Source organism: Anaeromyxobacter terrae (genome assembly GCF_022690685.1).
Classification (GTDB): domain Bacteria; phylum Myxococcota; class Myxococcia; order Myxococcales; family Anaeromyxobacteraceae; genus Anaeromyxobacter; species Anaeromyxobacter terrae.
In genome coordinates this window covers 56,292-167,529 of sequence record NZ_JALCYY010000002.1, presented here as the reverse complement: position 1 = coordinate 167,529, position 111,238 = coordinate 56,292, and the positions used below count along the sequence as shown (strand labels likewise).

Below are 111,238 nucleotides of genomic sequence, written 5' to 3'. Positions count from 1 at the left end.
CCTCCACCTCTCGCAGCCCGCGGTGACCGCGCAGATCCGCGCGCTCGAGGAGGAGTGCGGGCGCGCCCTGCTGCTCCGGTCTTCGAAGGGCGTGACGCCCACCGACTGGGGCCTGCGGCTCCTCGAGGCGGCGAAGCAGGTGCACGAGGTCCTCGGGGCCGTGGAGACCGAGTTCCAGGGGGAGACCGCCGTCGGCGAGGAGGTGGTGATCGGAGCGAGCATGACGACCGCGGCGTACGTCGTGCCCCCGCTCGTGGCCGGGTTCCGCGCCATCCACGGCCGGGTGCCGTTCCGGGTGCAGGTGAGCAACACGGCGCGCGTGCTCGAGTGGGTCGCCGAGGGGAGGGTGCCGCTCGGGATCGTGGAGGGGCGCCAGCGCTCGCCGCGCGTCCACCTCGAGCGCTACCTGGAGGACGAGCTCGTGGCGGTTGCGGCCAGCGCCGCGCGCGACCTCTGCGGCATCTCGCGCGCCGCGGACCTCGCGAAGGTCCCGCTCCTCCTGCGCGAGCCGGGATCCAACACCCGCGCCGTCGTCGAGGAGGCCCTGACGGGCGTGCTGGGCTCGCGGCTGGTGCGCCGCTCGGAGCTCCTGTTCGGCTCGAACCAATCCATGAAGATGGCGGCCGTCGCCGGGCTCGGCGTCGCGTTCGTCTCGCGCTGGAGCGTGCAGCTCGAGGTCGCCGCCGGGACGCTCCGCGTCCTGCCGCTGCGCGACCTGCGCATCGTCCGGGCGTTCTCGTGGGCGACGGCGTCGCGGAACCTGAGCGGCGCTGCCGGCCGCTTCGAGGCGTGGGCGCGCCGCAACCCGCCGGCGCGCCCCTAGCCGAGGCCCTTCCGTAGTCGCCTGCGCGGGGCTCACCGAGCCGGACGGCGGTGAGTAACGATCCAGCGTCGTCGCCGCGCCTGGCCTGGAGGCCGCGATGAACGCGAACGAGCCCGTCCTTCTGACGGCAGCGCAAGCCCTCGAGCTCTCGCTCCCCGGGGGGCCCTCGCCGGGCTCGGCGCCGGCGTGGGCGACCCGCGGCGACGCCGTGAAGGCTGCGGCGATCGTGGCCGGCGTCGTGGGTGTACCCGCCCTCGTCGCCTCCATGGCGGTGCTGACGCTGTTCGCGATGACCGCGGTGGTGCTCCTCGCGCCGGTCGTCGCGGCGGTGCTCACCTGGATCGCCTGGAAGGCGAACCGGGCTCCGCGAGCCCCGCCGCGCTGACCCGCCGGTCACGCCGCGCGCACGCCCCCCGCCTTCGCCGGCGCGGTCGGGCGCGGCCGCGACACCACCCGGCTCGCCTCGTAGACCAGGAACGCGGTCAGGCCGAAGAGGAGCACGCCCACGACGGCGTTGGCGACCTGCGGGAGCACCGGCACGCCGGGCTTCGGCGCGAGCACCGCGCGCGTGAACTGGAGCGTCTGCCCGAGGAGGGACCACAGCGTGATCACCATGAGGAAGAGCATCGGCGCGAGCGTGAACCAGTACCGCTTGCCCGACCGCTCGAGCCAGACCGTGACCGCGAGCAGCGTGAGCGCGGCGAGGAGCTGGTTGGACGTGCCGAACAGCGTCCAGAACGTCCGGTAGCCGCCGGGCCCGGCCGCGACGAGGATCACCGCCGGGACCGCCGCCGTCACCGCGGTGCCGACGAGCGCCGCCGTGCGGCCGTGCCTGCCGGCGAGCTCCTGCAGGATGAGCCGGCCGAGGCGCGTCGCGACGTCGAGGGTGTCGAAGACGAACGTCGAGAAGGCCATCGCCCCGAAGGTGGCCGCGAACAGGAACGCGCCCTTGCCGATGATCACCGTGAGGAAGCGCGCGATGCCGTCTCCGTACACGCGGCCGGGCGCGGCACCCTTCGAGACCTCCGGCGCCACGATCATGATCGTCGCGAGCGCGATCACCGCGACGAGGCCCTCGAGCAGCATCCCGCCGTAGCCGACGGGCTTGCAGTCGCTCTCCTTCGCGATCTGCTTCGAGGTGGTGCCCGAGCAGACGAGGCCGTGGAACCCGGAGCACGCGCCGCACGCGATGGTGACGAAGAGGAACGGGAACATCGACCCGGAGAGGCCCGCCAGCGGCGCGGCCGTCACGATGGGCTGCCTGACGTCGAACCCGCCGAAGAGGATGCCGACGAGGCCGATCGCGAGGGCGAGGTACAGGACGAACCCGCCGAGATAGCCGCGCGGCTGGAGGAGCGTCCAGACCGGGAGGACCGAGGCGAGGAAGCAGTAGGCCATGATGACGACGGCCCACGTCGTCTGCGAGAACAGGAGGACCGTGGAGACCCGCGTCCCGAGCCAGACCACCCCGAGCGTCGCCGGCACGAAGACGATCGTCATGAGCCAGAGCGGCGGGTCCCACTTGCGCTGCACGAGCCCCATCACGACCGCGAGCAGGAGGTACATCGTGGACGCGGCCGCGACGGCGCCGCCCGGGTTGAACGCGAAGCTGCCCTCGAGCTCCTGCGTCTTCCCCACGAACGTCGCCGCGGTGATGTCGGCGAAGGCGATGATGAGGTAGACGAGCGCGATCCAGATGAACACGAGCATCGCGAGCCAGGCGCGCCCGCCGAGGTTCTCCTTCACGATCTCGGCGACGGAGCGCGCGCGGTGGCGGACGCTCGCGACGAGCGCGGAGAAGTCGTGGACCGCGCCGATGAACACCACCCCGAGCGCGATCCAGAGGAGCGACGGCCCCCAGCCGAAGAGCTGGCAGGCGATGATCGGGCCGGCGATCGGTCCGGCCGCCGCGATCGCGCTGAAGTGCTGCCCGAGCAGGAAGAAGCGGCGGGTGGGGACGAAGTCGACCCCGTCGTTCACCTGCACCGCGGGCGTCTTGGCGCCGTCGTCGAGCGCGTACTGCCTCGCGATGAGCTTGCCGTAGAGCGTGTAGCCGAGGGTCAGGACGACGACCACGAGGATTGCGAGCAGGGTCAGGCTCATGTTCCCCTCCGTCGCCAGCGGTGCGTCCGCTCGTTCCGGAGACGCACGCCGCGTGAACGCGATGGGCGTCATTGACGCATTGTCGAATGGGTACGCGAGCAAGCCTCGTGGGGCGGCCGTTGCGGGTGAGGCGCGCTGCCGCGCGACCTTCGCTCTGGCTACGCGCGCCCGGCCCGCGGGGCGGTCGCGAGCAGCTGCTCGAGCGTCTCGAGCGAGACGGGCTTCGCGAGGTGACGGCTGAAGCCCGCCTCCGCCGCGAGCCGCCGATCCTCGGGCAGGGCGTAGCCGGTCACCGCGACCAGGAAGGTCGAGGAGAGCGCCGGGTCCGCGCGGAGAGCGCGCGCGACCTCGTACCCATTCATCACCGGCAGGCCGATGTCGCAGAGCACGACCTCGGGGCGCAGGGCGCGGGCCCGCTCCACGCCGGCGGCTCCGTCGTGGGCCACCGTCACGTCGTGCCCCCACATGAGCAGCAGCTCGCGGAGCGTCTCCGCCGCGTCGACGTTGTCCTCGATGACGAGCACGCGCAGGGGGCCCCCCGGGGTCACCGGAACGGGCGTCTCGGCGCGCAGGAGAGGGCTCTCCGGCGCGAGCGGCAGGTGGACGACGAGCTCCGCTCCCCGGCCGGCGCCGCCGCTGCGCGCCTCGACGGACCCGCCGTGCAGCGTGACGAGCCCCTTCACGAGGGAGAGCCCCAGGCCGAGCCCACCCCGCGACCGGTGCAGGCTGTCGTCGGCCTGCGTGAACGGCTCGAACACGCGGCCGAGCATCTCGGCGGGGATGCCCGCGCCGTCGTCCCGGACCCGTACGACCCCCTCGCCGGCTTGCCGCTCCAGCGTGACCTCGACGTGGCCGCCGCGATCCGTGAACTTCGCCGCGTTCTGGAGCAGGTTCCCGATCACCTGCGCGAGGCGGGTCGCGTCTGCGTCGAGCCAGGCCGGGACCTCGCCGAGACGGACCTCGACGGCGATGTCGCGCGAGGCGAACAGCGTCCGGTGGTCCTCCACGGTGCGGCGGAGCAGGTCGGCGAGCTCGACGCGCGAGCGCTTCAGGCGGATCTTCCCGCGCGAGATGCGGGTCACGTCGAGCAGGTCGTCGACGATGCGCGTCAGGTGCACGACCTGGCGGTCGATGATCGCCTTCGCGCGGGCGGCGTCGTCACCGCCCGGCTCCACGCGATCGAGCAGCGATAGCGCGTTGCGGATCGGCGCGAGCGGGTTGCGCAGCTCGTGAGAGAGGACCCCGAGGAACTCGTCCTTGCGGCGGTCCGTCTCCCGCAGGAGCGCGTTGCTGCGTCGGAGCTCCTGCTCGGCGCGGCTCACCCGGGCCTTCTCGGACCGCAGCCGCCGCTGCGACCGCTGGAGCAGCCCGATGGCGGCGACGATCGCGAGCGACGCTACGGCGAACGCGGCGAGCCGCGCCACCTCCTGGTGCGAGCGAAAGGGCTCCTGGAAGTACCTCCAGAACCCGAGTCCCACGATCGCGCTGAACGCGATCCCCGGGCCGGCCCCGAGGGTGTACACGACCAGCGCGACGCCCGCGACGGGGAGGGAGAAGACGAAGCCGTGGAGGAGATCTTCGAGGGCTCCGCTCGCGGCGAGCAAGCTCGCGGCGCAGCCCACCGCGAGCGCGTAGCGGATCGCGCGCGAGCTCCAGGTCGACTTCTCGTCCGCGGGGATCTCCGGCGGCTCTCCCGCGCCCGGCGCCGGCGCGTCGGACCGCAGGGATCGCTCCGCCGGGTCGATCAGCGCCGAAGGCGCTGCAGAGTGCGCATGCCTCGCCATGGCCGTTCAACGGACGGTAGCACCTGGGCGCATCGGCGAGTGAGGGGGGTCCTGTGAGACGAGCCCCTACGGGGACGGGGGCCGCAGGGCAGGCCGATCACAGGCCGGCGAGCCAGGCGGGCGCGGCGCGGAGGTTGGTCGCGTGGAGACAGGGTCTCGCCAGCAGTGCCCGCGGGCCTCCGCGCGGCTAGGAGAGTTCGCGAGGAGGAGCGAGCGATGTTCGCGACGACGATACGCTTCACCCTGCCAGCGGACACGGACTGGGAGCGGCTCCGGCAGATCGCGATCCGGCGCGCGTTCGATCTCTACCGGACGATGCCGGGGCTCCGCGCGAAGGCGTTCATCTTCGCGCCCGAGCGGAGCGAGTACGGCGGCAACTACGTGTGGGAGACGCAGGATGATGCCGAGGCGTTCCTGCGCTCCGATGCCTGGCGGACGGCCATCTCCATGTACGGAGAGCCGCGCCTCGAGCGCGCCGAGATCTGCGCCTACATCGAGAGCGGCGACCTGGTGTTCCCGCCCGACTACGACCTCATGCCCTCCGCGTCCGGGGCCGAGCGCGAGTCACCGTCGCCGAGCCCGGCGGGCTGAGCCGCCGACCCGAGGGAGATCGCCATGAGCGCGAGCGTCCTGGTCCTCGGCGGGGGTGTCGGTGGAAACGTGGCTGCGACGGAGCTGCGGCGCCTGCTCCCGCCCGAGCATTCCATCACCCTCGTCGAGCGCTCGGAGGACTTCGTCCTGGGCGCGTCCCTCCTGTGGATCGCCGTCGGCGAGAGGCGGCCCGCGGAGGTGACCCGGCGGATCGCCACGCTGTCGGCGCGCGGGGTCGAGGTCGTCCGTGGCGAGATCGAGCGGATCGATTCCTCGCGACGCCAGGTCACGGTCGCCGGCCGCGAGCTCGCCGCGGATCACCTCGTCGTCGCGCTCGGGGCGGAGCTCGACGCGTCCGGCGTGCCGGGGCTCGCGGCGTCGGGTCATTCGCTCTACGAGCTCGAGGGGGCGGTCTCGCTCCGCGACGCGCTCGAGCGGTTCACCCGGGGCCGCTTCGTGGTCCTCACCGCTGCGCCCGCGTACAAGTGCCCGGCGGCGCCGTACGAGGCGGCGATGCTCGTCGAGTGGCACCTGCGCCGGCGCGGCGTGCGCGACGCGACCACCCTCGAGCTCTTCGCGGCGGAGCCCGCGCCGATGGGGGTCGCCGGCCCGGCGGTGTCGGCGGCCGTGCGCGACCTGCTCGGAGCGAAGGGCATCGCCTACCACCCGGCGCACCAGGTCGTCCGCGCCGACCCCGCCGCCCGCCAGCTCGAGTTCCAGGACGGGACGACGGCGGGCTACGACCTGCTCGCCTATGTCGCGCCGCACCGCGCGCCGCGCGTCGTCCGGGAGGCCGGCCTCACCGGCGAGAGCGGGTGGATCCCGGTCGACCGCGCGACGCTGCGGACCCGCTTCGAGCGGGTCTGGGCGGTGGGGGACGTCACCGGCATACCGCTCTCGCTGGGCAAGCCGCTGCCGAAGGCCGGCACGTTCGCGAGCGGCGAGGCGGAGGTCGTCGCGCGGATCATCGCGCGCGAGATCACCGGCCAGGGCGACGCCGGGCCGTACGCGGCGATCGGCGAGTGCTGGGTGGAGACCGGCGACGGGCTCGCCGCGTTCGGGAAGGGCGACTTCTTCGCCGAGCCCGCTCCGGCCGTCACGCTGCAGCCGCCCGGCGCAGTCGCCCACCGCGCCAAGGAGGCGTGGGAGCGCGACTGGCTCGCGCGCTGGTCGTGAACCACGTTCGACCCGCGTGAGTCGCTCCCCGCGCCGCCTCGCGCGCTCCCCGCCGACGGCCGGGCGTCACCAGAGCTCGGCGAGCAGCTCGCGCCACGCGGCCCGCTCGCGGGCGGGCTCGACGAGCGGGCGCGCGCGCTCGACGCCGGCCCGGAGCGCGGTCAGGAGCGCGGCGTCCTCCTCCGCGCGGAGGAGCGTCTCCGCGAGGGCGCCGGCGTCGCCGACCGGGAAGAAGCCCGGGTAGTCGGGACCGAGCACGCCCATCGACCCGGCGATGCGCGTCGACAGCACCGGCACGCGCGACGCGAGGGCCTCGGAGACGGCGTTCGAGCCGCCCTCCAGCCGCGAGGTCACGACGAGCAGCGCGCTGCCCGCGAGCGTGGCGAGCGCTTCGGAGCGGCGGCGCTCGCCGAGCCAGCGGTAGCGGCCGTTCTCGGCCGTCTCGCGGCGAGCGCGCGCCTCCGCGCCGGGGTCGAGCGCGGCGCCGAGGTGGACGAGCTCGACGCGCGAGCGGGCCGGGAGGCGCCGCACGGCGTCCGCGGCCAGGAACGCGTCCTTCACCGCGCGGATGTGCGCGAGCAGGCAGACCCGGAACACCCCGGGCGGCGGGGGTTCCGGTCGCGCGGGGTGGGCCGACTGGAAGATCGTCCGCGCCTTGAGCCGGACCTCGGGCGGGAGCGCCTCGATCCCGAGCGGCTGGAGGACGGTGAGGCGCGTCGCGAGCTCGAGCGAGCGGCGGGCCAGAGGCGAGGCGGGCAGGTCCTGGTAGAGGTCGGTCCCCGCGAGCCCGACGACGAGCGGCGCGTCGGGGCGCGCCTCGCGGTAGCGCACGACGGACGGGTGGCTCTTCGTGGCGTGGAGCGCGACGAGGAGATCGCAGCGCTGGCCCGCCCAGGCCTCCTCGAGCCGGACGTGGTGGCCGAGCGCGCGGAGCTGCCCGGCCCAGCGGAGCGCGGTCACGCGGTTGCCCTTGTGCGATCCGCGCGGGGCGGGGGTGACGAGGAGGATGCTCAGGCGGCGCACGTTCGGAATCCGGCCCAGAGGTCGCGTCGGTCGGGCGTGTAGAAGTTGCGGAAGGTGGTCGAGATCAGGCGCGCCGGGGTCGCGAAGCTGCCACCGCGCAGCACCTTGTGCGTGCCGAACCAGGGCTGCGAGTACTCGCGGTACGGGTCCGGCGCGAAGCCAGGGTAGGGAAGGAAGTCGCTCGCGGTCCACTCCCAGACGTTCCCGACGAGCTGCCGGCAGCCGAAGGCGCTGTCGCCCGCGGGGAGCGCCCCGACGTCCAGGGCGTGGAGCCGGCGCGCGCCGAGGTGCGCGCGACCGGGATCGGGCGGAGCCTCGCCCCAGGGAAAGCGCCGCTTCCCCGGCGAGAGCCGCCCGCCGGGTCCCGGCTCGCCCGCGGCCGCCGCCTCCCACTCCGCCTCGCTCGGGAGCCGCCGCCCCGCCCAGCGGCACCACGCCTCGGCCTCGAACCAGGCTACGTTCACCATCGGTCGATGCGGCTCCAGCGGAACCCAGCGATCGAAGTCCCGACGGAAGAACTGCCCGTCGCGGCGGTCCCAGTAGGCCGGCCCCGCGACCCCGTTCGCGGCGCGCCAGCGCCAGCCCGCCTCGCTCCAGAGGTCACGCCGGCCGTAGCCGCCGTCCAGGACGAAGTCCGCGAAGCGGGCCTGCGTGACGGGTGCCCGGGAGATCCGGAACGGCGCGAGCTCGACCGGGTGGGCCCACTTCTCGTTGTCGAACACGAAGCGCTCCCCACGCTCGGCGCCGAGCCGGAACGCGCCGCCCGCCACGGCGGCGTCGCCGGGCAGGTCGCCGGCGTCCGGCGGTTCCGCGGGCACCTCGTCGGAGAGCGGCGGCTGCGCGTACCCGAGCGTCTGCCGCGTGAAGGCCATCGCCTCGAAGTGCATGTCCTCGTGGAAGACGCTCAGCGCGACGAAGTACGGATCCGCCTCGCCGCGCGCGGAGAGCGCGGCGACGCGCGTCTCCACGTCCCGCAGGTAGGCCGTGGTCTCGGCGAAGCCGGGGAGCGGGAGGTCCCAGCGCGTGTCGTGCGGGACGGCAGACGAGTCATAGAGGGCGTCGCCGTCGGTGCGGAGCGGCGCCAGCCCGGCCGCGTGGCGCAGGACCCAGCGCTCCTGGAACCAGGCCACGTGCCCGAGCTCCCACAGGGGCGGGTTCACGATCGCGAGCTGCGGGCCGAGGAGTTGTCCCTCCGACAGCGCCGACGCGAGCTCGAGCGTTCGACGCCTGGCGTCGGCGACCGGTCCGGTGAGCTGCTGAGGCATCCCGGAGATGTAGCGGGGCGACGGCGGGCAGGCTCGGAGAGCCTCGGACGGGTCTTGCGAGCAGGAGGCGGCGCCAGCGCGCGCCGGCGTCGGCCGCCCGCCGGAGTCCGCGATCCAGCCGATCGGTGCGGGAGGTCTGGGCCGGCGCGCCGCTCCCGGACTGAACCCGGGGGCGACGGTCACGCCCGCCGCTCGAGCGCGTCCGCGAGCGCGGCGAGGAGCGTCGCGCCGTCGCCGTGCCAGGCGGCTCCGTGCATGCACGCGAGCGTGCGCGGCCCGGTCGCCGCGAGCTTCTCGAGCGTGGCGCGCGTCGCGGGGGCGTGGGCGTAATAGTCGAGCAAGCCGCGCATGGCCTCGGAGGGCCCGAGGATGTCGGACTCCGTGAGCGGCGAATGGCTCGCGCCGGGCTGGGTGAAGAGGTCGCCGCACAGGAGCGTCCGCGTGGTCGCCTCCGACAGGAACCCGCAGTCCCAGCCGTGCGGCACGTGCGGTGCGTCGTGCCAGACCACCTCGTGACGACCGAGCGAGAGGCGCTCGCCGTCCGCGAGCGGCCGCGGCGGGCGGATCGCGAGGTCGCCCACCGAGGTCATCGCGCCGATCCGGCTGCAGGCGGCCTCCGCTCTCGGCGCCGCGGCGAGGAACTCGTTCAGGGCGCCGCACTCGTCCTGCTCCAGGTGCGAGAACGCGACCCAGCGCAGCTTCTCGACCGGCATCACCCGGGCGATCGCGTCGCGAACGGAGGGGAAGATCCGGCGCAGGCCGGTGTGGAACAGGAGCGGCTCGTCGTCCACGACGAGGTACTGGTTGAAGGTGAAGCCGCCCGGGACGGCCGCCAGGGGGGTGCTGATCCGGTAGATGCCGTCCGCGACCTCGTCGATGCGGGTGCCTGCCTCGTCCATGCCGTGCTCCTTGTCGCCGCGCTCCGCGGCGGGGACCGCCGCCCTGACGGCGATGAGCTGGACGCATAACGACGGGACGTCTGGTTACACGAACCTGGCGAGCATGTTCGGCGTGCCCCCTTGGGCTCCGGGGGCCTGCCCGCTCGCGTGCTCCTACCGCAGCGGATCGGGTGGCGCTCGACGCGAGGGACGCGCCCGACCTCGCGGCCGGCGCCGCGGATCGGCCGCGGCGCGACACCGAGCGGCTCGATCGCTGCCTCGAGGGGCTCCCGCCGCGGCGCGCGGTGCCAGAGCTCGAGAGATCGGGGTGAGAACCGCAGGCCGGCCCACGTCGCCGCGAGCCGGCCTGCGCGCCCTCGTTCGCGCTACGGCACGATGTTCACGTCGTCGTTGCCTGCGATCGCCTGGCCCGTGTAGGTGCGCCCCTGGAGCACCGCGGACGTGGACGCCGTCGTCAGCTGGAGCGCCTCGGTGGCGACCTGCACGACGAGGTCCTTGAGCCCGTCACCGTTCACGTCCTCCGCCGACGCCGAGGGCGTCCCGTTCCCGCGGAGCACGATCGGCGAGCTCGCGAGCGTCACCGTGAGAGGGTCCACCGTGGTCGCGTCGAAGGTCGGGCTGCTCAGGATCGCGACCGGCACGACGCCGTTCGAGCCGAGGTTGATGCTGTTCGGGGAGCTGCCCGGCTTGATGTCCACGCCGACGATGATCGTCGTCGCGGCGGGGAGGATGGAGATGGCCCCGAGCGTGATGATGTTGTTGGCGTTGTTCGACTCCGGGACCCGGTTGTCCCAGTCGATGAGGCCGATCACGGGCCACGAGAGCGGATCGAAGTTCGACGGGATGGCCACGGGGATGGTGAGCGTGACCTGCGCGCCGGCGGCGAGGCCCGGCACGGAGAGGTTGCCGAGCCACCAGTCGTCGTCCGACTCGTCGCACGACGTGCGGCGAGTGCAGACGCTCCCGTCGCGCGTCAGCACGATGCTCACGCCGGACGCCTTCGAGTCGCCGCCCCCCTGGTTCACGAGGGTGACGGTCATGGGGACCGTCTCGCCCTGCGCGGCCGAGGCAGGGAACGACGTGGCCACCCACGCCAGGTCCGGCAGGTAGACGGTGAGCGGCTGGGAGTCGGTCACGTTGTTGGACTCGTCGCTCTCGGGAACGCCCTGGTACACGTCTGCGGTGGCCCGCACGACGGCCGACCCGGCCGCGAGGTTGGAGCCGAGGGTGTAGGTGGCGGTCACCGTCTGCTGGCCGCCGGCCGGGAGCGCGCCGACCGCGACGTTGCCGAGCGAGGCCACGAGGGCGCCGGTGGTGCTCGAGACGAGGGAGAACGTGAGGACGGACCCGTTCGCGTTCCCGAGCCCCCGGTTCACGACCGTGGCGCTGACCGTCAAGGGCTGGAGCGTGCCGATCGAGGACGGCGCCGCGACCGACGCCACGGCGAGATCGGGGCCGTTCACCTGGATGGCGGCGGCGCCCACGTTGTTCGCCAGATCCGGATCGCCCACGCTTGGCGAGGTGGCCCGGACCACGAGGTACGCCGGGCCGGAGACGGTGGCCGCGTTGGCGGGCACCGTGCAGGTCGCCGTCGCCGGCTGCTCGGAGCCGGGCGCGAGCGTCGCGATCGCGGTGTAGCAGACCTGGACGTCGTTCGCCGAGTAGTACGGGTCCGTCGAGAGGTAGCCGTAGACCCAGACGTACCCCTGCGAACCGGGGCCGAGGTTCCGCACGGTCGCCGTGAAGGAGAGCTGCTGGAGGGTGCTCGCGGCCGGAGGGGCAGCGATCGCGGTCACCGCGAGGTCCGAGGTCATCGCCTGGAAGCTCTGCAGCCGGTCGTTGCCGGAGTCGGCGACGACGACGCGGGCTCCGCCCTGGTCAAACGCAATGCCGGCGGGCGACGCGAGCTGGCCGGCGTCGATCCCCGGCGTGCCGAACGCGGCGACGAAGGCGCCGGAGGGGGTGAAGACCTGCACGCGGGCGTTGCCGCTGTCCACCACGTAGACGTTGCCGCCGGCGTCCACCTCCACGCCCGTGGGCCTGCTGAGCTGGCCCTCGGCGACGCCCGTCGCACCGAAGTCGAAGACGCCGTTCCTGGAGGCGACGATCCGGTCGTTCCCGGTGTCCGCGACATAGACCGAGCCGTCGGCGCCGAGCGCGACGTCGGTCGGGGAGTCGTACTGGCCCGGCCCGGAGCCGTGGCCGCCGTTCGGGACGGCCGGCCAGTCCTGGCCGTAGTCCTGGAGCATGATGACCGCGACGCGGTGATTGCCGGTGTCCGCGACGTACAGGAACATGTCGTCGCAGGCGAGGCCGTGGGGAGCATTCATGCCCCCGTACACGGCGACGAGGTTCCCGGCCGTGTCGAACAGCTGGACACGGTTGTTGTTCGTATCGGCGACGTAGACGTTCGGCTCGCAGACGGCGATGCCGGTCGGGCCGTCGAGCTGCCCGTTCCCGCTGCCGAGGCTGCCCCAGGAGCGCAGGAACGCGCCGGCGCGCGAGAAGACCTGGACGCGCGCGTTGGCGGTGTCGGTGACGTAGACGTTGCCGGACCCGTCGACCGCCGTGCCCCAAGGCGCGTCGAGCTGACCCGCGCCCGAGCCCGGGGTGCCGATCTGGGCGATGAAGTCGCCCGGGGACGCGGAGGCGGTGCCGGCGAGCGCCAGCGCCGCGAGGAAGACCACCCATCGAGTGTTCATTGTCGAGATCCCTCTCACGCACCGCACCCTGCGGTGCCCGCCGACGTTCACGGTCGGTGTCCGGCCTATACCGTACGTGACCCGACCGGCGCCTACCCCGAACGCGTTTGCTCACCGTCAACTTCCGCTCGGCGTGCGGCGGAACGCCGCGCGTGCGGCAGAGGCGCGGCCCGATGCCGGAACGGCGCCGAGGCGCCTGCGCTCGGGCTCGAACGGCGCGGGTATAGGCTCGACGAGCGCAGGCGACGGTGGAGCATCCGCGGCGACCGGGCAGGCGCCCGGCTCGACGGCCGCCTCCCTTGCGCCACGCGCGTCGAGTCGCCACGGTTCGGCGAAGGGGGCGACGAATCGTGATCCAGGAAGCTCAGCCGGGGGCCGGCAGCGCCGGCACCGGGACCGCCGAGGTGCAGGAGCGCGAGCCGCGCCTCGACCCCCGCGCGAGCGTGCTCGTCGTGGAGGACGAGCACGAGCTGCGCGAGCTCATCGCGCGCTGGCTCGAGGGCAAGGGCTACCACGTGGTCGAGGCGGCCGACGGGCGGGACGCGGTCGACCTGCTCGAGGCGGGCCTCGAGCCGGACGTGATCCTGCTCGACCTGACGATGCCCCGGATGGACGGCCGGGCCTTCCTGGACTGGCTCCGCTCGAAGCCGAAGCACCAGGGCCGCCGCGTCATCGTCGCGAGCGCCTACCTCGAGGACGAGCCGGTGCTCGACGCGGACCGGACGTTCGCGAAGCCGTTCCGCCCCGACCTGCTCGAGCGCGAGCTCGCGCGGCTCGTCTCCGGGGACTGAGGCGCCCCGCTCTCCCCGCTCAGCCGAGGTACGCCGCGAGCAGCCGCTCGTCCCGGCGAAGCTCGGCGGGAGTGCCCTCGATGGCGATGCGCCCGCGCTCCATCACGTAGGCGTAGTCGGCCACCTCGAGCGCGGTCTTCGCGAACTGCTCGACGAGCAGCATGGTCATGCCCTCCGCCTTGAGCTGGCGGATCGTGCGGAAGACCTCCTGCACGATGACCGGCGCGAGGCCCATCGAGGGCTCGTCGAGCAGCATCAGCTTGGGCCGCGCCATCAGAGCCCGGCCGATGGCGAGCATCTGCTGCTCGCCGCCGGAGAGGGTTCCGGCGAGCTGCCTGCGCCGCTCGCGCAGGCGCGGGAAGAGCGCGTACACGCGCTCGAGATCCGACGCCGCGCGGCCGCGGAACCCGAAGAAGCGCGGCAGCCGCCCGTACGCGCCGAGGAGCAGGTTGTCCTCCACGCAGAGCGTGCCGAACACCTTGCGCCCCTCCGGCGCGTGCGCGAGCCCGAGCCGCGCGATCCGCGACGCCGCGAGGCCCTGGACGGGGTTCCCGTCGAGGAGCACGCGACCCCGCGCCGGCCGGAGGAGCCCCGAGATGGCGCGCATCGTCGTGGTCTTCCCCGCGCCGTTCGCGCCGATGAGGGCCACCACCGTCCCCGGCTTCACGGCGAGCGAGGTCCCGAGCAGCACCTCGCTCAGTCCGTACCCCGCGTAGACGTCCTCCACGAGCAGCATCGCGCTCTCCCTCATGAGATCCGCGCGCCCGCCGCCGGCGGCGCGGGCTCGGTGGCGACGTCCCCGACGTTGCCCAGGTAGGCCTCGATGACCTTGGGGTGGCGCTTCACCTCGTCGGGCGTGCCCTCCGCGATGAGCTTGCCGCCGTCGAGCGCGGTCACGACGTCGCAGAGCTGCGTCACCACGTCCATGTGGTGCTCGATGAGCACGATCGTCACGCCGCGCTGCCGAATCCGCCGGATGATCTCCACCTGCTTCACCACGTCGGGGTGGGCGAGGCCGGCGGCCGGCTCGTCGAGAATGAGGACCTCGGGCTTCCGCGCGAGGGCCCGCGCGATCTCGAGGAACCGCTGCGCGCCGTAGGTGAGGTCCTTCGCCGGCGTGCGCGCCTCGTCCCCCAGCCCGACGAGCTCGAGCAGCGCGAGGGCGTCGGCGCGGGCGCGCCGGTCCTCCGCGCGGCCGAGGCCGAGCAGCACGAACGGCAGCGGCGCCCGGTACACGCCGGTGAGCGCGACCATCACGTTCTCGAGCGCGGTGAGCCCGGTGAAGAGCTGGAGGTTCTGGAAGGTGCGCGCGACGCCGGCCCGCGCGACGCGGACGAGGCTGCCCTGGGGGAGCGCGCTGCCCCTGAGCAGCGCCACGCCCGAGGTCGGCGTGTAGAGGCCGGAGACGACGTTCACGAGCGTGCTCTTGCCCGAGCCGTTCGGGCCGATGAGGCCGTGGACGTGGCCGGCCCGAACGGAGAGGGAGACGCCATCCACCGCCTTCACGCCGCCGAAGTGGCGCCTGAGGTCGCGCAGCTCGAGGAGCACGGCCCCGTCCGCTGGCCGGGCGGGGAGGACCGCGTCGAGGGGTGACGCGGGCGGCAGCGTCGGCGGGGCGATGCGGAGGAGCTGCGCGAGGAAGCGGGTGGCGAAGCCCATGAGCCCCTCGGGCAGCCCCACCACCACCGAGAACAGCATCAGCGCGAAGATCGCCTTGCGCCAGTCCTCGGTGTTCTCGACGACGAGCCCGCCCAGCACGAGGGTGAGGGTCGCGACCACCGGCGCGATCGCCTGGAACGGCCGCATCGTGCGCCGGACGAGCCCGCGCGCGCCGGCGGCGAGCGCGACGGCGAGCCCGAGGGCGGAGAAGGCCTGGAACAGCGTCCGGTTCGAGAGCAGGTTCGGCAGGAGCGCCACGAGCGTCGCGCCCACGAACGCGCCCCACAGGCTCTTCCGCCCGCCGAGCACCACCCCGAGCAGCAGGATCACCGTGAGCTCGTAGACGAAGCTCTGCGGCTGAAGGTACTGGAAGTTGAACGCGTACAGCGCGCCGGCGAGGCCGCCCAGCCCGGAGCCGAACGCGAACGCCGCGACCTTGTGGCGGTAGGTGCCGACCCCCATCGCGTCGGTGGCGATGGGGCTGTCGCGAAGCGCCTCGAACGCGCGGCCCCACTGCGACGAGAGCAGGTTCCGCATCGCGATCCAGACCATCGCCAGGAGCGCCATGCACAGCCAGTAGAAGTCGCGGGCCCCGAGCGCGTGCCCGAGGAGCGGCGGGCGGGAGAGGCTGAAGCCCTGGGCGCCCTGCGTCAGCCACTCGAGCTCGTTCAGCGCGGTGGTCGCGAGCGCGGTGAAGCTCAGCGTCGCGAGCGCGAACTGCGGTCCCTCGAGCCGGAGCGCCGGCAGCGCCAGGAGCGCGCCGAGGACGAAGCACACGGACGGCGCGATGACGAGCGCGCCCACGAGCCCCAGGCCGGAGTGGGTGACGACGATCGCCGCCGTGTAGGCGCCGAGGCCGAGGAACGCCGCCTGGGCGAGGTTCACCTGGCCGAGGTAGCCGACCGTGACGTCGAGGCCGATGAGGAGGATGCCGTAGATCGCGAGGAGCGTGAGGAGCCCGAGCGCGTACGGGCTCCTCACGGCGAGGGGGAGCGCCGCGAGGGACACGAACAGGAGGAGCTCGGCACCGCGCACCAGGAGCAGCCGTTTCAGCATGACGCGAGGGCTCCCTCAGACCTTGCGGATGGCGGCCTTGCCGAACACGCCGGTGGGGCGCACGGCCAGGGCCAGGATGAGGAGGACGAGGCCGGGCGCCTCGCGCCAGCCGCTCCCGACGTAGAAGCTCGCGAGCGTCTCGAGCGCGCCGAGGAACATGCCGACGAGCACCACGCCGAACCCGGAGTCGAGGCCCGCCACCACCGCGACCGAGAACGCCTTCAGCACGAGCGCCGAGGCCATGGTCGGCCCGACCGTGGTGATGGGGGAGACGAGGATGCCGGCGAGGGCGGCCACCGTGCCGGAGAGCGCGTAGGAGAGCATCACCGTCCGCTTCGCCGAGATGCCCATGAGCTCCCCGGCGTCGCGGTCCACCGAGACCGCCTCGAACGCCTTCCCGAGCAGGGTCTTCCGCTTGAGGAGCTCGATGAGGCCCATCACCGCGAGGACGCCGACCGCCACCGACAGCTCGAGCGGCGTCACGTCCACGCCGAAGACGTGGAACGACTCGGAGGGGATGGGCGTCGGGAACGGCCGGTCGTCGCGGCCCCAGATGTTCTCCGCGGCCGAGAAGAAGAACAGGCCGAGGATGATGGTGAGCAGGATCCAGCCCTCGCTCTTCTGCTCGAGCGCGAGCCGCACCGCGGCGCGCTCCACCACGAGGCCGAGCGCCGCGCCGAAGAGGAGGCCGGCGGGGAGCACGAGCCAGTAGGAGAGGCCCAGGTCGAGGAGCGTGAGGCTGAAGAACGCCGAGACCATCACGAGCTCGCCCTGCCCGAAGTTGATGCTCTTGCTCGTGGCGTAGGTGAGCTGGAAGCCGTAGGCGATGAGGGCGTAGACGAGGCCCATCAGCGCCCCGCTGATGGCCATCTGGGCGACGATCGAGGCGGGCACGGGCGCGCGGGGTCCGGGGCTTCGAGAGGGAGGGACGAGCAGAGGACACGGGACGCGGAGGGGAGGAGGGCGGGCCTCCTCCCCCTTCGCCCGAGGCTACATGTTGCCGCTCTTCTGCAGGCGGGCGCGATCGCGCTCGTTCGCGAACACGACGCGGCCGTCCTGGATCATCCCCATCACGACCTGCTCGCGGCGGAACGCCTCGTGGGTCTCGACGTTCGAGGGGTCCCACTTCCCGTAGGGCTTCTTCCAGGTGGCGATGACGCCGCTCACCGGCTCCTTCAGGTCCTCGAGCGCCTCGCGGATCTTCTGGCTGTCGGTGCTCTTCGCCTGCTTCACCGCGGCGGCGAAGAGGTAGACCGCGTCGTAGCCCTGCGCGGCGGACACGGGCGAGGCGATGCGCGTCACGCCGTAGGCCTTGTGGTAGGCCTCGATGAACGCCTTGGCCTTCGGGGTAATGGGCTCCTCGATGAACGTCTGCGGCATGAGCGTGCCGTTGCCGTTCTTGCCGGCGTTGTCGATGAAGTTCGACATGGAGAGCGTCCAGCCGCCGATGAGCGGCACCTTCATGCCGAGCTTCGCCATGCCGTTCGCGACGGCCGCCATCTCGGGCCCGATGCCCCAGATCAGGATCGCCTGGGCGCCGCCGGCCTTCGCGCGGAGGAGCTGGGCGGTCATGTCCTTGTCGCCGATGTTGAACTTCTCGGTGGCGACGACCTGGAGCTTGTCGCCCTGCAGCTTCATCTGGCGGACGAGGTCGTCACGGCCGGAGACGCCGTAGTTCGTCGAGTCGTGCAGCAGCGCGACCTTCGCGTACTTCCGGTTGATCGCCTCCTCGACCACCATCGCCGCCTGGATGCCGTCGTGCGCCGCGAAGCGGAACATCGAGAGCGTCTTCGGCCCCTCGGCGCCCTTCGCCCACTGGGTCATCGAGGCGGAGCCCGCGGCGGGGGTGATGATCTTCACGATGCCGCGGTCCTGGAGGTGCTTGTCGCCCGCGAGCACGACGCCCGTGTTCACGGAGCCGATGACGCCGGAGAGGTCCGCCATGGCGGCGAGCTCCTGGGCGATGAGCGCGCCGCGCTCGTTCTTCGCCTCGTCGTCGCGCTCGACGGTCTCGATCTTGAGCTTCTTGTCGCCGACCTGGATGCCGCCGGCGGCGTTGATCTCGGCGATGGCGAGCTTGGCGCCGTCGCGCATGGACGCGCCCATCGGGGCGGAGCCGCCGGTGAACGGGCCGGTGACGGCGATCTTCACGGCGTCGGCGGCGGAGACCGGGAGGGAGAGGGCGCAGAGCAGCAGCGTTCCGAAGAGCTTCGTCATGTGATCCCCTGGAGCGGGTGGGCGCGAGGAGCGCAAAAAGCGGATTCGGGAGACGCAAATCCAGCAGCGGCGGGGTACGGTAACACGAAAGTTTCAATGTGCGCGGGAGCGCGCAGGCGCCACGACAAACGTTCGGAGCCTGTCCAGAGCGCGAGGGATTCGAGCGTGAGCGACGAAATTTTCTGCAGATCCGGTCGCTCGAGGCCCCTCGGGCAGACGCCGTGGAGGTGCCCGGGTCGCGGTCGCCCCGGGCAGGGCAGGGCGCGCGAATGCTGCGCGCAGCCGAAGGTGCGACGCGCATGAGCTTCGGCGAGGTCGTCTTGCTCTCGTCCGCGGCGTTCGCGGCCGGGGCGCTCAACGCGGTGGCCGGCGGCGGCAGCTTCCTCACGCTGCCGGCGCTCGTCGTCACCGGCGCGGCGCCGCTCGCCGCGAACGCGACCGGCACGTTCGCGCTCCTGCCGGGCTATCTCTCCGGCACGTGGGGCTTCCGCGAGGAGCTGCGGCCGCCGCCCGGGCTGTCGTTCCCGGCGCTCCTCGCGCTCGGCGCCGCGGGGGGCGCGCTCGGCGCCGCGCTCCTGCTGCTCACGCCCGCGCCTGCGTTCCGGCGCATCGTCCCGTGGCTGCTCCTCGCGGCGACCGCGATCTTCGCCTTCGCGCCGCGGCTCCTGCGCGCGGCGCGCGCGGGCGGGGCCGGCGCTCGCGGCGCGGCGATGGGCGTGCTCGCGGTCTCGGTCTACGGCGGCTACTTCAACGGCGGGCTCGGGGTGCTGCTCCTCGCGCTCTTCGCGCTGCTCGGGCAGACGAACCTGAACGCGATGAACGGGCTCAAGAACCTGCTCTCGGCGGTCCTCTCCGCGATCGCGGTGGGGCTCTACGCCTGGGGCGGGATCATCCTGTGGCGCGAGGGGGCGCTCATGATGGTCGGCTCGATCGCGGGCGGCTACCTGGGCGCGCGGGTCGCTCGCCACGTCCGGGGCGCGTGGCTTCGCGGGGGGATCGTCGCGACCGGGCTCGCGATGGCGTCGCTCTTCTGGCTGCGGGGTTGATCCCTCAGCGGCGCGTGACGCCGAGCTCGTGGAGCGCGAACGCGAACACGTCGGCCGTCTGCGCGATCTGCTGCGCCAGCGCCGCGCCGATCCCATGGCCGCCCTCGTGCTCGATCCGGAGCAGCACCGGCTTCCCCGAGGTCGAGTCCGCCTGCAGCGCCGCCGCGAGCTTCCGCGAGTGCCACACGTCGACGCGCGGATCGGCGAGGCCGGCGAGGAGCAGGACGGCGGGGTAGGGCGTGCCGGGTCGGACGCGATGGTACGGCGAGTAGCCGTGCAGCACCTGGAACTGCGCCGGGTCCGCCACCGAGCCGTACTCCGGCACGTTGAACTGGCCGTTCTTCGTGGTCTCGTTCCGGAGCATGTCGTAGATGCCGACGTGCGAGATCACGGCGGCGGGGAGCTCCGGGTGCTGCGTGATCATGGCGCCCATGAGGATCCCGCCGTTCGACCCGCCCTCGATCGCGAGGCGGGACGGGCGCGTGTAGCCGCGGTCCACGAGGAGCCTCAGCGCGGCCGCGAAGTCGTCGAAGGTGTTCTGCTTCGCGAGGCCGCTCCCGCCCGTGTGCCACGCCTCGCCGAGCTCGCCGCCGCCGCGCGCGTGGACGACCGCGTAGACGCCGCCGTGGTCGAGCCACACCCGCAAGGTCGGGTCGAACGCCGGCACGAGCGAGAAGGCGTAGCCGCCGTAGCCGGTGGCGAGGCACGGGGCGCTGCCGTCGAGCTTGGTGCCCTTGCGCAGGACGAGCGTCACCGGGACGCGGGTGCCGTCCTTCGAGGTTGCCCACTCGCGCCGCGTCTCGGCGTCGGAGAGATCGACCGGAGAGCGGGTCGCGAGCGGGGTCGCGACGGGCGCCGGCGCCGACGGGTCGACGCGCCACCAGGCGGGCGGGTCGACGAACGACATCCGCCGGAACAGGACCTGGCTCCCGGCGTAGCGGGTGGCGCCGGTCACGGACGAGCCCTCCGGGATCCCGAGCGGCGGGAGCGGCTTCCCGTCGAGGGCGAACGCGCGCAGCTCGGTCGGGCCGCCGAGCTGGTAGGTGACGTAGATGCGGTCCGCCGTGACGACGGGATCCGGACCGAACGAGAACGTCCAGTCGATGGCCGCCTCGCCCTCCGGGACGATCACGCTGGCGCGGTCGAGCCGCGCCTCCGGCAGGGCGAGCCGGAGGAGCTTGCCGCGCGGCGCGTCCTTCCGCGAGAGGACGAAGAGCGCGTCGCCCTCGCCGAACGCCGCGAACCCGATGGCGTCGGGGTAGTCGGTGATCCGGCGCCAGCGACCGTCCACGTCGCGCAGCCAGTGCCGGAAGCGGCCGCTGTCGCCCTCCTGGACGATGGCGAGGACGCGGTCGGTCGTCTCCTGCGGGACGAGCTTCACCTCGGCGGTCCGCGGGAACTCGTCACCGAGCTCGTGGCGGTCCTTCGCCTCCGGCGTGCCCAGGCGGTGGAAGAAGACCTGGAGGTAGAACTCGGCGTCCTCGGGCGGCCGCTCGCCGGGGCGTGGGTAGCGCGTGTAGTAGACGCCCGTGCCGTCCGCAGTCCAGGAGAGGTCGCCGCCCGCGGTCCCGCCGTTCACCCGGTGCAGGACCTCGAACGTCTCCTTGCCCGTGTCCGTCTCGTAGAAGTGCACGTCGCCCGACTCGGTGCCGCCTCGCGAGAGCGACACCGCGACCACGCGGCCATCGGGGGAGGGCCGGTAGAAGTCGATGGTGGTGCCGCCCGTCGGATCGAGCGCGACCGGGTCCACGACCCCCTTCGCCGCCTCCGGCGCGTCAACGGACGGGAGCACGACGAGCGCCGGCTGCTGCTGGCCCGGCTCGCGACGGAGCGCGAAGAGCCTGCCCGGCCGGGCGCGCAGGCTGGACCAGCGGACCGTCTTCACCGTGAGGAGCGCCTCGACCTTTCGCGCGATCGCGTCGCGCTCCGGGAGCGACGAGAGGAACCGACGCGCCCGCGCGTCCTGGGCGTCCGTCCATGCCCCGACCTCCGGTGAGGCGCCGTCCTCGAGCCAGCGGTAAGGGTCCGTCACGGTCACGCCGTGGTAGGTCTCGGCGATCGGTCTCACCGGAGTGGGCGGCGGCGGGTCGGGGACGATCGCGGCTGCGGCGCTCCCGGCGGCGGGAGCTGCGGGCGCGCGCGCGGCGGGCGCGGCGCAGGCGGCGGCGAGGACGGCGAGGACGCCCACGACGAGCGCGGTGACACGATGGGCCATGGCTCTCTCCGGAGGTGGAGCGACGGTCTCCAGCTTTAGCGCGTTCCAAGCATCACTTCCGGGCCCCTCGGGGCCGTGCGTACGCGAACCTCCTACCCGCACCCACGGTCGATGCGGCTCCTCGCGACCCAGCGCGAACCCTGCCAGAATGCGCGGTCACGGCCGGGCCGTCTCGCCGGCGGAGGGACTTCCATGAACGCTCGCCGCGCGCTCGCGCTCCTCGCCCTGACCCTCGCCGCGTGCAGCGGCGGGAGCGGAGGTTCCCCCGGCCCCGGCCCCGGTCCGGGACCTGGCCCGGGACCCGGCCCGGTGCCCGGCGGCACGGGCGCGGTGTCGGCGACGCGGAGCAGCCTCGCGGTCGATCGCACCGGAGGCGTGATCGCCGATGGGCTCGACGCAGTCGCGGTGGTGGTGACGCTCCGCGACGGCGATGGCGCGCCGGTCGCGAACGGGGTCGTGAGGCTCTCGGTCTCGGGTGACGGCGCCGCGCTCGAGGGCGGATACCCGGCGAACACCGCGAGCGGCACGAGCGCGGTGGACGGCACCTTTCGCACGAAGCTCCGCTCCACTCGCATCGGCGCGAAGACGCTCTCGGCCACGGCGACGGTCTACCCGTCGGGCGCGGTGACGCCCCTCGCCGACACGCCGGTGGTGACGTTCGTGGCCGGTCCGCCCACCCCCGAGACCATCACGCTGTCCGTCACCAAGCAGGACCCGCTCTTCGCGGACGGCGTGGGCGCCGCAACCATCACCGTCCGGGTGACCGACCGCGGGGGGAACCCGCTTCCCGGGCGAGCGGTGGCGCTCACCGTCACGGGCGGGAGCATGAACACACTCGTTCAGCCCGCGACGCCCACCGATGCGAACGGCACGGCGACCGGCAGCCTCACCACCCTGATCCACGGCGAGAAGGTGATCTCGGCGACCGTCGATCCGGCCACCATCCCCGTCGTCTCGGCCGCGCGCGCGAAGGTCACCTTCCTGCCCGATCCGCCGGATGTGATCCTCGCCGCCCCCGACGCCATCGTCGCGGGGTGCGCCAAGGTCGGGTACCACGTGCAGCAGTACGAGAGCCTCCCCGCCAACGTCGAGATCGCGTACGACCCGGGCGACGGCGTCTTCCGCCGCGCGACGCAGGCCGGGAGTGACGCGATCGGAGACGAGGGCCTCCTCGCGCGCTCGACCACGTACGTCGCCGCGCCGTTGCACGGGTTCCTCTGGGACTCGACGCGGGACCTCCCGCGCGCGGTGGGGCCGGCGAGGGTGCGCGTGCGCGCAGAGATCGGCGGCCACTTCGGGGCGGAGCTCGTGCGCGACGTGACCGTGGCGAACGGGCTCGCCTTCTCGGCCACCGCGGGCACGGCCGGGGCTGGGCCGATCCTCGCCTCCGGAGACTTCGATCGCGACGGCAAGCTCGACCTCGTCGCGCAGGTGGGAGGATCGGTGCTCCTCCTGCGCGGAACGGGCAGCACCGGCGCCGCGGCGTTCGGCGCCGGGACGGTCGTCGCCCCCGTGACCACGAGCGGCGCGGCGGCCGGCGACTTCAACGGCGACGGCAAGCTCGACGTGGCGTTCGTCTCCGGGACCTGGCTCGGCGTGGCGCTCGGGAATGGCGCGGGCGGCTTCACGCTGTCCAACCAGACCCTGACGAAGGGTGGGTCGTTCCTCGCCAGCGCCGACGTCGATCGCGACGGCAAGCTCGATCTCGTCTCGGTCGCCCCACTCCCCGGCGTGGCGGTGCTGAAGGGCGACGGAGCGGGCCACTTCACCGCGGTGGACGGGCCGATCGCGAGCGGACACGCGCTCGCCGTGGCGGACCTCGACCGCGACGGCCGGCTCGACCTGGCGGTGATGTACGAGGGGAGTCCCAAGGTGACGGTCGCGCTCCAGACCGCGAGCGGCTGGTCGTCGGTCGACTACGCGACGGGGGCCGGGGTGCAGGCGATCGCCGTCGGCGATCTCGACGGCGACGGCCGCCCCGACGTCGCCACCGCGGCGGACGACGGGAAGGTCCGCGTCCTCCATGCCACCGCCCAGGGCGGCTACGTGGTCGGCGCGGCGCAGGACGCGGTCACGAACCCGCGCGCGCTCGCGATCGCCGACCTGGATCGCGACGGGGTGCTCGACCTGGTGGTCTCGGGGGGCGGCGGGACGGTCGTCTTCCGCGGCGGCGTGGGCGCGGCGGTCGCGGCGGGCTCCGGCTCGGTCGCCGTCGTCCACGACCTGGATCGCGACGGGCTGCCGGACGTGGTGTCGAGCGGCGCGAGCCTGTCCATCGCGCGCAACCTCGCCGCCCATCGCTGCGCGCCCGCCTTCGCGACGCCCGCATGGTACCCGGGCGTCAAGGACCTCGTGCACCTCGCCACCGGCGACGTCGATCGCGACGGCAAGCTCGACGTGGTGCACGTGTCCTCGGTCGACGCCCTCTCCGTGGAGCTGGGGCGCGGGGACGGCACGTTCACGGCGGGCCCCTCCTACGGCGGCTTCTCCGGCGCGAGCTTCGTCGCGCTCGGCGATCTCACCGGCGACGGGGTGCTCGACGTGGCGGTGACGCGGGAGGGGCAGAACAGCGTCGAGGTGATGCCCGGAAACCTGGACGGCACGTTCGGCGCCGGGGTGAGCCTCACCGTCGATGGCGGCCCGAGCTCGGTGGTCATCGCCGACCTCACCGGCGACGGCGTGGGCGACCTCGCCGTCACCTGTCGCACGAGCGGCGAGGTCAGGATCCTCCGCGGCCGCGGGGATCTCACGTTCGACGCGGGCGTCGCGGTCACGACCTACGGCGCGTACGGCGGGATCTCTGCGGCGGATCTGGACGGCGACGGCGCGCTCGACCTCGTGCTGCGCAAGTACTTCAACGACTACCTGCCGCAGGTGCTCCTGAACGACGGGGCCGGCGGGTTCACGGCCCACGATCTGTGGACGGGCGGCGGCTGGTACGAGGCCGCGGCCGTCGCCGCCGGGGACGTGGACGGCGACGGGGTGCTGGAAGTCGTCTCGACGGGCTCGGCCACCGGAGGGAGCGGGACCGTGGTGTGGGGGCCGACCGGGTGGGGGTCCTACGACCGGGAGCAGTCGCTCCCGGGAACCGGAGACGCGGTGGCCGTCGGCTCGCTCGACGGCGATCGCTACGCGGACGTGGTCGCGGGCGGGGCCGGAGGCGTGCGCGCCCGGCGCGGCGGTCCGGCGGGCCTCGGCGACGGTGTGGACACGGTCCTCCCCGCCATCGCCGGCCAGAGCCTCGCGCTCGCCGACCTCGACCAGGACGGGCAGGACGACCTCGTCGCGCTCGGCGCGAGCACCAGCGCCGCGCCTCCCGGGATCGGCCTCCTCGCGGCGCGCGGCCGCGGCGACGGCGGGTTCGAGGCGCCCGCGCCGGTGAAGGTGCCCATCGACAGCTACTTCGGCGCGACGATCGTATCGGCCGACCTCGATCGCGACGGCCGCGTGGAGCTCGTGGCGGCGACGGGGTACGAGGATCAGTTCGACCCCGGCGCCCTCTGGGTCCTGCGCCGCGGCCCGGGCGGCGCCTGGGAGCGCGACGCGGGCGTCGCGATCACCGACGACGTCGTCGCGCTCGCGCTGGGCGACCTCGACCGCGACGGCGTCCTGGACGTCATCGCGGCGACGACCCAGTACCGGCTGGCGACGCTGCGCGGAAACGGCGACGGAACCTTCGCGACCCCGGCCTACGTGACGCTCCCGGCCCGGCTCCGCGCGCTCGCGCTCGCCGACCTCGATCGCGACGGCGACCTCGACGCGGTCGCGCTCACCCGGGACACGAACGAGATCACCGTGTTCCTGGGCGACGGCGCGGGCGGGCTCGTCGCGCAGCCCGCCGTGAAGCTGCCGACCGCGGGCGGCGTGCTCCCGCGCGTGCCGACCGCGCTCGCGCTCGCCGATCTGAACCGCGACGGGAAGCCGGACCTCCTCGTGGCGTGGGGCGCGCAGCTCGCGACCCCGAGCAGCGGGCTCGCCTTCCTGGCGGGGAAGGGCGACGGCACGTTCACGATGCCGGCGACGTTCGGCGCCGCCTCGGCGGCCTACGGGGAGGTGCGGCTCGCCGATCTCGACGGCGACGGCAGGCTCGACCTCGTCGGCGGCGCGGTGGGCAGCGCCGCCGTCCACGCCGGCAACGGCGACGGCACGTTCGCCGCTCCGGTCGCCGTCCCCGTGGCCGCGAAGGCGATCGGGCTCGAGCTCGCCGACTGGGACGGGGACGGGCGCCTCGATCTCTTCTCGCTGCCGGGCGATGCGGGCGGGGTGGAGCCGGCCGACCGCGTCGAGGTCTTCCGCGGCGTCGCCGCGGGCGGGTTCGCCGCCGCGCCGGACGCCTTCTACGCCGGCCTCGAGCCGGTGCGCGTGGTGGCGTCGGATCTCGACGGCGACGGGATCGTGGACCTGGCGCTCGGGCTCGCTCCGTTCGGTGGCGAGGCAGCGGTCGCGGTCGTACCGGGGCGATAGCGTCCCCGCGCGCGAGGCCCCTCAGTGCCTCAGGCCCGCGTTGCGCGGGTCGTCCTCCGGGTTCGCGTAGGTGATCGCGAACGGCCCGATCGCGTGGACCTGGAACACGGTGTCGTCATCCGCCGCCCAGGCGTAGTGGAACTGCTCCCTGGGAAGGAACACGTAGCTGCCGGGCTCGAGCGTCCTCACGCGCGTGCGGTCGAGCGTGGGACCGGTCCCGAGCAGGAGGGAACCGGAGAGGATCGTCACGTGCTCGTCGTGAGGATGGCTGTGCGGGGCGAAGCAGTAGCCGTGGGACGCCTTCAGGCGGACCGTGAACATCGCGCCCTGCGCGCCCGGGTCGCCGTGTAGGACGCAGAATTGTGCCCCCGCGGGGAAGACCTCCGGCGCCGGTCCCCAGCTCAGCTCGTCGCGCGCCATGAACGCTGGAGCCTCCGCGCCCGCGGTCGTCCTTGCCTGCTCTTGCGTCGCCATCTGCGCTCTCCTTCGTGCGTCGGCGGGTGTCCCGCCGGGTCCACATCGCGAGCCGAGATAGGCGGGGGGCCACGCCGCTTCATGACCATCGACGCCGCGATGAAGGGGCGCCGTGCGCTGCGCGGCGTCCGGGCGCCCGCGGTCCGTTCGTTCCGCGGGCGATCTCTCGGCCGGCACCCAGCGTCCGCTTACGACCCAAGGAGCCACGCTGCGCGAGCGGGTCGCCGCGAGCGGCGCCGGTATGCGTGGAGCCATTCCGCGCGGCGCGCGTCGCAGGAGTTCCCTTCGCGGTCCGCCGCGCGGGCATTGGGAGGACCGAAATGACGAACGTGATGCCGAAGCCCGAACACGCCGAGGTGCCTGCGCTGACTCCGGAGAAGCTCGCTCCACTCCGCGAGAAGCTGCGCGGAGCGTTGTGCTTCCCCGGGGAGCCCGGGTACGAGCAGGCACGCACCCTCTGGAACGCGATGATCGACAAGCACCCCGGCGCGGTGGTGCGCGCCGCGGGGGCGGCGGACGTGATGCGGGCAGTGGACTTCGCGCGCGACCATGACGTCCTCCTGTCGGTGCGCGGCGGCGGGCACAACGTCGCCGGGAACGCCGTCTGCGAGGGGGGGCTCATGATCGATCTCACGCCGATGAAGTCGGTGCGGATCGATCCCGTCCGCCGGACGGCCCGCGTCGAGCCGGGCGTCACGCTCGGTGAGTTCGACCGCGAGGCGCAGGCCTTCGGGCTCGCGACGCCGCTCGGCATCAACTCGACCACCGGGGTGGCGGGGCTCACGCTGGGCGGCGGGTTCGGCTGGACCAGCCGGAAGCTCGGGCTCACCATCGACAACCTGCTCTCCGCCGACGTGGTCACCGCCGACGGGAAGCTCCTCCACGCGAGCGAGGAGGAGAACGCCGACCTGTTCTGGGCGCTCCGCGGCGGCGGCGGGAACTTCGGCGTGGTGACCTCGTTCGAGTTCCGCCTCCACCCGCTCGGGCCGATGGTGCTCGCCGGGCTCGTGGTCCACCCGTTCTCCCGGGCGAAGGAGCTCCTCGCCGGCTTCCGGAGCTTCACCGCCACCGCGCCGGACGAGCTGACCGCCTGGGTGGTGATGCGAAAGGCGCCGCCGCTGCCGTTCCTCCCGCCCGAGGTCCACGGCAAGGAGATCCTCGTGTTCGCCGCGTGCTACGTGGGCGACGCGGAGGAGGGGCTGAAGGCGCTCGCTCCGCTCCGCGCCCTCGGGCAGCCCATCGCCGACGTGATCGGCCCGGCGCCGTTCGTCGCGTGGCAGACCGCGCTCGACCCGCTGCTCACCCCCGGTGCCCGGAACTACTGGAAGTCGCACGACCTGCGCGAGCTCGGCGATGCGGCGATCGACGTCCTGTTGGATAGCGTCCGCCGGCTGCCGTCTCCCGAGTGCGAGGTGTTCATCGGCACTCTCGGGGGCGCGATCGGCCGGGTGCCCGCGGACGCAACCGCCTACTCGCGGCGGGACGTGCGCCTGTTCGTGAACGTCCACACGCGCTGGACCGATCGCACCCAGGACGCGGAGTGCATCCGCTGGGCGCGCTCGCTCTTCGCCGCGCTCACCCCCTACGCGACCGGCGGCGTGTACGTGAACTTCATGCCGGAGGACGAGGCCCAGCGCGTGCAAGGCGCCTACGGCTCGAACTGGGAGCGGCTCGCCAAGGTCAAGGCGAAGTACGATCCCGGGAACCTCTTCCGGCTCAATCAGAACATCCGGCCGGCGTCGTAGCGCGCCGGGGCCGTGCACCGCCCGGAGATCGTGCCACCCACGCTTGATGCCGCGCTCACCGAAATCCCGGTGCGGGGCGAGCCTCGCCCCGGCAGGATCACGCGGAACCTGCGGGATCCTGCGTATGGCAGGAGCTTCGCAAGGATGCGCGACGAGCGCGGTACGTCGCCGCGCGCACCGTCCCCAGGCGGACGAGGAGGCGAGCACATGCTGACCCGCATCGGAGGGACCGCGGCGCCGGGAGACGCGGTGGATCTCCTGCTCGAGTGCCACGAGCGCATCCGCTCCTTCCTCGCGCTCGCGCGCCGGATCTCCGAGGCGGGCGCGGCCGACGCTTCCGCGGTGCCGGAGGCCGCCGCGCGCGTGCGCCGCTACTTCACGCAGGCGCTGCCGCTCCACGCGCAGGACGAGGAGCGCTCGATCCTGCCGCGCCTGCGCGGGCGCGATCCGTCCGTGGACGCGGAGCTCGAGACCATGACCCGGGAGCACGCCGAGCACGAGGCGCCGCTCGCGATCCTCGTCGGTGCCTGCGAGGAGCTCACGCGCGAGCCCGGCCGCCTCGCGGCGCTGGCGCCCGTCGTCGGCGCCGCCACGGCGGAGCTCGAGCGGCACTTCGTCGCGCACCTCGAGCGCGAGGAGAAGATCATCTTCCCCGCCATGCGCCGGCTCCTCGATCGCTCCGTGGACGCCGAGGTCGTGCGCGAGATCCGCGCGCGCCGCGGCGTCGTCGAGCCGCCCGGCCCGGCGGTGACGGCCGCGCCGGCGACACGTTAGGCGGCCCGCGGCCGGGACGACGCCTCTCCTGCGGGATGCGCCGCGCGAGGCCGAGGCGCATCTTCGCGCCGGCAGGCGAGGCGCGGGGGTGGTCATGGCGGGCGAAGGGGCCGTGCGGTCGTCGGCCGGGGGGCGGGGCGCTCCGCGGTGGAGGTACGTCGCGCGCGCGCTCCTGTGGCTCGCGCTCCTCGCCTTCACCGCGCCTGGCTCGGACGGGACTGCCCTCGCCGCGCCGGGACGGGGCAGCGCCGCGCCCGCGCCGAAGCTGGACGTCCCCTACGAGCCGAGCGCCCCCGAGGTGGTCGAGCGGATGCTCACGCTCGCCGACGTCCGCCCGGGGGACGTGGTCTACGACCTCGGCTGCGGCGATGGGCGGATCGTGATCGCCGCGGCGAAGCGCGGCGCCCGCGCGGTCGGCGTGGACCTCGACCCCCAGCGCATCCGCGAGGCGCGGGCCAACGCGCGCGCCGCGGGCGTCGAGGAGAAGGTCGAGCTCCGCGAGGGCGATCTCTTCGAGACCGACCTCGGGCCGGCCACGGTCGTGATGCTGTACCTGTGGCCCGAGGTGAACCTGCGGCTCCGGCCGAAGCTCCTCCGGGAGCTCCGGCCGGGCACGCGGGTCGTCTCCCACGCGCACGACATGGGCGACTGGGAGCCCCAGCGCACCGCCGTCGTCGGCCGCGCGCGGGTGTTCCTCTGGATCATCCCCGAGCGCGCGCCGCGTTAGCGCGGAGCCCGCGCGGCGCTCACCGCTGCTGCAGCCTCCCGACGAGCTCCTCGAGGCGGTCGTAGCTGACACCCGCGCCCGCGGCCATCCCGGACCCGAGGACCATGTCGCGCACCTCCGGCGACGGGTAGCGCACGGTCGCGGTGAGCCGCGTCTTGCCGTCCTCCTCGGTGAGCTCCGTCGTCACCACCGAGACGACGTCCGGGAAGTCCTCGAAGATCTCGGTGAACACGAGCCGGCTCGGGGGCGTGATCTCCCGGTACTCGCCGTGGAAGGCGGCCTCTCCCTCCGGGTGCCGGTTCACGAAGCGCCACGCACCCCCCACGCGCAGGTCGATCTCGCACACCGGCACCGAGTAGCCCTCGCCGAGGCGGCCCCACCACTGCGTGACGTGCTCGGGTCTCGTCATCGCCTCGAAGACGAGGCGCCTCGGCGCGTCGAACAGGCGCGTCATCCGGATCTCGTCGTGCGACGGCGTCGTGACGACGAAGGTGTCGCTATTTGCTGCGTGGCTTCCGACCATGGCTCCTCTCCTCCTTCGTGTTGAGCTCGGCGAGGTAGGAGTCCAGCCGATCCAGCCGCGCTTCCCAGATGTGCCGGTAGCGCTCGGCCCAGTCGGCCACGTCCTTCAACGGGCCTGCCTCGATGCGGCAGTGCCGCCACTGCGCCTCGCGCCGCCGCGCGATGAGGCCGGCCTGCTCGAGCACGCGCAGGTGCTTGGACACGGCGGGCATGCTCATGTCGAAGGGCTCGGCGAGCTCGCCGACGGTGCATTCGCCCGTCCGGAGTCGGGCCAGGATCGCCCTGCGAGTCGGGTCGGCGAGGGCCGCGAAGGTTGCGCTCAGGCGATCGGTCGGCGTCATGACCAAACCAGTCGGTTAATTAACCTCGTGGTTATATGCGCACGCTGCGGACGGGCGTCAAGCGGCGCGCAGCGGAGACCGACGGAGTCGGCGCGTGCGCGCCGTGCGTCGGAGGCGGCGGAGCAGGCGAACGCCGGGGCGTCGACGGGCTCCGCCCCTGGAGTCGGAATGGGCTCGCGGCCGTGCGAGCGAACACGTGCGGCTCTCACGCCCGCGCGTGGATGGAGCTCGGTGGAGAGCGGGCGGTATTCACGGTGCGTGACAGCCGGCGCCGGCGATGGCTCGCCCGACGTCCGCTTCGCTCGCGCCGCGGTACCTCAGGCCAGGTTGTGGAAGACGCGCTGGACGTCCTCGTCCTGCTCCAGTGCGTCCACGAGCTCGAGGACCTCCTTCGCCTGGTCCTCGGGGAGCTCGACGGGGGTCTGCGCGACGTACTCCGACTCGGCGGAGAGGAGCGGGAGCTTCCGCTCCTCGATGGCCGCCTGGAGCTGGCCGAAGTTCTCGAACGCGCTGCGGATGACGACCTGCTTCTCGCCCTTCTCGCCGGTCCCCTCGCCCATCTCCTCGAGGCCGTGGTCGATGAGGTCGAGCTCGAGCGCGTCGAGGTCGAGCCCCTCGGGCGCGAGGCGGAACACGCCCATCCTGCGGAACTGGAACGCCACGCTGCCGGTCGTGCCGAGGTTGCCGCCGTTGTTCTTGAAGTGCATGCGGACGTTCGCCACCGTCCGCACCACGTTGTCGGTGGCGGTCTCCACCATCACGGCGACGCCGTGGGGCGCGTAGCCCTCGTAGAGGACGACCTCGTACGCCTGCTGGTCCTGGCCGCTCGCCCGCTTGATGGCGGCCTCGACCTTGTCCTTCGGCATGTTGGCGCCGCGCGCGTTCTGCAGCGCGCGCCGGAGCGCCGCGTTGTGGTCCGGGTTCGGCCCGCTCGCCTTCACCGCGATTGCGATGTCCTTGCTGATCCGGGTGAAGACCTTCGCCATCCGGTTCCAGCGGGCGAACATCGTGGCCTTGCGAGTCTCGAAGATGCGTCCCATGCGTCCCTATCTCCTCGGCGCGGGGCGAGGCCGTCCCTCGCGCCCCCGGACGGGCGGATATCTCACCCGGCCACCCGTGCGCAAGCTCCGCGCGCCCCCTCGGCGCCGCTGGCGCCCCGGGCTGCCGCGCTATCCCGGGATGAGCCCGTGCAGGAGGTCCGAGCGGTCCACCATGCCGACGAGGCGCCCGCTCGCGTCGGTGACGGCGAGGACCTTCTGGTTTCCGGCCAGCATGAGCCCGATCGCCTCGGCGACGGGCGCGTCCTCGCGGGCGATCGCGACGTCACTCGACATGAGGTCCGCCGCGGTGCGCGCGCGCGCGTGGCGCTCCACCGCCTCCTCCTCCGGCCCCCGGTGCGCGAACGGGAGCCGGCTCATGAGCGAGCGCAGCGCGCCCGGCCGGAGCGCGGGGGTGATCCGCTCGAGCAGCTCCGCGTCGGTGACGAGCCCCACCACGCGGTGCTCGGCGTCCACCACCAGCGCCCGGTTGAGCCGCGTCGCGACGACGGCCTGGAAGACCTCCGCGAGCGGCGTCTCCGGCCGCACGAGCGGGAAGTCGCGCCGCATCACGCGCCCGAGCGGCGTGTCCCGCGCGAGGCCGAGCGCGCGCTCATGCGGCGCGGCGGCCGCGAAGCCGCGGGCCGCGGCCCGGAGCAGATCGACGCGGGCCACGATGCCGACGAGCTTGCCGTGGTCGCTCACGACCGGCAGTCGCTTCAGGCGCAGGCGCGCCATCCGGGCGGCCACGTCCGGCAGCGGGGTCCCGGCCTCGACGGTCACCGGCGGCCGCGTCATGACGTCGGAGGCGACGAGGTTCGAGCGGGAGAGCCGCTCCAGGAACGCCTGGAGCTCCGGCCGCTCGAGGATCGCGACCAGGTCGAGCCGCACGCCGAGGCCACCTTTGCGGACGAGATCGGAGCCCGTGACGATCCCGACCGGAACTCCGTCGTCCACCACCGGGACGGCGCGGTACGGCTTCCCGAGCAACGCCTCCACGACCTCCCGGATCGGCGTGTCGCTCGTCGCCGAGACCACGTCGCGCGACATCACGTCGGCGGCGGTCATCGTCGCCGGAAGGTCGCGGACCGGGTGCGGCGCGTGCAGCACGATCTCGGTGTCGTCCACGGTGATGAGGCCGTGCGGCACGAGCTCCTTCACCCGCGGCAGGAGCCGCTCGACCACCTCGGGCCGGTCGATCCACTCGACGATGACGGGGAGGTGAGGCGCCACGTCGACGAGGCCGGCGGAGTGGAGCTCGCCCCCGGCGCCGAACCCGCTGGACGCGCGGAGGAGCGTCGCCCCCTGCGCGCTCTCCCGGCGCAGGTACTCGAGGACGGCGTGCGCCGCGGGGCTCCGACCGACGCGGTCGTCCTCGTTCGTGTAGACGCGAACGCGCTTCGCCTTGCCGACGAGGTCGTTACCCATCCTCGTACCCCCGACCGGCGCGGCCCCGCCCGCCACGCGGCCGCCCGCCGTCTGGATCCTAGACCACGCCGCGCGCCCGGGCAGGCGCGTTCCGGGGGTCCGCGGCGTCCCGGCTCCGCCGGGTCGCGACGCCGTCAGCGCGGGTCCGGCGCGCGGCGGCCGGTCGAGCGCGCCTGGACGGCTCCGCGCGGGATCACGTCGATGACGACGCGCGGATCGTCCTTCGCCACGAGCTCCTGCTCGGCACGGACGAGCGCTCGCGGGGCACTTCGCGTGAACCAGAGGTGCGCGTCGGGCGCGTGCACGAAGGGGCGGACGGGGAGGGGGAGCTTCGGGTGGAGCGTGAAGCGGTCGCACGCGATCCGCCGCCCCGCCGCCCGAACGTCCTCCTCGGCTTCGTGGCGCACCGCGAGGGTCACCACGCGGGGCCGCGGCGTGAACGCGACGAACGAGAGCTCGGCCTCGTCGCCCGGCTCGAGCGGGAGCTGGCTCACGGCGAGCGCGGCGCCGTAGCCGGCGAACGAGCGGCCGGGCGGGAGGTCGAGCTTCTCCTCCTCCCGCTCCACCCGGCCGCCCCGCCGGACGCTCGAGCGCGCCGCTCCGCCGCCGAAGTCCACCTCGAAGCGGCGCTGCTCCTCGCCCCGCAGCGTCTCGACCCAGGCGAAGCGCTCCTGCACGAGCTCCGTCCCGGTGCGGAACGTGTCGGTCTCCTCGGCCCGGCGCCCGTCGCGGAACACCCATCGGGCGCGCACCACGAGCCGATCGCCCCGGCGCTCCTGGGAGAGCTCGCCGTCGGCGATGACGGTGCCGCGCGCATCCGACATCGAGGGGAAGCCGTGCAGCGCACCGGGCGCCGACCGCACCTCGACGGCCGCCCCCGGATGGGCGAGGAGCAGGAGCAGCAGGGAGGCGACGCGGACGCGGGCACGGGGCACTCGTGCAAGGTGCTCACCGCTCGGGTCAGTCGCCCCGCACGGGCCCCGGGATCCGTACGGACCGGTACGAACACGTGTACCGCGGCGTACGGGCGCATCCGTGGAGGGCTCGTGATCCCGCGAGGATCCGCGCGGCACATCGGTTGCTCTCCCCACGGCCGGCCGCTCGGTGCGGCCAAAGGAGAGACAAGCATGAAGCGCACGTTCGTCATCACCGCTGCCCTCGCGGGGTTCCTCTTCGCTCGGACCGCCATCGCCGACGACGTCGATACGAAGGACGCCGCGGACGGCGCCCTCGCCGACAAGGCGGAGACGCCGGCGAAGCCGCCCACGCTTCCGAGCCAGGCCTCGGACCGGGCCACCTACGTCCACGAGAACATCGCCTTCGGCAAGCAGGGCGACGCGCAGCGCGCCGCCCACGCCCAGGCGCAGGACTCCGCCCGCGACGCGCGCGCCCAGGCGGCGAACGGCGCCGCGCACGCCGCCGCGGCGAGCGCCGCGGGCGCCGCGAACTCGGACGCGCACGCCGCCGCGGGCCAGACCCGCGCCGAGACCGCACGCACGATGCGGAGCCAGCCCACGCCGTCCGTCACCACCGGGCGCCGGTAGCCCCGATGCTCGCCCCCGCCGTCGCGGTCGCCCTCCTCGGGCTCTCGCTCGCGAGCGGGGGGCCGGGGGGCGGCCCGCCCCCGCGCCCCCCCCGCCCCCCCCGGCGCCGCGGGCCCTCCCCCCCGCGCGGGGGCCCGGGCGCCCCCCCCCCCGCCCGCGCCGCCCCCCGGCTCTTTCGCGAGTCCCGGTACGAGGAGGCCCTCGTCGAGTTCCGAACCGCGGAGCGGCTGGGCTCGGAGGCTGCGCGAGGATACGCGGGCGCCGCGCTCGTGAAGCTCGGCCGCCCGGGCGAGGCGCTGGAGGCGTTCGAGTCGCGGGGCGAGGGCCCCGGCGGCGACGCGCTCCTCGACTACTACCACGCGCTCGCGTGTTACGGCGCCCGCCTCTATGCGCGCGCGGACCGGCTGCTCGCCAGCGTGGAGGCGCGCGCGGGTCCGCCCCTCCGGGAGCAGGCGACGCGCCTGCGCGGCGAGCTCGCGGCCGTGCTCGCGGGTGAGCCCCCGCGCGACGCGATCGCCTGGTACCTCGCGCGCTGCGAGGAGCAGGCCCGCCGCGGCCGGGCGTCCTCGGCGCGCGCGTACTGCGAGGAGGCGCGCGCGCTCGGCGAGCGGCGCGCGGACCGCTACGGCGTGGCGACGGCGGCGCCGGAGGGGCCGTTCGAGCGTGGCCTCAGGCTCATGCGCGCGGGGGATCGGCGCGCCGCGGTCGCTGCGTTCGCGGAGGCGCGCGGCGACGGGGACGAGGCCGCGGCGCTGCTCGAGGGGATCTGCCTGTACGAGCTCGGGGAGGACGCGCGCGCCGACGAGGCGCTCGCCCTCGCGGAGCGCACCGCCGAGCACCGGGAGGCGGCAGAGTTCTACCGCGGCCTCGTGGCGCGGCGCGCCGGCCGCGCCGACGACGCGGCGCGGCTGCTCGAGCGGGCGAGCACCGACCCGGAGCTCGGCGCGACCGCGCTCGGGCTCGCGCGCCTCGCGCGGCGGGGCGGGCGCCTCGGCCTGTCGATCTTCGCCGAGTCGGGCTGGGACTCGAACGTCGATCTCGCGCCCGACGCGAGCCGCGCCGGGAGCGGCACGAGCGACGGCGACACCGGGATCACCGCCGTGGGGCGCTGGTCGCCGCTCGGCGAGAGCGGCCCGTTCCTGCGCGCGACCGCGCAGCTCCGCGACCAGGTCCGCTACGACGCGCTCGACCTGCGCGGCGGCGGCGCGGCCGCGGGGTGGCAGGCGGGGAGGGGCGCCCGCTACCTCCTCGCGGAGGTGGGCTACGATCGCCAGGATCTGGGCGGCGCGCCGTACCTCTCCGCCCCCCGCGCGCTCGGCGCGGCGCGCGTCCCGCTCTCCGCGGAGGCCACGCTGGGCGCGACCTACCTCGCCCGCTGGGAGTCGTTCCACACCGAGGTCTCCGCGCCGTACGGCGGCTTGCGCCAGCTCGGCGAGGTCGATCTCACGGTCCTCCTCGGCGGCCGCGGGACCGCGACCCTCGCCTGGCGAGGCGTGCGGGACGGCGCGATCGATCCCGCGCTCGCCTCCTTCGAGCAGGGGCCGCGCGCGGGGCTGCGGCTCGAGCTCGGGCCGCGCGCGCGGGCGGGCCTCGACGCGAGCTGCTCGTGGCGTACGTACGACGCGCTCGATCCCGGGCTGCGCGCCGTGCGCGCGGACACGGCGCTCGCGCTCGGGGCGACGCTCGAGCTCGATCTCGCCGACCGCTGGTCCCTCCGGCTCGGCGTCGCCGGGCGGAAGGAGATCTCCAACGTCCCCGAGCTCACCTGGACGAAGATCGCGCCGTCGCTCGGGATCGCCTACACCGTCGGGCTTCGCTGACGGGGCGCCCGTCCGGCCGGGCGCGCGGCGCCCTCGTCTCCCGGCGCACCACGCCGCGCCCGCGTATATGATGCGCGCGCCGCGCCCTCGCGGCCCCACCCGATCGACCGGCACACGATGAGACTCACGCTCGGCATCTCGCCCTGTCCCAACGACACCTTCATCTTCGACGCGCTCGTGAACGGCGGGATCGACGCGGGGGAGCTCCGCCTCGAGGTCGTCCACGAGGACGTGCAGACGCTGAACGAGTGGGCGATGGCGGGCCGGCTCGACGTGAGCAAGGTGAGCTACGGGGTCGTGCCGGCGATCGCGAAGGACTACGCGCTCCTTCGCTCGGGCGGCGCGCTCGGACGCGGCGTGGGGCCGCTGCTCGTCGCGCGGCCAGGCGTCGGCGCGTTCCGGCCGGAGACGATGCGCGTCGCGGTGCCCGGCCGAGACACCACCGCCCATCTCCTGTTCTCGCTCGCCTTCCCCGGCGCCGCGCACAAGCAGTTCCGGGTGTTCTCCGAGATCGAGGACGCCGTCCTCGGCGGCGAGGTGGACGCGGGCGTCATCATCCACGAGGGGCGCTTCACCTACGCGGCCAAGGGGCTCGTGAAGCTGCTCGATCTCGGCGAGCACTGGGAGCGCGAGACGGGGGCGCCCATCCCGCTCGGCGGCATCGTCGCGCGGAGGACGCTCGCGCCCGAGGTGCTCCGCGAGCTCGAGCGCCTCGTCCGCGCGAGCGCCCTGCACGCGCTCGCGCGGCGCCCGCTCGTGACCGAGTACGTGAAGCGGCACGCGCAGGAGATGGACGAGGCGGTGATGCGCCAGCACATCGACCTGTACGTGAACGACTTCTCCGTGGACGTCGGCGACGCGGGGAGGAGAGCGGTCGAGACGCTGCTCGAGGTGCACGCGCGGATGAACCCCGGGTCGGTCGGGGCGCGGCGCGACGTGTTCCTCTGAGTCGCTGTCCCTCCCATGGAGGTCGCGCGCCTGCGCGCGCCCGCCCGCGGCGCGCCTGTCGGGTACGTCCGCCATCCGGACGTGCGCCGGCCGCTCGCGGCGCGCAGATCCGGGCACCACACGGGAGGTGGGCATGACCCGAACGACGGTGATGATCGCGGCCGCGGCGCTCACGATGGCCGGCGCGGCGCGCGCCGAGGTGAAGACGCAGGAGGTCGAGTACAAGCAGGGCGACACGGTGCTGAAGGGCTTCCTCGCGTACGACGACGCGGCGAAGGGGAAGCGGCCGGGGATCCTCGTGGTGCACGAGTGGTGGGGACAGAACCAGCACGCGCGGAACGCGGCGACGAAGCTCGCGAAGGCGGGCTACGTCGGGTTCGCGCTCGACATGTTCGGCGAGGGCAAGTCGACGACGCACCCGGAGGACGCGAAGGCGTTCGTGGCGGAGGCCACGAAGGACCCCGCGGTGAAGAAGGCCCGCTTCGACGCCGCGCTCGCGGAGCTGAAGGCGCAGCCGCAGGTGGACCCGGAGCGGATCGGGGTCATCGGCTACTGCTTCGGCGGCGGGGTGGCGCTCGACATGGCGCGGGCGGGCGAGGACCTGAAGGCGCTCGCCACCTTCCACGGCAGCCTGGCGCGGTCGGGGGAGCCAGCGAAGAAGGGCACCTTCGTGCCGCGCGAGATCCTGGTGCAGACCGGCGCTGCCGATCCGATGGTGCCGCGGGAGCAGGTCATGGCGCTCGAGAAGGAGATGAAGGCGGCCGGCGTGAAGGCGCGCGTCATCACCTACCCGGGCGCGAAGCACGGCTTCACGAACCCCGACGCCGACAAGGCGGGCATGCCCGCGCTCGCCTACGACGCGAAGGCGGACCGCAAGTCCTGGGACGTCATGCTGAAGTACATGCAGGGAGTCTTCGGGAAGTGAGCGCCGCGCCCCGCACCGCGACCGCCGGCGAAGGCGCGCGGGTCCTCTCGGTGAGCGGGCTCGAGAAGCGCTACGGCGAGACCGTCGCGGTGGACGGGGTGTCGTTCGAGGTCGGCCGCAACGAGATCGTGGGGCTGCTCGGGCCGAACGGGGCTGGGAAGACGACCACCATCAACATGCTGCTCGGCGTCCTCGAGCCGAGCGCCGGGACGATCCGGATCGAGGGCGTGGATCTCGCCGCCGAGCGGTCGCGCGCCGTCGAGCGGACCAACTTCGCCGCGGTCTACGCCCCGCTCCCCGGCAACCTCACCGTCGCCCAGAACCTCCGCGTGTTCGGGCTGCTCTACGGCGTGAAGCGGCTCTCCGGCCGGATCGATGCGCTCCTCGAGCAGCTCGACCTGCGGCGCTTCCGGGACAGGAGGTGCGGCGTGCTCTCGTCCGGGGAGCAGACGCGGGTCGCGCTGGCGAAGGCCATGCTCAACGACCCGCAGCTCCTCCTGCTCGACGAGCCGACCGCCTCGCTCGACCCGGCCACCGCGCGCGACGTGCGCGGCAAGATCCGGGCGTGCGCGGCGGCGGGCACCGGGGGCGTGCTCTGGACGTCGCACAACATGTACGAGGTCGAGGAGGTCTGCGACCGGGTCCTCTTCCTCTCGCGCGGGCGGATCCTGCTCGAGGGCGACCCGCGGACGTTGCCGGGGGAGCACGGGAAGGGGACGCTCGAGGAGCTCTTCATCACCGTGGCGCGCGAGCCGCTCGCGCTCGAGGGGGCCTAGAGCGTGCGGCCCGGGCGCGTCTTCGCCATCGTCCTCAGGCAGTGGTACCTGGTCCGCGGGAGCTTCTCGCGGATCGTGCCGCTCTTCGCGTGGGTGGCGGTGGACGTCGTCCTGTGGGGCTTCATCACGCGCTGGCTCGACAGCGTCGCGGCGCCGGGGGGGAGCTTCGTCCCGACGTTGCTCGGGGCGGTCCTCCTGTGGGACTTCCTCGCGCGCGTCATGCAGGGCGTGACGATGGCGTTCTTCGAGGACGTCTGGTCGCGCAACTTCCTCAACGTCTTCGCGACGCCGATCTCGATCGCGGAGTACGTCTCCGGGCTCGTGCTCGCGAGCGTCGCGACGAGCGCGCTCGGTCTCGCCGTCATGCTCGTCATCGCGACGGGCGTGTTCGGGCTGTCTCTCCTCGGCTACGGCGTCCTGCTCGTCCCGTTCCTGCTCGTGCTGTTCCTGTTCGGGATCGCGCTCGGCATCACGGGCGCGGCGCTCGTCCTCCGGCTCGGCCCGGCCGCGGAGTGGTTCGTCTGGCCCATCCCCGCCGTGCTCTCGCCGTTCGCGGGGGTGTTCTACCCGCTCGCGACGCTCCCGCCCTGGATGCGCGCGGTCGGGCGCGCGCTGCCGCCGTCGTACGTGTTCGAGGCGATGCGGGCGATCGTCGGGGGCCGCGCCTTCTCGGGCGCGTCGCTCGCCTGGGGCGGAGGCCTCGCGGTCCTCTACATCCTGCTCGCGAGCTGGATCTTCGTCCGCGTCCACCGCCACGCGGTCCGGACCGGGCTCATCGCGCGCTACAGCGCGGAGAGCGTGAGCTAGCTTCCTCCACGGGCGGCCGATCGCGTACCGGCCCCAAGTCGCCGCGGCGGCTCGACCGGCTGCTCGCTCGCCCGCATGACGGGCGGCCGGGCGAGCCATCGATCTCCGCCACGCGTGGCGAGCGGCCGGGATCCAGGCGTCAACCGCCGGCAGCTGAAATTTCTCATCGGGCTCGCGCGCGCGTCCGCGGCGCGGCCGTCCAGGCAGGAGGGCGGCGAACGGGGGAGGCTTCGCGCGCCCTGCCCGTGCGATGCCGATGGGACGGGCGAGCGAGGGGTAGCGGGTCGGGTGAACGGCGACTCGCCCGCTGGAGAGGTCCCATGACGAGTCACCGGAGTCACCCGCGCGCCCTGGCGTCGAGCGCGCTGCTCGCCCTCGCCCTGCTCCCGGCTGCGTCCCTGGCCGCGCCGGGCTCGAAGATCTGGGTCGCCGATGCGACGGAGAAGATCCGCCCGGGAGAGCCCGCGCGCGCGACGTCGGTCGCGCGGATCGCCGCCGCCCGGAACGAGTTCGAGGCCTTCCAGGTGGTCGTCACCGGCTCGGCCAGGAACGTGCGCGCGAGCGCGTCCGCGCTGTCGGGACCTGGCGGTGCCGTCATCCCGGACGTGCGGCTCTACCGCGAGGCCCTCATCAACCTGACGCGGCCCTCCGCGCCCGACGGCGCCACGGGACGCTTCCCCGACGCGCTCGTCCCCGACGTGGACGAGATCGCCGGCGAGAAGCGGAACGCCTTCCCCTTCGACGTCCGCGGCGGTGAGAGCCGCGCGATCTGGGTGGAGGTGTTCGTGCCGCCCGGCGCCGCGCCCGGTTCTTATCGTGGCGAGATCCGCGTCGACTCCGCCGGGCGCTCCACGGTCGTGCCGGTCGAGCTCACGGTGTGGGACTTCGAGCTGCCCTCGACCGCGACGCTCCGGAGCGCGTTCGGCCTGATGTGGGGCACGCTGCCCTCCGGCCACGCCATCAGCGCCTCGGACGTCGTCGCCTTCGCGACGCTGCGCGCGCTACGGCCAGCTCGCGCTCGACCACCGCGTCACGCTCTCGCGCCACGACGACGGGCTGTGGAACGATCTCGATCACTTCGACCGCTACTACCGGCCGCTCATGGACGGGACCGCGCCGACGCGGCTCGCCGGCGCGCGGCTCACCGCCGTCGAGTACCTCGGCGACCCCCAGGACGTGGCCAACATGGCGCGCTGGGCGGCGCGCTACCGGACGCGGCCGGGCTGGTTCGAGCGGCTGTTCCAGTACACGTGCGACGAGCCGCCGTATCAGGGCTGCAGCTTCGCCGACGTCCTCACCCGCGCGCGGGCGGCGAAGGCGGCGGATCCGGAGCTCCGGACGCTCGTCACGACGACGATCCAGCAGGCGGACGCGAATGGGATCTCCGGCGTGCTGGACCTCGTCGTGCCGGTGGTGAACTTCATGGACGACAAGTCCGGCACGTACGCGGGGAACCAGCGCGCGAGGTACGACGCGTTCCTCGACGCCGATCCGCTGAACGAGGTGTGGCTCTACCAGAGCTGCATGAGCCACGGCTGCGGCGGCAGCTCCGCCTACGACACCGGCTGGCCGAGCTACATGATCGACGCGTCCGCCGTGCGGAACCGCGCCATGCAGTGGCTCGACTTCAAGTACCAGGCGACGGGCGAGCTGTACTGGGACACGACCTACGCGTACCTCTCCGGCGATGCCTGGACGAGCCAGTGGGAGTTCGACGGCAACGGCGACGGGACGCTCTTCTACCCGGGGACGCCCGCGAAGATCGGCGGCTCGACGCACGTGCCGGTCGCGTCGATCCGTCTCAAGATGATCCGCGAGGGGATGGAGGACTACGAGTACCTGAGCCTGCTGTCGCGGCTCGGGGACCCGGGGCTCGCGGCCGCGATCGTGGGCGACCTCTTCCCGACGGCGTCCGCGACCGACCCGGGCGTCGCCCGGCTCATGGCCGCGCGCGAGCGGATCGCGCGCCGGATCCTGGAGCTTCGAGGGGTTCCCTTGCCTTGAGCCGCATCGGGTCGCCGCCCGCGCGGACCGAGCGTCCGGTCCCTTGACTCGACGCGGCACGGGGGACTAGCCTCGCGACGTTCCTCGGACGAGCGCAGCGGGTCTGCGCCGCGCCCGCGGAAAATCCCGATCACAACGACCCGAGCGTCGCCCGAGCTTCTTTGCGACTCCGCGCCCCACGAAGGCGCGTGGTCGAGGGCGTCGCGGAGCGCGAGAGCGCCCCGCGGCGTTCCCGCGCGATCGTCGTTGCAGGAGTGGTCCCGCCATGCAGTCCGCGCTGTTGCCCGCGCTCGTCCTCGCCGCCGTCGCCATCGCCGTGGGCCAGAAGATCCGCGCGCGCCGCCGGTTCGCCAGGCTGAAGGTCTCCGGGGGCCGGATGGCCCTCGTCCTCAACATCGTGAACCGTCGCTGAGCCGGCGCAGGATCCCGGCCGATCTCGGGCGGGCTCGGCGCTGCGCTGCTCGCCGTACGGAAGCAGTACGGCTGCGCTGCTCCCTCCTCGCGCGCTCGACCTCGGCTCGGGCTTCTGCGCCGGGTCCGCGCCGGACCTGGCGAGATCGTCGCGTCCTGCCGGCGCGGCGGTAGCATGCGCGCCGTGGCGAGACGGCGCGCAAGGCGGAGGACTGCCCGGAGCCGGCGGCGCGAGGCGCCGCCGCTCGCGGTCGTCCTGCTCCTCGCCGTCGCCTCGCTCGCGGCGGTGAACTTCGCGTACCAGGTCATCCGCAAGCCGACCGAGCTCCTCGGCCTCGTCGCGCCCGCGTCGCCGAAGCTCCCCGAGGCGACCTGGGAAGAGTACGGCGATCTGTTCGAGGAGCACTCGACGGATCTCGTCCGTCCGGAGCTCCTCGCCGCGCTCGTCCAGGTCGAGAGCGCGGGCGACCCGCTCGCGCGCACCTACTGGCGCTGGCGGTGGAGCTGGAACCCGCTCGAGCTCTACGCTCCGGCGTCGAGCGCCGTCGGGACCCTCCAGATCACCGACGGCACCTTCGTCGAGGCGAGCCGCCTCTGCGTGCACGACCACGCCGTCGCGCGCGAGGGCGCCTGGTACGACCCGCGCGCCTGCTGGTTCAACGCGCTCTACTTCCGCACCGTCCCCAGCCACGCCATCGAGATGACGGCGGCGTTGCTGCACGAGGCGGTCGCGGAGGCGCTCGCAGGGCGCAGCGCGACGGAAGCGCAGGGTGCGCGGCTCGCCGCCCTCGTCCACCTGTGCGGACACGGGCGCGCCCCCGCCTTCGCGGCGCGCGGGTTCCGGGCGCTGCCCGGCGAGCGCTGCGGCGACCACGACCTCGACGCCTACCTGGAGCGGGTGGAGTCGCTCGCGCGGACCTTCGCGCGGATGGCGGCCGCCGACCGCTGAACGGCAGTTCGCGATGCGCGATCACCTGCGGTGTCGCGAAGGCTGCCGACCGTGCACGCGGTTGCCATTCGACGAGCGGCTCAGCGCGCGGGGCGGGTGGGCATCGACGGGGTGAGCACGCGCGGCCCGGGAACGCGCCCTTCGGAGGGCGGCAAGACACGACAAGCGTGACCGTGGGGGCCTGGATCACGGGTTCGGAAGCTTGGCGGAGGCGCGGCGTCGCAACGCTCGCCCGACGGCGGCTGGAGCGCCGTCGCTTCGGTGCCGCCGCGACCGCGAGGCGCCGTCGGCGCGCGAGGTGCCGGCGCAGTCGTGCCGTCCCTCAAATCTCACGACGCCCACATCCCCAACTGCAAGGCAGGACGCGGGGGCGCGACGCCAGCGCGTTCCTGCGGCGTCGGTCCGTCGCCCGCGTGGCGGCGGAAGCGCTCCATGTGCTCGCGTCCGAAGGTCCTCTCGGCGTGAAGAAGGTTATGAGCTCGGCAGGCGAGCCGAAGATTGTCGATCGTCGACGGCCCCCCGAGCGCCACGGGGCGGATGTGGTCGAGCTCGAGCTTCCAGCGGCTGCTGCAGCGGCAGCCGTCCGGACCGACCCAGGCGCAGCGCCCGCCGTCGCGCGTCCACACCGCACGGCGCACTATCGCTGGGATCGTGGACGTCGGCTCCGGGGACGCCGCGGTCGGCTCCGGGCGCTTCGTCTTTCGCTCCGGCGCGACCGCGCCCTTGCGCTTGCCGTGCTTGTCGATGGCGCAGCGGATCGCCTCGTGGAGCACCGCCGCCAGGTCACCGTCCGGGATCTTGTGCGAGAGAAGACATCGGAGCGTCTCGAGGTCCTCCTTGCAGGCGCGGTCGAGGGTGACGCGGAGCGACCAGTGGCTCTCGGTGACCGCCACGGTCTCCGGCCGGCGCCTCGGCCTCTCGCTCCGGACTTCGCGGGTTGCCGGGGACGCGCCGTCTGTCGGGCTCGCGGGCATGGGCGCTGCGGGTGCTCCCTCCGACGGCTCGGCGCGCTCCCCGCCAGTGTCCGGCGCCGTGAGCGGGATCGCCGCGCTCGCCTGGGCGGGCTCGCGCTCCGGGAGCTTGCGGATCCCCGCGCGCGGCGCGGTGCGCGCATGGATGGAGGCGACGAGGTGCTCGACCTCGGCGCGGGTCCGGTACGCGGCGCGGCCGAGGAGGTCGTCCACGTTCTCCTCGGTGAAAACCTGGCCGAGGAGCGTCACGGTAGACAGGCAGACGCGCCCATCGCGCAGCGGCGCCTCGAGGCTCGGGAACCGGCGCAGCACGCGCATGGCCTGGATGCGGCGGCCGGCGGCCCCCTCCCGGAGGTGGAGGACCTTCAGGCAATAGGCCCAGAGCGAGGCATGCCCCTCCTCGACGAAGGCGCGCCGGCTGTCGAACTCGTCGAGGTGGAGGAGGAAGTCCACCTGGACGTTTCGTTCCTCTCCGGCGAGCTCGCGCAGGCGAACGGCGAGGACGTTCGAGTCGAGGGAAGCGGGGGCGAGCGAAGACATGGAGTGCACCTCCAGATGCACCCTTCGTAACACGCGTTTTCGGGAGCTCCGGAGGCGCTCCAGGCTCGCGCGAGCGCGGTTTTTCTCGGTGTGCCCTCGGCGACCCCCTGCCACGGTCGAACGCGCGCGCCAGGCCCAGGTGCGCGCGCGTGAGTGGCTCTGTCGCGCCGCCTCGAACCCAGGACCGGAACTTCGGCGGGGAGCAGTCAAGGGCATTCTTTCACGCACCGCAACTGGGACGGATTGTTCACATCGCCATGCAGCGCGCAAGACGCCCGTCACTACCTCTGGCGATAGCTGTCACGGTAAGTGAATCCAGCGCAAGCTCATGCGCTGCTTCCGGGCTCGCCTCAGAGCGCACACGGCAGGACGCTCTCGGTGGAGACGCTCGCCTGCACCCGCCACTCCGGCTGGGCCGCTGCTCGGAACCGTGCCCGGACAGCGCGATCCCACCTCGTCGATGCCCGAGTCCGATGTGCGCATCCATACGCCGGTCCATCGGCGTACGGCCCTCCGGGCGGTCCGCCCTCGTTGACCGCGTCCGAATCATGCTCGGTCGTTCAGGATCGCGAGCTCACCCGCACGCGGTCGGCCGGCACGGGCCGGAGGCGCCGGCCTCGCAGCAGTGCAGCGCCGAGCCGCTCGTGTCGAAGAACTCGATCCGGTAGCCGCGCCCGTCCGTCTCGAGCACCGCGTAGCCCCACGCCGTCGTCGCGAAGCGGACCTGGGCGCGCGCGGGCGTGCGGGTCGTGAAGTGTGCGAAGCTGCCCATCGCGGTGCTGCCCGAGATGAACACCTCGAGGCCGTCGAGCGACAGGTGCTCCAGCGAGTGCACGTGGCCCGCGAAGAACGCCCGGGCACGGCCCCCGGCCGCGGCGACGAGCCGGGCCATGCGCGCCGCGTAGGGGAGCGGGCGGAGCGTGCCGTACCAGTGCACCGCGGCCGGCGGGTGGTGGCCGACGAGGAAGCAGAGGCGCTCGGCGCCGCACGGTGCGGTGGCCTCGCGGACGAAGGCGAGCTCGTCCTCGAGCGTGAAGCCGCCGTAGTCCCGGACGACCACGTTCGTGTCGAGCACGACGAAGCGGACGCTCCCGCGGTCGAGCACGTAGTGGCGCGCCTGCTGGAGCCAGGCCGGGGAGCGGCGCGCGACCGCGAGGCACGCGCGGCGCCGCATCGCCTCCACCTCCCCCAGTGCCGGCCGCGCGCAGCGCCCGCCGCCGAGGCCGACGTCATGGTTCCCGAGCGCGAGGTAGATCGGCAACGGCCCGCCGTCGCGCCCGCGCAGGCCCGCGAGCGGCGCCTCGTTCACGCGGAAGAGCGGATCGTCCGGTGGAGAGGCGCCCGGCGCGACGGTCACGCCGTCGTCCGCGAAGCGGCAGGTCTCCGCGCCCGGCCGGGTGGGCTCCGGGCCGCAGTGGTAGATGTTGTCGCCGACCTCGAGCGCGAGGTCGAACGGCCGGGCCCGCGTGGCGCGGCGCATCGCGCGCGCGGCGAGCTGCTGCGGGATCGACTCGAACCCGAAGTCGCCGAACACGAGGACGCGCTCAGGAAAGGATTGCGTGGCGGGGCGCGGGGCGATGGGCTCGGAGCGGTAGACGTCGTGGACGCACGCGGTGCACGCGGCGGCCACGAGCGCGATCGAGGCTCCCCACCGGCGCGACGCGATCATCGTCGGACCCCCGGGACGGACGGCTGGCGCCCCGGGAGAGGCGCTCCCGCCCCCTCGCTCCGGACGCACCCCGCCTGCCGTAACGCGAGACTCGCCCGAGCGCGAAGGCCGCTCGGCGCTCGCGCTGGGGGGCTCCCCGGTCGAGGGCCTTCCCGGGCGAGGCGGCGCACGCCCCGGCGCTCGCGTTGAGCCTACGCGCGTCGGGGGCGTACCGTGGTCGCCGTGGCGACCGCAGCGATGCCCGCCCGCCTACCCCCCGACGCCACGCCGGCCGTGACGCAGCGGCGCGCCGACGTGGAGTGGCTCAAGGTCGTGGGCGCGCTCCTCGTCTTCCTCGTCCACGCGGCGGAGCCCTTCAACCCCTGGGACAGCTGGCACATCGCCAGCCCGGAGCGCACGAAGTGGCTGGGCGAGGTGGTCCTGTTCCTCGCGCCCTGGATCATGCCGCTCTTCATGATGCTCGCCGGCGAGAGCACGTGGTACGCGCTCGCGCGCCGCTCGAGCCGCGCCTACGTCAGGGACAGGCTCATGCGGCTCGCGCTCCCCCTCGTCGCGGGCCTCCTCGTGCTCGTCCCGCCGCAGGTCTATCTGGAGCGCCGCCTGAAGGGGCAGTTCGACGGCTCCTTCCTCGAGTTCTATCCGCACTTCTTCGACGGCCTCTACCCTCGAGGAAACTTCGGCTGGCACCACCTCTGGTTCGTCGTCTTCCTGCTCGTGTTCTCGCTCGCCACGCTGCCGCTCCTCCAGTGGCTGCGAACGCCCACGGGGCGGCGAACGATGGCGCGCCTCGCGGCGCCGTGCGACGCACCCGGAGGGCTCATCTGGCTCGTCCTGCCGTACGTCGCGATCCGGATCGCGATCGAGGTCGTCTTCCCCGGCACCCCGCCGCTCTCCGCGGACTGGTCCGACCGCGCCCTCCTCCTGCCCGCCTTCGTGTTCGGGTTCGCGCTCGCGGGAGAGGAGGGCTTCCGGCGCGCGCTGGACCGGTGCTGGCAGGCTGCCCTCGTGCTGGCGCTCGCGACGTCGGCGACGCTCGCCGTCTGGGGCTGGCCCGGCTACCTCCTGGATCGCCTGCCGCAACCCAACTCCCCGGCGGGCGCGCTCCTGTGGGGCGGCTACGCGTTCGGCGCCGCCTGCTGGCTGCTCGCGCTGCTCGGCGGGGCACGGCGCCACCTCGACGTCCACCGCGCGGCGGCGCTGCGGCTGGGAGAGCTGGTGTTCCCGTTCTACGTCCTGCACCAGCCCATCATCGTCGGCTTCGCGTACGTCGCCGTGCGGGCCGGGCTCGGGATCGTGCCAGGGTTCGCCTTCATCACCGCCGCGTCCCTCGCGGCGACGCTCGCCCTCTGCGCGCTCGTCGCCTCGAGCGACCTCCTCCGGCCGATGTTCGGGCTCAAGCCGCGCTCAGCGGCGGCCGCCCGCCAGCCGTGACGCGGCCGCCCCCGCCTCGCGCAGGTACCGCGCGAGGAACGCGCCGATGCGCCGCTCGTACTCGGCGGGCGCGAACGCGTGCAGGTCGACGTGCGCCGCGTGATCGACCTCCCAGAGCTCCTTCGGGGAGCGGGCGCGCTCGAAGAGCGCCCGCGACTCGCTCCGGGTCGTGTACCGGTCGGCGGTCCCGGCGGCGACGAGCACCGGCGCCGTCTGCTCGCCGATCCGGTCGATCGGGCGCAGATCGCCGGGCGTGACGCCGTCGCGCGGGAAGATGGAGTGGAGCACGAGCCCGGTGAAGGGCGGTCCGATGGGCCCGAGCCACGCCCGCAGCCGGTCGCGGACGGCGTCGCGGATGGTGGGATAGACCGACTCGAGCACGAGCGCCTGCACCGGGAGCGGCGTCTCGCCGAGCAGCGCCGCGGCGCCGCCCATCGAGATGCCGATGACCCCGACGCGCTCGGAGGGGAGGGCGCTCCGCACGAACTCGACCGCCGCGCGCGCGTCGCGGCTCTCGAGCGCGCCATAGGTCGTCTCGTCGCCAGGACTCTCGCCGTGCGCGCGGAAGTCGATGAGCAGCACGGAGTACCCGGCGGCGCAGAGGAAGCGTGCCCGGTCGACCATCGTGAGCCGGCTCTCGCCGATGCCGTGCAGGAGCACCACCGCGCCCGCGTGCGGGCGGCCGCGCACGAACCAGCCGTGGATGTCGCTCCCCGAGCTGCTGCGGAACGCCACGGGCTCGGCGTCGAGATCCTGGGGCGGCGGGCGCACGCGAGCCCCCGCGCACTGCACGGTGAGGGCGGCGAACGCGAGCAGCGCGACGCGCGCCGCTCCGTTCCACCGCTTCATCGATCTCCCGGCGCGCTCCGTCATGAGCGACTGTGGATAACGGTGCGTCCCGGCGTTCACAACCGCGGGCGCCCGGACGCCCGGTCGCTGCCGCGAGGCCGACCTCCCGAGCGACGACGCGTCGTGCGCGGGGCCTGACGGCCTCTCCGCGGCTGGCGCCGCCCCGCGCGGCGGGGCACGATCCCTTGCGTGCGCGCCCGCCTGAAGACCCTTCGCAGCGACGAGATCCCGGACCTGGCCGGGTACGTCCCACCCGATCCCGAGGCGTTCGCGATCCCGCTCGTGCTCGAGGTGGGACCGCTCGGCGTGCGGGGCCGCGAGCGGTTCGACCTCCTCGCGGTGTCGCCGCGCTGGCTCATCGAGCGCCACGGCAAGGGGGGCGTGATCCTGGGGCGCGGCCTCCTCGTCGTGTTCGAGTGGCGCTACGACCGGGTGAAGGCGTTCCTGGCGCGCGAGGTGGAGGCCTGCACGGGTGCGACCTGGCTCGACGTGGTCAGGAAGGTCGGGCGCATCGCCGAGTGGGAAGGGGCCGAGGAGAACGTGGTCGGCCTGCGCTGAGCCCCGTCCTGGCGCGCGGCGAGCGGCAGGAGAGCGGGCGGCTCCCTCGTGCCTCCGTCGCCTGCTTTCGCCGGATACGACCGCTCCGCCTCACCTGAGCCGGAAACCGAACCGGCGCCTCGCGCGTCGAACTCATCGTTCGAGTCCTAGCGAGCTCGACGAGGGAGATCCCATGAGCGCAGGAGCGAGGGCCGCACTCTTTGCGGTGGTGACGGGCGTCCTGGCCGGCTGCGGAGGCTCGAGCTCGTCGAACAACACGCCGTCGACGCCGGGCTTCTACATCACCATCTCCGGCATGGCCTTCTCGCCGGCGAGCCTGGCGGTGCCTCCCGGCGCGACGGTGACGGTCATCAACAAGGACGCGGTCCCGCACTCGGTGACGAGCGAGGCGACCGCGAACGCCTTCACTCGCGGCGCAGTCGCGGGGGTCTCGTTCGACACCGGCGCCTTCGACGGCCAGAAGAGCTTCACGCTCTCCGCCAGCGCGCCGAACGGGACGCGAATCCCGTTCTACTGCACGGTCCACACGTCGACCATGAGCCCGCCGAACGGCACGATCATCGTCGACACGAGCGCACAGCCCTCCGCGCCGCCGGGCGGCAGCGGGGGCGGCGCGGGGGTTACTGAGTGGCTCTCGCGGACGCGTGCGGCGGCCACGCTTCACTGCTCGAGCGCGAGCGTCGCGAGGTAGGCGGCGGCGATGACGTACCCGAGGCTGACGTGGGCGGTGCGGATGTTCCTCGGGAACCGATCGCCCGGGGCCTCGTTGCGGACGCCGATCACCTGGGGAAACGCCGCGACGAGGCCGAGGAGCGGCTGCACGGCGATCCCGCCGAGGTGGACGTACGTGAGCGCGCGATGCCAGGGCCGCTCCGCAGGGCTGACGCGACCCACCGGACCGGGGATCGAGAGGGCGAGCACGCCGTTCGCGGTGTAGAGCGTCGCAGACAGGACTCCGCTCGTGCCGTGGAGGGTGGAGAGCCCGCGATCGCAGCCGTACGTCCCGAGGACCGGATGGCCCGTCTGGCAGCGCCCGTCCCCGAACGCCGTGGGCTGGTTGATGGCGACCAGGGTTCCGAGCGTGCTCGTCGCGAGGAGCGCGCCGGCCGTGCTCCACTTGAGGGCGCGCTCCCAGCGGCGAAGGCTCCTCACGCGGGCGTCATCCGGCCGAGGCGAGAGCTCGTCGCTACCGTCGCGCGCGCGCTCCCCGGCGAGGAGCCCTGCCGGGTGGAGCGCGAGGTCACCGGGCGCGCTCGGGATCGGAGCGGCGGGCGCGTCCAGATCGAGGTGGAGCGTGGCGTGCACCGGCCGAGCGGGAGCGGGGTCGAGGGAGAAGCTCCCCGCCGTCGCGCAGACCATCGCGGACATCACGAGCGCGTCGAACATGCCGTCCTCCTCGCCGTGTCACCTGCTGGCACGCTGTGTATCTGCGTCCGGAGCTGGTCGCGACGTCTCTCGCGGAGAGGCCCCGTTCCCGCCCCGCGTCGAGGCCGTGGGGTGCGACCACGCGCTCACCCATTGAAAGGGGTCCGGCCGTGACGAGGAGGTTCCCGTGAGATTCCTCTCCCTCGCTCTCGCAGTGGGACTCGCGTCGACCGCGCCGGTGGCGCGGGCCGCGGAGTGGGAAGCGCTCCCTCCGAGCGGCGGCCGCATCGTCGTGCACGTCCTGAAGAAGGGCTTCTTCTCCGGGTTCGCGCACGACCACCACTTCGAGGTCACGGAGTGGGAAGCGAGCGCGGACATCCCGGACGAGGACCTGGCCACCACGTCCGTCCAGGTCGTCCTCTCGGCGAGCACGCTGCACGACCGGCAGCCGCGGCTGTCCGAGAGCGACCGCCGGAAGGTCGACGCGCAGGCGAGCGGGCCAGACGTGCTGGACGCCGAGCACCATCCGCAGGTCGAGTTCCGGTCGCGGCGCCTCGAGCTCGAGCCCGGCGGAACACCCGAGCACGTTCGCGGAACGCTGCACGGCGCGCTCGTGCTGCGCGGCCAGAGCGCCCCCACCGACGTCGCCATCGAGGCGGAGCGGGGCGGGGAGGTGTGGCGCGTCCGCGGGACCGCGCGCGTGAAGCAGACGACCTTCGGGATCAAGCCGTTCAGCGGGTTCGGCGGGACCGTCGGCGTCAAGGACGAGCTCGAGATCGAGATCGCGCTCACGCTGCGTCGCGGCGAGCGCGGGGCCCCGCGCACGGGCCGCACTGAGCCGTCGCGGCAACAGAGCGGTGGCGCCCCGACGCGATAGTGGAGTAAAGCAGTCCCCTTCACGCCGGTGGCGGAACGGCCGGCTCGCAACGGCCCGGGTGCGCGGCGAAACGCCGCAGCGCCGGGCGAGGAGCGGCGGTGGAAGGGCAGCGGGTCGAGTCACAAGAGCCACGGGTCGTCATCGTCGGGGGCGGTTTCGCGGGGATCTACGCGGCGCGCGGGCTCGCGCGCGCGCCGGTGCAGGTGACGCTCGTGGACCGGCGCAACCACCACCTCTTCCAGCCGCTGCTCTACCAGGTCGCGACCGCGGCCCTGAACCCCGGCGACATCGCCGAGCCGATCCGCCACGTGCTGTCGCGCCAGCGGAACGCGCGCGTGCTGCTCGCGGAGGCCGCGGCGATCGAGCCGGACGCGAGGCGCCTGCGGCTCGGGAACGGGCTCGCGCTCGACTACGACTACCTCGTCGTGGCGGCCGGCGCGACGCACTCCTACTTCGGCCACGACGAGTGGGCCCGGTTCGCGCCGGGGCTGAAGACGCTGGAGGACGCGGAGGAGATACGCCGCCGCGTGCTGACCGCCTTCGAGCGTGCGGAGGCGGACCCGGACCGACAGCGGCGCGAGTCGCTCCTCACCTTCGTCGTCGTCGGCGGCGGCCCCACCGGCGTCGAGCTCGCGGGCGCGCTCGCGGAGATCGCCCGCTTCACCATCCCGCGCGACTTCCGGACCGTCTCGACCGAGCGCGCGCGCGTCATCCTGGTCGAGGGCGCCGAGCGCATCCTCCCGGCGCTCCCGCCGGAGCTCTCGGCGGCGGCGCAGCGGGATCTCGAGCGGTTAGGCGTGCACGTCTGGACGGGCAAGCGCGTCACCGGCGTCGATCCGCGCGGCGTGCAGATCGGCGAGGAGCGCGTGGCCGCGCGGACGGTCCTCTGGGCCGCCGGCGTCGCCGGCGCCCCGCTCGCGCGGACGCTCGGCGTGCCGCTCGACGGCGCGGGGCGCGTGATCGTGAACGCCGACCTGACGGTGCCGGGGCGCGAGGAGATCTACGTCATCGGCGATCTCGCCGCGGCGAGGAAGAAGGGCGGCGCGCCGATCCCGGGCGTCGCGCCGGCCGCGATCCAGCAGGGCAAGCACGCCGCGCGGAACCTCCTCGCGACGCTCGCGGGCAGGCCGCGCAAACCGTTCGCCTACTTCGACAAGGGCGTCATGGCCACGGTCGGGCGCGGGCGCGCCGTGGCCGGGTTCTGGCGGATCCGCATGACCGGGCTCCTCGCCTGGTTCGCCTGGCTCTTCATCCACATCTGGTTCCTCATCGACTTCCGGAACCGGCTCGCGGTCATGTTCCAGTGGATCTGGCACTACCTCACGTTCAAGCGCGGCACGCGGCTCATCCTGGAGACGCCCGAGGAGGAGCGGTTCCGGGCCGTCGCCGGGATGGCTCCCCCGGACGTGGACGGCTGGCCGCCGAACGAGAGCGATCCGGAGCGGCCCGACACGTGAGCCCCGGCGCCACGCCGGCTGGCGGGCGAGCGGCCCCTCGCCGCGGGGCCGGCTCGCGCTTTCGACGGGAGGCCCCCGCGGGTTAGAACCCCGCTCCATGTCGGAGCAGACGGAAGACGAGCGGACGGAGCTCACCGGCGAGGACCTCGCGACCGCGCTGAAGGTCCTCGCGCGCGTCGCCGCCGATCGGACGGTGCTCGCGGACGTGGACGCCGAGACCCGGACGACGCTGCAGAAGCTCGCGGGCGAGGTGGCGCGGCCCGACCTCAAGCAGCGGAAGAAGCTGCAGCGGGCGCTGCTCCGGAACGAGCGCGTGGAGCGCAGGGCGCGCGACGAGGCGCTGCGCAGAGGCACGGGAATCCAGCAGCTCCGCGCGGCGCCGGTGTTCTCGACCCCGCTTCCGGAGCTCCCGCCCGCCGGCACCGACGCCTCGGGCTGGTGGCCGCGGCTGCCGGGTGCCGAGCGGGCCGGGCCGGAGGGTCCGGCGGGCCCGGCGGCCGAGGACGCCGCCCGCGCCGGCGACGGGCCCGAGCTCTCCGAACCGCGCAAGTGCTACGTCTGCAAGGCCCCCTACCACCGGCTCCACCCGTTCTACGACCAGATGTGCCGCGCCTGCGGGGACGAGAACCTGGCGCGGCGCACCGCGACGGTGGACCTCCGCGGGCGGGTCGCGCTCGTCACCGGCGCGCGCGTGAAGATCGGCTACCAGGCCGCCATCCTCCTGCTCCGCGCAGGCTGCGGCGTGGTCGCCTGCACGCGCTTCCCGCGCGACGCGGCGGCGCGCTACGCGCGCGAGCCGGACTTCGAGGCCTGGAAGGACCGGCTCACGATCCACGGCGTGGACCTCCGTCACACCCCGAGCGTCGAGCTGCTCTGCCAGCGGCTCGACGCGACCCTCCCGCGCCTCGACTTCCAGCTCCACAACGCCTGCCAGACCGTGCGCCGCCCCCCGGGCTTCTACGCCCACCTCCTCGAGCGCGAGGAGGCGCCGCTCTCCGCGCTGCCCGAGGCGGAGCGCACGCTCCTGCGCGAGCACGAGGCGCTCAAGGCGGCGCTCGCGGACCACCGCCGGGCGGCGGGCGTGACCCGACCGGCGCTCCTCTCGCAGGCGCCCGGGGAGGAAGGCTCGCTCCTCTCCGGCAAGAGCGCGCTCGAGCTCTTCCCGCGGGGCGTCCTCGACCAGGACCTCCAGCAGGTGGACCTCCGCGCCCACAACTCCTGGCGGCTCACGCTGCACGAGGTCCCCACGCTGGAGCTGCTCGAGGTGCTGCTCGTGAACGCCACCGCGCCGTTCGTGATGACCGCGCGGCTGAAGGGGCTCATGCTCCGCGCGCGCGCGGCGCCGCCCGCGACGGCCACGAGCGGCGACCCGGCGAAGCACGTCGTGCTCGTCTCGGCGATGGAGGGGCAGTTCTACCGGGAGCACAAGACGGACAAGCACCCGCACACGAACATGGCGAAGGCCGCGCTCAACATGATCGTGCGCACCTCCGCGGGCGACTACGCGAGGGACGGCATCTACCTCAACGCGGTCGACACGGGCTGGGTGACGGACGAGGACCCCGCCCACCTCGCCGCGCGCAAGGTGGAGGAGCACGCCTTCTCGCCGCCGCTCGACATCGTCGACGGGGCGGCGCGGATCGTGGCGCCGATCTTCGACGGGTTCCGCTCCGGCCGGCACGAGGCAGGCCTGTTCTTCAAGGACTACCGCCCGACGCCGTGGTGACGGGGCGGACGAGCGCCGCCCACGCGAGCACCGCGCCGATGAACGCCATCCCCGCCACGGCGAGCCAGAACGGGATGCGCGCGAGGTCGATCGCGGCGAGCAGGCGCGCGCCGACCGCGAGCGCGAGCAGCGCGGCGACGGCGCGCGCGGTCCAGGGGCTCTCCTCCAGCGCCGGGCCCCGCCCGCCGCGCGAGAGGACGACGTGGGCAGCGACCGCCAGCGTGAGCTGCGTGAACCCGCCGACGAACACGACGTGGAGCGCGGCGGTGCGCAGCCTCGGCGCGAGCGCGGCGAGCCAGAAGCCCAGCGGGAGGAGCCAGCTCGCGATCCAGACGAGCTGACGGTGGACCCCGGGCAGCGTCGGCGGCCGGTGGATGCCCGCGGCCAAGACGAGCACCAGGGTCGCGACCAGCGCGCGAAGCGCCATCCCGAGCCGGGCGTCGTACAGCACCTCGACCGGGAACGACCCGAAGAACGCCAGCGCCGCGATCGCGTGCAGCCCCGCCGCGCGGCGGAGCCGCTCCGGACGGAGCACGACCGCGTCCTCGCCGCGCGTGAGCCGGGGGAGGAGGATCGCCCCGACGCCGAGCACGAGCCCGGTGACGAAGCCCTGCGCGAGGAGCCCTCGGCCGATGATCCAGGCCCTCGGCGCGCTCGTCGCGGAGGCGAGGGGCGCGAGCGCCGAGAGGAGCGCGCCGGTCGCGCCGGCGAGGATGGAGAGCGGCACCCACACCGCCACGGCGGGCGGAGGCGTCCCGCCGGCCACGCGCACTCGCCGGACCGTGAAGCCGAGCACCACCGCCGCGAGGGCGAGCCAGAGCCCGTGGGCGAGCGCGCCGCGGCCCGCCCACGCGCTCGCGACGCTGGCGAGCGGGAGCGCGAGCGCGGCGAGCATCTGCCAGCGGCCGGGGGGTGGGGTCCGCGTCTGGCGGGGGACGAACGTGAAGAGGACCCCAGCGAGGAAGCAGCTCAGGAACCCGTCGATCTGCGCGAGCGGATGGAACACGCCGAGTGCTCCGCCCCCGGCGCCGCCCGCCACGAAGGGCAGGACCGCCACGACCGCCAGGCCCGCGCCGAGCGGGAACAGGACGCGGTAGGGCTCGCGGCGCCAGCCTGGCGCCCGCTGTGGCTCGGTGGCCATTCCCCCGGATGTAGCGCGGGCTCGGCGCCGGAGCCGAGGACACCGGCGGCGGAGGAGTGCTCACTCGGCTCGGAGGTCGATGCGTTCGACGCGAGCGGGACCGGTCCGCTCGTGGCTCGGCGGGCTCGCCACGAGCGGACGTCCGGTCGGTGCTCGCGTGCTCAACGCGTCGGCTCGGGCGGCGTCGTGCCGCTCGTCCCGCCGGTGCCGGTCCCCGTCCCGCCGGTGCCGGTCCCCGTCGCGCTCGCAGGCGGCGACGCCGCGCCGGGCGCCGCGGGGTTGCCGGTCACGACCTGCACGAGCACGGCGGTCGGCTGGGTGCCGGTCATCTCGTACGCGACGCGTGCGTCTTCACCCGGGGTGATCTGAGCCGCGGAGGCCTGCTGGCCGTCGATCTGGACGCGCGTCCGGTTCGTGATCTGGAAGGTCATCGGGTCGCCGCTGGGCGGCTGCACCACGACCTGGTTCGCGGTCGCCTGCTTCACCTGGCCCCCCAGGATCTGCTCGCCGCGACTCACGAGCCGCTGCTGCTGGGTGAGCTGCCGGGAGGCCTGCTGCTGCGCCTGCTGCGCCTGCTGCGTCGACTGCTGGATCGCCAGGTTCGCCTCCCGCTGCGCCTGCTCGGCCTTCATCGTCTCCTGCTGGGCGCGCTGCTGCGCCTCGTTCAGCCTGCGCTGCGCCTCCCGCACGTCCGCCTGCGCGGTCGCGGCGCGCTTCTGCTGCTCGGTCGCCTTCTCCTGCGCCTTCTGCGCTGTGCTCAGCGCCTCCTTCGACTGGCGCTGCGACTCCGAGACCCGCTCCGCAGCCGGGTTCTCACTGGTGGCCTGGCGACCGGTCGCGCACCCGCTCGCCGCCACCGCCAGCAATGCCGCGCCCGGCAGCGCATACCTCGTCCACGTCTTCATGGCTTTCCCCCTCGTCCTATGCCCAAACCTGGAGCCTCGGCGGAGGGTCCGCAATCCGTGCGGCGCCCGCCGGCCTGCGAGGGCCATGCCGCTCCGGGTCCGTAGCGCAGCGGTTCGTGCACGGCGATCGCGGTGCGACCGCGAGAGGAACGGCCGCGGAGGCCCAGCGCCGCTAGGATGCTCGGCGTGCGTAGCGCCTGCTTCGACCTCGCCCCTTACGGCCGACTCGACTTCGGGGAGCCCGCGCGCGTCATCGCGACCGACGATGTGGGGCGGGTGCGCGGAGCGCTCGCCGAGATCGAGGCGGAGGCGCGGCGCGGCCGCTGGGCGGCCGGGTTCGTGTCCTACGAGGCGGCGCCCGGCCTCGATCCGGCGATCGCGGTTCGCCGCGGCTCCGGCCCGCTCGTCTGGTTCGGCATCCACGACGAGCCGATGACTGGATCGGCTCCGGCGGTGGCGGGGATCGCGGCGGCTCGCGTGGAAGGCCTGGCGCCGGAGGTCACGCGCGCGGAGCACGTCGCGGGCGTGGAGACGGTGCGCGGCGCGCTCGGCCGAGGCGACGCCTACCAGGTGAACCTCACCTTCCGGATGCGAGGGCGCTTCGAGGGCGACCCCTTCGCGCTGTACGAGCGGCTCCGCCGTGCGCAGGGCGGCGGCTACACCGGCTGCCTCCTCGTCGATGGCCGGGCGATCGTGTCTGCCTCGCCGGAGCTCTTCTTCTCGCGCCAGGGCGACCGGGTGACGGTCCGGCCGATGAAGGGGACCGCCCGGCGCGGGCGCGACCTCGCCGAGGACGAGCGGGCCGCCGCCGCGCTCGCGGCCTCGCCGAAGGAGCGCGCCGAGAACGTGATGATCGTGGATCTGCTCCGGAACGACCTCGGCCGCGTGGCGCGGGTTGGCTCGGTGAAGGTGGCGGAGCTGTTCACCGTCGAGCGCTACCGGACCGTGCTGCAGCTCACCTCGACCGTCGAGGCGCGGCTCACGCCGGCGGCCGGCCTCGCCGAGCTGTTCGCCGCGCTCTTCCCCTGCGGCTCGGTGACGGGCGCTCCGAAGATCGCGGCGACGCGCATCATCGCGGGCCTGGAGCGGAGCGCGCGCGGCCCCTACTGTGGCGCGCTCGGCGTCGTCGCGCCGGGAGGCGACGCGGTGTTCAACGTCGGCATCCGCACGCTCGACCTCGACCTCGCGAGCGGCGCCGCGACCTACGGCGTCGGCGGGGGGATCACCTGGGGCTCGGTCCCGGAGCGGGAGTGGGACGAGGCCATGGCGAAGGCGGCAGTGCTCTCCGAGCCCGGCCGCGACGTCGAGCTCCTCGAGACGCTCCGGCTCTCGGGCGGCGGGTACGCGCGGCTCGAGCGGCACCTCGCCCGGCTCGCCGGCTCGGCGCGCTACTTCGGCATCCCGCTCGAGCTCGCGGCGGTGCGCGCGGCGCTCGAGGCCGAGGCGCGCCGCGCGCCGGCGGAGGGCGCGCGGGTCCGCCTCCTCGTCGGACCGGACGGGCGGCCCCGCACCGAGGCGGCGCCGCTGCCGCTGCCTTCTCGCGATCCGCTCCCCGTCGCGCTCGCGCGAGCCCCCGTGGATCGCGGCGACCGGTTCCTCTTCCACAAGACCACCCGGCGCGAGGTGTACGCGTCCCGCCGCGCCGAGCGGCCGGACGCGTTCGACGTGATCCTGCAGAACGCGGAGGAAGAGCTGACCGAGCTCACCATCGGGAACCTCGTCGTCGAGCTGGACGGTGAGCGGCTCACGCCGCCGCTCGACGCCGGGCTCCTCGCCGGGACGTTCCGCGCCGAGCTCCTCGAGCGCGGCGAGGTGCGCGAGGCGGTCCTGCGCCCGGCGGACCTCGGCCACGCACGGCGGCTGTGGCTCGTGAACTCGGTCAGGGAGTGGGTGCCGATCCGGGTGGTTTGAGAGGCGAGGAGGTCCCCGACCTCGACCTCGACCCCGACCCCGACCCCGACCCCGACCCCGACCTCGACCCGACCCGACCCGACCTCGACCGACCCCGACTCACCCGAGCCTGGGAACCCGCATCCCCGGCCGCTCCCCGCAAGCCGCCCACCTCCCCGCGGCGTCGCGCCAGCGCTCCACCTCGAGGCGGAACGCGGAGAGCTCGAGCCCGCCGATGCCGCCGCACGCTGCGAGCTTCCCGAGCCCGGCATCGAGCAGCCGCACCATCCCCGTGGGCCGGCCCTGGACGAGCCCTTTGTGGAACCCGGCGGCGATCTGGATGAGTCCCTGGAGCGCGAGCCGACGCGCCCCGGTCTCGGCGCGCCACGCGTCCTCCCACACCTCGTGCGCATCGAAGAAGCGGCCGGCGTCGAAGAGGCGCACGCCCGCGTCGAGGGCGGCGCGCGTCTTCTCGGGGAGCGTGTCCTCGGGCAGCGCCATCGTCCTCGTCTAGCGCGCGCCCTGCCGCGGCGCGACGCCCGCGCGGCGGCGAGGTTTTCGCTCCCGCCCCGCGTGGCTCGTGAGGTATGGCTGCGCGCCATGACCGACGACGCGAGTCGCCCGGGCCTCCGGCACGCGCTCCTCCTCGCGGGGGCCGCGTGGGCCGCCCTCGCCGCCTCCTCCGCCGGCGCGCTCCTCGCGGGGGCGGCCATCGCGCTCGCGGCCGGCAACCCCGCCCAGGCGCTCACCCATCGTCTCTCGAAGAAGCTCCTGCCGCTCGCGGTGGTCGGGCTCGGCTTCGGCATGGACCTCGGCGCGGTCGCGCGGGCCGGGGCGCGCGGCTTCGGCTACACGGTGGTCACCATCGCCGCCTCCTTCGCGATCGGCGCGCTCCTCGTCCGCGCGCTCCGCGTGCGCGGCAAGACCGGCCTCCTCATCACGGTCGGCACCGCGATCTGCGGCGGCAGCGCGATCGCCGCGGCCGCCCCCGCGATCCAGGCAGACGACCGAGAGGTCACGGTCGCGCTCGGGACGGTGTTCCTGCTGAACGCGGTGGCCCTCGTGGTGGCGCCGCCGCTCGGGCACGCCGTGGGGCTCGCCGAGGCGCCCTTCGGCGCGTGGGCGGCGCTCGCCGTCCACGACACGAGCTCGGTCGTCGGGGCCGCGCTGCAGTACGGGCCGCGCGCGCTCGAGGTCGCCACGGCAGTGAAGCTCGCCCGCGCGCTCTGGATCCTCCCCGTCACGGTGGCGCTCGCCGCGCTCGAGCGGCGCGCGGGGAGGGCGGCCGCGGGTCGCGCGGCGTTCCCGTGGTTCATCGCCGGCTTCGTGGTGGCGGCGGCGGTCGCCACGTTCGTCCCCGCCGCGGCGCCCGCGGCGAGCGCCCTCGCGCTCGTCGCCCGGCGAGCGCTCGTCCTCACGCTCTTCCTGGTCGGCGCGAACCTCTCGCGCGAGGCGCTCCGAGAGGTCGGGGCGCGCCCGCTCGCGCACGGGGTGCTCCTGTGGATCGCCATGGGCGGCGCCACGCTCCTCGCCGTGCGGGCGGGCTGGATCTCCTGACGGCGCCGGAGCGGGCCCCGCGCCCGCGCGGGTTGAAGCGCGGGCCGGGGCGTGCGAAAACGCCCGTCCCGTGATCCGCTTCGACGGCATCTCCAAGCAGCACGGCCGGCAGCTCCTCTTCGTCGAGGCGTCGGCCGTCCTCCTCCGCGGCGAGAAGGTCGGCCTCGTCGGGCCGAACGGCGCCGGCAAGTCCACCCTGTTCCGCCTCGTCACCCGCGAGGAGGAGCCGGACGAGGGCAACGTCTCGATCGACCGCGGCGTCACCGTCGGCCACTTCTCGCAGGACGTCGGGGAGATGTCCGGCCGGAGCGCCGTCGAGGAGACGATGGACGGCGCCGGCCCGGTGTCCTCGGTCGCGGCGGAGCTGCACGCGCTCGAGCACGCGCTCGCCGATCCGGAGCGGGCGGACGAGCTGGAGGCGCTCGTCGAGCGGTTCGGGAACGTCCAGGCCCGCTTCGACGAGCTGGGAGGCTACGCGCTCGAGGCGCGCGCCCGGGAGATCCTGGGCGGCCTCGGCTTCACGACCGAGATGATGGACGGCGACGTGGGGGCGCTCTCCGGCGGCTGGAAGATGCGCGTCGCGCTCGCGCGCATCCTCCTCATGCGCCCCGACGCGATGCTCCTCGACGAGCCCTCGAACCACCTCGACCTCGAGTCGATCATCTGGCTCGAGGAGTTCCTGCAGGCCTACGACGGCGCCATCCTCATGACCTCCCACGACCGGGAGTTCATGAACCGCGTCGTCTCCAAGATCGTCGAGATCGACGGCGGCGAGCTCACCTCCTACTCGGGCGACTACGACTTCTATGAGCGCGAGCGCGCCATCGCGGACGCGCACCAGCAGGCGCAGTTCGATCGCCAGCAGGCGATGCTCAAGAAGGAGCTCGCGTTCATCGAGCGGTTCAAGGCGCGCGCCTCCCACGCCGCGCAGGTGCAGTCGCGCGTGAAGAAGCTCGACAAGATCGAGAAGGTCGAGCCGCCGCGCGTCCGCAAGACCGTCGACTTCGAGTTCCGCGCCGCCCCCCGCTCCGGCGAGGACGTGGCGAAGCTCGCGGGCGTCGTGAAGCGCTACGGGTCTCGCGCCGTCCACGACGGCCTCGACTTCCTCGTGCGCCGCGGCGAGCGCTGGTGCGTGCTCGGCGCGAACGGCGCGGGCAAGTCGACCCTGCTCAAGATGGTCGCCGGCGAGACCGCGCCGGACGCGGGGACCGTCGCGGTGGGCGGGAGCGTGAAGATGGGCTACTTCGCCCAGCACGCGATGGAGCTGCTCGTCCCCGACCGGACGGTCTGGGAGACGCTCCAGGACGCCTTCCCGCGCGCGTCGATCGGCTCGCTGAGGACGCTCGCGGGCTGCTTCGGCTTCTCCGGCGACGAGATCGAGAAGCGCTGCAAGGTGCTCTCCGGCGGCGAGAAGGCGCGCCTCGTCCTCGCGCAGCTCCTCTACGATCCGCCGAACTTCCTCGTGCTCGACGAGCCCACGAACCACCTCGACGTCTCGACCAAGGAGATGCTGGTGCGGGCGCTCGCCGGGTACGAGGGGACGATGCTGCTCGTCTCCCACGATCGGCGCTTCCTCTCCGCGCTCACGAATCGCGTGCTGGAGCTCACGCCCGACGGTCCGGTCGCCTACGGCGGCGGCTACGGGGAGTACGTGGCGCGCACCGGTCGCGAGGGGCCGGGGCTCCGGCACCTGGGCGCCGCGAGATAGCGGCTCCGGCGCCCCCGAGCCGGCGCGCTCACACGCTCTCGAAGCGGATCGGGAGGATGAGCCAGAGCGCGGTCGGGCGGCCCTGCGCGTCGGCGCCGGCTCTCCAGCGGCAGCGGCGGACGGCGTCCGCGATCGCCTGACGGACCCGCGCGTCCGGCATCCCACTCAGGATCTCGATTCGATCGACCGCGCCGCTCGCGAGCACCGCGAACCGCACGACCATCGGCCCGGACGTGAAGCCGGCGAGCTCGCGCGGGAGCCGGACCGAGCGCGCCACGCAGCCGGGCTCGGCCTCGGTCGCCGCGCGGAACCCCGCCGTCGCCCAGCGCGGCGCGTCCTCGATCCCGGCGGAGGAGCCCGGCGGAGCGGCGAGCCCGTCGCCCGCGCCCCACTCGCCCCCTCCCACGCCGCCGGGGATCCCGCCCACCACGCCCTCGTCCACCGCGCCGGCGGCTGCCTCGGGTGCCTCTGCGAGCCCGACGTCCTCGCTCGGTTCGCCCGGGTCGGGCGCGCGCATCTGCACCGGCACCTCGCGCGGCTGGAGGAGCGCGGCCGGGCGCGGCGGCGGAATACGCGCGAGGGCGCGCGCTCGTCCCGGAACGTCTCGCGGGCGCGCGGCGGCCGCGGGCGCGCGGGGTGCCCCGGGCGCGCGCGGCGGTCCCGCCCGACGCGGCAGGGAGGAGGCGAACCGCACCTCGACGACCGCCGGCGCCTCGGGGGGAGGCTCCTCGGTCGCCCAGGCGATCACCCCCGCGCACCCGATCGCCATCGCCTCCGCGCTCGCCGCGAGCGTCGCCCAGGCCATCCGCCGGCGCGTGCGGCGGCCGAGGTCGCGTCTCCCGACGGCCTCGAACGACGGCGCGGGCGCTCCGGCGGAGGGGAAGCCCCGGTCGGGCGCGCTCCCGCGCCTGGCGGGCGGAATGGCTCCGGGCGGGAACGGCGCGATCCTCTCGAAGAGGCTCCCGGCAAGGACGGGATCGCGAACGGGACACTCCGGAGCCGGCCGCTTGCCGGTGGCCTCCCGCCTCAGGACGCTCTCGAACATCGGTGTCTCCCGTCGCGGCGCGGGAGCACCTTGCAGAGCCGTCCGAGCGGGCCGCTCGAAGTGAACCTCGATCCACGCATAAGCGCTCGTCACGCCGAGGCAAGGGTGGTTCCTTGTCGCGCGGCGGAGCGGGAGCCGGCCGGGGAGGCAGCGATCGCCGCACGGTCGCGGGCGCCTCCCTGCCGCGGTAACCTGCACGGATGAGGACCGTCACCGCCACCCGCTACGTGACGCCGCTGCGCGAGGGCGGCTCGCTCCCGGCCATCGTCGAGGGCGACGACGACGGCCTCTACGTCGCGAAGTTCCGGGGCGCGGGGCAGGGGCCGAAGGCGCTCGTCGCGGAGGTGATCGCGGGCGAGCTCGCGCGCGCGGCGGGGCTTCCCGTGCCCGAGCTCGTCCGGCTCGAGGTCGGACCGGAGCTCGGGCGGAACGAGCCGGACGAGGAGATCCGCGATCTCCTGAAGGCGAGCGTCGGCGCGAACGTCGGCCTCGACTACCTGCCCGGCAGCGCCACGTTCGATCCGGTCGCGGGCCCGCCGCCCTCCTCCGCGGAGGCGTCGGAGGTCGTGTTCTTCGACGCGCTCGTGACGAACGTCGATCGCACCGCGCGGAACTCCAACCTCCTCTGCTGGCACCGGCGGCTGTGGCTCATCGACCACGGCGCGTCCCTCTACTTCCACCACGCCTGGCCAGACACGCCGGACCCGGCGCTCACGCCCTTTCGCGCGGTGAAGGATCACGTGCTCCTGCCGTGGGCGGGAGAGATCCCCGCCGCCGGCGAGCGCCTCGCGGCGAGGCTCGGGGGAGGCGCCGTCGCGCGCGCCGTGGCGGAGGTGCCCGACGCGTGGCTCGACGGGGAGCCGCGCTTCGCCTCGATCGCGGAGCACCGCGCGGCGTACGTGCGGCTCCTCGAGCGCCGCCTCGCGGCGGCCGAGCTCTTCGTGGAGGAGGCGGAACGTGCCCGCGCACTGCTCGTTTGACTATGCGATCGTCCGCGTCGTCCCGCGCGTGGAGCGCGAGGAGTTCGTGAACGCGGGCGTGGTCCTCTTCTGCCTCGAGCAGGACTTCCTCGGCGCGCGCGTCGAGCTCGACCGCACGCGCCTCCGCGCCCTCTTCCCGGACGTGGACCTCCCGCTCGTCGAGGAGCACCTCGCCGCGCTGTCGCGCGTCGCCGCGGGCGGGGAGGGGAGCGGGCCCATCGGCCGGCTCTCGCTCCGGGAGCGCTTCCACTGGCTCGTCGCGCCGCGGAGCACCGTCATCCAGGTCGGCCCGGTGCACTCGGGCACGTGCGTGGACCCCGCGCGCGCGCTCGAGAAGCTCCTCGATCGCATGGTGCGGCAGCCCGCGCCTCCCGCGCCATGACGCCCGCCCCGGCGCCCCGGCGCGACGTCCCGGTCCTCTTCGCGTCGCGCTCCCTCAGGCTCTTCGCGTACGGCCTGGTCTCGGTGGTGCTCGTGCTCCACCTCTCCGCGGCGGGCTACGGCGAGCGGCGGATCGGTGCGCTCCTCACGCTGACGCTGCTCGGCGACACGGCGCTCTCGCTCTGGATCACCACCCACGCCGACCGGTGGGGCCGCCGGCGCATGCTCGTCGCTGGCGCCGCCCTCATGGCGCTCGCGGGCGCCGTCTTCGCCGCCACGACCTCGTTCGCGCTCCTCCTCCTCGCGGCGACGGTCGGGGTGGTGAGCCCCTCGGGGAACGAGGTCGGCCCGTTCCTGGCGGTCGAGCAGGCGGCGCTCTCGCAGGAGCTGCCCGCGGAGCGGCGGACCTCCGCGTTCGCGTGGTACCAGCTCGCCGGGGCCGCGGCGACCGCGCTCGGCGCGCTCGCCGGCGGGGCGCTCGCGGGCGCGCTCCAGGCGCGCGGCGTCGCGCCGCTCGCGAGCTACCGCGCCGTCATGGCGGGCTACGGCGTGGCGGGGCTGGCGCTCGCCGCGGTGTTCACGCGCCTGTCGCCCGCGGTCGAGGCGCCGACCGCGCCCGCGGCGCCCCGCCGGTCTCGCCTCGGGCTGCACCGCTCGCGCGACACCGTCCTCCGGCTCTCGGCGCTGTTCTCCGTCGACGCGTTCGCCGGCGGGTTCGTGGTCCAGAGCTTCGTCGCCTGGTGGTTCCACGCGCGCTTCGGAGTCGGGCCGGCGACGCTCGGCGCGATCTTCTTCGGGGCGAACCTGCTCGCGGGCATCTCCGCGCTGTCCGCCGCATGGATCGCCCGCCGCATCGGGCTCGTGAACACGATGGTGCTGACGCACCTGCCCTCGAACGTGCTCCTCGTGCTCGTGCCGCTCATGCCGACGCTGCCGCTCGCGATCGCCGTGCTCCTCGTCCGGTTCTCCATCTCGCAGATGGACGTGCCGACGCGGCAGTCCTACACGATGGCGGTCGTGGAGCCCGACGAGCGCTCCGCGGCGGCGGGCGTGACCGGCATCGCGCGCACGATCGGCGCCGCCCTCGCGCCGCTCGCCGCCGGGCCGCTCTACGCGAGCGCGGCGCTGGCGTCGGTCCCGTTCTTCGTGTCGGGCGGGCTCAAGATCCTCTACGACCTCGCGCTCTGGCGCAGCTTCCGCAGGGTGGTGCCCGACGAGGAGCGCGCCGGAGGCGGCGCGCCGTCGGCGAGGCGCTGACGCGCCCCCAGCGCGCGAGCGTGCTGCTCGCCGGGCGAGCACCGGTCTCCCCCGCGCGCCCGCACCCGCGATTTCTCCCGACGAGAGGGCGAGCATGACCTCCGAGGATGGCTACGTTCATGCGGCCGGGCTGAAGCCCGGGGGCGAGGAGAGTCATGGAAAGGATCGAGAAGAAGATCCTCATCGAGGTGGAGGCCACGCGGGTGTTCGAGTACCTGGGCGACCCGAAGAACCTGCTCGAGATCTGGCCGAGCCTGGTGGAGGTCTCGAACGTCCAGCTGATGGAGGGCGGCAGGTCGAGCTGGGACTGGACGTACAAGATGGCGGGCCTGCGCTTTCACGGACGGTCGGAGACCATCGAGGCGGTGCGGCCCACGCGCCGGGTGACGAAGAACGAGAAGGGGATCCCGAGCACGCTCGAATGGACCTTCACGCAGCGCGACCACGGGACCGAGGTGGCGGTCAAGGTCGACTACGAGCTCCCATTGCCGCTGCTCGGGCACGTGGCGGAGCTGTTCCTCCGCCACTCGAACGAGCGCGAGGCCGAGACCCTGCTCCACAACCTGAAGGAGCGGCTCGAGACCGCCGTGAGGGCCGGGGAGCCGCCCGCGATGGCGCCTCGCGCCGAGCCGCCGCCGCCGACCTCGCCACGGCGGTAGCGCGCTCGACCGCAGGCGCCGGGCTGAAGAGCGCCCGGCGCCTCGGTCGAGTCGGGACACGCGCTCAGTGATGGGCGCTGGGCTGGGTCTCCGCGCCGGGCTGAGCGCGCGCGGTCCGGCCTTCCGCGTAGTGCTCCATGCCGGCGAAGTCGATCATGACACAGGCCTCGTCGCCGACCGTCCAGGCGTCGTGCCCGGGAGGGATGACGGCGTAGTCGCCTGCTCCCATCTCCGCCTCCTCGCCGTCGTCCATCACGAGGTGCATCCGGCCCGAGACCACGTAGCCGGAGTGCGCGGCCTGGCAGCTCCGGGTGCCGGCGATCGGCTTCACGTGCGTCGACCAGCGCCAGCCCGGCTCGAACACGCCCCGCCCCACGACTCCGTCGCCGAACTTCAGGATCTCTGCGTGCCCGTTGTCCGTGAACGGACGGGTCTCGTCGGGCGACGAGAACCGCTTGATCGAGATACGCGCCATCGCGATTTCCTCCAGCTCCCGGCCGACGCGGCCGGTGACACACGGTGCGCCCGAGACCTGGTCGCATTCAACGGCCGGCGGAGGTCGTTCGGGGTCGCTCGAAATGTCGGAGCCCAGCGCGGTCGCGCGGTACGGGAGACCGCGCGGCCCGGCCGTCGACCGCGCGGTGGGCGGCGCTCCTGCACGCCGGTCGAGAGGTCGAGGGCGACGGCGAGGGTCACCGCCCCGGCGCGTAGATCCGGTCGAACACTCCGCCGTCCGCGAAGTGCTTCGCCTGCGCGGCCGCCCATCCGCCGAACACCCGGTCGACGGTGACGAGGCGCAGCTTCGGGAACCGGGCGGCGTACCGGCCGGCGACGGCAGCGAGGCGCGGGCGGTAGAAGTGACGCGCGGCGATCTCCTGCCCCTCCTCGGAGTAGAGGAACCGCAGGTACGCGTCCGCGGCCTCGCGCGTGCCGCGGCGATCGACGACGCGATCCACGACCGCGACCGGCGGCTCGGCGAGGATGCTCGTGGCCGGCACCACGATCTCGAACGCTCCGTGCCCGAGCTTCTCCACGGCCAGGAACGCCTCGTTCTCCCACGCGAGGAGCACGTCGCCGATGCCGCGCTCGACGAACGTCGTCGTGGCGCCGCGCGCGCCCGAGTCGAGGACCGGCACGTTCGCGTACAGGGCGCGCACGAACCCGGTCGCCTTCTGCTCGTCGCCGCCGCTCTTCTCGAGCGCGTGCGCCCACGCGGCGAGGTAGTTCCAGCGCGCGCCGCCCGAGGTCTTCGGGTTCGGCGTGATCACCTGGATCCCGGGCTTCACGAGATCGTCCCAGTCGCGGATCGCCTTGGGGTTCCCCTTGCGGACGAGGAAGACGATCGTGGACGTGTACGGGGCCGCGTTGTCCGGCAGCCGGCTCGCCCAGCCGGGCGCGACGAGCCCCGCCTTGGCGACGGCGTCGACGTCGTAGGCGAGGGCGAGCGTGACGACGTCCGCCTCGAGGCCGTCGATCACCGCCCGGGCCTGCTTGCCCGAGCCGCCGTGCGATTGCCTCACGGCGACGTCCTGCCCGGTGCGCGCCTTCCACTGCCGCGCGAACGCGGCGTTCACGTCCTCGTACAGCTCCCGCGTCGGATCGTAGGAGACGTTCAGGAGCTGCACCGGAGCGGGGGCCGCGCGCGTGGCCGACGCGACCCCGAGCGCGGCCACGCAGGCGAAGAGCGCCGCGAGCCGTCGGGTCGGGCTGCGATGCTGCGGTCTCGGGATCTCAGGCATGTCCGTCTCCTCCGCCGACGCCGGCATGGCGCCGTATCCGTTATAACGGATGACCAGCCTAGATGGCGGATGAGGCCCGGTCAAGTGGGCTGGCGCCCGGCCGACGCGGGCGCCGGCGCGGAGGCTCCTCAGAGCGCGCTCGCGGTGAGGCTGTCGAGCTCGTCCTCGCGCGACGGGAACACACGCACGCGCCGGGGGGCGAGGTGCACCGTGTCGCCCGGAGCGAGCGCCAGCGCCTCGCTCCTGCGGACGTCGAGCTCCGCCTCGACGGCGCCGCCGACCCCGGGAGCCGACAGCTCGATCCTGACCGCCGCGCCGAGCGGCAGCACGCGCTCGACGCTCGCCGCGAACGAGCCGGGAACCGGCGCGCGGTGGATGTCGAGCTCGTGCGGGCGCACGAAGACGTGAGCGCGCGCGCGGTGCGCGGCGGACGCGGGCGCCACGAGCTCGAGGTCGAGGCCGTTCACGAAGGCGCGGTCGCCCTCGACCCAGCCCTTGAACGCGTTCACCGCGCCGAGGAAGCGCATCACGAACGCGCTCGCGGGCTCCTCGAACACCTGCGCCGGGGTCCCGACCTGCTCCACCCGCCCCGCGTTCATGAGCACGACGCGGTCGGCCACCTCGAACGCCTCCTCCTGGTCGTGCGTCACGAAGACGCTCGTCACGTGGAGCTCGTCGTGAAGGCGCCGGAGCCAGCGGCGCAGCTCCTGGCGCACGCGCGCGTCCAGCGCGCCGAACGGCTCGTCGAGGAGCAGGATGCGCGGCTCGGTGGCGAGGGCGCGCGCGAGCGCGACGCGCTGCCGCTGCCCGCCCGAGAGCTGCTGCGGGTAGCGCCCCTTCAGCCCGTCGAGCTGCACGAGGCGGAGCAGCTGCGCGACGCGCGCGGCCGTCTCCGCGCGCGGTCGCTTCCGCACGCGCAGCGCGAACGCGACGTTCTCCTCCACCGTCATGTGCCGGAACAGCGCGTAGTGCTGGAACACGACGCCGACGTTCCGCTCGCGCGCGCTCCGCGCCGAGACGTCCTCGCCGTCGTGCCGCACCTCGCCCGCGTCCGCGGCCTCGAGCCCCGCGATGATCCTGAGGAGCGTCGTCTTCCCGCAGCCGGAGGGGCCGAGCAGCGCGACGAGCTCGCCGTCGGGGACCTCCAGGGTGACGCCGCGCAGGACGGGTGTCGCGTCGAACGCCTTGTGGACGTCGCGGATGGCGATGCTCATGGAGCGCTCCGGAGGACGGTGGGCCGTCGGGGTCGGTGGTGCCACTCGAGCGCCTGCTTCGCGACGAGGGTGACGACGGCGAGCACGAAGAGGAGCGACGCCACCGCGAACGCCGCCTGGAAGGCGTACTCGCCGTACAGGATCTCGACCTGCAGCGGGACGGTGTTCGTGACGCCGCGGATGTGCCCGGAGACCACCGAGACCGCGCCGAACTCACCCATCGCGCGCGCGTTGCAGAGGATGATCCCGTAGAGGAGGCTCCACCTCACGTTCGGGAGGGTGACGCGGGTGAGGATCTGCCACCCGGTCGCGCCGAGCACGAGCGCGGCCTCCTCCTCCTCTACGCCCTGCGCCTCCATGAACGGGATGAGCTCGCGCGCGACGAACGGGAACGTCACGAACACCGTCGCGAGGACGATGCCCGGGACCGCGAACACGACCTTCACGCCGTGCGCGAGGAGCCACGGGCCGAGCCAGCCGTGCGCGCCGAACAGCAGCACCGTCGCCATCCCAGAGACGACGGGCGAGACGCCGAAGGGGAGATCGACGAGCGAGACGAGGACGCTCTTCCCCGCGTAGCGGAAGCGGGTCACCGACCAGGCGGCGGCGAGCCCGAAGAGCGCGTTGAGCGGCACCGCGATGGCGGCGACGAGGAGCGTGAGCCTCACCGCCGCGAGCGCGTCGGGATCGACGAGCGCCTTCCACCAGAGCGCGACGCCCCCTCGGACCGCCTCGGCGACCACCGTCGCCGCGGGGACGAGCACGAACGCCCCCACGAAGAGGAGCGCAACGGCGACGAGCGCCCAGCGGACCGCCGGCGGATCCTCCGTGGCGCGGCGGGCGCGCCGCGGCGGCGGCTCGGGGACCGCGGCGGGGCGGGGCGGCGCGGTGCGCGGCCCGCGCTCGACCTCGGCAAGGGACCGGGCGGGGGCCGTCATGCGGCCCCCGCGCGCGCCCGCGTCCAGGCCTGGAGCCGGTTGATCGCGAGGAGCAGGACGAACGACGCGCCGAGCAGCACCGTCGCGATCGCCGCCGCGCCCGCGTAGTCGAACTGCTCGAGCCGCGTCATGACGAGGAGCGGCGCGATCTCGGTGCGCATCGGCATGTTCCCGGAGATGAACACGACGGAGCCGTACTCTCCGAGCGCGCGGGCGAACGCGAGCGCGAAGCCGGTGATCGCGGCGGGGAGGAGGGCCGGCAGGAGGACGCGCCGGAACGTCTGCCAGCGCGACGCGCCGAGGACCGCCGCGGCCTCCTCGACCTCCGGATCGGGGTCCTCCAGGACGGGCTGCACGGTGCGGATCACGAACGGCAGTCCGATGAAGGTGAGCGCGAGGGTCACGCCGAGGGGCGAGAACGCGACCCGGACGCCGGCCGCCTCGAGGTGCCGCCCGATCCAGCCGGTCGGCCCGTACACCGCCGTGAGCGCGATGCCGCTCACCGCGGTCGGCAGCGCGAACGGCAGGTCCACGAGCGCGTCGACGACGGCGCGCCCGGGGAAGCGGTAGCGCGCGAGCACCCAGGCGACGAGCCCCCCGAGCACGACGTTCGCGGCCGCCGCGGCGAGCGACGCGCCGAAGCTGAGCCGGTAGGAGGCGAGGGCGCGCGGCGACGCGACGACGCTCCAGGCCGCCTCCCACCCGAGGCTGCTCGAGCGGAGCGCGACGGCCGACAGCGGCACGAGCACGACGAGGCACAGGTACAGCACGGTGAACCCCGTCGAGAGGCCGAACCCGGGCAGCACGCCGCGGCGGGCGCCGGCGCTCACGAGGCGCGCTCCTCGGCGGTGCGCGCGTCGCCCGGGCGGAGGAGCCCCCGCGCGCGGAGGTGCTCGAGGATGGTCTCCACGGACTCGTCGATCGTCTCGACGTCCGTCCGCACGACGACGTCGGGGCGCTCGGGAGGCTCGTACGGATCGGACACGCCGGTGAAGCGCGTGAGCTCTCCGGCGAGGGCCTTGCGATAGAGCCCCTTCACGTCGCGCGCCGCGAGCGCGGCGACCGGCGCCGACACGAACACCTCCACGAAAGGGACGCCGTCGCGCTCGGCGAGCGACCGCACCTCGTTCCGGGTCTCGGCGTACGGCGAGATCGCCGCGGTGACGGCGGCGGCGCCATTGCGCGCGAGCAGGCGCGCGACGAACCCGATGCGCCGGACGTTCGTGTCGCGATCCTCCTTCGAGAACCCGAGCCCGGCCGAGAGGTAGGTGCGGACCTCGTCGCCGTCGAGGATCTCGACCGGCCGCTCCGTCGCGAGCGCGGCCTGGAGGACGCGCGAGAGCGTGCTCTTTCCCGCGCCGGATAGGCCCGTCAGCCACAGGATGAAGCCGCCGCGGGCGAAGGAGCGGGGAGGGGTCGAGGTCGGGGTCGAGGTCGGGGTCGGGGTCGGGGTCGGGGTCGGGGTCGGGGGCCTCAGCGCCACCGGCCTCGCGTGAAGCCCGCACTCCTTCTTCGCCCGACCGCGCCAGCGGCCCGCGCGCGGGTCCTCGCCGGCGCCGACCGGCGTCGTGCAAGGGGCGCAGCCGATGCTGGCGTACCCCTGGTCGTGCAGCGGGCTCGTCGGCACCTCGTGCGCGCGCACGTGCCGCCACACGTCGGCGCTCGACCACGCCGCGAGCGGGTTCACCTTCACGAGCCCGAACCTCTCGTCCCACTCGACGATCGCGGCGCCCGCGCGGTCGGCGGTCTGGTCGCGCCGGATCGCCGTCACCCAGGCGTCGAAGCGGGCGAGCTCGGCCCGGAGCGGCAGGACCTTGCGGAGCTCGCAGCAGCGATCCGGATCGGCCTCCCATGGCGGCGCTGCGCCGTCGGCCACCGGTGCGTCCGCCGTGGCGCTCGCCACGCGCCGGATGGAGAGACCGTAGCGCGCCTCGAGGCGGTTCCAGAGCGCGTACGTCTCGGGGAAGAGCGTCCCCGTGTCGATCGTGAACACGTCGAGCGGGAGCCGGGCGCGCGCAGCGACGTCGACGAGCACGCACCCCTCGGGGCCGAAGCCCGTCGCGAACCCGACGCGGCCGGGCGGGAACGCAGCGGTCACCGCCGACAGGATCTCCGCCGGCTCCTTCCCCTCGAGGTCCCTCGCCCAGCGGGCGAGCTCCTCGCGCGTCCGAGCGCTCACAGGATCATCCCCGCCGCGACGGTGTCGTTCGTCGTCTCGTCGATCAGGACGAAGGCGCCCGTGGCCCGGCTCTCGGCGTACCGGTCCGCGGCGATCGGCTGGGCGAGCCGCAGCGAGACGCGCGCGATGTCGTTCATGGCGAGGGACGTGGCGGGTCGCTCGGCGAGCTCGGCGAGGTCCACGCGATGGGCGATCTCGGCGAGGGTGGCGCGCACCTCGCGCGCGCCATGGCGGAGGAGGACCCTCCGCCCCGCATCGCCGGGCCGCTCCGACAGCCAGCAGAGCGTCGCGTCCACCTTGCGCGTCGGCTCGGGCCCCTCTCCGGCGCGCACGAGGAGATCGCCGCGCGAGACGTCGAGCGCGTCCTCCAGGAGGAGCGTGACCGACTGCCCCGCCACGGCGCACGGCAGCGAAGGGGCGTCGTGCAGGAGGATCTGGCGCACGCGCGTCGCGCGGCCGGACGGCAGCACCTGCACGGCGTCGCCGGCGCGGATCTCGCCGGACTCGACGCGGCCCATGTAGCCGCGGAAGTCGTGGTGCTCGAGCGTGTGCGGCCGGCACACCCACTGGACCGGGAACCGGAACCTCCCGCGCACCGCGTCCCGCGCCGGAGCCGCCCCCTCGAGCAGCTCGAGCAGCGTCGGGCCACGGTACCAGGAGAGGTTCGCGCCGCGATCGACGACCATGTCGCCCTGTAGCGCGGACATCGGGACGAAGCGCACGTCCGTGATGCCGAGCTTCGCCGCGAAGGCCAGGTAGTCGGCGCGGATGCGCTCGAAGACCTCCGGCGAGAACCCGACGAGGTCCATCTTGTTCACGGCCACGACGAGGTGAGGGATCCCGACGAGGTGCGCGACGTAGGAGTGGCGGCGGGTCTGCGTGAGGACGCCCCTGCGCGCGTCGACGAGGATGATGGCGAGGTCCGCGGTGGAAGCGGCGGTGACCATGTTCCGCGTGTACTGCTCGTGCCCGGGGGCGTCGGCGATGATGTACTTGCGCGTGCCCGTCGAGAAGTAGCGGTGCGCGACGTCGATGGTGATGCCCTGCTCGCGCTCCGCCTGCAGGCCGTCGGTGAGGAGCGAGAGGTCCACTGCCTCGAGGCCGCGCCTGCGCGAGGTGCGCTCGATGGCGTGCAGCGCGTCGGCGAGGATGGACCGCGTGTCGAGGAGGAGCCGCCCGATGAGCGTGCTCTTTCCGTCGTCGACGCTGCCGCAGGTGAGGAAGCGGAGGAGGCCGTCCGTCGCGGGCGCGGAGAGTCGTTCGGCGGCGAGCATCAGAAGTACCCCTCCTTCTTGCGCTGCTCCATCGAGGCGTCGGACGTCTGATCGTCGAGGCGCGTCGCGCCGCGCTCGGTGATCGTGGTGGTGGCGGTCTCGGCGACGATCTTCGCGAGGGTGTCGGCGGTGGACTCGACCGGCGCGGTGCAGGTGATGTCGCCCACCGTGCGGAACCGGACCGAGACCTCCTCGACCGTCTCGCCGGGCCGCGCCGGCGTGAGCGGCGTCACCGGGACGAGCGCGCCGCCCCGGCGGACGACGTCGCGCCGGTGGGCGAAGTAGATGGACGGGATCTCGAGCCGCTCGCGCGCGATGTACTGCCACACGTCGAGCTCGGTCCAGTTGGAGATCGGGAAGACGCGCACGTTCTCGCCCTTGTGGACGCGCGCGTTGTAGAGGCTCCACAGCTCCGGCCGCTGGTTCTTGGGATCCCAGCCGCCGAACTCGTCGCGGAACGAGAACACGCGCTCCTTCGCGCGCGCCTTCTCCTCGTCGCGCCGCGCGCCGCCGATGCACGCGTCCAGCTCCAGCTCCGCGATGGCGTCGAGCAGCGTCACCGACTGGTGCTTGTTGCGCGACTCCTGCGGGTGCTTCAGCACGACGCGGCCCGCCCGGATCGAGTCCTCCACCGAGCGGACCACGAGGCGCTCGCGGAGCTCCGCCGCGCGGCGATCCCGGAAGGCGATGACCTCCGGGTAGTTGTGCCCGGTGTCGATGTGCAGGAGGGGGAAGGGGAAGCGTCCGGGCCGGAAGGCCTTCTCCGCCAGCCGGAGGAGGCAGATGGAGTCCTTGCCGCCGGAGAACAGCAGCGCGGGGCTCGCGCACTGGCCGGCGACCTCCCGCAGGACGTGGATCGACTCCGCCTCCAGCCAGTCGAGGTGCGAGAGCGTGCTCGTGAGGTGGGCCGCGACGACTGCCATGCTGGACCGTCTCCACACGGGGCCGTCGCCAGGATGGCGGCGCGGTGTCCGTGATAACGGAAACATCCTAGATAACGGACGACCGTCAGGTCAAGCGGAGGGGTCTCGACCGCGCGAGCGCGACGGGGCAGGTGAGGCGTCGGAGGGGTCGGGTCCCCGGCCCTGCGGTGAAGCGACCAGCGGTGGACACTGTACAGCTCGATCGTTCGTCTGTTATAGCGGATGAACCGTCGCATCGACGGACAGACGCTCGCCGTCAGCCTGCCTTCCCCCGGAGAACCCGATGATCCTCGCCGCTCTCGTCCTCGCCTCCGCCGTTGCCCAGGCCAGCCCTGCCTCGGCGCCGCCGCCCACCGCTCCGCCTGCGCCCGCGTCCACGGTCGCGGCGGCGACCGATCGCGCGGCGCCGCCCCCCGCGTACGCGCCCAGGCCGGTCGCGTTCGGCTACCTCGACTTCCAGCTCTCCTCGACGGATCGTCCGGGCCCAGCACCCGGGGTGAGCACGGCCGAGTTCCGCCGGGCGCGGATCGGGATCCGCGGCGAGGTGCTGCCGCGGGTCGGCTACACCGTCCTGTTCGACGCCGCCGACACGTCGCTGAAGGACGCGTACGTCGCGCTCCGCCTCGCGCCGCGGCTCGAGCTACGGCTCGGGCAGTTCAAGACGCCCTTCGGGTACGAGCAGGCGGAGTCCGACACGAAGCTCCTCTGGGTCTACAACTCGTACGTGGTCGCCGCCCTCGCCCGCGGCCGCGACAGCCGCGACCTGGGCGCGCTGCTCACCGGCAAGTTCAGGCTCTCCTCAGCGCTCGACGCAGAGCTCGCCACGGCGGCCGTGGACGGCGCGGGCCCGAACGCGAAGGACGACCTGAACGAGAAGAACGTCTGGGGACGGGCCGGCGTCGCGCTCTCGCTCGGACGCACGGTCGCGCGCGCGGGCGGGTCGTACGGCTACGGCCATCAGGTCCAGTCCCTCGGGGCGGACGGGAAGTTCGGCACCATCGGCGCGGTGCTCGACGACACGTACGCGTACTTCCATACGGCGGGCGCCGACCTGACGCTCGAGACGCCGTGGTTCTTCGGCGTCGCGGAGCTCATCGAGTCGCGCCGCCGCGTCCGGAAGTACGCGTCGCCGGCGACCGTCGCCGCCTCGGATCAGGACGCGCGCGGCTGGTACGCGGGCTTCTACGGCAAGACGCCGTGGAGCGTCGGGCCGGTGTTCCGGGTGGAGCAGTACGATCCGAACGACGCCGGGTCGGCCCGCGGCGATCGCTACGAGCGGTACACGCTCGGCGCCTATTACGACCTCCTGTCGGTGAACGCGCGGCTGGTCGCGAACTACGAGCTCGATCGGTCGGACCGCCCGGTGCGCACGGGCAACCGGCTCATCGCGCTCGCGCAGGTCGTGTTCTAGGCAGCGGGAGGGGCCGCTTGCGCGGGGGGACTTCCCCCGCGCGCGCGGAGCTCACGCACCGCCACCGTAGACCGTGCGGACGTAGTCGCCGAGCGCGCGCGCGGTGCAGAACGCCGGTCCCAGGGTCCTGAGCGACGCCTTCACGCGCCGGACCCAGCCCCGCGGAATGCCCGCCGCGTCGCGCTCGTGGAAGAGCGGGATCACCTCCCGCTCGAGCAGCGTGTAGAAGGCGCCGGCATCGCGGGCGTCCTGCAGGATCGTGTCCGGGGCCGGGGCGCTCGCGATCGCCCAGCCGTTCGCGCCGTCGTACCCCTCGCACCACCAGCCGTCGAGCACGCTCAGGTTGAGCCCGCCGTTCACGGCCGCCTTCATGCCGCTCGTGCCGCTCGCCTCGAGCGGCGGGCGCGGGAGGTTCACCCAGACGTCGCAGCCCGCCACCAGCGCGCGCGCCGTCTCGAGGTCGTGGTCCTCGAGGAACACCACCCGGTCGCCGGCGAACGGCTCGCCCTTGAGCGCGAAGATCGCCTGGACCATGGTCTTCGCGGCGTCGTCGCGCGGGTGGGCCTTGCCGGCGATGATCGTCTGCATCGGGCGGGGCCCCCCGATGATCGCGAGCGCGCGGCGCGGGTCCGCGACGAGCAGGTGGAGCCGCTTGTACGAGGCGACGCGGCGGGCGAAGCCGGAGGTGAGCACGCCGGGGTCGAAGGTCCGTGCCGCCCGCTCGACGTAGGCGATCGGCTCGCCGCGCGCGAGCCGGTCGCTGACGGAGCGCGCGCGGACGAAGGCCACGAGCTCGGCTCGCAGCCGGCAGCGGACGGCCCAGAGCTCCTCGTCGGGGATGTCGTCCACGCCCGCCCAGCGCGCCGGGTCCGCCGCGCCCGCGAGGAGGTCCGCGCCGAGGTGGCGCTCGAGCAGCGCGCGCATCGCGGGCGCCATCCACGTCGGCAGGTGGACGCCGTTCGTGACGTGCGTGATCGGCACGTCCTCCAGCCGGCGCCCGGGCCAGTGGTGGGCCCACATGGCGCGCGCGACCTCGCCGTGGCGACGGCTCACCCCGTTCGCGGAGCGGGAGGTCCGGAGCGCGAGATCCGTCATCCCGAACGGCTGCGGCGCGCTCACGTCTGTCCCGCGCCCCAGCGCGAGCGCCTCGTCGCTCCCGAGGCCGAGCGCGGCGAGGTACGGCCCGAGCACCGCTGCGAGCTCCGCGGGCGCGTACGCCTCGTTGCCCGCCGCGACGGGGGTGTGGGTGGTGAAGACGACCCGGCGGCGCACCTCCTCGAGGGCGCGCTCGAGCGGCTCGCCGCGCGCGAGCGGCTCCCGCGCGAGCTCGAGCGTGGCGAGCGCCGGGTGCCCCTCGTTGAGGTGCAAGACGGCGGGCCGGATCCCGAGCGCGGAGAGCGCGCGCACCGCCCCGATGCCGAGGAGCGCGTACTGCATGAGCCGGTACTCGCGGTCGCCGACGTAGAGCTGCGCCGTGATGAAGCGATCGATCGCCGCGTTCCCCGGCACGTCGCTGTCGAGCAGGAAGAGCGGGACGCGCCCGACCTGCGCGCGCCAGATGGCCACCTCCACGCTCCGGGCGCAGATCGGGACGCGCACCGAGAGCGGCGCCCCCGCGGCGTCGCGCGCGCGCTCGAGCGCGAGCTGCTCCGGCGTGACCGTCGTCCAGTACTCGTGCTGCATCCCCGAGGGATCGAGCCGCTGGTGGAAGTAGCCGCGCCGGTAGAGGAGCCCCACCGCCACGAACGGCACGCGGCGGTCGGAGGCCTCCTTGAGGAGATCGCCGGCGAGGACGCCGAGGCCGCCCGCGTAGATCGGGAGCGAGGCGTGGATCCCATACTCCGCGCAGAGGAACGCGATCGGCGCCTCCGGGCGCGCCGGCGGCGCGGCCGCTGCGGGGGCGGCGCGCTCCGCGTCGAGCGCGCGGGCGAGCCGCGCCATGGCGTCGAGGAGCGCGGGGTCGCTCGCGGCGGCCTCGAGCGTCCGCCGCGGCGCCTCGCGCAGGAGCCGCACCGGGTTCCGGCCGCACGCCTCGAAGCGCTCGGGATCCACCGCCCGCCACAGCGCCTCGCCGCCGGGCTGCCAGCTCCACCCGTAGTCGAACGCGATCCGCGCGAGCGGCCGGAGCGGCACGGGGAGGCCGGCGGCGAGGACGTCCTCCGCGGTCTCGAGGGGCATCTCGGGCATGGCGGACCTCGGCTCTTTCTCCTAGCGCCGGGGAGGCCGCCCGATCACGAGCTCCGCCGACGCCGAGACGGGCTCGCCGTCGGGCCCGACGCCCGGCCGCCACGCGCAGCCCTCGAGCGCGCGGCGCAGCTCGACCGTCTGCGAGGGGGTGAGCGCGGGGGTGAGGAACTGCACGAGGGTGAGCTTCCCGGTACGGTCCACGTCCACCGCCACCCGGACCTGCTCGATGCCTTCGACGAGGAGCTTGTCCTGGACGGTCCCCCGGCACGTGGGATCCGGCTCGGGGACGGCGGTCGCCGCGGCCGACTCCGGGATCCCGCCGCGCTCCCTGGCGCCGCGTGCGCCGAGGCAAGCGAGCGCCATCGCGCCCGCGACCACCACCGCGCGCCCGAGCGCGCCCCAGCTCCTCTCGGCCAGGCCCATGCCGACATCGTACGCCCGGGAGCGGGCACGGGCGGGGGCGAGGCCGGTTGCCTCGCGCGGGGGAGCGGCTGCGGTACGGCGAGTCCCGCGGAGGGAGCCAAGCCCCTCCCGGTCGCGGCCGGCCGCGTCAGGTCCCGAGGTAACGGCCCGGCCGGTGGTTCACGGCGAGGACGACGTTCAGGGCGACGGCGCCTACGACGGAGAGGGCGATGGTGGAGAGCGGCGCGACGAACAGGGAGGCGAGCACGACGAGGGAGTCGACGACCATCTGGAACACGCCCGCGCGGACGCCGTGCCGCTGCTGCAGGTGGATGGAGAGGATGTTGAGGCCGCCGAGGCAGGCGTGGTGGCGGAAGAGCACGAGGAGCCCGACGCCGACGAGGACCCCGCCCATGAGGGCGCCGTAGAGCGGGTGGAGCCGGTCGAGGTGCAGCACCGCCGGGAGGAGGTCGGACGCGACGGAGACGAGCGCGATCGCGACGAACGTCTTCACCGTGAAGCGCCACCCCATCCGCCGGACGCCGAGCCAGAAGAACGGCAGGTTGAGCGCGACGAAGAGCTGGCCGAAGGAGAAGGGCGTCACCCGGGTGAGCAGGAGGGCGATGCCGGCGGTGCCGCCCGTCAGCAGCTTCGCCTGCGCGAGGAACCCGTAGCCGAGCGCGACGAGCGCCGAGGCGGTCAGGATCGCCTGGGCGTCGTCGAACGCGCTGTGGCTCTCCGCTGAGAGGGCGGTCTCCATGAGGCGCGGCAGATTAGCGGAACGTCCCCGCGCTGTCGTGCCCCGCCCGTCCGTCACCGCCGGCGGGCGCGTGCGCCCCGGCGCGTCCACGCGAGCACCGCGCCGACGAGGGCGACCGCGAGGGCGCCGCCGGGGCCTGAGCCGCAGCCGCCGCCGCCCGACGCCTTCGGGCCGGTGACCGACTGCTCCGGCGGAGCGGACGAGGACGGCTGGCCGGGCACCTGCGGCGTGACGCCGTCGGCGCTCGGAGGCGGGACGTCCTTCACGATCTGGAACTGATCGAGGAGCGAGCCGTCGGGCCGGACCGCCTCGACCCGGAGCGTGCCGGCGTCGAGCGTGAGGATGAGGTGCTGGTACTCCGTCGCGCGGAACGCCGTCCACTCGGCCGCCGGGAGCACGGATTGGTACAGGTAGTCGCTGCCGCCGCCGGCGGTCAGGTACACGGGGGCGCCAGGGTGGTCGTAGTCCTTCTTCACGACCGCACCCTGCCGCGCCGGCCAGGTCCGCTCGTACAGGTGGTTGTGGGCCTGCAGCACGAGATCGACGCCGTACTTCTCGAACGGGCCGAGGAGCGCCGCCGGGATCTCCGGGTAGACGCCGTACTTGCCGGTGGCGAGCGCCGGCCGGTGCATCGTGACGATCTTCCAGGGCGCCTTCGTCGCGGCGAGATCCGCCTCGAGCCAGGAGACCATGGTGGCCGCGTCGCAGCCCATCTCGTTCGCGTTCATCGGGACGATGCAGTTCGTGTCGAGCGCGGCGACGTGGAGGTCGCCCCAGTCGAACGAGTAGTAGCGCTCGCCCTGAGGACCCTGCGGCAGCTCGACCGCGTCGAGGTACGGCTGCGCGAACGGGGTCCGGTACTCGTGGTCGCCGACGCCGGTCCACATCGTCGCGGACCGCATGACGTCCTTCCACACGCCGAAGAACGTGGTGTCCCACTCGCCCGCCGCGCCGTCGGGGTACGAGTTGTCGCCCATCGTGAGCACCGCCTCGATGCCGCGCATCTCCATGCGCGCGACGTTGGCGCGGGCGTTCGGGCCCGCCGAGCCGGTGTCGGCGGTCGCGCCGAGGACGGCGTGGCGCGCCGCCTCCGTCCCGGGCACGGCCGGCGTCCGCACGGAGCCGTCGCCGGCGGGCGCGCCGTCCACGGTCACGTGGAACGCGATCGTCGTGGCAGGCGGGAGCCCCTCGAGCCGGAGCAGGTGCTTCGTCCCGTCGCTCTTCGCCTGCGCGGTGCCGCCGCCGGGGAGATCCGCGGTCGCCTCGACGTGCGCGGCCGCGTCGGTCGCGACGACCACGAGCGTGGAGGTGGTCGTGGTCTGCTGCAGGAACGGGCCGCGCACGATGGTGGCGGCGACTGCGAGCTGCGGGAGCGCGAGGGCTGCGGCGAGCGCGGGGAGGCGCGAGGTGAGGCGCACGGACGTCTCCTTCCACGTCCGCTTCCGCGGACGTCGGGGCGAGCACGACGGTTCGTTGTGGCGCTGGGTTGAACAGCCGGGCGTGCGCGCCTCATTCCGTCCGGAGGACGAGGGGAGGTGCGGGCGAGTACGGCCCTGTGGGTGTCACCGCGGGACGCGAGTGTGCCGCTCGAAGGCGCGTCGTTCACGGGCCTGGGACCGGGCTCGGGCTGCCGCGGCGGCGACGTCTCGAGCGGCGGGATCGCTACCGCGGCGCGTCCGGATCGTCGCGCCACGTCCCTCCCACCTGGCCTTTGCGCCGCTCCTCCGCGACCGGGGCGCTCGGGCCGTAGGGGTGGCCGCCGAAGCCGTGGCGCATCATCGCGATGGCGCGTGCCCAGCGCTTCTCCCCGTCGCGGGAGGCGAAGAGCTGCAGGACCGCCTGGGCGATGACCGGGATCGGCGCCTCGAGCCGCAGCGCATCGGCGACGAGCCAGGCCACCTCGCCCGTGTCCTCCACGTAGGGCGGCACGGCCTCGAGCCCGCCCTCGGAGGCGTACCCGTCGTGCATGAGGTCCATGAGCCAGCCGCGGATGACCGAGCCGTGCCGCCACGCGGAGAGGACGGCGGCGACGTCGAGCCGGTCGTGGTAGCGCTCGAGCAGGTCGACGCCCTCGCCGATGGCCTGGAGCATCCCGAACTCGATGCCGTTGTGGACGAGCTTCGTGAAGTGGCCCGCGCCCGGCGGGCCCGCGTGCACGTAGCCATCCTCGACGGCGAGCGCCCGGAGCAGGGGCTCGACCCGGGCGATCGCCGAGGCCTCGCCTCCCGCCATGAAGCAGGCGCCGCGCCGCGCCCCCTCGACCCCGCCGCTCGTTCCGAGGTCCACGAGCTCGATCCCCTGGCCCGCCAGCCGGGCGTGGCGGCGGATCGAGTCGCCCCAGTACGAGTTGCCGCCGTCGACGGCAACGTCGCCGCGAGCGAGGAGCGGCGCGAGCGTGTCGAGGAGCGCGTCCACCGGCGGGCCAGCGGGGACGTACAGGAACACCGCGCGCGGCGGCGCGAGCGCCGCGACGAGCGCGGCGGGCGTTCGGACCTCCTCGACGCCCGCCGCGAGGAGCTCAGGGCGCAGCCCGTGCGCGTCGAGCCCCACGACGCGGAGCCCGACCTCGCGCGCCTGGAGCGCGAGCCCCCCGCCCATCCTGCCGAGCCCCACGACCCCCAGCTCACCCGATGCGTACGCCATCCCGCTTCTCCCCCTCCGCGCCACCCGGCCGCAAGAGCGCTCGCGCAGGCGCGCCGTCGCCGCCGGCCAGCCGCAGCGGCAGGCACAGGAGCTCGTACGCGCCCTCCGGCGCGTCCGTGAGGTCGAGCCCCTCCAGGATCCACACGCCGCCCTCGAGCAGCGTCCGGTGCACCGTCGCGCCGTCCTCGCCGCGGTAGGGGCCCACGGACAGGTAGTCGATCCCGACCGGCGCGATCCCGCGCGCGACGAGCAGCGCCGCCGCCTCCGGCGTGAGGTGCACGGCGTCCTCGACGAACCGGTCCGAGCGCCACGCGCGCGGGGAGTTGCGCGTCCGGAAGAGCACCCGCTCGCCGCGGCGGAGCTCGAGCGTCTCGAGGTGCTCGGGTCGGATCGCCACCGGGTCGTCGACGGCGACGACCCGCGCCGGCCCGCTCGCGAGCGCGAGCGGCATCGCGTCCACCGCGGCGCCCCCCTCGACGTAGTGGAGCGGAGCGTCCACGTGCGTGCCCGTGTGCGCGCCGAGCCGCAGCGAGGAGACGTTCGCGCCGTCCGCCGCCAGCGCGCGCACGCGCTCGACGTGCACGGCCGGATCGCCCGGCCAGTGCATCATGCCGTCGCGGATCGGGACGGTCACGTCGATCCACCCGCCCTGGGCCACCGCCCATCCTTGTCCGGCGATCGCCGCGCGGACATCCATTTCGGAGCGGCCGCCCCGCGGCTCGCGTTGACGCCGGGCGGCCGCCTGCCTAGAAACCATCGTACGGCGCGCGCGACGGTCGCCCGGACCCGCGCCGCCCCTCCGGAGCGCCCGATGCCCTACGAACCCGGCGAGGTCGTGCGCCGCTACGAGAGCGGTGCCGCCGCGCATCCCAACGGGAAGGCGCTCGCGCCGGACGCGCAGGCCGCCTTCGGCGCCGTGCAGCGGACGGACGCGGGGTTGCTCGGCTCGGCGCGGACCCGCGACTCCGCGCGGCGCGAGTGGATCGTCGAGGCCCACCGGGAGCGCCGCCGCGGGCGGTTCCTCGTGCTCCGCCCCGTCCACGGCGACCTCGAGCCGTTCCGCGCCACGGCCGACGGCTACCGGCCGGACACGCACCTCGCCATCTCCGCCGAGGACTGGACGCTCCTCGCGCTCCTCGCCGCCGGCCACGAGGGCGACGCGGGACGCCCGGACGAGGAGCTCGCCCTGGCGGCGTTCCGCGTCGCTGACCGGATGGTGCGCGACGCCCAGCACCGGCTGCTCATGGGCGCCGCCGAGGACGAGGAGGACTGATGCGCCTCACCGCCGCCGGGCCCATCGCTCGCCACCTCACGGACGATCACGCGTACCTCGACGCGCTGCTCGACCGCGCCGTCCCCGTCCCGGGGACCCTGGACCGCGAGGCGTTCGACGCCTTCCGCGCCGGGCTGCTCCGCCACATCGCGCTCGAGGAGAAGATCCTGCTGCCCGCCACCCGCCGGGCGCGCGGCGGTGAGCCGCTCCCGGCCGCGCGCCAGCTCCGGATCGAGCACGGCGCCCTCGCGTCGCTGCTCGTGCCGACCCCCACCGCGGAGCTCGTGACCGAGCTCCGATCCATCCTCGTACCGCACGACGCACGCGAGGAGGAGCCCGGCGGCGTGTACGACCAGTGCGACGCGCTGCTCGCGGGCGAGGCGGAGGCGCTCGTCCAGCGGATGCGGGAGTACCCGCCGGTGCGGGTCGCACCCTACGCCGACGGCCCGAGGGTCCTGCGCACGGCCGAGGCCGCGCTGAGGCAGTCGGCGGCGAGTCACGGGGGAGGCTGAAGCCCCCGCGGCGTCCCCGCCAGCTCCACCACCAGCTCCCGGAACGCGCTGACCTTCCGCGGCACGTGCTTCGCCGCCGGCGTCACCACGTGGAGCGTCCCCGCCAGGCGCTCGTGGCGCGGGAGGACCCGCACCAGGCGTCCGGCCACCACGTCGGGCTCCGCCACGAAGGAGGGGAGCAGGCCGATGCCCGCGCCGGCGCGGACCGCGTCGCGCGCGAACAGGAGGTCGTCGCAGACGATGCGCGCCCGCCCGGTCAGGTCCGCGGGCTCGCGCCCGGTCCCGAGGCGGAGCTTCTCCGCGCCGCCGCGGAAGATCACCCGGTCGTGCTCCTCGAGCTCGGCCTCCGAGCGTGGCGTGCCGCGGCGGGCGAGGTAGAGCGGCGACGCGAAGAGCCGCGCGACGATGGGCGCCACCTTGCGGACGACGAGCGTGGAGTCCTGGAGCTTCGCGGCGACCCGCAGCGCGACGTCGAAGCGCTCGGCGACGAGGTCCACCACGCGGCCGGTGAGGTGCAGGTCCACCGAGACCGACGGGTAGCGCGCCGTGTAGCGCGTCACCACCTCGGCGAGGAAGAGCACCCCCAGGTCGACGGGCGCGGTCACGCGGAGCACGCCGCTCGGCTCCTCCTCCCGGGAAGGCACCTCGCCGAGGACCGCCTGCACCGAGCGGAGCAGCGGCGCGGCCCGGTCGTAGAGCGCCGTGCCCGCGGTCGTGAGCGCCACCTGCCGGGTCGTGCGGAGGAGGAGCTGCACGCCGAGCTCCGCCTCGAGCCGGGCGACGCCACGGCTCACCGACGACTTCGGCAGCCCGAGCTCCTTCGCGGCGGCGGAGAAGCTGCGGCTCCGCGCGACGGCCTCGAAGACGGTGAGGAGGTTGAGGTCCATCGTTCCTCCAGTGGAACGGAGATATGCGCATAGGCAGATTGCGCCGTATCCGGAACGATAGCAAGACTCCCTCCATCGAGCGCGAGACGCGCCGAACGAAAAGGACGGAAACGAAATGGCGACCACCCCCTGGGACATCGACGTCGGACACTCCGCGGTGCACTTCTCCGTGCGCCACATGGTCATCTCGAAGGTGCACGGCCGCTTCGGCCGCTGGGCGGGCACCGTGCAGCTCGACCCGCAGGACCTCGCCCGCTCCTCGGTCGAGGTCACGATCGATCCCGCGTCGATCGACACCGGCGTCGCGGACCGCGACGCGCACCTCCGCTCGCCGGACTTCCTCGACGCCGCGGCGCACCCGGAGATCACCTTCCGCTCGAAGCGCGTCGAGCAGGCGGGCGGCGCGCTCAGGATCGTGGGCGACCTCTCGCTCCACGGCGTGGTGCGCGAGGTGACGCTCGAGGCCGAGTTCGCCGGCACCGGCAAGGACCCGTGGGGCAACGAGCGCGCTGGCTTCTCGGCGAAGGCCTCGCTCGACCGGCGCGACTACGGGCTCGTCTGGAACGCGGCGCTCGAGACCGGTGGCGTGCTCGTGGGCGAGAAGGTGGAGATCTCCATCGAGCTCGAGGCGGTGCGAAAGACGGCCGGGGCGACGGTCGCGGCCTGATGGCCGTGGCCGCTTGCGTCGATCTTCCCCCGCTCCATGCTTCGACAAGCTCAGCCCGAGCGGATCGAAGACCGCTCGCCCTGAGCCTGTCGAAGGGCGGCGGTGGGCGGGGTGGACTCGAGCGATCAGCGCCACGATGACGAGCTCGCCCGGCGCGGGCTTCATCGCGCGGCGGAGGTGGGGTAGAACCCCAGGCTTTCGGAGGCTCGCCCCGCCGACGCCGCGCGGGGCTCCGCCGACGAGGAGCCCATCGATGAAGACGCCCGCCCAGGACGCCGACTGCCGCGCCCGCGCCGCCGCGCTCTCCGACAACATCGCCGACTACGTGACGTTGCACGCGCGCCGGACCCCCGGCGCGATCGCCCTCGTCGAGCACAACACCGGCGAGACGGTCACCTGGAAGGCGCTCGACACCGCGGTGGACGCGTTCGCGGCGAAGCTCCTCGCGAGCGGGTTCCGGAAGGGCGACGTCCTCGCGACGAGCCTGCCGCTCCTCAAGGAGCACGTCTTCCTCGTCCTCGCCTGCTACCGCATCGGCGTCGTCGCCGCCCCGCTCGACCTCCGCCTGCGCGCGGGCGAGCTCCGCGCCTGCCTCGAGAAGCTCCAGCCGAAGGGCTACTTCTTCGCGGGGGCGCCGGCGCTCCTGCCCGTGCTCCGCGAGGTCGTCGGCGGCTGCGCGAGCGTGCGCCACTGGGTCCAGTTCCAGAAGGAGCCCTCCGGGATCCTGCCCGGCGCGACCTGGGTGAAGGACTTCACGAAGGGCATCAAGGGGGCCTACGTCCGCGCGCGGCTCCTCGGCACGGTGCGGCGCGCGCGCCGGCACGTCGGCCGGCGCGACGGCTGCCTCGTCATCTTCACGACCGGCTCGACCGGCTCGCCGAAGCCCGCGCTCCTGTGTCACGAGAGCATCCTCGTTCAGAACGTCGGCCTCGCGGTCGGCTTCGGCCTGAAGGACGGCGACCGGCTGCTCGTGAACCTGCCGCCCTCGCACGTCGGCTGCACGACGGAGCTCCTCGGCACGGCGATCCACGCCGGGCTCACCTCGGTGCTCCTCCACATCTTCGACGCCGAGAAGAGCCTCGAGGCCATCGCCCAGCACCGCGTCACGGTGGTCGGGCAGATCCCGGCGCTCTTCAACCTCGAGTGGAATCACCGGCGCTACCGCGAGCTCGACCTCTCGAGCCTGCGCGCCGCCATCTACGGCGGCCAGGGCGTCCCGCGCGCCTTCCTCGATCGGCTGCGCGAGATGGCCCCCGAGATCGGCACCGGGCTCGGGCTCACCGAGACCTCCGGGTTCTGCACGTACACCGCGCTCGGGGCCACCGCCGACGACCTCGCCGAGGGCATCGGCTTCGACTCGCCGCTCTGCCCGATCTCGGTCCGCGGCCCGATGGGCGCCGACGGAGCGGCCGGACCCGAGCTCCCGCCGGGCGAGATCGGCGAGATCTGCTTCTCCGGCCCGCAGGTGTTCCTCGGTTACCTGAACGACCCGGAGGCGACCGCGAGGGCAGTCTCGCGGGACGGGGTCTGCTACACGGGCGACCTCGGCGCGTACACGGAGAAGGGGCTCCGGCTCGCCGGGCGCGCCAAGCTCACCATCAAGCCCAAGGGGTTCCAGGTCTTCCCGGGCGACGTGGAGAACCACGTCGTCGGCGCGCTCGGGGGGCGGGTGAGCTCCGCCGCGTGCGTGGGAGTCGAGCACGCCGTGTGGGCGGAGGCGATCGTGCTGTTCGTGGAGTGCGCCGCAGAGCAGGCCGTGACGCCCGAGGAGGTCAGCCAGGCGTGCGCGAGCATCGCCTCGTACGCGCGGCCGAGCCACGTCGAGGTGGTCGAGGCCGGGACGCTCCCCCTGAACCGGGTCGCGAAGACCGACTACCTCGCGCTGCGCGAGCGGGCGCAGGAGATCGTCGAGGGCCTTCGCAAGCAGGGCAAGTGGGACAAGCGGGCCTCCGCGTAGCAGGCCGGTGCCGCTCGTGGTGAGCCCGTCGAGCCACGAGCCCGCCGGGGGCGGTTCACGGCGGGATGAGGCGGACCGTAGCCTCAGCGGATGGTCCGCATCATCGACAAGCGGCTGAGGCTCGCGTACCCGCTCGGGCACCACCTCCACTGCCTCATCGCGCAGATCCCGAACCACCTGCGACGGACGCAGGAGGGGTGGCGGATCGCCGATCCGGAGGGGCAGTGGCGGATCATCCGCTCCGTCCTCGGCCTCGTCGACGAGGGTCCGGGCAACCTGAAGAAGCTCCACTTCCTCATGCTCCCGGAGAGCTGCGTCCCGATCGAGCGCCTGGACGCCCTGCTCGATCTCGTCGCGACACGCTTCCGCCCGAGCACCGTGACGATGTTCGGGCTCGAGCACGTGCGGCTCAGGACCTACCGCGGGCTGCTCGAGCGCTTCAGGTCCGACAATGGGGAGGCGATCCCGCTCGTCGATCGCGACATCGACTCCGGCGACGTGCTCGACGTGCCCGTGAACGTCGGGTGCGTGGCCGTGAAGGACGCGGACGGCCGGCTGCGCGTGTTCCTAGAGGCGAAGACGCACCCGTTCCGCGCCGAGGAGTTCCTCGACAAGTACGAGGACCAGTACCGCGGCCGGCACTTCTACCTGTTCCGGAACGAGGCGACGCCGTTCAACTTCATGGTGCTCGTCTGCCTCGACTACGTGTATCGGAACCTCTACGAGTCCAACATCCGCGCGATCATCGACCACGCGAACCAGCTGTTCTTCCGATCGCGCCAGACGCTCGACGCGCTCTTCGTCGTGCAGAGCAACCCCAAGCCCGAGCACCGCGTCTACCGGGACGTCCTCTCGGGCTTCTACGGCGAGTACCTCGAGGACACACCCGGCGTGCGCGACACGGTGACGGTGTTCGGCAACTGCTCCGGCGAGAGCGTCATGGGCGAGCGCGACTCCGGAGCCACCTATGGCGCGTCCTCCGTCGTCCTCGGCCCGCATCACCGGCTCGCGCCGGTGCGCAACGAGGAGTACTCGGTGGACGACTTCGGCGGGGCGCCGCTCTGCCGGCTGCGGTTCGGCGCCGCGACGCGGCTCTACTACCTGAACCTGCCGCAGCACCACGAGATCGATCCGCGCTCCTCCCGCATCTCGCTCAAGGTCCACGCGGTCCTCAAGCCCGGCCCCGAGGGGCGCTGGGTCGTCTCGAGGCCGGGCGAGCGCGCGCCGGATGAGGCGGCCCCGGCCACGCCGCTCCTGGTCGGCGAGCGCTAGACGACAGCTCGCGATCCGCGAATGAGCTTCACGGCATCAGCGCGCCGTCGGCGCCGAAGTCGGCGTTCGCGACGTGCGGCTCCGGGATGACGCGCGCGTCGAGGAGCGCGCGCTCGATGTGCGCGGCGAGCGCCGCGTGGCCAGCGTCATTGAGGTGGATCGTGTCCGCCGCGAAGCGCGGCAGCGCGTCCGCCGCGAACGCCTCGTCGCCGCGCACCACCACTGCGCCGACCGCCCGCGCCTCGTCCGCGAGCGCGGCGTCGTAGGGCGCGCGGCGCGTGCGTTCGAGCCGCCGCCCCGGCTGCGGCGTGCACACGACGAGCACCGCCCGCGGGAACTCGGCGCGGAGTCCCCGCAGCACGGACGCGGCCGCGTGCCGGAACGTCCCGGGCGCGCCAGCATCGCCGAGCGGCACGCCGGCGATCGCGTCGTTCGCGCCGTACATCACGACCACCACGGCGGGGTGAACGCCACTCGTCGCGAGCGCGCGCCAGCGGAGCTCTCCCGATGGCGCGGGCCGTCCCGTCACGTCGGTGAGCGTCGAGCCCGGGAGTCCTTCGTTCACCTCGCGCCACCCTGCGTGACGCGCGAGGAGCGTGGTCCAGCGCCGATCCGGCCGGGAGGCGCCGGTGCCGGCGACCGTGCTCGAGCCGAAGAAGATCGCCTGCGGGGCGCCCGGCGCGGCGGTCTCGCGCGGCGGAGGCGCATGGCCCGCCATGCAGCCGGCGGCGAGCATCGCCGCGGCCGCGAGGCCACGCGCCCACCCGACTGCGGTCGTCCCCGCTCCGCTCATACGACGCTCACCGGCCCGGCGGATCGCCGCGGGCGCGAGGAGGCGCCGCGTCGCCGGACGGTGGAGTGATGCTACCGAGCCGTTGCGGACAACGCGAGGGGGGCGGCCGCCCGTGTTCGGGGGACGCGCTCGGTCGCGAGGCTGAAGGACGCCCCGAAGCGGGCGCGAGCTACCTCCTGCGCGGTACCTCGAGCAGCGTGTACTCCCGCCGCCCCGCAGGGAGCTCCACCTCCACGGTGTCGCCCGCCTCGTGTCCGAGGAGCGCGCGCGCCACCGGAGAGCTCACGCTGACGAGCCCACGGCGCGCGTCGGCCTCGTCCGGGCCCACCACCCGCCAGGTGTGCGTGCGCCCATCCTCGTCCTCGACGACCACCCACGTTCCGAACCCTACCCGGCCCTCGGGCACGCTCTCCGGGCCGAGCACCGTCAGGGCGGCGAGCGTCCCCTCGACGAGCGCGGCCCGCCGGTCGAGCTCGGCGAGCCGTGCGGCGCGCGCGTGCTCGGGCAGCGATGCCGCCTCTGCCCGCGCCTCGCGAAGGCGCTCGAGCTCCTGGCGCAGCGCCGCGTGCCCCTCCGGCGTGACGTACCTGACCTCGCCGGGGGCGACCCGCGGCGGCGCCCGCACGATGGGGCCGAGATCGGGCGTCTCCTCGCTCGTGAACGCCTTGGACACCTGCCAATCCTAGTTCCTCCCCGGCGCGCCGGCGCGGGACGGGCTCGTCGCCGCAGCCCCAAGGACGGCCCGCGGCGGCGCCGCGAGGGGGCTAATTCGCCCGCATGCGCGCCATCGTGCTCCCGAAGTTCGGCGGCCCGGACGTCCTCGAGCTCCGCGAGGTCCCGAGGCCCACCCCTGGTCCCGGCGAGGTCCTCGTCCGCATCGTCGCGTCGGGCACCAACCCGGTCGACGCCAAGATCCGGCACTCCGGCACCTGGGCGCAGCTCGAGCTCCCCGCGATCATCGGCTACGACGCGTCCGGCGTGGTGGAGGCGGTCGGCCCGGGCGTCACCCGCTTTCGCGAGGGCGACGAGGTGTTCTACACGCCCGAGATCTTCGGAAACCCGCACGGCACGTACGCCGAGTACGGCGTGGTCCCCGCGGCGATCGCCGCCCGAAAGCCGGCGCGGCTCTCGCACGCCGAGGCGGCGGCGATCCCGCTCGCGGGCGGGACCGCGTACGAGGCGCTCGTGCGGCGCCTCGCGGTGCAGGTCGGGGAGACGGTGCTCATCCACGGCGGCGCCGGCGGGGTCGGCTCGTTCGCGGTCCAGATCGCGAAGGCGGCCGGGGCGCGCGTCATCGCCACCGCCGGCCCGGACAACCAGGAGACGCTGCGCGCGCTCGGCGCGGACGTCTGCGTGGACTACCGCGCCGAGAGCGTCGTGAAGGCCGCGCTCCGCGAGACCGGCGGGCAGGGCGTGGACGCCGTGCTCACCACCGTGGGGGGCAGCACGGTGCCCGGCTCGACCGAGGCGACGCGCCCGTTCGGCCGGATCGCTACCATCCTCGGCTGCGACGGCGACCTCACCCCGCTCTACCTCAAGAACCAGACGCTCCACGGCGTGTTCCTCTCGCGCGAGGGGCGGCGCCTCGAGGAGCTCGCGCGGCTGGTGGAGCAGGGTAAGCTCCGGCCGCTCGTCGACGCGGTGCTCCCGCTGGAGGCGGCGGCCGAGGCCCACCGCCGGCTCGACTCCGGGCACGGGCGCGGCAAGCTCGTCCTCGCCATCGGGCGCTGACGCGGCCGTGGCGGCGCCGCCGGGCCGGGTTATCGATCCCCGCGGTGACGTCCGTCCGCTTCCAGCCCTCGCTGTTCGACTCGGCCGCGCCCTCGTTCGACCGCTCGTTCGGCGCGGTGCGCCGCATCGAGCTCGACGCGGAGTGCTGGATCGAGGTCGCGCCGGGGTGGGTCTCCGGCTCCGACGCGCTGTTCGAGGAGCTCCTCCGCACGCGGCGCTGGGGCCGGCGCAAGCGCTGGATGTACGACCGGGAGGTGGAGGAGCCCCGGCTCACGGCGCCCTGGAGCGCGGCGTCCGGGGTCCCGCTCGAGCCCGTGATCGTGGACGAGATGCGGCGGGCGCTGTCGCTCCGTTACGGCGTCGAGCTCGACTCCGCCGGGTTCAACCTCTACCGCGACGGCGGGGACGGGGTCGCGTGGCACGGCGACCGGATCGAGAAGCGCATCGCGGAGCCCATCGTCGCGCTCGTGTCGCTCGGGGAGCCGCGCCGGTTCCTCCTGCGCCGGAAGGGCGCGGGGCGGCCCCTCGCGTTCGCGCTCGGCCGCGGCGACCTGCTCGTCACCGGAGGCCGGACGCAGCGGACGTGGCAGCACTGCGTCCCCAAGGTCGCGCGGGCGGGGCCGCGGATCAGCATCGCCTTCCGCCACGGCCTCGATCCGCGGGGCTACGGGGTCGAGGTGGAGGGCGGCACGGGCGAGCCGCCGGACCGGGAGCCCGGCGGGCCCGCTCGCTGACGCCTCACCGCGTGCTGGGCGGCGGCGCGCCGCTGGGTGAGGGGTCGGGTTTCCTTGCCGGCGCCGGAGGCCCGTGTCGAGTCACGCGCGAGGCGTAAGCAAACCGGCGGAGGGCATCAGGTCGCGCGCGCGGGTGCGCATGCCCGTTCGGCGGGGCCCCCCGGGAACGGGCGGTTCTCCCTTCACGCTCCGGCGTGGGGGGCGCACCTTCTAGCGACCCCTCGCGCGGCGAGGGACCTCCCCGCGAAGGAGCGCCGATGGACGTCCTCACGCTCTCGCGCGTGCAGTTCGCGCTGACGATCATGTTTCACTATCTGTTCCCACCGCTCACCATCGGGCTCGCGGCGGTCATCGCGGTGTTGCTCTGGAAGTACCTGCGGACGAAGGATCCCGTCTACCACTCGGCCGCGCACTTCTGGACCGCGCTCTTCGCGGCGAACTTCGCCATCGGCGTCGCGACCGGCGTCGTGATGGAGTTCCAGTTCGGCACGAACTGGTCGCGCTACTCGGTCTTCGTGGGCGACATCTTCGGCTCCGCGCTCGCGGCGGAGGGCATCTTCGCGTTCTTCCTCGAGTCGGGCTTCCTCGCCGTGCTCGTCTTCGGCTGGGACCGGGTGTCGCCGCGGATGCACTTCGTCTCGGCGGTGCTCGTCGCGCTCGGCTCCGTCTTCTCGGCGATCTGGATCATCGTCGCGAACAGCTGGCAGCAGACGCCGGCCGGGTTCCGGGTCGTCGGCGAGGGCGCCGCGCGGCGCGCCGAGATCACGGGGTTCTGGGACGCGGTCCTGAACCCCTCGACGGTGGGCAGGCTCCTGCACACCCTCAACGGCGCCTACGTGCTCGGCGCGTTCTTCGTCCTCAGCATCTCGGCCTTCTACCTCCTGCGCGGCCGGCACGAGGAGTTCGCGCGCCGGAGCTTCTCGGTCGCGCTGTGGTTCGGGGCGATCTTCTCCGCGCTCCTGCTCGTCACCGGCGACCAGAGCGCGCGCATCGTCGCGGAGCACCAGCCGCCGAAGCTCGCCGCGATGGAGGGGCACTTCGAGGACGGGCCGGCGGACCTGCACGTGTTCGGCGTGCCGCGGCCGGAGGAGGGCCGGGTGGCGTTCGGCGTCGCGATCCCCGGCGGCCTCTCGCTGCTCGTTCACGGCGACCCCACCGCCTCGATCCAGGGGCTCGCCTCGGTGCCGCCCGACGCGCGCCCGCCCGTGGCCGTGCCGTTCTACGCCTTCCACCTGATGGTCGCGCTCGGCACGGCGTTCATCGCGCTCACGCTCCTCGGCCTGTGGCTCCAGCGGAAGGGGACGCTCTTCCGGACGCGCTGGCTCCTGTGGATCTTCGTGTTCGCGGTGCTCGGCACCTACGCCTCGAACCAGCTCGGCTGGGTGGTCGCGGAGGTGGGCCGCCAGCCGTGGACGGTGTGGAACCTGCTCCGCACCGAGCACTCGTTCTCACCCTCCGTGACGAGCGGCCAGGTGCTCCAGTCCGTCGTGCTGTTCGGGCTCGTCTACGTCGGCCTCTTCCTCGTCTGGGTCTACGTCATGAACGCGAAGATCCAGGCCGGCCCGCCGCCGGCGGTACCGCCCCCGGACCACACCGGCGGCAAGGAGCTCGCCGACGTCGCGGCCACCTACGAGGAGCCGGGGCGCTCCCACCTCGCCGGCGAGGGGAGGCGGTGATGGACCTCCAGGCGCTCTGGTTCGTCCTCCTCGGAGTCCTGCTGGCCGGGTACGCGGTGCTCGACGGCTTCGACCTCGGCGTCGGGACGCTCTACCTCCTCGCGCGGCGGGACGAGCAGCGCCGCGTCATGCTGAACGCGATCGGGCCGGTGTGGGACGGGAACGAGGTCTGGCTCGTCACCTTCGGCGGCGCGCTCTTCGCCGCGTTCCCGCGGGCGTACGCGACGGCTTTCAGCGTGCTCTACACGCCGCTCATGCTGCTCATCCTGGCGCTCATCTTCCGGGCCGTGGCGATCGAGTTCCGCAGCCGCCGTCCGTCGCGCGCCTGGCGCAACACCTGGGACTTCGCGTTCTTCCTCGCGAGCGCGCTCTCGCCGGTCCTGTTCGGCGCCGCGGTCGGGAACGTCATGATGGGGCTGCCGGTGCGCGCGGACGGCGAGGCGCAGGTGGCGCTCTCGGGGCTCCTCTCGCCGTACGCGCTCCTCGTCGGCGCCTTCGCGCTCTCGCTCTTCGCGCTCCACGGGGCGGTGTGGCTCCTCATCAAGACGGAGGGGGAGCTGCACGAGGAGGTGCGCCGCTGGGCGTGGAGCGCCGCGGGCGTGTTCTCGGTGCTCTACCTGCTCACCACGATCTTCACGCTCGTGGCCATCCCGCGCGCGACGGCGAACTTCGCCCACCTGCCGTGGGCGTGGGGCGTCGTCGTCCTGAACGTGGTCGCGGCGGGGAACGTCCCGCGCGCCGTCTACCAGCGGCGCTACTTCCAGGCGTTCGCCTCCTCCGCGGTGACCGTCGCCGGGCTCGTCGTGCTGTTCGGGCTCGCCCAGTGGCCGAACCTCGTCACCTCGAGCCTCGACCCCGCCCTGTCGATCACGATCCGCAACGGCTCCTCCACCGCCCCGACCCTGCGCAACATGGCGATCATCGCCGCGATGGGGATGCCGTTCGTCCTCGGCTACACGGGCCTCATCTACTGGGTTTTCCGCGGCAAGATCCGCGAGGGCGAGCACCGCGGCGGGCACGGGTACTGACCGCACGAGCCTTCGAGCTCGCGAGGCGCACGAAACCGGAGCCGAGGCGGGCAACCGCAGCGACGCGCGCCGAGGCGCTCCTTCGAGGGGAGCCGCGCACAGCGGCGCCTAGCAGTGCGTCGCAGGCGCAAGGAGCGAGGACGCCCGCCGCAGGCCCGGGAGCGTGCGCCGAGCTCACCTGAAACGCGCCGCCGCGGCGAGGAGCCCCTCCTGCTCGCACCACTCGGCGAAGCGCCGGGGCAGGGCCTCGTCGCTGGCGGTCTGGACCGCCTGCGCGACGAGGTGCTCCGCCTGGGCGAGGTCCCCGGAGAGGCAGTGCAGGAAGGCGAGCCGGACCGTCTCGCGCTCCGAGAACGGGTGGCCGAGGCCCGCCTCGGCGAGAACCGAGACCTCGTCCCAGCGGTGCGCCCGGCCCGCCGCGAGCGCACGCCACCAGCGGAGCTCGGCCGCGAGCTCGGGCGGTGGGCTCGCCCCGGCGTCCCGCTCGAAGCGGGCGGCGTCCGGGGGGGAGGGGGACCAGAGGGGCTCCTGGGCGAGGAGCGCGGAGAGGGGCGGGAGGCCGTGCACGCCGCGAGGTTAACGCGCTCGCGGGCGCGCCGCTCCCGGAGCCTCGTGACGTTGGCGCAGCGCGCAACGCTTTCGCTTGACGCGACGGCGTCGCTTCCTCGATTCCTCCGATCCGTCTCGCGTGGGGTCGGAAGGCCGCAAAGTGGCTCCGGGTCCGCCGCGAGTTCATAAAATGCCCGCGCCTTCCGAACCCCGCCCTCCGGAGACCCCCGTGCAAGACATCGAAAAGCGCAACCTCATCGCCCAGTGGGCCTTCGACACCCGGCCGGTGCTCCTGCGCTTCCACCTCTGGCTGGAGGACGTGGAGGTCGAGCGTTTTCAGGCCGATCCGGTGTCCGCCCACAGCTTCACCCCCCGCGGGATCGCGCGGTGCCTCGCCATGACCTCGGCGGCGACCGCGCTCGGCACGAAGCTCTTCGGCGACTACGGCGCCGGCGCGGGGAAGGACAAGGCGACCTACAACCAGGTGAAGAAGAACGCCGACGCCATCAGCGCCTACGTGATGAGCGAGGGCCTCTGGACCACCACGCGCACGCTCCCCGAGAACCACGCCATCATGGTCTCGCTCGGCGAGGGGCTCATGCCCAAGGCCGGCGAGACGCCGGAGATGGGCGCGAACCCGCTGCTCGGCTTCGGCCGCGTCTACGCCCGGCCCGAGGTGGCGCGCATCGTGGACCGCCGCGTCCGCCGGCTGCTCAACGAGCCAGGCCACACCTTCGAGCAGTTCTACGGCTGGCTCCAGGACCGCGGCATCACCGTGTGGGGCGCCGCGGTGGACACGCTCGAGAACACCTCCCGCTTCGCCGAGGGGAAGCCCACCGGCCCGATGGCGGTGTTCCACCTGTTCGACTCGCCGCTCACCGTGTCGCGCCCGTACGAGTCGTACATGGGCTGTCTCACGCTGCCTCGGAAGGTCGCCGCCTCGGCGGAGCGCGACTCCGTGCTGCTCGACTACCGCACTCCGCGCAAGCAGGTGATGGCGGCCATCGAGGCCACCTACCCGGGCATCCGGCGCGAGAACGTCCACGTCTGGACGCTGCGCGGGAAGAGCCGCGTCGGCCGGCTCGGGAAGCTATGGGAGGAGTGGAAGGCGCTGGGCGCGCACCTCGTGGAGGACGGCTGGAAGGCGCCCTCCGGCATCGAGGTCTTCACGGACTCCGGCACCTACGCGCCGACGTTCCTCGTGGGGAGCTGGGCGGACGGCGCCGGGGCGACGCACGTCTTCCTCTGCGACGGCTACGCCGCGACCGCGGAGGCGATGCAGGCCGCGAGCCTCTCGTCGGTGCTCGACGTGGACACGACGATGGCCACGTTCTCGCCGGCGTTCACGCTGCCCTGCGACGCCGAGGGCAAGCTCATGCAGCTCGACCCGCACGCCCCCGACTTCGCGCGGCGGCTCGGCGAGCTCTTCGGGGGCAAGGTGCTCGAGGCGGGGGAGGTGAAGTCCTACGCCGAGGCGATCGAGGAGGCGGAGGCCGCCGCGATGCCGCTCAAGCAGCGCGTCATCCGGGCCGACGACTTCCTGCCCGAGAAGAAGTGGGGCGTGCTCGCGAGCCTCGGCTACATGTGCGACGACCCGTACAGCGGCGCGCCGGGCGTCACGAAGGTGCGAGACGGGGTCTACAAGGTGACGACGCGGCTCGCGACCCGCCAGGCGTCCGCCAAGATGACCTTCACCTTCCGGCTCATGGAGTCGCTCGACGAGACGCGGCTCATCTTCAGCCCGCTCCTCTCGCGCTTCCTCGCCGGCGTCGATCCGGCGAGCCGCGCGGTGAAGATCTCGGACTCCGGCCGCATCCGGAACGAGCTCCAGACGATGCTCTCGCAGGCGCTCGAGCACGACGGCGAGAAGATCCGCGTCCACCTCGACCGGGTGGACGAGCGGGTCATGCCGAAGGAGAAGCAGGCCGCGATCCGGCGCGTGCTCGAGTGGTACAAGGCGAACCACCCGGTGTGGTTCTCCTGGCTCGAGATCGGCTGACCCGGTCCCCCGCAGGCGTTCACCCAGGCCCGGCCGCCGGCAGGCGCGCCGGGCCTCGTCGTCCGCGCAGCCCGAGGGAGGCAACCCACCTCGCGCCGCGCCGCGCTCCGGGCGCGCGGCGATGATCGCGCCGTCCGTCCCCGGAGGCAGCGATGGAGCTCTCGTCCGTCCGAATCGAGAAGCCCGACGACGTGAACGTGATCGTCGGCCAGGCGCACTTCATCAAGACGGTGGAGGACCTGCACGAGGTGCTCGCCGGCTCCTCGCCGCACCTCGAGTTCGGGCTCGCGTTCTGCGAGTCGTCCGGCCCGCGCCTCGTCCGCCGGTCCGGCAACGACCCGGGGCTCGTCGCGCTCGCGGTGAAGAACGCCGAGGCGATCGCCGCGGGCCACTCCTTCGTGGTGTTCCTGCGCGAGGGCTTCCCGGTGAACGTCCTGAACGCGCTCAAGCTCGTGCCCGAGGTGTGCACGATCTTCTGCGCCACTGCGAACCCGGTCGAGGTCCTCGTCGCGCGCACCGACGCCGGCCGCGGGATCCTCGGCGTCGTGGACGGCGGCGCGCCGCTCGGCGTGGAGGGCGACGCGGACGTCGCCGAGCGCAAGGCGCTCCTCAGGCGGTTTGGATACAAACTATAACGCCCGCGCGGCCGAGGCAGCGCTCGGTCGGCCCGCCGTTGACGCGCCGCGACGCGCTGCGGGAGCCCCGTCCGGCCCGTGCCGCCTCCGGCGCCGCCGTTAGGGCCCTCTCCGTACGTCACCCATCGTGTGACGGAGGGAGGCGGGCATGGCGAGCGATCGAAGGCGGGGCCTGACGCGCAGGGAGATCCTCAAGGCGGCGGGCGTCGGCGCCCTCGCGGCGGCGGCGGGGGGAACCCCGCGGCACGTCCGCGCGCAGCAGAAGACGCTCAAGATCGTGCAGTGGAGCCACTTCGTCCCTGGCTACGACAAGTGGTTCGACGGCGTCTTCTGCAAGCAGTGGGGCGCGAAGCACGGCGTGCAGGTGGTGGTCGATCACATCGCCATCGGCGAGATCAACGCGCGCGCCGCGGCGGAGGTTTCGGCGCAGCGGGGCCACGACCTGTTCATGTTCCTCTCGCCCCCCGCGGCGTACGAGAAGCAGGTCATCGACCACACCGAGATCTACCAGGCGGTGGAGAAGAAGTGGGGCAAGCCCATCGACCTCGGCCACAAGTCCACCTTCAACCCGAAGACGAAGAAGTACTTCGCCTTCTCCGACAGCTACGTGCCGGATCCCGGCAACTACCGCCAGGACCTCTGGTCGCAGGTCGGCTTCCCGAAGGGCCCCGACACCTGGGACGACCTGCGCAAGGGCGGCAAGGCCATCAAGGACAAGTTCGGGAACCCGGTGGGCATCGGGCTGTCGCAGGAGCTCGACACCAACATGGCCGTGCGCGCGGTCATGTGGTCGTTCGGCGCGTCCGAGCAGGACGCCGAGGGGCGCGTCGTCATCAACTCCCCCCAGACCATCGAGGCGCTCAAGTACATGCGCGCGCTCTACAAGGAGGCGGAGACGGGGGAGGTGTTCACCTGGGATCCCTCGTCCAACAACCGCGGCATCCTCGCCGGCAAGCTCTCCTTCGTCGCGAACGCCATCTCCGTCACGCGCACCGCGGAGAAGGAGAACCCGGAGATGTCGAAGAAGATCCAGATCGTCCCCGCGCTCAAGGGGCCGGTGCGCCGCATGGCCGCCGAGCACGTGATGGACTGCTACGCGATCTGGCGATTCGCCGAGAACCCGGAGGGCGCGAAGCAGTTCCTCGTCGACTACATCGACGCGTTCGCGGAGGCCTTCAAGGCGAGCGAGTTCTACAACTTCCCGTGCTTCCCGAAGACCGTGCCCGACCTGAAGCAGCAGATCGCGAACGACCCCAAGGGCGTGCCGCCGGACAAGTACGCCGTACTCGGCAACGTGCTCGAGTGGGCGACGAACGTCGGCTACCCCGGGTACGCCACCGCCGCGGTGGACGAGGCGTTCAACACCTTCGTCCTCCCCACGATGTTCGCGAAGGTCGCGCGGGACGAGCTCTCCCCCGAGGACTCCGCGAAGGCAGCGGAGAAGGAGCTGAAGCGCATCTGGGACAAGTGGAAGACCGCCTGACCGTAGACGAGCGAAGCGAGCCGCCGGGGCGCCAGCGCGGTCGCGGCGAAGCCGCCCGCGGTGGCGCAGGGCCCCGGCGAGCAGGGGTGGGGCCCCGGGGGGGGGGGGTGGCGGCCCGGGGGGGGGCGCCCCCCCCCCCCCGCCGGGGGCGGGGGCGCGGCGGGGGGGGGGGGGGGGGGGGGGGGGGGGGGGTGTGGGGGGGGGGGGGGGGGGGGGGCCCCCCCCCCCCCATAACGGGAGGCGCCGTGGCGGTCGTCGAGACGCGCAAGCTCACGAAGGTGTTCAAGAAGGCGGAGGAGGGCGCGGTCAACGACGTCGACCTCGTCACCCGCGACGGCGAGTTCCTCGTCTTCCTCGGCCCCTCCGGCTCGGGGAAGTCGACGCTCCTCCGGATGATCGCCGGGCTCGAGGAGCCCACTCGCGGCGACGTGCTCATCGGCGGCGACGTCGTCACCGACCTGCCGCCGCGGGCGCGCGGCATCGCCATGGTCTTCCAGAGCTACGCGCTCTACCCGCACCTCTCGGTCGAGCAGAACATCGGCTTCCCGCTCAAGGCGCACGGCGTGCCGAAGCCGAAGCGCCGCGAGCGGGTCGACTGGGCCGCGAGCCTCCTCGGAATCCAGCACCTCCTCGCACGCAAGCCGCGAGAGCTCTCCGGCGGCGAGCGCCAGCGGGTGGCGCTCGCGCGCGCGCTCGTTAGAGAGCCGACCGTGTTCCTGCTCGACGAGCCGCTCTCGAACCTCGACGCGAAGCTGCGCGCCTCCGCGCGCGAGGAGCTCACCTCCTTCCACAAGCGGGTGCGCACCACGACGATCTACGTCACGCACGACCAGGTCGAGGCGATGTCGATGGGGGACCGGATCGTGGTGCTGAACAAGGGCATCGTCCGGCAGATCGGGACGCCGCACGAGGTCTATGACGAGCCCGCCGACACCTTCGTCGCGACGTTCCTCGGCTCGCCGCCGATGAACCTGGTCGAGGACACCGACTTCATCGCCGGGTTCCGGCCGGAGAGCGTCGTCCCGGCGGAGATGGTCCGCGGCCCGAGCGCGCCGATCCGCCTCCGGATCCGGCTCGTCGAGTTCCTCGGCTCGGAGCGGATCCTGCACGGCGTCATCGACGGCGGCCGCTTCGACGGCCGGAAGGTCGTCTCGCGCGTCGCCACGGCCGCGAGCGGAGGGCTCGGGGAGGGGGCCGCCCACGACTTCGCGGTGCCGGCGAGCGAGGTGAAGTTCTTCGACCGGGCGACCGGCAAGCGCGCCGCGCCGCGGGAGCTGTCGTGGCGGTGACCGGGGCCGCGCTCGAGCGGGCGGCGCCCCGCCGGCGCCGCCGGGTGAGCGGCGCGACCCGGCTCGGCGTCGCCCTCTTCTCGCCCGCCCTCGTGTACATCGCCGCGCTCCTCGGGCTGCCGCTCGTGCTGGCCTTCCTCTACAGCGTCGGCGACGTGACGGTGGGGTCGGTGGGCTACGAGTTCGTCGGCCTCGAGAACTTCCGGAGCGTCGTGGAGAGCCCGAGCTTCCGGCGGGCGCTCGTGAACTCGTTCGTGTTCACCATCGCCTCGCAGGTGATCGTCATCGTCTGCGCGAACGCGCTCGCGCTCGCCCTGCGCGAGCGGTTCCGGGGGCGCGGGCTCGTCCGGTTTCTCATCCTCCTGCCCTGGGTCGCGCCGATCAGCCTCGGCGCCATCGGCTGGAAGTGGATCCTCGACTCGATCTACTCGGTCGTGAACTGGGTCCTCGCGAAGATGCACCTCGTGAACCTCTTCGACCCCCCGATGTGGCTCGGCAGGCCGGCGCTCGCGATGGCGTCCGTCATCGCGGTGCACTCGTGGCGGATGATCCCGTTCTCGACGGTGATCCTGCTCGCCGGGCTCACCTCGATCCCGAAGGAGCTCCCGGAGGCGGCGGCGGTGGACGGCGCGGGCTTCTGGCGGACGCACTTCGAGATCACCCTCCCGATGATGCGGCCGATCATCAACGTCGCCGTCCTATTTGGCGTGGTCTTCACCTTCACCGACATGACCGTCGTCTACATCCTCACCCGGGGCGGGCCCTACGACTCGACCCAGGTCCTGCCGTCGCTCGCGTTCCAGACCGGCGTGCTCGGCTCCGACCTGGCGGAGGGCGCGGCCATCTCGATGTTCCTCGTCCCCATCCTCGTCGCGGTCGCCGCGCTCATGCTGCGCGTCGCCCACCGCGCCGAGGTGGTGTAGCGGAGGGAGGCTCCGATGGGAGGCCCGCGGAGATCGCCGCTCACGCGCCTCGGGCGCTGGCTCATCGTGATCGGGTTCGCGGCGCTGCTCGCGTTCCCCTTCTACTGGATGGCGATCACGACGTTCAAGCAGACGAGCGACCTGTACAACGTCGAGCACGACCCGTTCGTCTTCAACGCCGCGCCCACCCTCGATCACCTGCGGCTCCTCTTCCGCGAGACGCTGTTCCTCCGCTGGTTCTGGAACACCACCGTGGCCGGCGCGGCGGTGGTCGCGATCACGCTCGTGCTGGCGGTCCCCGCGGCCTGGGCGCTCGCGCGGCTCACCGGCCGGTTTGGGCAGCAGCTCGGGATCGGGATCTTCCTCACCTACCTCGTCCCGCCCACGCTGCTCTTCATCCCGATGTCGCGCGTGGTGTCGTGGCTCGGTCTGCAGGACACGCTCTGGGCGATCATCGTGACCTACCCGACCTTCACCGTCCCGTTCTCGATCTGGCTGCTCATGGGCTTCTTCAAGGCGATCCCGCGCGACCTCGAGGACGCGGCGCTCGTGGACGGGCTCACGCGCTTCGGCGCCTTCGTGAAGCTCGTCATCCCCATCTCCGTGTCCGGGATCCTCACCGTCGTCATCTTCTCCTTCACGCTCGTCACCCAGGAGTTCGTCTACGCCCTCACGTTCATCTCCTCGGCGGAGCACCAGACGGTCGGCGTGGGCGTGCCCATCTACCTCGTGCGCGGCGACGTCTACTACTGGGGCTCGCTCATGGCCGCCTGCCTCATCACGAGCCTGCCGATCGCCGTCGTCTACAACCTGTTCCTCGACCGCTTCATCGCCGGCTTCACCGTCGGCGCGGTGAAGTGACGAGGCCGGAGGTCGCCGTCATGGCCGCGAACGTCTCGTCAGCTCCCCAGGGCGCCGCGCCCGCGACGCTCCCGCTCCTCGTCGACGGCGCGTCCCGCCCGGCGGCGGCCGCCGAGACCGCGCCGGTGCTCGAGCCCGCCACCGGCCGCACCGTCGCGCGGGTCCCGCTCTGCGGGCCCGCCGACGTGGACGTCGCGGTCCGCGCTGCGGCGGCCGCGTTCCCGGGCTGGCGCGCGATCCCGGTCCCGGACCGCGTCCAGGTGCTCTTCCGCTACAAGGCGCTCCTCGAGCGCGAGCAGGAGGCGCTCGCGGCCTCGGTCTCGCGGGAGAACGGCAAGCTCCTCCCCGACGCCCGGGGCGAGGTGCGGCGCGGGATCGAGGTGGTGGACTTCGCCTGCGGCATGCCGACGCTCGCCCAGGGGCGCACGGTGGAGGGGATCGCCCGCGGCATCGACTCGCACAGCTGGCGGGTCCCGGTGGGCGTCGTCGCGGGCATCTGCCCGTTCAACTTCCCGGCGATGATCCCGCTCTGGATGTTCCCCATCGCCGTCGCGGCGGGGAACACCTTCGTCCTGAAGCCGTCGGAGCGCACGCCCTCCACCGGGCTCCGGCTCGCCGAGCTCTTCCAGGAGGCGGGGCTGCCGCCCGGCGTCCTGAACGTCGTGCACGGCGGCCGCGACGCCGTGGACGCGCTGCTCGACCACCCGCTCGTTCGGGCGGTGTCGTTCGTGGGGTCGGAGGGCGTCGCCCGCCACGTCTACGCGCGGGCGGCGGCGAGCGGCAAGCGCGTCCAGGCGATGGCAGGGGCGAAGAACCACCTCCTCGTGCTGCCCGACGCCGATCTCGACCTCACCGTCTCCGCGGTGATGGGCTCCGCGTTCGGCGCGGCCGGCCAGCGCTGCCTCGCCGGGAGCGTGCTCGTGCCGGTGGGCGGGGCGGCGGAGCCGCTCCTCGAGCGGCTCGCCTCCGAGGCGCGCGCGACGCGGGTGGGCGATCCCTTCGCGGCGGACTCGGCGATGGGGCCGGTCATCCGCGAGGACAGCCGCGCCCGCGTGCGCAGGTACATCGAGGCCGGGCTCGCCGAGGGGGCCGCGCTCGTCGTCGACGGGCGTGAGGCGCCGGCCGGCGGCGACGGCTTCTTCATCGGCCCGACGATCCTCGACCGCGTCGCGGCGGACTCGGCCCTCACCCGGGAGGAGATCTTCGGGCCCCTGCTCGCCACGGTGCGGGCGAGGAGCGTCGAGGAGGCGGTCGCGCTCGCGAACCGCTCCCGCTACGGCAACGCCGCGAGCATCTTCACCTCGAGCGGCAAGGCGGCGGCGTACTTCCGGCGCAACGTCGAGGCCGGGATGATCGGCGTGAACGTCGGCGTCGCCGCGCCCATGGCGTTCTTCCCGTTCGCCGGCTGGAAGAGCTCGTTCTTCGGCGACCTGCACGCGACCGGCGAGGACGCGGTGCGCTTCTACACGGAGACGCGCGTGGTCATGGAGCGGTGGAGCTGATCGCCCGCGGCGGTCACGAGGCGCCCCGCCGAGGGGGGGCGCACGGCGGGCGGGCCGGAGGGGGAGCCCACGCGCCGGAACCGCCACTCCTCGCGCGCTGCGTACATTCTCGGCGGGCAGCCGAGGCGCGTGCCCGGGGGTGGTCGGATGAGGCTGCTCGCGTTCGCGGCGTCGATGCGGAAGGAATCCCTGAACCACAAGCTCGTCGCGCTCGCGTGCGAGATCGCGCGGCGCGAGGGGGCGGACGTGGACCTCGCCCGCTTCTCGGAGTTCGCGATGCCGGTCTACGACGGCGACGTCGACCGGGCGAGCGGCCTCCCGGCGGGCGCGCTCGAGCTGAAGCGCCGGGTCGAGGCGGCGCACGCGATCCTCCTCGCGGCGCCCGAGTACAACTACTCGATCGCCGGGCCGCTCAAGAACGCCCTCGACTGGGTGTCGCGCGCGCGCCCGATGCCGTGGCGCGGCAGGAGCGTGTACCTCCTCGCGGCGTCCCCCTCGCCGATGGGCGGGGTCCGCGGGCTCTGGCAGACCCGTATCCCGCTCGAGGGTTGCGGCGCGCTCGTCTTCCCGGACATGTTCGCGCTCGCCCACGCGAGCGAGGCGTTCGACGCCGACGGGCGGCTCCGGGACCCCGCGCTCGCCGCGCGGCTCGATCGCGAGATCGCCGCCTTCGTCCGCCTCGCGGAGGCGGTCGCGCCGTTCTGCTGCACCGGCGCGGCGACGCGCGAGACGAAGGCGCGCCAGGAGCAGATCGTCCCCGCGCTCGAGGAGGAGTCGGAGGTCCAGCCGCCGTCGCGCTGACCGACGCGGCCGCCGTCACTGGTCTCCGCCTCAGTCGCCGTTCCGGTCGCCCTCGCGCAGCACGTCCGCGAAGGCCGACGCGCGCGGGGCGCGCAGCGGCACCTCGAACGGGTCCACGCGGTAGGAGGGATCGCCGCACACCGGGCACTCCGCCCGCGACGCGGGCGTGAGCCAGACGCTCTGGTAGGCGTGCTGCCCCGGCGTGTCCCCGAACACCTGCGGATAGAACCAGTAGCCGGGCACGGTGGAGGTGGTGAGGTACGGCGTCCCGTCGGCGAGCGCGCTCTCGGCCAGCGCCGCGAGCGGCGCGCCGCTCCCCGCGAGGAGCAGCGAGAGCCCCAGCTTCGCCGCCGCGCTCGCCACGTGGTGCACGTCCGCCCCGATCGCGAGCTCGCCGCGGAGCCGCGCCGTGCCGTAGTCGACCTCGCGCGCGCCGCCGCTCTCCCTCGCGAGGGCGCCGCGCGTGCGCGTCGCGCAGAGGTAGCAGGGCGTCCTGCCCGGGACCGTCATCACCACCTCGCCGCCCTGCGCGCCCGCGTACAGGCCCACGAAGAGCGCCGGCCGGGCGCGCGCGTAGGCGAACCGGTCGAGGAGGCGCTGCGCGGCGGGATCGTCGGTGGCGGCGAGGACGAGGTCGGCCGCCCGGACGAGCGCGTCGAGCGCGGGGGACCCGAGCGCATCGACCGTGCTCGGGTGGAGCGCGAGGCGGATCGCGGGCTGGACGGCGAGGACGCGCCGCGCGAGCGCCTCGACCTTGGGGCGTCCGAGATCCCCGATCTCGTACCCGCTGCGCGAGAGGTTCTCCCCCTCGACCGGCTCGGGATCCACGAGCGCGAGCGCGCCCACACCGCTCCGCGCGAGCTCCTCGGCGAGGTACGACCCGACCGACCCGCACCCGGCGACGAGCACCGTCCGCTGGCGCAGCGAGTCCGAGACGAGCCCGGCGCTCCGCGCGAAGAGCGCCCCCCGGAGCCGCTCCGCCTCGGCCGTGGGATCGCCGCCCGCGAGGAGCCGTCCCCATCCGGCGAGCCGCGCCCGCTCCCGGTCGGCGGTGAGCGCCGGTCCGCCGCGCGGCCCGAAGGCGCCGCGGTAGGGGCCCGGCGGGATGACGACGGCGCGCACCGCCGCCGCGAGCCGGTCCTCCTCCGCGACGCCGAGCGGCCACGCGAGCTCGAGCTGCTCGGTCTCTCCGCCCGCGGGCGTGGCCAGCACGAGGGGCGGCAGCGCCGGGTAGCCGTCCCCCACGACCACGAGGAGCTCGAGCCCGCTCGCGATCACCCGGGCCGCAGGGAGGGCGGCGTCTCCCGCCTCCGCGACGTCCACGACGGGGAGGCCCGCGACCTCGCCGCCGAGCGCGCGCGCGAGCCGCTGCGCGTCGCGCAGGAGCGGCACCACGGCCACTCGCATGGGCCGAACGGCCGCGTGGCCCTCGCCCGCGCGCCAGGCGCCGAAGAACGACACCTTTCCCGCCGCGAGCGCGAGCGCGTGCGGCGCGACGCGATCGCCGGGCTCGCAGCGCGTGACGATGGGCGCGAGGTAGGTCGAGAGGTGGCCGTTGAGGCGCAGGCCCTCCGCGAGCTCCGCTACGTCCTGCGCGGACGGCGCGTCGAGGAGAGGAGGGTGGGAGTGGACGATGCCCTTCAGCTCGAGCCCGTCCTGGCGCTCGAGCGCCTTGACGCGCGCGTCGAGCGCGCGCGAGGGGCGGTAGCTCGCCGCGGTGGCCGCCCCCTCCGGATCGGGGACGAGCTGCGTGACGAGGGGTACGCCGCGCGGGCCGACGAGCGCGCCGCCGCGCTCCGGCGGATGCGCCGCGATCTCCTCCTCGAGGGCGCGGAGCACCGCATCGAGGATGCGCACGGGCGTCAGGCGAAGACGGCCGGGTGGATCTCGGAGAGCGACTGGCCCTCGTCCCCGCGCGGCTGGCGGTCGCCGATCACGATGCGCCCCGCCGGATCGACGAACACGCGGCGGCGCCGCTCTCGGGGCGGTGCGTCCTCGGTGCGCCGATCGTCGAGGAACAGCTCACGGAGATCTGCGACGGTGGCATCGGACATGGCTTCTCCTCCGGGGTTCAGAACGGGAACGCTCCCGTGCGCTGGAACTCGCTGAAGCCGTTCGCCCACAGCACGCTCTTCGCGTAGGCGGCCTGGAGCGTGGGCATGCCGCCCGCCGGATCCGCGGACAGGCAGATCCGGCCGTGCGGGAACAGGTGGCAGGCGTGCGGGTCGTGGCCCGAGACGTCGGGGCTCGCGACCGTGACCTGGTAGACGGCACCGTCGAACCAGAGGAAGAGCTGGAAGAGGTCGCCCGCCGTGGTCGTCACCGGGAAGAGCCAGCCGCGGACGCCGTCCACCACCACGGCGCGCGTCGCGGCGGGGAGGCTCTGCTCGACCATCGCGCGGTCGCGCAGCGCGTCATGGACCGGACCCGCCAACCAGTCGCCGCCGAACAGCCGCTTCATCCCCCCGCTCCCCGCCACCCGCCGAGCACCGTGCCCGAGATCGAACCCTAGTGGCGCCGCGCCCGCGCGGCAGCGCGCACCGGCCGATCAGCGCAACGGCATCGCGGTGGGCGCAGCAACGAAATCCGGGTGCCGGGTGCCGCGATGGCTCAGGAAAAGCAGTGATCCAAGGCGGTTGCGTGGCTGGCGAGGACCTTGCTCTTCCTCTCCGCATGAGCGAGCTCATCGAAACCGGCGCCCCCCCTCGGAAGGCCCTCCTGAAGCACCTCATCCTGCAGCTTCACGACGGCGCGGCGCCGGACGCGGTGCAGCGGCAGCTCCAGCGGCTGCTCGGCCAGGTGCCGTACGGGCTCGTGGTGGAGGTGGAGCAGGAGCTCATCGCCGAGGGACTCCGGCCCGAGGAGGTGACGCGGCTCTGCCACCTCCACTCGGCGGCGCTGCAGGGCGGCATCGATCTCTCCGGCGCGCGCACGCCGCCGGCCGGCCACCCCGCGCGCGTCTTCTCCGAGGAGAACGCGGCGCTCGCGAAGCAGGTCCACGCGCTCGAGCACGCCGCCGACGCGCTCGCGACGGTCGCGACCGAGGGCGCCGCGGGCGTGCACCTCCTGCAGGCGCGCGTGCGCTTGAACGCGCTCACCGACGTCGAGAAGCACTACCTGCGCAAGGAGCACCTGCTCTTCCCGTTCCTCGAGCGCCACGGCATCACCGGGCCGCCGCAGGTCATGTGGGGCAAGCACGACGAGACGCGCGCGCTGCTGCGCGGCGCGCACGCGGCGCTCGCGTCGGCCGCCGGAGATCCCGCCGCGGCGCGCGCGATCGCGGGCGGCGCGCTGCGCCCCCTCGCGCGGGCGATCCGCGACATGGTGGACAAGGAGGAAAACATCCTGCTGCCCATGTCGCTCGACGTCCTCGACGAGCGCGAGTGGTGGGAGATCGCAAGGCAGAGCGACGAGATCGGCTACTGCCTCGTCGAGCCCGAGGCGCGCTGGCGCCCGGAGTCGGCCGGGATCGACGAGGGTCCCGCGGCCGGCGCGCGCGTGAGGCTGCCCACTGGGAGCCTCGCCCCCGCCGAGCTCGAGGCGATCCTCGGCGCGCTGCCGCTCGACGCGACCTTCGTCGACGCAGAGGATCGCGTCCGCTGGTTCAGCCACGGCAAGGACCGGGTGTTCTCGCGCAGCCGCGCCGTCATCGGTCGCAAGGTCCAGTTCTGCCACCCGCCCGCGTCGGTCGGGACGGTCGAGGAGATCCTCGCCGGCTTCCGCGCCGGCACGCAGGACCGCGCCACCTTCTGGATCCAGCTCCACGGACGGTTCGTCCACATCGAGTACCGCGCGCTCCGCGACGAGGCCGGCGCGTACCTGGGCTGCCTCGAGCTGACGCAGGATCTCACGGAGAAGCGGGCGCTCCAGGGCGAGCAGCGCCTCCTGTCCTGGGCCGGGGCGCGCCCCGGCGCCGAACCCGCCAGGCCCGTCGAGGCCTGCCCCGCGCATGCGGTCGACGGCCGCGGCCCGGCGCCGGAGGCGGCGCATGCCCACGCCGCCGCTGCGCCCGCGGCGGATGCTCAGCTCCGGCCGGCGTGGCTCGAGGGCGCGCCGGTCTCCCGCCGGCTGGACGCACGGCCCATGCTGGCGGCCGGCGCGCACCCGGTGCAGGAGATCATGCAGGAGCTCGCCGTGCTCGCGTCGGGCGACGTGTTCGAGCTCGTGACGCCGTTCGTTCCCGGCCCCCTCGTCGAGCGTGCGCTCGCCGTCGGGTGCCTCGCGCACTCGGAGCCGGATGGCCCGGGTGTCGTGCGGACCTTCTTCACGCGCGGCGCGCGAGCTCGCTAACGCCTCCACTCGAGGCCGCGCGGCGTCTGCCGGACCTCGTCGCCGACGCGGAAGTCGAACGGCTGGTCGTAGACGAACGTCTCCGTCCCGCCGTCGTCGAACCGGACGAAGACCTCGTACGTGCGCCGCTCGGCGCCGCCCTGGCTCGCGGCCGCGCCGACCACGGCTCCGCCGACGGCGCCTGCGACCGCGCCGGCGCCGCTCCCCTGGCTGTGCGCGTAGCCCCAGCGGTCGTAGTGCGTGTGGCCGCCCATCGCGCTGCCGAGGATGCCGCCGATGATCGCGCCCGCCACCGCGCCGGCGCCCGGGTTTCCCTGCTGCCGCTCCACGGTCTCGCGGATCGAGGCGACGTAGCCGACGCGCTCCCACTCCTGGGCGGAGCCCTCGCCCCAGGTCGTGGAGGTCGTCGAGGTCGTCACGCAGGCGGTCGAGAGGAGGGCGGTGAGGGTGGCGATCGAGGCGAGGCGGCCGGGTCTCATGGAACACCTCCGAGCAGTCGTCCGGGGAAAGGGGCGCCGGGCGAGCTCTCATCTGTGCACGGCGCGGACCAGCGCCGGGCGCCCGCGAAGTGCCCCTGGGCTCGCGGGGTTGGACGAGGAGGGGCGCGGGCGGGCGCGTGAAGTCGCCGCACACCTGGCGCTGGCTCACCCCGGTGGGTGTGGATGCCACCTCGCCACGGACCGGGAGGGAGCTAACCCGTGCGCCCGCTCCGTCGCCTGGCGCGACGGTCGAGGTAGTCCGCCGCGAGCCAGCACGCGACCGCCCAGCTCGCGCCCACGGTCCAGCCGGCGAGGACGTCCGACGGCCAGTGCACGCCGAGATAGACGCGGCTCACGCCGATGAGGCCGGTGAAGAGCAGCGCCCAGCCGATGACGAACGCCTTCTGCCGCCGTTGCGGCAGCACGCGCGCGACGAGCGCCCCGAGCGTCAGGTAGGCGACGGCGGAGAGCATCGAGTGGCCGCTCGGGAAGCTCGACGTGTAGACCGTGGTCCCGTGCGGCACGAGCTCGGGGCGGGGCCGGTCGAAGCCCCGCTTCAGCGCGAACGAGAGGAGCGCCCCGCCCACCACCGCGACGACGAGCAGGGTCGCGGAGCGGCGCCGTCCCGCGAGCCAGAGCGTGGCGGCCACCGCGGAGGTGACGAGCGTGATCACCGGTACGCCGCCGAGCGCGGTGAGGTCGCGACCGACCTCCTCGACCCACTCCGGCCCGAGGGGATCGGAAGGATCCCCGGGCGTGCGCATGGCGAGGAGGATCTCCTCGTCGATCGCGCGGGTCTGGTTCTCCTGCACCGCGTCGGCGATCTCTAGGAACGCGAGGACGCCGCCCGCGAGCGCCGCGACGAGGAGGAGCGTGACGAGCTCGCGCGCCCTGAGCCAGCGGTGGACGTTCGCCGCCGCCGCGCCGAGCCGCTCGTGCCACCGGGCGCCGCGATCCATTGCCCACAGTGTATCGCCGGCCGGGCGCGGGCGCCGTCGCGGGAGGGGCGTCGCGGGGGAGGGGAAAGGCGAACGCCGGCGGCGGCCGGAGGGAGGCCACCGCCGGCGTCCGCGCCGGGATCTCCGCGTCGCTACTTGCGGGGGACTTCCGGCGTGCTGCGGAGCGCGGTGCGGCGGTCGGCCTCGCAGAGGCCGTTCCACAGCCGCGAGAGGATCGAGATGAGCTGCTTCATGAAGCCTCCTGGAGCGAATGCGCGGGCGAGCTAACCCTCGGCCGCGGTGAGCGGGACGTCCTCGAGGAGCGGCGCCGGCGTCGGCGTCGGCTCCGCGGCGTCTCCGGGATCGGCGCCCGCGAGGACCGCGCGCGCCCGGGCGAGATCGAGCTCGCCCTCCCAGCGGGAAACCGCCACCGACGCGACGCCATTCCCGATGAGGTTCGTGATGGCGCGCGCCTCCGACATGAAGCGGTCGATGCCGAGGAGGAGCGCGAGGCCCGCCACGGGGATGTTTCCGACCGCGGAGAGCGTCGCGGCGAGGGTGATGAAGCCGCCGCCGGTGACCGCCGCGGCGCCCTTCGAGGTGAGGAGCAGCACCGCCAGGATCTCGAGCTCCTGCCCGAGCGAGACGTGCGTGTTCGTCGCCTGGGCGATGAACAGCGTCGCGAGCGTGAGGTAGATGGACGTCCCGTCGAGGTTGAAGGAGTAGCCCATCGGCACGACGAGGCCGACGACCGGCTTCGAGCAGCCGAGCCGCTCCATCTTCCGCATCATGAGCGGGAGCGCGGACTCGGACGAGGACGTCCCGAGCACCACGAAGATCTCCTCCTTGATGTAGCGGAGGAACCGCAGGATGCCGAGCCCGCAGCTCCGCATCACGAGGCCGAGGACGACGACGACGAACAGCGTGCTCGTCGCGTAGAAGCAGGCGATGAGCTTGCCGAGGCTGAGGAGCGTGTCCACGCCGTACTTCCCGACCGTGAACGCCATCGCGCCGAACGCGCCGATGGGCGCGAGCCGCATCACCATCCCGACGATCTTGAAGAGCACCGAGGCGAGGACGTCGATGAAGTCGAGGACGGGCTTCCCCGTCTCCCGCAGCCCGGCGAGCGCGATGCCGAACAGGATCGAGAAGAGCAGGACCTGGAGGATGTCGCCCTTCGCGAACGCATCGGCGACGTCCTTCGGGATGACGTTCAGGATGAAGTCGACCGTCCCGTGCTGCTGGGCGCCGGCGGTGTAGGTCGCGACCGCCTTGGC

101 protein-coding genes and 2 pseudogenes (2 of these 103 only partly in view) are annotated in these 111,238 nt (G+C 73.9%); 52 read left to right on the top strand and 51 right to left on the bottom strand.

Translation table 11 applies throughout. The features are described 5' to 3' along the window. Both MNY62_RS01575 and MNY62_RS01570 read left to right on the top strand, forming a co-directional pair. Positions 1-823: the 3' portion of a LysR family transcriptional regulator gene (locus MNY62_RS01575; protein ID WP_242342334.1), read on the top strand. 80 nt of this gene lie to the left of the window's left edge; 823 of the gene's 903 nt are visible here — the last part of the coding sequence; its start codon lies beyond the left edge, outside the window; it ends in the stop codon at positions 821-823. A gap of 97 nt (positions 824-920) precedes the next feature. Next, on the top strand, positions 921-1,208 hold the full coding sequence (locus tag MNY62_RS01570; protein ID WP_242342333.1) for a hypothetical protein: 288 nt from the start codon (positions 921-923) through the stop codon (positions 1,206-1,208). Between the two features lie 8 nt (positions 1,209-1,216). Here the strand turns inward: MNY62_RS01570 and MNY62_RS01565 are convergent, their stop codons facing one another. Further along, positions 1,217-2,926, bottom strand: coding sequence for a carbon starvation CstA family protein (locus tag MNY62_RS01565; protein ID WP_242342332.1), 1,710 nt, complete (start codon positions 2,924-2,926; stop codon positions 1,217-1,219). Positions 2,927-3,084: 158 nt separating this feature from the next. Next, entirely contained in the window at positions 3,085-4,710 is a 1,626-nt protein-coding gene (locus MNY62_RS01560) for an ATP-binding protein (protein ID WP_242342331.1), read from the bottom strand. A gap of 216 nt (positions 4,711-4,926) precedes the next feature. On the opposite strand from MNY62_RS01560, the gene MNY62_RS01555 reads away from it, so the two are divergent. Continuing rightward, positions 4,927-5,301, top strand: a complete 375-nt coding sequence (locus MNY62_RS01555; protein ID WP_242342330.1) for a DUF4865 family protein — start codon at positions 4,927-4,929, stop codon at positions 5,299-5,301. Between the two features lie 24 nt (positions 5,302-5,325). Then, positions 5,326-6,477 (top strand): NAD(P)/FAD-dependent oxidoreductase, encoded by a 1,152-nt coding sequence (locus MNY62_RS01550; RefSeq protein ID WP_242342329.1) that lies wholly within the window; start codon positions 5,326-5,328, stop codon positions 6,475-6,477. A 66-nt stretch (positions 6,478-6,543) separates the two neighbouring features. Here MNY62_RS01550 and senB read toward each other — a convergent pair whose 3' ends face one another. From senB to MNY62_RS01530, 4 genes are all read right to left on the bottom strand, one after another. Then, positions 6,544-7,500: a selenoneine biosynthesis selenosugar synthase SenB gene (senB, locus tag MNY62_RS01545; RefSeq protein ID WP_242342328.1), complete on the bottom strand. Its 957-nt coding sequence runs from the start codon at positions 7,498-7,500 to the stop codon at positions 6,544-6,546. After that, entirely contained in the window at positions 7,488-8,765 is a 1,278-nt protein-coding gene (gene senA / locus MNY62_RS01540) for a selenoneine synthase SenA (protein WP_242342327.1), read from the bottom strand. The genes senB and senA overlap by 13 nt, the downstream gene beginning before the upstream one ends. 179 nt (positions 8,766-8,944) lie before the next feature. After that, positions 8,945-9,664, bottom strand: coding sequence for an oxygen-binding di-iron domain-containing protein (locus tag MNY62_RS01535; protein ID WP_242342326.1), 720 nt, complete (start codon positions 9,662-9,664; stop codon positions 8,945-8,947). Positions 9,665-10,029: 365 nt separating this feature from the next. Further along, positions 10,030-12,366: a CARDB domain-containing protein gene (locus MNY62_RS01530; protein WP_242342325.1), complete on the bottom strand. Its 2,337-nt coding sequence runs from the start codon at positions 12,364-12,366 to the stop codon at positions 10,030-10,032. Positions 12,367-12,716: 350 nt separating this feature from the next. Between MNY62_RS01530 and MNY62_RS01525 the strand changes: the two genes are divergently transcribed. Next, a complete protein-coding gene (locus MNY62_RS01525) occupies positions 12,717-13,157 on the top strand; it encodes a response regulator (RefSeq protein WP_242342324.1) in 441 nt (146 codons plus the stop codon). A gap of 19 nt (positions 13,158-13,176) precedes the next feature. Here the strand turns inward: MNY62_RS01525 and MNY62_RS01520 are convergent, their stop codons facing one another. The 4 genes from MNY62_RS01520 to MNY62_RS01505 all read right to left on the bottom strand — a co-directional run bounded on the left by MNY62_RS01520 (position 13,177) and on the right by MNY62_RS01505 (position 18,089). Further along, positions 13,177-13,893: an ABC transporter ATP-binding protein gene (locus tag MNY62_RS01520; RefSeq protein ID WP_242342359.1), complete on the bottom strand. Its 717-nt coding sequence runs from the start codon at positions 13,891-13,893 to the stop codon at positions 13,177-13,179. A gap of 11 nt (positions 13,894-13,904) precedes the next feature. After that, the gene (locus MNY62_RS01515) at positions 13,905-15,872 is read right to left on the bottom strand and encodes a branched-chain amino acid ABC transporter ATP-binding protein/permease (RefSeq protein WP_242342323.1); all 1,968 of its coding nucleotides are present in this window, start codon (positions 15,870-15,872) and stop codon (positions 13,905-13,907) included. 15 nt (positions 15,873-15,887) lie between these two features. Beyond that, entirely contained in the window at positions 15,888-16,766 is an 879-nt protein-coding gene (locus MNY62_RS01510; RefSeq protein WP_242342322.1) for a branched-chain amino acid ABC transporter permease, read from the bottom strand. Between the two features lie 96 nt (positions 16,767-16,862). Beyond that, positions 16,863-18,089, bottom strand: coding sequence for an ABC transporter substrate-binding protein (locus MNY62_RS01505; RefSeq protein ID WP_242342321.1), 1,227 nt, complete (start codon positions 18,087-18,089; stop codon positions 16,863-16,865). Positions 18,090-18,388: 299 nt separating this feature from the next. On the opposite strand from MNY62_RS01505, the gene MNY62_RS01500 reads away from it, so the two are divergent. Further along, positions 18,389-19,135 carry a sulfite exporter TauE/SafE family protein gene (locus MNY62_RS01500; RefSeq protein ID WP_242342320.1) on the top strand — a complete coding sequence of 249 codons (747 nt, stop codon included), beginning with the start codon at positions 18,389-18,391 and terminating at the stop codon, positions 19,133-19,135. A gap of 4 nt (positions 19,136-19,139) precedes the next feature. On the opposite strand, the gene MNY62_RS01495 is transcribed toward MNY62_RS01500, so the two are convergent. Beyond that, the gene (locus tag MNY62_RS01495; protein WP_242342319.1) at positions 19,140-21,350 is read right to left on the bottom strand and encodes a prolyl oligopeptidase family serine peptidase; all 2,211 of its coding nucleotides are present in this window, start codon (positions 21,348-21,350) and stop codon (positions 19,140-19,142) included. Positions 21,351-21,542: 192 nt separating this feature from the next. Here MNY62_RS01495 and MNY62_RS01490 point away from each other — a divergent pair, with 192 nt between their 5' ends. Then, positions 21,543-25,814 carry an FG-GAP-like repeat-containing protein gene (locus MNY62_RS01490; protein WP_242342318.1) on the top strand — a complete coding sequence of 1,424 codons (4,272 nt, stop codon included), beginning with the start codon at positions 21,543-21,545 and terminating at the stop codon, positions 25,812-25,814. 21 nt (positions 25,815-25,835) lie between these two features. Here MNY62_RS01490 and MNY62_RS01485 read toward each other — a convergent pair whose 3' ends face one another. Then, a complete protein-coding gene (locus MNY62_RS01485) occupies positions 25,836-26,288 on the bottom strand; it encodes a cupin domain-containing protein (RefSeq protein WP_242342317.1) in 453 nt (150 codons plus the stop codon). Positions 26,289-26,620: 332 nt separating this feature from the next. On the opposite strand from MNY62_RS01485, the gene MNY62_RS01480 reads away from it, so the two are divergent. The 3 genes from MNY62_RS01480 to MNY62_RS01470 all read left to right on the top strand — a co-directional run bounded on the left by MNY62_RS01480 (position 26,621) and on the right by MNY62_RS01470 (position 29,534). After that, positions 26,621-28,033, top strand: coding sequence for an FAD-binding oxidoreductase (locus MNY62_RS01480; RefSeq protein WP_242342316.1), 1,413 nt, complete (start codon positions 26,621-26,623; stop codon positions 28,031-28,033). Between the two features lie 207 nt (positions 28,034-28,240). Continuing rightward, the gene (locus tag MNY62_RS01475; RefSeq protein WP_242342315.1) at positions 28,241-28,807 is read left to right on the top strand and encodes a hemerythrin domain-containing protein; all 567 of its coding nucleotides are present in this window, start codon (positions 28,241-28,243) and stop codon (positions 28,805-28,807) included. A gap of 94 nt (positions 28,808-28,901) precedes the next feature. Beyond that, a complete protein-coding gene (locus tag MNY62_RS01470) occupies positions 28,902-29,534 on the top strand; it encodes an SAM-dependent methyltransferase (protein ID WP_242342314.1) in 633 nt (210 codons plus the stop codon). Positions 29,535-29,553: 19 nt separating this feature from the next. On the opposite strand, the gene MNY62_RS01465 is transcribed toward MNY62_RS01470, so the two are convergent. The 5 genes from MNY62_RS01465 to MNY62_RS01445 all read right to left on the bottom strand — a co-directional run bounded on the left by MNY62_RS01465 (position 29,554) and on the right by MNY62_RS01445 (position 33,797). After that, positions 29,554-30,057 carry an SRPBCC family protein gene (locus tag MNY62_RS01465; RefSeq protein WP_242342313.1) on the bottom strand — a complete coding sequence of 168 codons (504 nt, stop codon included), beginning with the start codon at positions 30,055-30,057 and terminating at the stop codon, positions 29,554-29,556. Further along, positions 30,032-30,397: an ArsR/SmtB family transcription factor gene (locus MNY62_RS01460; RefSeq protein ID WP_242342312.1), complete on the bottom strand. Its 366-nt coding sequence runs from the start codon at positions 30,395-30,397 to the stop codon at positions 30,032-30,034. The genes MNY62_RS01465 and MNY62_RS01460 overlap by 26 nt, the downstream gene beginning before the upstream one ends. 317 nt (positions 30,398-30,714) lie before the next feature. Beyond that, complete coding sequence (locus MNY62_RS01455) at positions 30,715-31,437, bottom strand: YebC/PmpR family DNA-binding transcriptional regulator (protein ID WP_242342311.1); 723 nt, start codon at positions 31,435-31,437, stop codon at positions 30,715-30,717. A 129-nt stretch (positions 31,438-31,566) separates the two neighbouring features. Then, on the bottom strand, positions 31,567-32,862 hold the full coding sequence (locus MNY62_RS01450; RefSeq protein ID WP_242342310.1) for a DUF190 domain-containing protein: 1,296 nt from the start codon (positions 32,860-32,862) through the stop codon (positions 31,567-31,569). A gap of 134 nt (positions 32,863-32,996) precedes the next feature. Next, positions 32,997-33,797: a DUF3108 domain-containing protein gene (locus MNY62_RS01445; RefSeq protein ID WP_242342309.1), complete on the bottom strand. Its 801-nt coding sequence runs from the start codon at positions 33,795-33,797 to the stop codon at positions 32,997-32,999. A gap of 192 nt (positions 33,798-33,989) precedes the next feature. Between MNY62_RS01445 and MNY62_RS01440 the strand changes: the two genes are divergently transcribed. The 6 genes from MNY62_RS01440 to MNY62_RS01415 all read left to right on the top strand — a co-directional run bounded on the left by MNY62_RS01440 (position 33,990) and on the right by MNY62_RS01415 (position 39,682). After that, positions 33,990-34,406: a hypothetical protein gene (locus tag MNY62_RS01440; protein WP_242342308.1), complete on the top strand. Its 417-nt coding sequence runs from the start codon at positions 33,990-33,992 to the stop codon at positions 34,404-34,406. Positions 34,407-34,675: 269 nt separating this feature from the next. Then, on the top strand, positions 34,676-36,226 hold the full coding sequence (locus MNY62_RS01435) for a hypothetical protein (protein ID WP_242342307.1): 1,551 nt from the start codon (positions 34,676-34,678) through the stop codon (positions 36,224-36,226). A 117-nt stretch (positions 36,227-36,343) separates the two neighbouring features. Further along, positions 36,344-37,174, top strand: a complete 831-nt coding sequence (locus MNY62_RS01430; RefSeq protein WP_242342306.1) for a 1,4-dihydroxy-6-naphthoate synthase — start codon at positions 36,344-36,346, stop codon at positions 37,172-37,174. A 133-nt stretch (positions 37,175-37,307) separates the two neighbouring features. Continuing rightward, positions 37,308-38,099 carry a dienelactone hydrolase family protein gene (locus MNY62_RS01425; RefSeq protein WP_242342305.1) on the top strand — a complete coding sequence of 264 codons (792 nt, stop codon included), beginning with the start codon at positions 37,308-37,310 and terminating at the stop codon, positions 38,097-38,099. After that, positions 38,096-38,875, top strand: coding sequence for an ABC transporter ATP-binding protein (locus MNY62_RS01420; protein ID WP_242342304.1), 780 nt, complete (start codon positions 38,096-38,098; stop codon positions 38,873-38,875). The genes MNY62_RS01425 and MNY62_RS01420 overlap by 4 nt, the downstream gene beginning before the upstream one ends. A 3-nt stretch (positions 38,876-38,878) precedes the next feature. Then, positions 38,879-39,682, top strand: a complete 804-nt coding sequence (locus MNY62_RS01415; protein WP_242342303.1) for an ABC transporter permease — start codon at positions 38,879-38,881, stop codon at positions 39,680-39,682. Positions 39,683-40,019: 337 nt separating this feature from the next. Here MNY62_RS01415 and MNY62_RS01410 read toward each other — a convergent pair whose 3' ends face one another. Beyond that, on the bottom strand, positions 40,020-40,280 hold the full coding sequence (locus MNY62_RS01410; RefSeq protein ID WP_242342302.1) for a hypothetical protein: 261 nt from the start codon (positions 40,278-40,280) through the stop codon (positions 40,020-40,022). Between MNY62_RS01410 and MNY62_RS25665 the strand changes: the two are divergent. From MNY62_RS25665 to MNY62_RS01395, 4 genes and pseudogenes are all read left to right on the top strand, one after another. Beyond that, positions 40,207-40,458: pseudogene (locus MNY62_RS25665) on the top strand (DUF4091 domain-containing protein); the annotation flags it as partial. The gene MNY62_RS01410 and the pseudogene MNY62_RS25665 sit on opposite strands and share 74 nt — an antisense overlap. A gap of 325 nt (positions 40,459-40,783) precedes the next feature. Beyond that, positions 40,784-41,686: a DUF4091 domain-containing protein gene (locus tag MNY62_RS01405; protein WP_242342301.1), complete on the top strand. Its 903-nt coding sequence runs from the start codon at positions 40,784-40,786 to the stop codon at positions 41,684-41,686. A 265-nt stretch (positions 41,687-41,951) separates the two neighbouring features. Continuing rightward, positions 41,952-42,098, top strand: a complete 147-nt coding sequence (locus tag MNY62_RS01400; RefSeq protein WP_242342300.1) for a hypothetical protein — start codon at positions 41,952-41,954, stop codon at positions 42,096-42,098. A 174-nt stretch (positions 42,099-42,272) separates the two neighbouring features. Further along, positions 42,273-43,046: a lytic transglycosylase domain-containing protein gene (locus tag MNY62_RS01395; RefSeq protein WP_408628811.1), complete on the top strand. Its 774-nt coding sequence runs from the start codon at positions 42,273-42,275 to the stop codon at positions 43,044-43,046. 329 nt (positions 43,047-43,375) lie between these two features. Here MNY62_RS01395 and MNY62_RS01390 read toward each other — a convergent pair whose 3' ends face one another. Both MNY62_RS01390 and MNY62_RS01385 read right to left on the bottom strand, forming a co-directional pair. Further along, complete coding sequence (locus MNY62_RS01390) at positions 43,376-44,557, bottom strand: HNH endonuclease (RefSeq protein ID WP_242342298.1); 1,182 nt, start codon at positions 44,555-44,557, stop codon at positions 43,376-43,378. A gap of 574 nt (positions 44,558-45,131) precedes the next feature. Further along, on the bottom strand, positions 45,132-46,226 hold the full coding sequence (locus MNY62_RS01385; RefSeq protein WP_242342297.1) for a metallophosphoesterase family protein: 1,095 nt from the start codon (positions 46,224-46,226) through the stop codon (positions 45,132-45,134). A 222-nt stretch (positions 46,227-46,448) separates the two neighbouring features. On the opposite strand from MNY62_RS01385, the gene MNY62_RS01380 reads away from it, so the two are divergent. After that, complete coding sequence (locus tag MNY62_RS01380; RefSeq protein ID WP_242342296.1) at positions 46,449-47,657, top strand: acyltransferase family protein; 1,209 nt, start codon at positions 46,449-46,451, stop codon at positions 47,655-47,657. On the opposite strand, the gene MNY62_RS01375 is transcribed toward MNY62_RS01380, so the two are convergent. After that, positions 47,631-48,530 carry an alpha/beta hydrolase gene (locus MNY62_RS01375; protein WP_242342295.1) on the bottom strand — a complete coding sequence of 300 codons (900 nt, stop codon included), beginning with the start codon at positions 48,528-48,530 and terminating at the stop codon, positions 47,631-47,633. The genes MNY62_RS01380 and MNY62_RS01375 overlap by 27 nt on opposite strands. Positions 48,531-48,695: 165 nt before the next feature. Between MNY62_RS01375 and MNY62_RS01370 the strand changes: the two genes are divergently transcribed. Then, positions 48,696-49,064 (top strand): immunity 8 family protein, encoded by a 369-nt coding sequence (locus MNY62_RS01370; protein ID WP_242342294.1) that lies wholly within the window; start codon positions 48,696-48,698, stop codon positions 49,062-49,064. Positions 49,065-49,236: 172 nt separating this feature from the next. Then, entirely contained in the window at positions 49,237-49,755 is a 519-nt protein-coding gene (locus MNY62_RS01365) for a plastocyanin/azurin family copper-binding protein (RefSeq protein ID WP_242342293.1), read from the top strand. On the opposite strand, the gene MNY62_RS01360 is transcribed toward MNY62_RS01365, so the two are convergent. Then, on the bottom strand, positions 49,725-50,450 hold the full coding sequence (locus MNY62_RS01360) for a hypothetical protein (RefSeq protein ID WP_242342292.1): 726 nt from the start codon (positions 50,448-50,450) through the stop codon (positions 49,725-49,727). The genes MNY62_RS01365 and MNY62_RS01360 overlap by 31 nt on opposite strands. A gap of 166 nt (positions 50,451-50,616) precedes the next feature. Between MNY62_RS01360 and MNY62_RS01355 the strand changes: the two genes are divergently transcribed. From MNY62_RS01355 to MNY62_RS01345, 3 genes are all read left to right on the top strand, one after another. Then, the gene (locus MNY62_RS01355) at positions 50,617-51,306 is read left to right on the top strand and encodes a YceI family protein (RefSeq protein WP_242342291.1); all 690 of its coding nucleotides are present in this window, start codon (positions 50,617-50,619) and stop codon (positions 51,304-51,306) included. 98 nt (positions 51,307-51,404) lie between these two features. Next, positions 51,405-52,763: an NAD(P)/FAD-dependent oxidoreductase gene (locus MNY62_RS01350; protein ID WP_242342290.1), complete on the top strand. Its 1,359-nt coding sequence runs from the start codon at positions 51,405-51,407 to the stop codon at positions 52,761-52,763. 97 nt (positions 52,764-52,860) lie between these two features. After that, positions 52,861-54,489, top strand: a complete 1,629-nt coding sequence (locus tag MNY62_RS01345) for an SDR family NAD(P)-dependent oxidoreductase (RefSeq protein WP_242342289.1) — start codon at positions 52,861-52,863, stop codon at positions 54,487-54,489. On the opposite strand, the gene MNY62_RS01340 is transcribed toward MNY62_RS01345, so the two are convergent. Together MNY62_RS01340 and MNY62_RS01335 are read right to left on the bottom strand one after the other, a co-directional pair. Next, the gene (locus MNY62_RS01340; RefSeq protein WP_242342288.1) at positions 54,461-55,630 is read right to left on the bottom strand and encodes an NnrS family protein; all 1,170 of its coding nucleotides are present in this window, start codon (positions 55,628-55,630) and stop codon (positions 54,461-54,463) included. The genes MNY62_RS01345 and MNY62_RS01340 overlap by 29 nt on opposite strands. Before the next feature lie 161 nt (positions 55,631-55,791). Continuing rightward, the gene (locus tag MNY62_RS01335; RefSeq protein WP_242342287.1) at positions 55,792-56,535 is read right to left on the bottom strand and encodes a hypothetical protein; all 744 of its coding nucleotides are present in this window, start codon (positions 56,533-56,535) and stop codon (positions 55,792-55,794) included. Positions 56,536-56,721: 186 nt separating this feature from the next. On the opposite strand from MNY62_RS01335, the gene pabB reads away from it, so the two are divergent. Further along, entirely contained in the window at positions 56,722-58,446 is a 1,725-nt protein-coding gene (gene pabB, locus MNY62_RS01330) for an aminodeoxychorismate synthase component I (protein WP_242342286.1), read from the top strand. Between the two features lie 99 nt (positions 58,447-58,545). Here pabB and MNY62_RS01325 read toward each other — a convergent pair whose 3' ends face one another. Then, the gene (locus MNY62_RS01325) at positions 58,546-58,926 is read right to left on the bottom strand and encodes a DUF309 domain-containing protein (protein ID WP_242342285.1); all 381 of its coding nucleotides are present in this window, start codon (positions 58,924-58,926) and stop codon (positions 58,546-58,548) included. A 99-nt stretch (positions 58,927-59,025) separates the two neighbouring features. Here MNY62_RS01325 and MNY62_RS01320 point away from each other — a divergent pair, with 99 nt between their 5' ends. Continuing rightward, positions 59,026-59,982: a YeiH family protein gene (locus MNY62_RS01320; RefSeq protein WP_242342284.1), complete on the top strand. Its 957-nt coding sequence runs from the start codon at positions 59,026-59,028 to the stop codon at positions 59,980-59,982. A 70-nt stretch (positions 59,983-60,052) separates the two neighbouring features. Next, positions 60,053-61,690, top strand: coding sequence for an ABC-F family ATP-binding cassette domain-containing protein (locus MNY62_RS01315; RefSeq protein WP_242342283.1), 1,638 nt, complete (start codon positions 60,053-60,055; stop codon positions 61,688-61,690). Positions 61,691-61,718: 28 nt separating this feature from the next. Here MNY62_RS01315 and MNY62_RS01310 read toward each other — a convergent pair whose 3' ends face one another. Next, positions 61,719-62,735 carry an energy transducer TonB gene (locus tag MNY62_RS01310; RefSeq protein ID WP_242342282.1) on the bottom strand — a complete coding sequence of 339 codons (1,017 nt, stop codon included), beginning with the start codon at positions 62,733-62,735 and terminating at the stop codon, positions 61,719-61,721. 200 nt (positions 62,736-62,935) lie between these two features. Between MNY62_RS01310 and MNY62_RS01305 the strand changes: the two genes are divergently transcribed. The 4 genes from MNY62_RS01305 to MNY62_RS01290 all read left to right on the top strand — a co-directional run bounded on the left by MNY62_RS01305 (position 62,936) and on the right by MNY62_RS01290 (position 66,012). Continuing rightward, positions 62,936-63,715 carry a HipA family kinase gene (locus MNY62_RS01305; protein WP_242342281.1) on the top strand — a complete coding sequence of 260 codons (780 nt, stop codon included), beginning with the start codon at positions 62,936-62,938 and terminating at the stop codon, positions 63,713-63,715. Further along, positions 63,693-64,097: a DUF3037 domain-containing protein gene (locus MNY62_RS01300; RefSeq protein WP_242342280.1), complete on the top strand. Its 405-nt coding sequence runs from the start codon at positions 63,693-63,695 to the stop codon at positions 64,095-64,097. Before MNY62_RS01305 ends, MNY62_RS01300 begins: the two co-directional genes overlap by 23 nt. Further along, positions 64,094-65,353 (top strand): MFS transporter, encoded by a 1,260-nt coding sequence (locus MNY62_RS01295; RefSeq protein WP_242342279.1) that lies wholly within the window; start codon positions 64,094-64,096, stop codon positions 65,351-65,353. The genes MNY62_RS01300 and MNY62_RS01295 overlap by 4 nt, the downstream gene beginning before the upstream one ends. A 155-nt stretch (positions 65,354-65,508) precedes the next feature. Next, the gene (locus tag MNY62_RS01290) at positions 65,509-66,012 is read left to right on the top strand and encodes an SRPBCC family protein (RefSeq protein WP_242342278.1); all 504 of its coding nucleotides are present in this window, start codon (positions 65,509-65,511) and stop codon (positions 66,010-66,012) included. A 64-nt stretch (positions 66,013-66,076) separates the two neighbouring features. On the opposite strand, the gene MNY62_RS01285 is transcribed toward MNY62_RS01290, so the two are convergent. The 9 genes and pseudogenes from MNY62_RS01285 to cysD all read right to left on the bottom strand — a co-directional run bounded on the left by MNY62_RS01285 (position 66,077) and on the right by cysD (position 74,279). Then, complete coding sequence (locus MNY62_RS01285; protein ID WP_242342277.1) at positions 66,077-66,487, bottom strand: cupin domain-containing protein; 411 nt, start codon at positions 66,485-66,487, stop codon at positions 66,077-66,079. Between the two features lie 217 nt (positions 66,488-66,704). After that, positions 66,705-67,751: a sulfate ABC transporter substrate-binding protein gene (locus MNY62_RS01280; RefSeq protein ID WP_242342276.1), complete on the bottom strand. Its 1,047-nt coding sequence runs from the start codon at positions 67,749-67,751 to the stop codon at positions 66,705-66,707. Between the two features lie 128 nt (positions 67,752-67,879). Further along, positions 67,880-68,965: a sulfate/molybdate ABC transporter ATP-binding protein gene (locus MNY62_RS01275; RefSeq protein WP_242342275.1), complete on the bottom strand. Its 1,086-nt coding sequence runs from the start codon at positions 68,963-68,965 to the stop codon at positions 67,880-67,882. Beyond that, a complete protein-coding gene (cysW, locus tag MNY62_RS01270) occupies positions 68,962-69,903 on the bottom strand; it encodes a sulfate ABC transporter permease subunit CysW (RefSeq protein WP_242342274.1) in 942 nt (313 codons plus the stop codon). Before cysW ends, MNY62_RS01275 begins: the two co-directional genes overlap by 4 nt. Continuing rightward, complete coding sequence (gene cysT, locus MNY62_RS01265) at positions 69,900-70,733, bottom strand: sulfate ABC transporter permease subunit CysT (protein WP_242342273.1); 834 nt, start codon at positions 70,731-70,733, stop codon at positions 69,900-69,902. Before cysT ends, cysW begins: the two co-directional genes overlap by 4 nt. Further along, positions 70,730-71,287, bottom strand: coding sequence for an adenylyl-sulfate kinase (gene cysC / locus MNY62_RS01260; RefSeq protein ID WP_242342358.1), 558 nt, complete (start codon positions 71,285-71,287; stop codon positions 70,730-70,732). The genes cysT and cysC overlap by 4 nt, the downstream gene beginning before the upstream one ends. A 114-nt stretch (positions 71,288-71,401) precedes the next feature. After that, positions 71,402-72,082: pseudogene (locus MNY62_RS01255) on the bottom strand (phosphoadenylyl-sulfate reductase); the annotation flags it as partial. After that, positions 72,079-73,356: a sulfate adenylyltransferase subunit 1 gene (locus MNY62_RS01250; protein ID WP_242342272.1), complete on the bottom strand. Its 1,278-nt coding sequence runs from the start codon at positions 73,354-73,356 to the stop codon at positions 72,079-72,081. The gene MNY62_RS01250 and the pseudogene MNY62_RS01255, both read right to left, overlap by 4 nt. Then, positions 73,356-74,279, bottom strand: a complete 924-nt coding sequence (gene cysD, locus MNY62_RS01245) for a sulfate adenylyltransferase subunit CysD (protein ID WP_242342271.1) — start codon at positions 74,277-74,279, stop codon at positions 73,356-73,358. Before cysD ends, MNY62_RS01250 begins: the two co-directional genes overlap by 1 nt. A 283-nt stretch (positions 74,280-74,562) precedes the next feature. Here cysD and MNY62_RS01240 point away from each other — a divergent pair, with 283 nt between their 5' ends. After that, entirely contained in the window at positions 74,563-75,690 is a 1,128-nt protein-coding gene (locus MNY62_RS01240; RefSeq protein WP_242342270.1) for a porin, read from the top strand. Between the two features lie 51 nt (positions 75,691-75,741). Here MNY62_RS01240 and glgP read toward each other — a convergent pair whose 3' ends face one another. The 6 genes from glgP to MNY62_RS01210 form a co-directional block, all read right to left on the bottom strand. Further along, on the bottom strand, positions 75,742-77,877 hold the full coding sequence (gene glgP / locus MNY62_RS01235; RefSeq protein ID WP_242342269.1) for an alpha-glucan family phosphorylase: 2,136 nt from the start codon (positions 77,875-77,877) through the stop codon (positions 75,742-75,744). A 21-nt stretch (positions 77,878-77,898) separates the two neighbouring features. After that, positions 77,899-78,300: a hypothetical protein gene (locus tag MNY62_RS01230; RefSeq protein ID WP_242342268.1), complete on the bottom strand. Its 402-nt coding sequence runs from the start codon at positions 78,298-78,300 to the stop codon at positions 77,899-77,901. Between the two features lie 127 nt (positions 78,301-78,427). Next, positions 78,428-79,039, bottom strand: a complete 612-nt coding sequence (locus tag MNY62_RS01225) for a YitT family protein (RefSeq protein ID WP_242342267.1) — start codon at positions 79,037-79,039, stop codon at positions 78,428-78,430. A gap of 53 nt (positions 79,040-79,092) precedes the next feature. Continuing rightward, on the bottom strand, positions 79,093-80,457 hold the full coding sequence (locus MNY62_RS01220) for a metallophosphoesterase (protein ID WP_242342266.1): 1,365 nt from the start codon (positions 80,455-80,457) through the stop codon (positions 79,093-79,095). Positions 80,458-80,701: 244 nt separating this feature from the next. Then, a complete protein-coding gene (locus MNY62_RS01215; protein WP_242342265.1) occupies positions 80,702-81,682 on the bottom strand; it encodes an NADP-dependent phosphogluconate dehydrogenase in 981 nt (326 codons plus the stop codon). Further along, positions 81,663-82,340, bottom strand: a complete 678-nt coding sequence (locus MNY62_RS01210; RefSeq protein WP_242342264.1) for a cyclase family protein — start codon at positions 82,338-82,340, stop codon at positions 81,663-81,665. The genes MNY62_RS01215 and MNY62_RS01210 overlap by 20 nt, the downstream gene beginning before the upstream one ends. 153 nt (positions 82,341-82,493) lie before the next feature. Here MNY62_RS01210 and MNY62_RS01205 point away from each other — a divergent pair, with 153 nt between their 5' ends. Then, entirely contained in the window at positions 82,494-82,955 is a 462-nt protein-coding gene (locus MNY62_RS01205) for a hypothetical protein (protein WP_242342263.1), read from the top strand. After that, complete coding sequence (locus MNY62_RS01200; protein ID WP_242342262.1) at positions 82,955-83,467, top strand: hemerythrin domain-containing protein; 513 nt, start codon at positions 82,955-82,957, stop codon at positions 83,465-83,467. Before MNY62_RS01205 ends, MNY62_RS01200 begins: the two co-directional genes overlap by 1 nt. Here the strand turns inward: MNY62_RS01200 and MNY62_RS01195 are convergent. Beyond that, entirely contained in the window at positions 83,452-84,354 is a 903-nt protein-coding gene (locus MNY62_RS01195; RefSeq protein ID WP_242342261.1) for a LysR family transcriptional regulator, read from the bottom strand. The two genes, MNY62_RS01200 and MNY62_RS01195, sit on opposite strands and share 16 nt — an antisense overlap. Positions 84,355-84,469: 115 nt before the next feature. On the opposite strand from MNY62_RS01195, the gene MNY62_RS01190 reads away from it, so the two are divergent. From MNY62_RS01190 to MNY62_RS01180, 3 genes are all read left to right on the top strand, one after another. Then, complete coding sequence (locus MNY62_RS01190; protein ID WP_242342260.1) at positions 84,470-85,021, top strand: YceI family protein; 552 nt, start codon at positions 84,470-84,472, stop codon at positions 85,019-85,021. A 253-nt stretch (positions 85,022-85,274) separates the two neighbouring features. Then, the gene (locus MNY62_RS01185; RefSeq protein ID WP_242342259.1) at positions 85,275-86,978 is read left to right on the top strand and encodes a class I adenylate-forming enzyme family protein; all 1,704 of its coding nucleotides are present in this window, start codon (positions 85,275-85,277) and stop codon (positions 86,976-86,978) included. A 90-nt stretch (positions 86,979-87,068) separates the two neighbouring features. Beyond that, entirely contained in the window at positions 87,069-88,250 is a 1,182-nt protein-coding gene (locus MNY62_RS01180) for a hypothetical protein (protein WP_242342258.1), read from the top strand. A 28-nt stretch (positions 88,251-88,278) separates the two neighbouring features. Here MNY62_RS01180 and MNY62_RS01175 read toward each other — a convergent pair whose 3' ends face one another. Further along, positions 88,279-89,043, bottom strand: a complete 765-nt coding sequence (locus MNY62_RS01175) for an SGNH/GDSL hydrolase family protein (protein ID WP_242342257.1) — start codon at positions 89,041-89,043, stop codon at positions 88,279-88,281. Positions 89,044-89,212: 169 nt separating this feature from the next. Beyond that, positions 89,213-89,716, bottom strand: coding sequence for a GreA/GreB family elongation factor (locus MNY62_RS01170; protein WP_242342256.1), 504 nt, complete (start codon positions 89,714-89,716; stop codon positions 89,213-89,215). Positions 89,717-89,820: 104 nt separating this feature from the next. Here MNY62_RS01170 and MNY62_RS01165 point away from each other — a divergent pair, with 104 nt between their 5' ends. The 4 genes from MNY62_RS01165 to cydB all read left to right on the top strand — a co-directional run bounded on the left by MNY62_RS01165 (position 89,821) and on the right by cydB (position 94,212). Continuing rightward, positions 89,821-90,774: a zinc-dependent alcohol dehydrogenase family protein gene (locus tag MNY62_RS01165; protein ID WP_242342255.1), complete on the top strand. Its 954-nt coding sequence runs from the start codon at positions 89,821-89,823 to the stop codon at positions 90,772-90,774. A gap of 44 nt (positions 90,775-90,818) precedes the next feature. After that, on the top strand, positions 90,819-91,508 hold the full coding sequence (locus MNY62_RS01160; protein ID WP_242342254.1) for an alpha-ketoglutarate-dependent dioxygenase AlkB: 690 nt from the start codon (positions 90,819-90,821) through the stop codon (positions 91,506-91,508). Positions 91,509-91,765: 257 nt separating this feature from the next. Then, positions 91,766-93,184 (top strand): cytochrome ubiquinol oxidase subunit I, encoded by a 1,419-nt coding sequence (locus MNY62_RS01155; RefSeq protein ID WP_242342253.1) that lies wholly within the window; start codon positions 91,766-91,768, stop codon positions 93,182-93,184. Beyond that, a complete protein-coding gene (gene cydB / locus MNY62_RS01150; RefSeq protein WP_242342252.1) occupies positions 93,184-94,212 on the top strand; it encodes a cytochrome d ubiquinol oxidase subunit II in 1,029 nt (342 codons plus the stop codon). The genes MNY62_RS01155 and cydB overlap by 1 nt, the downstream gene beginning before the upstream one ends. Before the next feature lie 174 nt (positions 94,213-94,386). Here cydB and MNY62_RS01145 read toward each other — a convergent pair whose 3' ends face one another. Next, complete coding sequence (locus tag MNY62_RS01145) at positions 94,387-94,779, bottom strand: hypothetical protein (RefSeq protein WP_242342251.1); 393 nt, start codon at positions 94,777-94,779, stop codon at positions 94,387-94,389. A gap of 211 nt (positions 94,780-94,990) precedes the next feature. Between MNY62_RS01145 and MNY62_RS01140 the strand changes: the two genes are divergently transcribed. The 8 genes from MNY62_RS01140 to MNY62_RS01105 all read left to right on the top strand — a co-directional run bounded on the left by MNY62_RS01140 (position 94,991) and on the right by MNY62_RS01105 (position 104,254). Next, positions 94,991-96,760, top strand: a complete 1,770-nt coding sequence (locus tag MNY62_RS01140) for a hypothetical protein (protein WP_242342250.1) — start codon at positions 94,991-94,993, stop codon at positions 96,758-96,760. Between the two features lie 152 nt (positions 96,761-96,912). Further along, on the top strand, positions 96,913-97,395 hold the full coding sequence (locus tag MNY62_RS01135) for an adenosine-specific kinase (protein WP_242342249.1): 483 nt from the start codon (positions 96,913-96,915) through the stop codon (positions 97,393-97,395). A 148-nt stretch (positions 97,396-97,543) separates the two neighbouring features. Then, entirely contained in the window at positions 97,544-98,878 is a 1,335-nt protein-coding gene (locus tag MNY62_RS01130; RefSeq protein ID WP_242342248.1) for an ABC transporter substrate-binding protein, read from the top strand. Between the two features lie 245 nt (positions 98,879-99,123). Then, entirely contained in the window at positions 99,124-100,167 is a 1,044-nt protein-coding gene (locus MNY62_RS01125; protein WP_279426191.1) for an ABC transporter ATP-binding protein, read from the top strand. Next, entirely contained in the window at positions 100,158-101,090 is a 933-nt protein-coding gene (locus MNY62_RS01120; protein WP_242342247.1) for a carbohydrate ABC transporter permease, read from the top strand. The genes MNY62_RS01125 and MNY62_RS01120 overlap by 10 nt, the downstream gene beginning before the upstream one ends. 15 nt (positions 101,091-101,105) lie before the next feature. Beyond that, a complete protein-coding gene (locus tag MNY62_RS01115) occupies positions 101,106-101,951 on the top strand; it encodes a carbohydrate ABC transporter permease (RefSeq protein WP_242342246.1) in 846 nt (281 codons plus the stop codon). 20 nt (positions 101,952-101,971) lie between these two features. After that, positions 101,972-103,453: a CoA-acylating methylmalonate-semialdehyde dehydrogenase gene (locus MNY62_RS01110; protein WP_242342245.1), complete on the top strand. Its 1,482-nt coding sequence runs from the start codon at positions 101,972-101,974 to the stop codon at positions 103,451-103,453. 147 nt (positions 103,454-103,600) lie between these two features. Continuing rightward, a complete protein-coding gene (locus MNY62_RS01105; protein ID WP_242342244.1) occupies positions 103,601-104,254 on the top strand; it encodes an NADPH-dependent FMN reductase in 654 nt (217 codons plus the stop codon). 30 nt (positions 104,255-104,284) lie between these two features. Here MNY62_RS01105 and MNY62_RS01100 read toward each other — a convergent pair whose 3' ends face one another. Genes MNY62_RS01100 through MNY62_RS01090 form a run of 3 tightly spaced genes read right to left on the bottom strand, consistent with a single transcriptional unit; the run spans position 104,285 to position 106,715 of the window. After that, positions 104,285-106,111, bottom strand: a complete 1,827-nt coding sequence (locus tag MNY62_RS01100; RefSeq protein WP_242342243.1) for a ThiF family adenylyltransferase — start codon at positions 106,109-106,111, stop codon at positions 104,285-104,287. A gap of 5 nt (positions 106,112-106,116) precedes the next feature. Continuing rightward, positions 106,117-106,308 carry a hypothetical protein gene (locus tag MNY62_RS01095; protein ID WP_242342242.1) on the bottom strand — a complete coding sequence of 64 codons (192 nt, stop codon included), beginning with the start codon at positions 106,306-106,308 and terminating at the stop codon, positions 106,117-106,119. Between the two features lie 17 nt (positions 106,309-106,325). Beyond that, positions 106,326-106,715, bottom strand: coding sequence for a hypothetical protein (locus MNY62_RS01090; protein WP_242342241.1), 390 nt, complete (start codon positions 106,713-106,715; stop codon positions 106,326-106,328). A 212-nt stretch (positions 106,716-106,927) separates the two neighbouring features. Between MNY62_RS01090 and MNY62_RS01085 the strand changes: the two genes are divergently transcribed. Next, positions 106,928-108,544: a DUF438 domain-containing protein gene (locus MNY62_RS01085; protein WP_242342240.1), complete on the top strand. Its 1,617-nt coding sequence runs from the start codon at positions 106,928-106,930 to the stop codon at positions 108,542-108,544. On the opposite strand, the gene MNY62_RS01080 is transcribed toward MNY62_RS01085, so the two are convergent. The 3 genes from MNY62_RS01080 to MNY62_RS01070 form a co-directional block, all read right to left on the bottom strand. Continuing rightward, positions 108,541-109,023, bottom strand: coding sequence for a hypothetical protein (locus tag MNY62_RS01080; protein ID WP_242342239.1), 483 nt, complete (start codon positions 109,021-109,023; stop codon positions 108,541-108,543). The two genes, MNY62_RS01085 and MNY62_RS01080, sit on opposite strands and share 4 nt — an antisense overlap. 212 nt (positions 109,024-109,235) lie before the next feature. After that, positions 109,236-109,982 (bottom strand): phosphatase PAP2 family protein, encoded by a 747-nt coding sequence (locus MNY62_RS01075; RefSeq protein WP_242342238.1) that lies wholly within the window; start codon positions 109,980-109,982, stop codon positions 109,236-109,238. Between the two features lie 263 nt (positions 109,983-110,245). Further along, positions 110,246-111,238 carry the 3' portion of a dicarboxylate/amino acid:cation symporter gene (locus tag MNY62_RS01070; protein WP_242342237.1) on the bottom strand. It continues 336 nt past the right edge of the window, so only the last 993 of its 1,329 coding nucleotides appear in the window; its start codon lies off the right edge, out of view — the gene reads right to left on this strand; it ends in the stop codon at positions 110,246-110,248.

Excerpts from the sequence above, each read along its gene's own strand:
- MNY62_RS01570 (WP_242342333.1), top strand. The coding sequence starts at position 921 with ATGAACGCGAACGAGCCCGTCCTTCTGACGGCAGCGCAAGCCCTCGAG.
- MNY62_RS01565 (WP_242342332.1), bottom strand. The coding sequence starts at position 2,926 with ATGAGCCTGACCCTGCTCGCAATCCTCGTGGTCGTCGTCCTGACCCTC.
- MNY62_RS01560 (WP_242342331.1), bottom strand. The coding sequence starts at position 4,710 with ATGGCGAGGCATGCGCACTCTGCAGCGCCTTCGGCGCTGATCGACCCG.
- MNY62_RS01555 (WP_242342330.1), top strand. The coding sequence starts at position 4,927 with ATGTTCGCGACGACGATACGCTTCACCCTGCCAGCGGACACGGACTGG.
- MNY62_RS01550 (WP_242342329.1), top strand. The coding sequence starts at position 5,326 with ATGAGCGCGAGCGTCCTGGTCCTCGGCGGGGGTGTCGGTGGAAACGTG.
- senA (WP_242342327.1), bottom strand. The coding sequence starts at position 8,765 with ATGCCTCAGCAGCTCACCGGACCGGTCGCCGACGCCAGGCGTCGAACG.
- MNY62_RS01535 (WP_242342326.1), bottom strand. The coding sequence starts at position 9,664 with ATGGACGAGGCAGGCACCCGCATCGACGAGGTCGCGGACGGCATCTAC.
- MNY62_RS01530 (WP_242342325.1), bottom strand. The coding sequence starts at position 12,366 with ATGAACACTCGATGGGTGGTCTTCCTCGCGGCGCTGGCGCTCGCCGGC.
- MNY62_RS01520 (WP_242342359.1), bottom strand. The coding sequence starts at position 13,893 with ATGCTGCTCGTGGAGGACGTCTACGCGGGGTACGGACTGAGCGAGGTG.
- MNY62_RS01515 (WP_242342323.1), bottom strand. The coding sequence starts at position 15,872 with ATGCTGAAACGGCTGCTCCTGGTGCGCGGTGCCGAGCTCCTCCTGTTC.
- MNY62_RS01505 (WP_242342321.1), bottom strand. The coding sequence starts at position 18,089 with ATGACGAAGCTCTTCGGAACGCTGCTGCTCTGCGCCCTCTCCCTCCCG.
- MNY62_RS01500 (WP_242342320.1), top strand. The coding sequence starts at position 18,389 with ATGAGCTTCGGCGAGGTCGTCTTGCTCTCGTCCGCGGCGTTCGCGGCC.
- MNY62_RS01495 (WP_242342319.1), bottom strand. The coding sequence starts at position 21,350 with ATGGCCCATCGTGTCACCGCGCTCGTCGTGGGCGTCCTCGCCGTCCTC.
- MNY62_RS01490 (WP_242342318.1), top strand. The coding sequence starts at position 21,543 with ATGAACGCTCGCCGCGCGCTCGCGCTCCTCGCCCTGACCCTCGCCGCG.
- MNY62_RS01485 (WP_242342317.1), bottom strand. The coding sequence starts at position 26,288 with ATGGCGACGCAAGAGCAGGCAAGGACGACCGCGGGCGCGGAGGCTCCA.
- MNY62_RS01480 (WP_242342316.1), top strand. The coding sequence starts at position 26,621 with ATGCCGAAGCCCGAACACGCCGAGGTGCCTGCGCTGACTCCGGAGAAG.
- MNY62_RS01475 (WP_242342315.1), top strand. The coding sequence starts at position 28,241 with ATGCTGACCCGCATCGGAGGGACCGCGGCGCCGGGAGACGCGGTGGAT.
- MNY62_RS01470 (WP_242342314.1), top strand. The coding sequence starts at position 28,902 with ATGGCGGGCGAAGGGGCCGTGCGGTCGTCGGCCGGGGGGCGGGGCGCT.
- MNY62_RS01465 (WP_242342313.1), bottom strand. The coding sequence starts at position 30,057 with ATGGTCGGAAGCCACGCAGCAAATAGCGACACCTTCGTCGTCACGACG.
- MNY62_RS01460 (WP_242342312.1), bottom strand. The coding sequence starts at position 30,397 with ATGACGCCGACCGATCGCCTGAGCGCAACCTTCGCGGCCCTCGCCGAC.
- MNY62_RS01455 (WP_242342311.1), bottom strand. The coding sequence starts at position 31,437 with ATGGGACGCATCTTCGAGACTCGCAAGGCCACGATGTTCGCCCGCTGG.
- MNY62_RS01450 (WP_242342310.1), bottom strand. The coding sequence starts at position 32,862 with ATGGGTAACGACCTCGTCGGCAAGGCGAAGCGCGTTCGCGTCTACACG.
- MNY62_RS01440 (WP_242342308.1), top strand. The coding sequence starts at position 33,990 with ATGAAGCGCACGTTCGTCATCACCGCTGCCCTCGCGGGGTTCCTCTTC.
- MNY62_RS01430 (WP_242342306.1), top strand. The coding sequence starts at position 36,344 with ATGAGACTCACGCTCGGCATCTCGCCCTGTCCCAACGACACCTTCATC.
- MNY62_RS01425 (WP_242342305.1), top strand. The coding sequence starts at position 37,308 with ATGACCCGAACGACGGTGATGATCGCGGCCGCGGCGCTCACGATGGCC.
- MNY62_RS01410 (WP_242342302.1), bottom strand. The coding sequence starts at position 40,280 with ATGACGGCACCGCCAGGTCCCGACAGCGCGGACGCGCTCGCGCGCACG.
- MNY62_RS01405 (WP_242342301.1), top strand. The coding sequence starts at position 40,784 with ATGGACGGGACCGCGCCGACGCGGCTCGCCGGCGCGCGGCTCACCGCC.
- MNY62_RS01400 (WP_242342300.1), top strand. The coding sequence starts at position 41,952 with ATGCAGTCCGCGCTGTTGCCCGCGCTCGTCCTCGCCGCCGTCGCCATC.
- MNY62_RS01395 (WP_408628811.1), top strand. The coding sequence starts at position 42,273 with ATGCGCGCCGTGGCGAGACGGCGCGCAAGGCGGAGGACTGCCCGGAGC.
- MNY62_RS01390 (WP_242342298.1), bottom strand. The coding sequence starts at position 44,557 with ATGTCTTCGCTCGCCCCCGCTTCCCTCGACTCGAACGTCCTCGCCGTT.
- MNY62_RS01385 (WP_242342297.1), bottom strand. The coding sequence starts at position 46,226 with ATGATCGCGTCGCGCCGGTGGGGAGCCTCGATCGCGCTCGTGGCCGCC.
- MNY62_RS01375 (WP_242342295.1), bottom strand. The coding sequence starts at position 48,530 with ATGACGGAGCGCGCCGGGAGATCGATGAAGCGGTGGAACGGAGCGGCG.
- MNY62_RS01365 (WP_242342293.1), top strand. The coding sequence starts at position 49,237 with ATGAGCGCAGGAGCGAGGGCCGCACTCTTTGCGGTGGTGACGGGCGTC.
- MNY62_RS01360 (WP_242342292.1), bottom strand. The coding sequence starts at position 50,450 with ATGTTCGACGCGCTCGTGATGTCCGCGATGGTCTGCGCGACGGCGGGG.
- MNY62_RS01345 (WP_242342289.1), top strand. The coding sequence starts at position 52,861 with ATGTCGGAGCAGACGGAAGACGAGCGGACGGAGCTCACCGGCGAGGAC.
- MNY62_RS01340 (WP_242342288.1), bottom strand. The coding sequence starts at position 55,630 with ATGGCCACCGAGCCACAGCGGGCGCCAGGCTGGCGCCGCGAGCCCTAC.
- MNY62_RS01335 (WP_242342287.1), bottom strand. The coding sequence starts at position 56,535 with ATGAAGACGTGGACGAGGTATGCGCTGCCGGGCGCGGCATTGCTGGCG.
- MNY62_RS01325 (WP_242342285.1), bottom strand. The coding sequence starts at position 58,926 with ATGGCGCTGCCCGAGGACACGCTCCCCGAGAAGACGCGCGCCGCCCTC.
- MNY62_RS01320 (WP_242342284.1), top strand. The coding sequence starts at position 59,026 with ATGACCGACGACGCGAGTCGCCCGGGCCTCCGGCACGCGCTCCTCCTC.
- MNY62_RS01310 (WP_242342282.1), bottom strand. The coding sequence starts at position 62,735 with ATGTTCGAGAGCGTCCTGAGGCGGGAGGCCACCGGCAAGCGGCCGGCT.
- MNY62_RS01305 (WP_242342281.1), top strand. The coding sequence starts at position 62,936 with ATGAGGACCGTCACCGCCACCCGCTACGTGACGCCGCTGCGCGAGGGC.
- MNY62_RS01295 (WP_242342279.1), top strand. The coding sequence starts at position 64,094 with ATGACGCCCGCCCCGGCGCCCCGGCGCGACGTCCCGGTCCTCTTCGCG.
- MNY62_RS01290 (WP_242342278.1), top strand. The coding sequence starts at position 65,509 with ATGGAAAGGATCGAGAAGAAGATCCTCATCGAGGTGGAGGCCACGCGG.
- MNY62_RS01285 (WP_242342277.1), bottom strand. The coding sequence starts at position 66,487 with ATGGCGCGTATCTCGATCAAGCGGTTCTCGTCGCCCGACGAGACCCGT.
- MNY62_RS01280 (WP_242342276.1), bottom strand. The coding sequence starts at position 67,751 with ATGCCTGAGATCCCGAGACCGCAGCATCGCAGCCCGACCCGACGGCTC.
- MNY62_RS01275 (WP_242342275.1), bottom strand. The coding sequence starts at position 68,965 with ATGAGCATCGCCATCCGCGACGTCCACAAGGCGTTCGACGCGACACCC.
- cysW (WP_242342274.1), bottom strand. The coding sequence starts at position 69,903 with ATGACGGCCCCCGCCCGGTCCCTTGCCGAGGTCGAGCGCGGGCCGCGC.
- MNY62_RS01250 (WP_242342272.1), bottom strand. The coding sequence starts at position 73,356 with ATGCTCGCCGCCGAACGACTCTCCGCGCCCGCGACGGACGGCCTCCTC.
- cysD (WP_242342271.1), bottom strand. The coding sequence starts at position 74,279 with ATGGCAGTCGTCGCGGCCCACCTCACGAGCACGCTCTCGCACCTCGAC.
- MNY62_RS01240 (WP_242342270.1), top strand. The coding sequence starts at position 74,563 with ATGATCCTCGCCGCTCTCGTCCTCGCCTCCGCCGTTGCCCAGGCCAGC.
- glgP (WP_242342269.1), bottom strand. The coding sequence starts at position 77,877 with ATGCCCGAGATGCCCCTCGAGACCGCGGAGGACGTCCTCGCCGCCGGC.
- MNY62_RS01230 (WP_242342268.1), bottom strand. The coding sequence starts at position 78,300 with ATGGGCCTGGCCGAGAGGAGCTGGGGCGCGCTCGGGCGCGCGGTGGTG.
- MNY62_RS01225 (WP_242342267.1), bottom strand. The coding sequence starts at position 79,039 with ATGGAGACCGCCCTCTCAGCGGAGAGCCACAGCGCGTTCGACGACGCC.
- MNY62_RS01215 (WP_242342265.1), bottom strand. The coding sequence starts at position 81,682 with ATGGCGTACGCATCGGGTGAGCTGGGGGTCGTGGGGCTCGGCAGGATG.
- MNY62_RS01205 (WP_242342263.1), top strand. The coding sequence starts at position 82,494 with ATGCCCTACGAACCCGGCGAGGTCGTGCGCCGCTACGAGAGCGGTGCC.
- MNY62_RS01200 (WP_242342262.1), top strand. The coding sequence starts at position 82,955 with ATGCGCCTCACCGCCGCCGGGCCCATCGCTCGCCACCTCACGGACGAT.
- MNY62_RS01195 (WP_242342261.1), bottom strand. The coding sequence starts at position 84,354 with ATGGACCTCAACCTCCTCACCGTCTTCGAGGCCGTCGCGCGGAGCCGC.
- MNY62_RS01190 (WP_242342260.1), top strand. The coding sequence starts at position 84,470 with ATGGCGACCACCCCCTGGGACATCGACGTCGGACACTCCGCGGTGCAC.
- MNY62_RS01185 (WP_242342259.1), top strand. The coding sequence starts at position 85,275 with ATGAAGACGCCCGCCCAGGACGCCGACTGCCGCGCCCGCGCCGCCGCG.
- MNY62_RS01180 (WP_242342258.1), top strand. The coding sequence starts at position 87,069 with ATGGTCCGCATCATCGACAAGCGGCTGAGGCTCGCGTACCCGCTCGGG.
- MNY62_RS01175 (WP_242342257.1), bottom strand. The coding sequence starts at position 89,043 with ATGAGCGGAGCGGGGACGACCGCAGTCGGGTGGGCGCGTGGCCTCGCG.
- MNY62_RS01165 (WP_242342255.1), top strand. The coding sequence starts at position 89,821 with ATGCGCGCCATCGTGCTCCCGAAGTTCGGCGGCCCGGACGTCCTCGAG.
- MNY62_RS01155 (WP_242342253.1), top strand. The coding sequence starts at position 91,766 with ATGGACGTCCTCACGCTCTCGCGCGTGCAGTTCGCGCTGACGATCATG.
- cydB (WP_242342252.1), top strand. The coding sequence starts at position 93,184 with ATGGACCTCCAGGCGCTCTGGTTCGTCCTCCTCGGAGTCCTGCTGGCC.
- MNY62_RS01135 (WP_242342249.1), top strand. The coding sequence starts at position 96,913 with ATGGAGCTCTCGTCCGTCCGAATCGAGAAGCCCGACGACGTGAACGTG.
- MNY62_RS01130 (WP_242342248.1), top strand. The coding sequence starts at position 97,544 with ATGGCGAGCGATCGAAGGCGGGGCCTGACGCGCAGGGAGATCCTCAAG.
- MNY62_RS01115 (WP_242342246.1), top strand. The coding sequence starts at position 101,106 with ATGGGAGGCCCGCGGAGATCGCCGCTCACGCGCCTCGGGCGCTGGCTC.
- MNY62_RS01110 (WP_242342245.1), top strand. The coding sequence starts at position 101,972 with ATGGCCGCGAACGTCTCGTCAGCTCCCCAGGGCGCCGCGCCCGCGACG.
- MNY62_RS01105 (WP_242342244.1), top strand. The coding sequence starts at position 103,601 with ATGAGGCTGCTCGCGTTCGCGGCGTCGATGCGGAAGGAATCCCTGAAC.
- MNY62_RS01095 (WP_242342242.1), bottom strand. The coding sequence starts at position 106,308 with ATGTCCGATGCCACCGTCGCAGATCTCCGTGAGCTGTTCCTCGACGAT.
- MNY62_RS01090 (WP_242342241.1), bottom strand. The coding sequence starts at position 106,715 with ATGAAGCGGCTGTTCGGCGGCGACTGGTTGGCGGGTCCGGTCCATGAC.
- MNY62_RS01085 (WP_242342240.1), top strand. The coding sequence starts at position 106,928 with ATGAGCGAGCTCATCGAAACCGGCGCCCCCCCTCGGAAGGCCCTCCTG.
- MNY62_RS01080 (WP_242342239.1), bottom strand. The coding sequence starts at position 109,023 with ATGAGACCCGGCCGCCTCGCCTCGATCGCCACCCTCACCGCCCTCCTC.
- MNY62_RS01075 (WP_242342238.1), bottom strand. The coding sequence starts at position 109,982 with ATGGATCGCGGCGCCCGGTGGCACGAGCGGCTCGGCGCGGCGGCGGCG.